Source organism: Hydrogenophaga sp., assembly GCF_050250835.1.
Classification (GTDB): domain Bacteria; phylum Pseudomonadota; class Gammaproteobacteria; order Burkholderiales; family Burkholderiaceae_C; genus Hydrogenophaga.
This window is the reverse complement of sequence record NZ_JBFWNX010000003.1, coordinates 224,402-339,744: the sequence shown is the minus strand read 5'-3', so window position 1 is coordinate 339,744 and position 115,343 is coordinate 224,402. Positions and strand designations below refer to the sequence as shown.

Annotated in this window: 94 protein-coding genes (2 of these 94 running past the window's edge); 52 read left to right on the top strand and 42 right to left on the bottom strand. The window is 67.0% G+C overall.

What is annotated here, in order from left to right; translation table 11 throughout:
- On the bottom strand, nt 1-479 hold the 5' portion of the coding sequence (argC, locus tag AB7F11_RS06615) for an N-acetyl-gamma-glutamyl-phosphate reductase (RefSeq protein WP_428299886.1). The gene continues 433 nt to the left of window position 1, outside the view; the window shows 479 of its 912 coding nt (coding positions 1-479); it begins with the start codon at nt 477-479; its stop codon lies beyond the left edge, outside the window.
- A gap of 177 nt (nt 480-656) precedes the next feature.
- Here argC and sucC point away from each other — a divergent pair, with 177 nt between their 5' ends.
- The 9 genes from sucC to AB7F11_RS06570 all read left to right on the top strand — a co-directional run bounded on the left by sucC (nt 657) and on the right by AB7F11_RS06570 (nt 11,308).
- Nucleotides 657-1,823 carry an ADP-forming succinate--CoA ligase subunit beta gene (gene sucC, locus AB7F11_RS06610; protein ID WP_428299887.1) on the top strand — a complete coding sequence of 389 codons (1,167 nt, stop codon included), beginning with the start codon at nt 657-659 and terminating at the stop codon, nt 1,821-1,823.
- Between the two features lie 9 nt (nt 1,824-1,832).
- On the top strand, nt 1,833-2,726 hold the full coding sequence (sucD, locus tag AB7F11_RS06605; protein WP_428299888.1) for a succinate--CoA ligase subunit alpha: 894 nt from the start codon (nt 1,833-1,835) through the stop codon (nt 2,724-2,726).
- A 229-nt stretch (nt 2,727-2,955) separates the two neighbouring features.
- The gene (locus tag AB7F11_RS06600) at nt 2,956-5,676 is read left to right on the top strand and encodes a CHASE2 domain-containing serine/threonine-protein kinase (protein WP_428290025.1); all 2,721 of its coding nucleotides are present in this window, start codon (nt 2,956-2,958) and stop codon (nt 5,674-5,676) included.
- Between the two features lie 10 nt (nt 5,677-5,686).
- A complete protein-coding gene (locus AB7F11_RS06595) occupies nt 5,687-6,472 on the top strand; it encodes a Stp1/IreP family PP2C-type Ser/Thr phosphatase (protein ID WP_428299889.1) in 786 nt (261 codons plus the stop codon).
- A 53-nt stretch (nt 6,473-6,525) separates the two neighbouring features.
- Nucleotides 6,526-7,155, top strand: a complete 630-nt coding sequence (locus AB7F11_RS06590; protein ID WP_428290027.1) for an FHA domain-containing protein — start codon at nt 6,526-6,528, stop codon at nt 7,153-7,155.
- Between the two features lie 268 nt (nt 7,156-7,423).
- The gene (locus AB7F11_RS06585; protein WP_428290028.1) at nt 7,424-8,227 is read left to right on the top strand and encodes a 3',5'-cyclic-nucleotide phosphodiesterase; all 804 of its coding nucleotides are present in this window, start codon (nt 7,424-7,426) and stop codon (nt 8,225-8,227) included.
- Nucleotides 8,228-8,416: 189 nt separating this feature from the next.
- Nucleotides 8,417-8,920 carry a pilin gene (locus tag AB7F11_RS06580; protein WP_428290029.1) on the top strand — a complete coding sequence of 168 codons (504 nt, stop codon included), beginning with the start codon at nt 8,417-8,419 and terminating at the stop codon, nt 8,918-8,920.
- A gap of 63 nt (nt 8,921-8,983) precedes the next feature.
- The gene (gene tfpZ / locus AB7F11_RS06575; RefSeq protein WP_428290030.1) at nt 8,984-9,757 is read left to right on the top strand and encodes a TfpX/TfpZ family type IV pilin accessory protein; all 774 of its coding nucleotides are present in this window, start codon (nt 8,984-8,986) and stop codon (nt 9,755-9,757) included.
- A gap of 96 nt (nt 9,758-9,853) precedes the next feature.
- Complete coding sequence (locus AB7F11_RS06570; RefSeq protein ID WP_428290031.1) at nt 9,854-11,308, top strand: Wzy polymerase domain-containing protein; 1,455 nt, start codon at nt 9,854-9,856, stop codon at nt 11,306-11,308.
- A 19-nt stretch (nt 11,309-11,327) separates the two neighbouring features.
- Here AB7F11_RS06570 and moaC read toward each other — a convergent pair whose 3' ends face one another.
- Nucleotides 11,328-11,822, bottom strand: coding sequence for a cyclic pyranopterin monophosphate synthase MoaC (gene moaC / locus AB7F11_RS06565; protein ID WP_428290032.1), 495 nt, complete (start codon nt 11,820-11,822; stop codon nt 11,328-11,330).
- Between the two features lie 57 nt (nt 11,823-11,879).
- On the opposite strand from moaC, the gene AB7F11_RS06560 reads away from it, so the two are divergent.
- A complete protein-coding gene (locus AB7F11_RS06560) occupies nt 11,880-13,568 on the top strand; it encodes a M48 family metalloprotease (RefSeq protein ID WP_428290033.1) in 1,689 nt (562 codons plus the stop codon).
- Here the strand turns inward: AB7F11_RS06560 and AB7F11_RS06555 are convergent.
- Together AB7F11_RS06555 and AB7F11_RS06550 are read right to left on the bottom strand one after the other, a co-directional pair.
- Nucleotides 13,551-13,901: a phage holin family protein gene (locus AB7F11_RS06555; protein WP_428290034.1), complete on the bottom strand. Its 351-nt coding sequence runs from the start codon at nt 13,899-13,901 to the stop codon at nt 13,551-13,553. The two genes, AB7F11_RS06560 and AB7F11_RS06555, sit on opposite strands and share 18 nt — an antisense overlap.
- Before the next feature lie 13 nt (nt 13,902-13,914).
- Nucleotides 13,915-14,667 (bottom strand): TerC family protein, encoded by a 753-nt coding sequence (locus tag AB7F11_RS06550; protein WP_428290035.1) that lies wholly within the window; start codon nt 14,665-14,667, stop codon nt 13,915-13,917.
- A gap of 355 nt (nt 14,668-15,022) precedes the next feature.
- Between AB7F11_RS06550 and AB7F11_RS06545 the strand changes: the two genes are divergently transcribed.
- Nucleotides 15,023-15,439, top strand: coding sequence for a DUF3717 domain-containing protein (locus tag AB7F11_RS06545; protein WP_428290036.1), 417 nt, complete (start codon nt 15,023-15,025; stop codon nt 15,437-15,439).
- Here AB7F11_RS06545 and purB read toward each other — a convergent pair.
- Nucleotides 15,436-16,863, bottom strand: coding sequence for an adenylosuccinate lyase (gene purB / locus AB7F11_RS06540; protein ID WP_428299890.1), 1,428 nt, complete (start codon nt 16,861-16,863; stop codon nt 15,436-15,438). The genes AB7F11_RS06545 and purB overlap by 4 nt on opposite strands.
- Nucleotides 16,864-16,967: 104 nt before the next feature.
- Between purB and AB7F11_RS06535 the strand changes: the two genes are divergently transcribed.
- Nucleotides 16,968-17,582 (top strand): glutathione S-transferase N-terminal domain-containing protein, encoded by a 615-nt coding sequence (locus AB7F11_RS06535; protein ID WP_428290038.1) that lies wholly within the window; start codon nt 16,968-16,970, stop codon nt 17,580-17,582.
- Nucleotides 17,583-17,585: 3 nt separating this feature from the next.
- On the opposite strand, the gene AB7F11_RS06530 is transcribed toward AB7F11_RS06535, so the two are convergent.
- From AB7F11_RS06530 to AB7F11_RS06495, 8 genes are all read right to left on the bottom strand, one after another.
- Nucleotides 17,586-18,350: an SDR family NAD(P)-dependent oxidoreductase gene (locus AB7F11_RS06530; RefSeq protein WP_428290039.1), complete on the bottom strand. Its 765-nt coding sequence runs from the start codon at nt 18,348-18,350 to the stop codon at nt 17,586-17,588.
- The gene (locus AB7F11_RS06525; RefSeq protein ID WP_428290040.1) at nt 18,347-18,886 is read right to left on the bottom strand and encodes a DUF3833 domain-containing protein; all 540 of its coding nucleotides are present in this window, start codon (nt 18,884-18,886) and stop codon (nt 18,347-18,349) included. The genes AB7F11_RS06530 and AB7F11_RS06525 overlap by 4 nt, the downstream gene beginning before the upstream one ends.
- A 10-nt stretch (nt 18,887-18,896) precedes the next feature.
- Entirely contained in the window at nt 18,897-20,231 is a 1,335-nt protein-coding gene (locus tag AB7F11_RS06520; RefSeq protein WP_428290041.1) for an MFS transporter, read from the bottom strand.
- Entirely contained in the window at nt 20,228-20,800 is a 573-nt protein-coding gene (locus AB7F11_RS06515; protein WP_428290042.1) for a chalcone isomerase family protein, read from the bottom strand. Before AB7F11_RS06515 ends, AB7F11_RS06520 begins: the two co-directional genes overlap by 4 nt.
- A 10-nt stretch (nt 20,801-20,810) precedes the next feature.
- Nucleotides 20,811-22,040, bottom strand: coding sequence for a class I SAM-dependent methyltransferase (locus AB7F11_RS06510; RefSeq protein ID WP_428290043.1), 1,230 nt, complete (start codon nt 22,038-22,040; stop codon nt 20,811-20,813).
- Nucleotides 22,037-22,843: a DUF1365 domain-containing protein gene (locus AB7F11_RS06505; RefSeq protein WP_428290044.1), complete on the bottom strand. Its 807-nt coding sequence runs from the start codon at nt 22,841-22,843 to the stop codon at nt 22,037-22,039. The genes AB7F11_RS06510 and AB7F11_RS06505 overlap by 4 nt, the downstream gene beginning before the upstream one ends.
- Nucleotides 22,840-24,204 (bottom strand): NAD(P)/FAD-dependent oxidoreductase, encoded by a 1,365-nt coding sequence (locus AB7F11_RS06500; RefSeq protein WP_428290062.1) that lies wholly within the window; start codon nt 24,202-24,204, stop codon nt 22,840-22,842. The genes AB7F11_RS06505 and AB7F11_RS06500 overlap by 4 nt, the downstream gene beginning before the upstream one ends.
- A 352-nt stretch (nt 24,205-24,556) precedes the next feature.
- Entirely contained in the window at nt 24,557-25,072 is a 516-nt protein-coding gene (locus AB7F11_RS06495; protein ID WP_428290063.1) for a glutathione peroxidase, read from the bottom strand.
- A gap of 118 nt (nt 25,073-25,190) precedes the next feature.
- Here AB7F11_RS06495 and AB7F11_RS06490 point away from each other — a divergent pair, with 118 nt between their 5' ends.
- The 8 genes from AB7F11_RS06490 (at nt 25,191) to AB7F11_RS06455 (ending at nt 46,051) form a co-directional block, all read left to right on the top strand.
- On the top strand, nt 25,191-26,180 hold the full coding sequence (locus AB7F11_RS06490; protein WP_428290045.1) for a MerR family transcriptional regulator: 990 nt from the start codon (nt 25,191-25,193) through the stop codon (nt 26,178-26,180).
- Between the two features lie 222 nt (nt 26,181-26,402).
- On the top strand, nt 26,403-27,020 hold the full coding sequence (locus AB7F11_RS06485) for a hypothetical protein (protein ID WP_428290046.1): 618 nt from the start codon (nt 26,403-26,405) through the stop codon (nt 27,018-27,020).
- Between the two features lie 22 nt (nt 27,021-27,042).
- Entirely contained in the window at nt 27,043-27,534 is a 492-nt protein-coding gene (tssD, locus tag AB7F11_RS06480) for a type VI secretion system tube protein TssD (protein ID WP_428290047.1), read from the top strand.
- Nucleotides 27,535-27,550: 16 nt separating this feature from the next.
- Nucleotides 27,551-38,272 (top strand): DUF6603 domain-containing protein, encoded by a 10,722-nt coding sequence (locus AB7F11_RS06475; protein ID WP_428299891.1) that lies wholly within the window; start codon nt 27,551-27,553, stop codon nt 38,270-38,272.
- A 7-nt stretch (nt 38,273-38,279) separates the two neighbouring features.
- The gene (locus AB7F11_RS06470; protein ID WP_428290049.1) at nt 38,280-40,220 is read left to right on the top strand and encodes a hypothetical protein; all 1,941 of its coding nucleotides are present in this window, start codon (nt 38,280-38,282) and stop codon (nt 40,218-40,220) included.
- 20 nt (nt 40,221-40,240) lie between these two features.
- A complete protein-coding gene (locus AB7F11_RS06465) occupies nt 40,241-41,275 on the top strand; it encodes a hypothetical protein (protein ID WP_428290050.1) in 1,035 nt (344 codons plus the stop codon).
- Between the two features lie 7 nt (nt 41,276-41,282).
- Nucleotides 41,283-45,101 carry a hypothetical protein gene (locus AB7F11_RS06460; RefSeq protein ID WP_428290051.1) on the top strand — a complete coding sequence of 1,273 codons (3,819 nt, stop codon included), beginning with the start codon at nt 41,283-41,285 and terminating at the stop codon, nt 45,099-45,101.
- 101 nt (nt 45,102-45,202) lie between these two features.
- A complete protein-coding gene (locus tag AB7F11_RS06455) occupies nt 45,203-46,051 on the top strand; it encodes a ferritin-like domain-containing protein (protein ID WP_428290052.1) in 849 nt (282 codons plus the stop codon).
- On the opposite strand, the gene AB7F11_RS06450 is transcribed toward AB7F11_RS06455, so the two are convergent.
- Together AB7F11_RS06450 and glnE are read right to left on the bottom strand one after the other, a co-directional pair.
- Complete coding sequence (locus AB7F11_RS06450; protein ID WP_428290053.1) at nt 46,026-46,646, bottom strand: rhomboid family intramembrane serine protease; 621 nt, start codon at nt 46,644-46,646, stop codon at nt 46,026-46,028. The genes AB7F11_RS06455 and AB7F11_RS06450 overlap by 26 nt on opposite strands.
- Nucleotides 46,643-49,477, bottom strand: coding sequence for a bifunctional [glutamate--ammonia ligase]-adenylyl-L-tyrosine phosphorylase/[glutamate--ammonia-ligase] adenylyltransferase (gene glnE / locus AB7F11_RS06445; RefSeq protein WP_428290054.1), 2,835 nt, complete (start codon nt 49,475-49,477; stop codon nt 46,643-46,645). The genes AB7F11_RS06450 and glnE overlap by 4 nt, the downstream gene beginning before the upstream one ends.
- 86 nt (nt 49,478-49,563) lie before the next feature.
- Between glnE and AB7F11_RS06440 the strand changes: the two genes are divergently transcribed.
- The 4 genes from AB7F11_RS06440 to AB7F11_RS06425 all read left to right on the top strand — a co-directional run bounded on the left by AB7F11_RS06440 (nt 49,564) and on the right by AB7F11_RS06425 (nt 58,800).
- Nucleotides 49,564-53,661 carry a YhdP family protein gene (locus AB7F11_RS06440; RefSeq protein ID WP_428290055.1) on the top strand — a complete coding sequence of 1,366 codons (4,098 nt, stop codon included), beginning with the start codon at nt 49,564-49,566 and terminating at the stop codon, nt 53,659-53,661.
- A 26-nt stretch (nt 53,662-53,687) separates the two neighbouring features.
- On the top strand, nt 53,688-54,494 hold the full coding sequence (locus tag AB7F11_RS06435) for a carbon-nitrogen hydrolase family protein (protein WP_428290056.1): 807 nt from the start codon (nt 53,688-53,690) through the stop codon (nt 54,492-54,494).
- An 11-nt stretch (nt 54,495-54,505) separates the two neighbouring features.
- Nucleotides 54,506-56,539, top strand: coding sequence for a two-component system sensor histidine kinase NtrB (locus AB7F11_RS06430; protein WP_428299892.1), 2,034 nt, complete (start codon nt 54,506-54,508; stop codon nt 56,537-56,539).
- 1,631 nt (nt 56,540-58,170) lie between these two features.
- Nucleotides 58,171-58,800, top strand: coding sequence for a response regulator transcription factor (locus AB7F11_RS06425; RefSeq protein ID WP_428290057.1), 630 nt, complete (start codon nt 58,171-58,173; stop codon nt 58,798-58,800).
- Here AB7F11_RS06425 and AB7F11_RS06420 read toward each other — a convergent pair.
- A complete protein-coding gene (locus tag AB7F11_RS06420) occupies nt 58,795-58,941 on the bottom strand; it encodes a hypothetical protein (RefSeq protein WP_428290058.1) in 147 nt (48 codons plus the stop codon). The genes AB7F11_RS06425 and AB7F11_RS06420 overlap by 6 nt on opposite strands.
- Here AB7F11_RS06420 and mltA point away from each other — a divergent pair.
- On the top strand, nt 58,874-60,136 hold the full coding sequence (gene mltA, locus AB7F11_RS06415) for a murein transglycosylase A (RefSeq protein ID WP_428290059.1): 1,263 nt from the start codon (nt 58,874-58,876) through the stop codon (nt 60,134-60,136). The genes AB7F11_RS06420 and mltA overlap by 68 nt on opposite strands.
- A 16-nt stretch (nt 60,137-60,152) precedes the next feature.
- On the opposite strand, the gene AB7F11_RS06410 is transcribed toward mltA, so the two are convergent.
- The 7 genes from AB7F11_RS06410 to AB7F11_RS06380 all read right to left on the bottom strand — a co-directional run bounded on the left by AB7F11_RS06410 (nt 60,153) and on the right by AB7F11_RS06380 (nt 66,148).
- Nucleotides 60,153-60,641 (bottom strand): hypothetical protein, encoded by a 489-nt coding sequence (locus AB7F11_RS06410; protein WP_428290060.1) that lies wholly within the window; start codon nt 60,639-60,641, stop codon nt 60,153-60,155.
- A gap of 92 nt (nt 60,642-60,733) precedes the next feature.
- On the bottom strand, nt 60,734-62,707 hold the full coding sequence (locus AB7F11_RS06405) for a hypothetical protein (RefSeq protein WP_428290061.1): 1,974 nt from the start codon (nt 62,705-62,707) through the stop codon (nt 60,734-60,736).
- 5 nt (nt 62,708-62,712) lie between these two features.
- Nucleotides 62,713-63,474 carry a hypothetical protein gene (locus AB7F11_RS06400; protein WP_428299893.1) on the bottom strand — a complete coding sequence of 254 codons (762 nt, stop codon included), beginning with the start codon at nt 63,472-63,474 and terminating at the stop codon, nt 62,713-62,715.
- A 70-nt stretch (nt 63,475-63,544) separates the two neighbouring features.
- Nucleotides 63,545-64,006 carry a hypothetical protein gene (locus AB7F11_RS06395; protein WP_428290866.1) on the bottom strand — a complete coding sequence of 154 codons (462 nt, stop codon included), beginning with the start codon at nt 64,004-64,006 and terminating at the stop codon, nt 63,545-63,547.
- Nucleotides 64,003-64,659 (bottom strand): hypothetical protein, encoded by a 657-nt coding sequence (locus AB7F11_RS06390; protein ID WP_428290865.1) that lies wholly within the window; start codon nt 64,657-64,659, stop codon nt 64,003-64,005. The genes AB7F11_RS06395 and AB7F11_RS06390 overlap by 4 nt, the downstream gene beginning before the upstream one ends.
- 176 nt (nt 64,660-64,835) lie before the next feature.
- Nucleotides 64,836-65,435, bottom strand: a complete 600-nt coding sequence (locus AB7F11_RS06385; protein ID WP_428290864.1) for a hypothetical protein — start codon at nt 65,433-65,435, stop codon at nt 64,836-64,838.
- 209 nt (nt 65,436-65,644) lie between these two features.
- On the bottom strand, nt 65,645-66,148 hold the full coding sequence (locus AB7F11_RS06380; RefSeq protein ID WP_428290863.1) for an Lrp/AsnC family transcriptional regulator: 504 nt from the start codon (nt 66,146-66,148) through the stop codon (nt 65,645-65,647).
- 189 nt (nt 66,149-66,337) lie between these two features.
- Between AB7F11_RS06380 and AB7F11_RS06375 the strand changes: the two genes are divergently transcribed.
- The 5 genes from AB7F11_RS06375 (at nt 66,338) to AB7F11_RS06355 (ending at nt 75,836) form a co-directional block, all read left to right on the top strand.
- Entirely contained in the window at nt 66,338-69,940 is a 3,603-nt protein-coding gene (locus AB7F11_RS06375; protein WP_428290862.1) for an indolepyruvate ferredoxin oxidoreductase family protein, read from the top strand.
- 117 nt (nt 69,941-70,057) lie between these two features.
- Nucleotides 70,058-70,378 (top strand): preprotein translocase subunit YajC, encoded by a 321-nt coding sequence (yajC, locus tag AB7F11_RS06370; protein ID WP_428290861.1) that lies wholly within the window; start codon nt 70,058-70,060, stop codon nt 70,376-70,378.
- 128 nt (nt 70,379-70,506) lie between these two features.
- Nucleotides 70,507-72,381: a protein translocase subunit SecD gene (secD, locus tag AB7F11_RS06365; RefSeq protein ID WP_428290860.1), complete on the top strand. Its 1,875-nt coding sequence runs from the start codon at nt 70,507-70,509 to the stop codon at nt 72,379-72,381.
- 15 nt (nt 72,382-72,396) lie between these two features.
- Nucleotides 72,397-73,353 (top strand): protein translocase subunit SecF, encoded by a 957-nt coding sequence (gene secF / locus AB7F11_RS06360; protein ID WP_428290859.1) that lies wholly within the window; start codon nt 72,397-72,399, stop codon nt 73,351-73,353.
- A gap of 83 nt (nt 73,354-73,436) precedes the next feature.
- A complete protein-coding gene (locus AB7F11_RS06355; protein WP_428299894.1) occupies nt 73,437-75,836 on the top strand; it encodes a DUF1631 family protein in 2,400 nt (799 codons plus the stop codon).
- 13 nt (nt 75,837-75,849) lie between these two features.
- Here AB7F11_RS06355 and dprA read toward each other — a convergent pair whose 3' ends face one another.
- Together dprA and AB7F11_RS06345 are read right to left on the bottom strand one after the other, a co-directional pair.
- A complete protein-coding gene (dprA, locus tag AB7F11_RS06350) occupies nt 75,850-76,947 on the bottom strand; it encodes a DNA-processing protein DprA (RefSeq protein WP_428290858.1) in 1,098 nt (365 codons plus the stop codon).
- Between the two features lie 6 nt (nt 76,948-76,953).
- A complete protein-coding gene (locus tag AB7F11_RS06345) occupies nt 76,954-78,198 on the bottom strand; it encodes a LysM peptidoglycan-binding domain-containing protein (RefSeq protein WP_428290857.1) in 1,245 nt (414 codons plus the stop codon).
- Between the two features lie 278 nt (nt 78,199-78,476).
- Here AB7F11_RS06345 and def point away from each other — a divergent pair, with 278 nt between their 5' ends.
- The 5 genes from def to AB7F11_RS06320 are packed head-to-tail and all read left to right on the top strand — an operon-like array spanning nt 78,477 to nt 81,615.
- Nucleotides 78,477-78,998, top strand: a complete 522-nt coding sequence (def, locus tag AB7F11_RS06340; protein WP_428290856.1) for a peptide deformylase — start codon at nt 78,477-78,479, stop codon at nt 78,996-78,998.
- Nucleotides 78,995-79,519, top strand: a complete 525-nt coding sequence (locus tag AB7F11_RS06335) for a hypothetical protein (protein WP_428290855.1) — start codon at nt 78,995-78,997, stop codon at nt 79,517-79,519. The genes def and AB7F11_RS06335 overlap by 4 nt, the downstream gene beginning before the upstream one ends.
- Before the next feature lie 29 nt (nt 79,520-79,548).
- Nucleotides 79,549-80,544 (top strand): methionyl-tRNA formyltransferase, encoded by a 996-nt coding sequence (fmt, locus tag AB7F11_RS06330; RefSeq protein ID WP_428290854.1) that lies wholly within the window; start codon nt 79,549-79,551, stop codon nt 80,542-80,544.
- Nucleotides 80,544-81,287, top strand: a complete 744-nt coding sequence (locus AB7F11_RS06325) for an AzlC family ABC transporter permease (RefSeq protein ID WP_428290853.1) — start codon at nt 80,544-80,546, stop codon at nt 81,285-81,287. Before fmt ends, AB7F11_RS06325 begins: the two co-directional genes overlap by 1 nt.
- Nucleotides 81,280-81,615: an AzlD domain-containing protein gene (locus tag AB7F11_RS06320; protein ID WP_428290852.1), complete on the top strand. Its 336-nt coding sequence runs from the start codon at nt 81,280-81,282 to the stop codon at nt 81,613-81,615. The genes AB7F11_RS06325 and AB7F11_RS06320 overlap by 8 nt, the downstream gene beginning before the upstream one ends.
- Here the strand turns inward: AB7F11_RS06320 and AB7F11_RS06315 are convergent.
- Nucleotides 81,566-82,216 carry a phosphatase PAP2 family protein gene (locus tag AB7F11_RS06315; RefSeq protein WP_428290851.1) on the bottom strand — a complete coding sequence of 217 codons (651 nt, stop codon included), beginning with the start codon at nt 82,214-82,216 and terminating at the stop codon, nt 81,566-81,568. The genes AB7F11_RS06320 and AB7F11_RS06315 overlap by 50 nt on opposite strands.
- 181 nt (nt 82,217-82,397) lie before the next feature.
- Here AB7F11_RS06315 and AB7F11_RS06310 point away from each other — a divergent pair, with 181 nt between their 5' ends.
- The 4 genes from AB7F11_RS06310 (at nt 82,398) to AB7F11_RS06295 (ending at nt 87,503) form a co-directional block, all read left to right on the top strand.
- On the top strand, nt 82,398-83,114 hold the full coding sequence (locus AB7F11_RS06310; RefSeq protein ID WP_428290850.1) for a response regulator: 717 nt from the start codon (nt 82,398-82,400) through the stop codon (nt 83,112-83,114).
- Nucleotides 83,111-84,469: a sensor histidine kinase gene (locus AB7F11_RS06305; protein WP_428290849.1), complete on the top strand. Its 1,359-nt coding sequence runs from the start codon at nt 83,111-83,113 to the stop codon at nt 84,467-84,469. The genes AB7F11_RS06310 and AB7F11_RS06305 overlap by 4 nt, the downstream gene beginning before the upstream one ends.
- A 65-nt stretch (nt 84,470-84,534) precedes the next feature.
- Entirely contained in the window at nt 84,535-86,238 is a 1,704-nt protein-coding gene (locus AB7F11_RS06300; RefSeq protein ID WP_428290848.1) for a phosphoethanolamine transferase, read from the top strand.
- Nucleotides 86,239-86,306: 68 nt separating this feature from the next.
- Entirely contained in the window at nt 86,307-87,503 is a 1,197-nt protein-coding gene (locus AB7F11_RS06295) for a phosphoglycerate kinase (protein ID WP_428290847.1), read from the top strand.
- 85 nt (nt 87,504-87,588) lie between these two features.
- Here the strand turns inward: AB7F11_RS06295 and AB7F11_RS06290 are convergent, their stop codons facing one another.
- Entirely contained in the window at nt 87,589-88,014 is a 426-nt protein-coding gene (locus AB7F11_RS06290) for a YbaN family protein (RefSeq protein WP_428290846.1), read from the bottom strand.
- A gap of 102 nt (nt 88,015-88,116) precedes the next feature.
- Here AB7F11_RS06290 and AB7F11_RS06285 point away from each other — a divergent pair, with 102 nt between their 5' ends.
- Nucleotides 88,117-90,531, top strand: coding sequence for an adenosylcobalamin-dependent ribonucleoside-diphosphate reductase (locus AB7F11_RS06285; protein ID WP_428290845.1), 2,415 nt, complete (start codon nt 88,117-88,119; stop codon nt 90,529-90,531).
- Nucleotides 90,532-90,626: 95 nt separating this feature from the next.
- Here AB7F11_RS06285 and AB7F11_RS06280 read toward each other — a convergent pair whose 3' ends face one another.
- From AB7F11_RS06280 to AB7F11_RS06270, 3 genes are read right to left on the bottom strand one after another with little or no spacing between them, the layout of a single operon-like run.
- Entirely contained in the window at nt 90,627-91,328 is a 702-nt protein-coding gene (locus tag AB7F11_RS06280; protein WP_428290844.1) for a fumarylacetoacetate hydrolase family protein, read from the bottom strand.
- The gene (locus AB7F11_RS06275; protein ID WP_428290843.1) at nt 91,325-92,383 is read right to left on the bottom strand and encodes a cupin domain-containing protein; all 1,059 of its coding nucleotides are present in this window, start codon (nt 92,381-92,383) and stop codon (nt 91,325-91,327) included. The genes AB7F11_RS06280 and AB7F11_RS06275 overlap by 4 nt, the downstream gene beginning before the upstream one ends.
- Before the next feature lie 10 nt (nt 92,384-92,393).
- A complete protein-coding gene (locus AB7F11_RS06270; protein WP_428299895.1) occupies nt 92,394-93,596 on the bottom strand; it encodes a 3-hydroxybenzoate 6-monooxygenase in 1,203 nt (400 codons plus the stop codon).
- A 114-nt stretch (nt 93,597-93,710) separates the two neighbouring features.
- On the opposite strand from AB7F11_RS06270, the gene AB7F11_RS06265 reads away from it, so the two are divergent.
- Nucleotides 93,711-94,187: a MarR family winged helix-turn-helix transcriptional regulator gene (locus AB7F11_RS06265; RefSeq protein ID WP_428290841.1), complete on the top strand. Its 477-nt coding sequence runs from the start codon at nt 93,711-93,713 to the stop codon at nt 94,185-94,187.
- Nucleotides 94,188-94,197: 10 nt separating this feature from the next.
- Here AB7F11_RS06265 and AB7F11_RS06260 read toward each other — a convergent pair whose 3' ends face one another.
- Together AB7F11_RS06260 and AB7F11_RS06255 are read right to left on the bottom strand one after the other, a co-directional pair.
- Complete coding sequence (locus AB7F11_RS06260) at nt 94,198-95,085, bottom strand: alpha/beta fold hydrolase (RefSeq protein ID WP_428299896.1); 888 nt, start codon at nt 95,083-95,085, stop codon at nt 94,198-94,200.
- A 58-nt stretch (nt 95,086-95,143) separates the two neighbouring features.
- Complete coding sequence (locus AB7F11_RS06255) at nt 95,144-95,746, bottom strand: TetR/AcrR family transcriptional regulator (protein ID WP_428291035.1); 603 nt, start codon at nt 95,744-95,746, stop codon at nt 95,144-95,146.
- Nucleotides 95,747-95,858: 112 nt separating this feature from the next.
- Here AB7F11_RS06255 and AB7F11_RS06250 point away from each other — a divergent pair, with 112 nt between their 5' ends.
- On the top strand, nt 95,859-96,359 hold the full coding sequence (locus AB7F11_RS06250; RefSeq protein WP_428291036.1) for a pyridoxamine 5'-phosphate oxidase family protein: 501 nt from the start codon (nt 95,859-95,861) through the stop codon (nt 96,357-96,359).
- The gene (locus AB7F11_RS06245; protein ID WP_428291037.1) at nt 96,356-97,705 is read left to right on the top strand and encodes a GAF domain-containing protein; all 1,350 of its coding nucleotides are present in this window, start codon (nt 96,356-96,358) and stop codon (nt 97,703-97,705) included. Before AB7F11_RS06250 ends, AB7F11_RS06245 begins: the two co-directional genes overlap by 4 nt.
- A gap of 9 nt (nt 97,706-97,714) precedes the next feature.
- Here AB7F11_RS06245 and AB7F11_RS06240 read toward each other — a convergent pair whose 3' ends face one another.
- The 6 genes from AB7F11_RS06240 to AB7F11_RS06215 all read right to left on the bottom strand — a co-directional run bounded on the left by AB7F11_RS06240 (nt 97,715) and on the right by AB7F11_RS06215 (nt 102,170).
- On the bottom strand, nt 97,715-98,458 hold the full coding sequence (locus tag AB7F11_RS06240; protein WP_428291038.1) for a hemerythrin domain-containing protein: 744 nt from the start codon (nt 98,456-98,458) through the stop codon (nt 97,715-97,717).
- A gap of 167 nt (nt 98,459-98,625) precedes the next feature.
- Complete coding sequence (gene arfB / locus AB7F11_RS06235; protein WP_428291039.1) at nt 98,626-99,033, bottom strand: alternative ribosome rescue aminoacyl-tRNA hydrolase ArfB; 408 nt, start codon at nt 99,031-99,033, stop codon at nt 98,626-98,628.
- Between the two features lie 31 nt (nt 99,034-99,064).
- Entirely contained in the window at nt 99,065-99,601 is a 537-nt protein-coding gene (locus AB7F11_RS06230) for a cytochrome b/b6 domain-containing protein (RefSeq protein WP_428291040.1), read from the bottom strand.
- On the bottom strand, nt 99,598-99,804 hold the full coding sequence (locus AB7F11_RS06225; protein WP_428291062.1) for a PepSY domain-containing protein: 207 nt from the start codon (nt 99,802-99,804) through the stop codon (nt 99,598-99,600). Before AB7F11_RS06225 ends, AB7F11_RS06230 begins: the two co-directional genes overlap by 4 nt.
- A gap of 171 nt (nt 99,805-99,975) precedes the next feature.
- Complete coding sequence (gene eutC, locus AB7F11_RS06220) at nt 99,976-100,758, bottom strand: ethanolamine ammonia-lyase subunit EutC (protein ID WP_428291041.1); 783 nt, start codon at nt 100,756-100,758, stop codon at nt 99,976-99,978.
- Nucleotides 100,755-102,170 carry an ethanolamine ammonia-lyase subunit EutB gene (locus tag AB7F11_RS06215; RefSeq protein ID WP_428291042.1) on the bottom strand — a complete coding sequence of 472 codons (1,416 nt, stop codon included), beginning with the start codon at nt 102,168-102,170 and terminating at the stop codon, nt 100,755-100,757. The genes eutC and AB7F11_RS06215 overlap by 4 nt, the downstream gene beginning before the upstream one ends.
- A 41-nt stretch (nt 102,171-102,211) precedes the next feature.
- On the opposite strand from AB7F11_RS06215, the gene mnmA reads away from it, so the two are divergent.
- A complete protein-coding gene (mnmA, locus tag AB7F11_RS06210) occupies nt 102,212-103,363 on the top strand; it encodes a tRNA 2-thiouridine(34) synthase MnmA (protein ID WP_428291043.1) in 1,152 nt (383 codons plus the stop codon).
- Between the two features lie 97 nt (nt 103,364-103,460).
- Nucleotides 103,461-103,892 carry a YciI family protein gene (locus AB7F11_RS06205; RefSeq protein WP_428291044.1) on the top strand — a complete coding sequence of 144 codons (432 nt, stop codon included), beginning with the start codon at nt 103,461-103,463 and terminating at the stop codon, nt 103,890-103,892.
- Here the strand turns inward: AB7F11_RS06205 and AB7F11_RS06200 are convergent.
- Together AB7F11_RS06200 and AB7F11_RS06195 are read right to left on the bottom strand one after the other, a co-directional pair.
- A complete protein-coding gene (locus AB7F11_RS06200; protein ID WP_428291045.1) occupies nt 103,889-105,241 on the bottom strand; it encodes a DUF3422 family protein in 1,353 nt (450 codons plus the stop codon). The two genes, AB7F11_RS06205 and AB7F11_RS06200, sit on opposite strands and share 4 nt — an antisense overlap.
- The gene (locus AB7F11_RS06195; RefSeq protein ID WP_428291046.1) at nt 105,238-105,744 is read right to left on the bottom strand and encodes an NUDIX hydrolase; all 507 of its coding nucleotides are present in this window, start codon (nt 105,742-105,744) and stop codon (nt 105,238-105,240) included. The genes AB7F11_RS06200 and AB7F11_RS06195 overlap by 4 nt, the downstream gene beginning before the upstream one ends.
- 102 nt (nt 105,745-105,846) lie before the next feature.
- On the opposite strand from AB7F11_RS06195, the gene AB7F11_RS06190 reads away from it, so the two are divergent.
- The 6 genes from AB7F11_RS06190 (at nt 105,847) to AB7F11_RS06165 (ending at nt 112,338) form a co-directional block, all read left to right on the top strand.
- Nucleotides 105,847-106,980: an NAD(P) transhydrogenase subunit alpha gene (locus AB7F11_RS06190; RefSeq protein WP_428291047.1), complete on the top strand. Its 1,134-nt coding sequence runs from the start codon at nt 105,847-105,849 to the stop codon at nt 106,978-106,980.
- Complete coding sequence (gene panD, locus AB7F11_RS06185) at nt 106,977-107,339, top strand: aspartate 1-decarboxylase (RefSeq protein ID WP_428291048.1); 363 nt, start codon at nt 106,977-106,979, stop codon at nt 107,337-107,339. Before AB7F11_RS06190 ends, panD begins: the two co-directional genes overlap by 4 nt.
- A gap of 15 nt (nt 107,340-107,354) precedes the next feature.
- Nucleotides 107,355-107,681 (top strand): NAD(P) transhydrogenase subunit alpha, encoded by a 327-nt coding sequence (locus AB7F11_RS06180; RefSeq protein WP_086125749.1) that lies wholly within the window; start codon nt 107,355-107,357, stop codon nt 107,679-107,681.
- Complete coding sequence (locus AB7F11_RS06175; protein WP_428291049.1) at nt 107,678-109,102, top strand: NAD(P)(+) transhydrogenase (Re/Si-specific) subunit beta; 1,425 nt, start codon at nt 107,678-107,680, stop codon at nt 109,100-109,102. Before AB7F11_RS06180 ends, AB7F11_RS06175 begins: the two co-directional genes overlap by 4 nt.
- Nucleotides 109,103-109,897: 795 nt before the next feature.
- Nucleotides 109,898-111,586 (top strand): long-chain-fatty-acid--CoA ligase, encoded by a 1,689-nt coding sequence (locus tag AB7F11_RS06170; RefSeq protein ID WP_428291050.1) that lies wholly within the window; start codon nt 109,898-109,900, stop codon nt 111,584-111,586.
- Nucleotides 111,586-112,338: a 5'-methylthioadenosine/adenosylhomocysteine nucleosidase gene (locus AB7F11_RS06165; protein ID WP_428291051.1), complete on the top strand. Its 753-nt coding sequence runs from the start codon at nt 111,586-111,588 to the stop codon at nt 112,336-112,338. Before AB7F11_RS06170 ends, AB7F11_RS06165 begins: the two co-directional genes overlap by 1 nt.
- Nucleotides 112,339-112,342: 4 nt before the next feature.
- Here AB7F11_RS06165 and corA read toward each other — a convergent pair whose 3' ends face one another.
- Nucleotides 112,343-113,329, bottom strand: a complete 987-nt coding sequence (gene corA / locus AB7F11_RS06160) for a magnesium/cobalt transporter CorA (RefSeq protein ID WP_428291052.1) — start codon at nt 113,327-113,329, stop codon at nt 112,343-112,345.
- Between the two features lie 182 nt (nt 113,330-113,511).
- Nucleotides 113,512-114,789 (bottom strand): patatin-like phospholipase family protein, encoded by a 1,278-nt coding sequence (locus AB7F11_RS06155; protein ID WP_428291053.1) that lies wholly within the window; start codon nt 114,787-114,789, stop codon nt 113,512-113,514.
- A 324-nt stretch (nt 114,790-115,113) separates the two neighbouring features.
- Here AB7F11_RS06155 and hpf point away from each other — a divergent pair, with 324 nt between their 5' ends.
- Nucleotides 115,114-115,343 carry the 5' portion of a ribosome hibernation-promoting factor, HPF/YfiA family gene (gene hpf, locus AB7F11_RS06150; RefSeq protein ID WP_428291054.1) on the top strand. The gene runs 100 nt beyond the window's last position, so 230 of the gene's 330 nt are visible here — the first part of the coding sequence; its start codon is at nt 115,114-115,116; its stop codon lies off the right edge, out of view.

Below are 115,343 nucleotides of genomic sequence, written 5' to 3'. Positions count from 1 at the left end.
GCCTCGATCATGGTGCGGCCACCGCCGGAATAACCACTCACCGCAGGCAGGCAGACCGGGTGGTCGGCCGGCAGCACGCCGGCGTCGACCAGGGGGCGCAGCATGGCGATGGCTCCAGTGGCGTAACAGCCCGGGTTGGCCACCCGGTCCGCTTTCACCACGGCCTCGCGTTGCCCGGTAGCAAGTTCGGGAAACCCGAACACCCAGCCGGGTGCTGTGCGGTGCGCGGTGGAAGCGTCGATGACCTTGGGTTTCGTGCCGGGCAGGGTGTCGATCATGGCGACCGACTCGCGGGCAGCGTCATCGTGCAGGCACAGAATGACCAGATCCACCTGTGCCATGAGCGCTCGCTTGGCCGCTGCGTCTTTGCGGCGCTCCGGCGCGATGCTCACCACCTCCACGCCGGTCATGCCGTGCAGGCGTTCGCGAATCTGCAACCCCGTGGTGCCCGCTTCGCCGTCGATGAAAACCTTGGCCATGGCCGCTCTGCCTTGTCAGTGAGGATTCAGGAGGGGGACCCAAAATCAAGGGCGTTGCCGCCCGCTTTTGGTGCGTTGCACCATGATACAGTCCCCGGTTGCTGTTTTCAGTGACCGCTGTTCGGCTGCCCCAGGCTTCGGCCGACACCTTTTGACCCATTCCTGAGAGATCCCCTCATGAAGATCCACGAATACCAAGGCAAGGAAATCCTGCGCCAGTTTGGTGTCCCGGTGCCGCGCGGCATCGCGGCGTTCACGGTGCAGGAGGCGGTGGAAGCCGCCCAGAAACTCGGCGGCCCCGTATGGGTGGTCAAGGCCCAGATCCACGCCGGCGGGCGAGGCAAGGGTGGTGGCGTGAAGGTGGCCAAGTCGGTGGAGGACGTCAAGCGCCTGGCCGGCGAAATCCTGGGCATGCAGCTCAAGACCCACCAGACCGGCCCCGAGGGCCAGAAGGTTCGGCGCCTCTACATCGAAGACGGCGCGGACATTCAGAAGGAGTATTACCTGTCGGTTGTGACCGACCGTTCCACGCAGAAGGTCGCATTCATCGCCTCCAGCGAAGGTGGCATGGACATCGAGGAAGTGGCACACGCCACGCCCGAGAAGATCATCACCGAATTCATCGACCCGCTGGCTGGCATGACCGAAGCCCAGGGCAAAAAGATTGCCAGCGCCATCGGCATGCCCGCCGACTCGCAGGCCCAGTTCATCGACGTGTGCCAGAAGCTCTACAAGTGCTACATGGATACCGACGCCGCGCTGGTGGAGATCAACCCGCTGAACCGCGATGGCAAGGGCAACATCATTGCCCTGGACTCCAAGTTCAACTTCGACAGCAACGCGCTGTTCCGCCACCCCGAGATCGTGGCCTTGCGCGACCTTGACGAGGAAGACCCTGCGGAAGTGGAGGCGTCCAAATTCGACCTGGCCTACATCAGCCTGGACGGCAACATCGGCTGCCTCGTCAATGGTGCAGGCCTGGCCATGGCGACCATGGACACCATCAAGCTGTTTGGCGGCGAGCCAGCCAACTTCCTGGATGTGGGCGGCGGCGCAACCCCCGAGAAGGTGACCGAAGCCTTCAAGATCATGCTGAAGAACAAGAATGTCGAGGCCATCCTCGTCAACATCTTCGGCGGCATCATGAAGTGCGACACCATCGCCACTGGCGTGATCGCTGCCTGCAAGGCGGTGAACCTGCAGGTGCCGCTGGTCGTGCGCATGAAGGGCACGAACGAAGTCGAAGGCAAGAAGTTGCTGGCCGATTCGGGTCTGCCGATCATCAGCGCCGACACCATGGCGGAGGCGGCCCAGAAGGTCGTGGCTGCCGTCAAGAAAGCCTAAGGAACCGTCATGTCGATCTACATCAACAAAGACACCAAAGTCATCACGCAAGGCATCACCGGCAAGACCGGCCAGTTCCACACTGAAAAATGCCAGGAATACGCGAACGGCAAAAACGCCTTCGTGGCCGGCGTGAACCCGAAGAAGGCGGGCGAGTCGATCTTCAACATCCCGATTTACGCCTCGGTCAAGGAAGCCGCCAGCCAGACCGGCGCCACCGTGTCGGTGATCTACGTGCCACCTCCTGGCGCGGCCGCCGCGATCTGGGAAGCCGTCGAGGCCGACCTGGACATGGCGATCTGCATCACCGAAGGCATTCCGGTGCGGGACATGCTGGAAGTGCGCAACAAGATGAAGGCCAAGGAAGCCGCGGGTGGCAAGAAGACGCTGCTGCTCGGCCCGAACTGCCCCGGCCTGATCACGCCCGATGAAATCAAGATCGGCATCATGCCCGGCCACATCCACCGCAAAGGTCGCATCGGCGTGGTCTCGCGTTCCGGCACGCTGACCTACGAAGCCGTGGCTCAGCTGACCGAAATCGGCCTGGGCCAGTCCAGCGCCGTGGGCATCGGTGGAGATCCCATCAATGGCTTGAAGCACATCGACGTGATGAAGGCCTTCAATGACGACCCCGACACCGACGCCGTGATCATGATCGGCGAGATCGGCGGCCCCGACGAGGCCGACGCTGCCCGCTGGTGCAAGGCCAACATGAAAAAACCGGTCGTTGGCTTCATTGCGGGCGTGACCGCTCCCCCCGGCAAGCGCATGGGCCATGCCGGCGCCCTGATTTCTGGCGGCGCCGACACCGCTGATGCCAAGCTGGCCATCATGGAAGAATCGGGCTTCACCGTGACCCGCAACTTCTCCGAGTTGGCCAAGCTGCTCAAGGCGAAGCTCTGAAGCCGCGACCGCTACCGTGAAAAGGGCAACGCTTGCGTTGCCTTTTTTTTCGACATCGGTTGGTTTTCGGCGGGAATCCCACAAAGACCCTTGCCCGGCCCGGAAGGCATGAAACAAAATGCAACACCTTGGGCATCGGCTCTGGCCGGGTGTCCTTTGGTGCGCGTGTCACTGACCTTCGGGCAGTTCGCGGCGTCCAGCAGGCGAATCAACCCGGAAAATCCCGCACGTGTCCAGCAACAAACCCAAACCGAAACAAGGCCCAGGCCGCATCTGGCGATCCGATGCGGTGATGGGCCTGTGTGTCGTCATTGCGGTGTTTGCGCTGCATGCCACCACCGATCTGTTCAGCGGGCTCGAGCGGCGCTTCTACGACCTGGCCAGCACGGACACCGACCGCTTGGCCAGCGACCAGATCGCCGTCATTGCGATCGACGACCAGAGCATCGCCAACATCGGCCGGTGGCCCTGGCCAAGAGATGTACACGCCCAGTTGATCGACCAGCTCGGCGCTGCCAAGGTCCGCACCGTCGCACACACCGCTTTTTTCTTTGAGCCCCAGACCGATCGTGGACTGAAGGTGTTGCGCGAAATGCGAGGCCATATCGAGAGCTCGCCGGGGGGGGCGCCGTTTTTGAACGACCTCGGCGATCGCTCGCGCGATCAATTGCTGCGCTTTATCGGTGAAGCCGAACTGCAACTGGACTCCGACGCCCGTCTGGTGGCCAGCATGGCACGCGCTGGCAATGTGATCGTGCCTTCGGTCTTCACTCTCGGCCAGCCGTTGGGTCGACCCGACGAGCCGTTGCCCGATTTTGCGCGGCGCAGTGCCGTGGCCGACGACGCCGTTTTCGGCGTGCCGGCGCAGCGCACCCAACAGCCGCTGACCGCCATCGGTGAGGCGGCCCATGCGGTCGCGCACCTGAACCAGTTCCCCGACATCGACGGCGCGGTGCGCCAGGAGCCGCTGCTGGTGCAGTTCGACGGTGTTGCCGTTCCTTCCATGGGGCTGGCCACCGCTGCACACAGCCTGAACCTCGACGTGGCCGACATCCGTCTGCTGCCCGGGCGGGGTGTGCAGTTGGGTCCCACCACCATACCCACGGACACCTCGGCGCGCCTGTTGCCGCAGTTCTACCCCGATCGGGACGGCAAGCCCGCGTTCTCCGTGGACTCGTTCTACGACGTGAGTTCGGGTCGGATCCCGGCGTCGAAATACACCGGCAAGATCGTCATCATTGGCGCCACCGCGGCGGGCGTGGGCACGCTGTTCACCACGCCGGTCTCTGCCGCCATGTCGCCCGCGCTCATCCTGGCGCACATCACCTCGAGCATCCTCAGCGGACATTTCATCGAACAGCCCGCCTGGAGCGGCCTGGCGGCGCTCGGCGTCCTGCTGCTGGTCACCGCCTATCTTGTGGGCCTGCTGCCGCGGCTCTCGGCGGGTGCGGGTGCCGCGGTCACCGCCACACTGTTCGTGCTGATGCTCGGCGCTCAATACCAACTGCTCGCAGGTGCCGCAATCTGGCTGCCACTGGTGTTCCCGGCTGCGTTGCTGCTCATCGGTCACCTCGCGCTCACCACGCGCCGCTTCCTGGTCACCGAAGCCGGCAAGCTCAAGTCCGACGAGGCGTGGGCCGAAACGAACCGCCAGATGGCGCTGACGCTGCAGAGCCAGGGCCAGCTCGACATGGCGTTCGACCGGCTGCGCCGGCTGCCCTACAGCGAGGCACTGATGGAGAACCTCCAGCAACTGGCGCTGGATTTCGAGCGCAAGCGCCAGTTCAACAAGGCCGAGTCGGTGTACGAGCACATGGGCCGGCTGGACCGCAAGGATACGGACGTGCAGGCGCGCCTCAAGCGCGCGCGCAACCTTTCGGAGACCGTGGTGCTGGGCAGCGGCTCCGCGCATCCCGGCGGCACGCTGCTGCTCAGCGGCGACGGCCTGGCAAAGCCCATGCTGGGCCGCTACCAGGTGGAAAAGGAACTGGGCAAAGGCGCCATGGGGGTGGTCTACCTGGGGCGTGATCCCAAGATTGGCCGCACGGTGGCCATCAAGACGCTGGCGCTGAGTGCCGAATTCGAAGGCGCAGAACTCGAAGAGGCGCGAGCCCGCTTCTTTCGCGAGGCGGAAACCGCCGGACGCCTGCAACACCCTCACATCGTCACCATCTTCGACGCTGGCGAGGAGCACGACCTGGCGTACATCGCCATGGAATTCCTGCATGGCCGCGATCTGATGGAGCACACCCGGGCAGGCCAGTTGCTGCCGGTCGAGCGCGTGCTGGAAATTGGCGAGCGCGTGGCGCTCGCGCTGGACCACGCCCACGGCCAGCAGGTGGTGCACCGCGACATCAAGCCCGCCAACGTGATGTACGACCCCGCCACCGGGACGGTGAAGGTGACGGACTTCGGCATTGCGCGCATCACCACGTCTAGCCGTACCAAGACCGGCATGGTGCTGGGCACACCCAGCTTCATGTCGCCCGAGCAATTGGCAGGCCAGCATGTGGACGGCCGTTCCGATCTCTACTCGCTGGGCGTGATGCTGTTCCAGATGCTCACCGGGCAGCTCCCGCTGCGAGGCGAATCGATGGCTGCTCTGATGTACCAGATTGCCAATCAGGAACCGCCTCGAGTGTGTGACTTACGTCCTGAACTGCCCCCACAACTGGCCGATATACTGGCCAGGACCATGGCCAAATCACCGCTCCACCGGTACCAGACGGGTGGTGAACTGGCCACCGAGCTGCGGCGGGTGAGCGCGTTCGTGGTGCCCATGGCCAGTGGAGGCGAAGAAGTCTTTTTGCAGACCGTCCGCGAGCATCCCGGACAGGCGTCCTCCGACGCGGGGGGTGAGAGCAAGGGTGTGATTTTTTCCACAGTTGTCGAAGCACCGCCGAAGCCGCCTTCCAGGTCGGAAACTGACAGCACCGATATCCGTATATAAGTCGAACAACATGATTTTTGAGTATTTTTGTTTGACGGATCCGGGGCTGATCAGGGACAACAACGAGGACTCTGTGTCGCTCGATCCCGAGAACCAGATCGCCGTGCTCGCCGATGGCATGGGCGGCTACAACGCGGGCGAGGTGGCCAGCGCGATGGCTACGTCCTTCATCCGCACCGAGCTCGGTCGCTGGATGTCCGAAGGAGGTCACGAAGCCAGTGGGCGCGAGCTCAAGCGGGCGATGGAAATCTGCATCGACAACGCCAACCGCTCTATCTTCAACGCGGCGAATTCCAACCCGCAGTATTCCGGCATGGGCACCACACTGGTCATGGGCGTCTTCCATGGCGAGCGTGCCATGATCGGCCACGTGGGCGACTCGCGCTGCTACCGCCTGCGCGACGGCAACTTCATGCAGATCACTCGCGACCACTCGCTGTTGCAAGAGCAGATTGATGCGGGCCTCATTTCGCTGGAGCAGGCCCAGTACGCCACTCACAAGAACCTGGTGACCCGCGCTCTGGGTGTCGAAGACACGGTGTTGCTGGAAGTCAACGAGTACCGAATCGAGGAAGACGACCTCTACCTGTTCTGCTCCGACGGCCTGAGCGACATGATGAGCGACGAGCGCATTGCCGCCATTCTTGTGACCGCTGGCACGCTGGAAGAAAAGGGCCATGCACTGGTGGATGGCGCGAACGACTGCGGGGGGCGCGACAACATTTCGGTGATACTGGCGTATGCTCGCTCCCGGCCGGTGCGCAAGGGCTTGTTGTCCCGCATGCTCGGGAAGTAAGACCGGTCTTCAGCATTCAAGAATTCGTCCAACAGGTTCCACAGGAGTCGGCCATGCCGAAAATGATCGTTTCCATCGACGGTGTCGTCATCAAGGAAGTGCAGCTCACCAAAGACCGCACCACGCTCGGCCGCCGTCCCTACAACGACATCGTGATCGACAACCTGGCCGTCAGTGGTGAGCACGCTGTCATGCAGATGTCGGGCTCGGACGTCTTCCTTGAAGACCTCAACAGCACCAACGGCACTTACGTCAACGGCAAGGCGATCAAGAAACAACAGTTGCAAAACGGCGACACCGTCGAGATCGGCAAGTACAAGATCAAATTTGCCCACGAAGGCGCCAGCGACAGTTACGAGAAGACCATGGTGATCAATGCTGGCGCGGTGGTCGGTGCGAGCGAGGCACCTTCAGCCCCCACGGGCAATGCCGCCATCAAGGTCATGTCTGGCACCGCCGCCGGGCGCGAGGTGCCCCTGGTCAAGGTGGTCACCACCATCGGCAAGCCTGGCGTGGCCGTGGCCGCCATCACGCGCCGTCCCCACGGCTACGTGGTCGCCCTGGTCGAAGGCACCCTCAAGCCCACCATCAATGGCAGTCCCATCGGCACCGATGCCGTCAATCTGCACCATGGTGACCTGCTCGAACTCGCGGGCACGCAGATGCAGTTCGTGGTGCACTGAAGTTCCCCCCGCGCCGCGCCTGCGGCGCGTCACCCCCCAGGGGGCAACGCCTGCGGACGGGCGGAGCCGGATTCTCGGCATTCTCGACCTGACTCCCCTTCTCTCCTGGCATTTGTAGCTGGCTGCAACGGTGGCTTCAAGTGAGCAAAAAGTCCTTTACCGGCATGCCTTGCTGCGGGTAGCCTTCGGCAGGCGGTTGGCTTGCAGCCAGCCACGTTTCCCAACTCATGCGCCGGCCCACCGGCCGTGTCCATAGCCAAAGCTGCCGATGAGGGTTCGTGTTCTGGGGTGCTCTGGAGCCATTGCCCACGGCTGCCGCACCACCTCGTTCCTGCTCGACGACAACGTCCTGATCGACGCGGGTACCGGCGTGGGCGACCTCACGCTGGAAGAGATGGCACGCGTCGATCATGTGCTGCTGACACACTCGCACCTGGACCACGTTGCTGCCCTGCCGCTCATGCTCGATGCCATTGCTGCGCGCCGGCTGGCCAGCGGTGTGGGGCCACTGAAAGTTCACGCTCTGCCCGGCACCATCGCTGCGCTCAAGGTTCACATCTTCAACAACCTGATCTGGCCCGATTTCTCCGCCATTCCCAGCACAGAGGCGCCGCTGATGCGCTTCGTGCCGATCGCCGTGGGTGAGGTGCTGCAGGTGGGCGGCAAGATGGTGGAGGTGTTGCCTGCGGTGCATACCGTGCCTGCGGTCGGCTTCGCGGCGGCCAGCGATTCGGGGCACTGGGTGTTCAGCGGCGATACCGGGCGCAACCCGGCCTTCTGGGAGCGTGTGAACCAGATGAAGGTGGCCCTGCTCGTGATCGAGACGGCGTTCAGCGACCGCGAACAGGCGCTCGCCCAGCGCAGCCTCCATCTGGCTCCCCAGATGCTGGCGGAAGAACTGGAGCAGATCGGCGCCGACCGGCGCTACCCCATCTACATCACCCACACCAAGCCCGCCGAAACCGGGCTGATCATGGAAGAGATCCAGCGCTTTGACGAAGCGCCCCGAGGGAAGGGTGCCTTGCGCCATGACATCCGCTGGCTGAACGCCGGCCAGACCTTCGACCTGTGACAAAACCTGTCCGCCGGGCCGAGGCTGACAAAAAATGTCAGTCCCTCGCGGTCCCGGAGAGCACAAATGGTCACATGCGCCGCTCAAAGCGTGAAATAGACCGCAGAACGCACGCCAATTCAAGTTGGCACGGCGTCTGCTGATAAGGAGGCGTTCCCAACCCAACCCCCTGTCTCCAAGGAGTTCCCCATGAAGCGTTCCCTGCAAAAAGGTTTCACCCTGATCGAACTGATGATCGTGGTGGCCATCATCGGTATCCTGGCCGCCGTCGCGCTGCCCGCCTACCAGGATTACACCGTCCGCGCCCGCGTTTCTGAAGGTCTGGTGGCTGCTTCGGCTGCGAAGGTCAATGTGCAGGATGTGCTGTCTTCGGGCAACCCGCAAAACGATGCGCTGGGCTATGGCACGGGCTACACCGGGCCGGCCGGCACCCGCAACGTGTCAAGTGTCGCGATCGATGCCGGTACAGGCGTGATCACTGTGACGACCACCGCTGCAGCTGGCGGCGGCACCCTGACGATTACCCCGAACGCGCCCGCCGGTTCCGCCTTGCCCACCGGCACGGCCACCTTCACCCCTCCCGCCCAATCGGTGGCTTGGCGTTGCGCCGCTGCCGGTGCCACGGCCGGTAGCTTCACAGGCGTGACCGCAGGTACCTTGCAAGCCCGCTTCGCGCCTGCCGAGTGCAAGTAAACTCTTGCGCACAGCCTGAAAAGAGCGCCTCGGCGCTCTTTTTTTTGGAGGATCCGTTTCATCATGGCTTGGGGTACACGCATCCGCAGCGCCGCTCGAGCGGCGCTCCTGCATTTCGGCTTGAGCCTGCTGGTGGCCTGCGCGGCGGCCTGGCTCGTGTTTCGGGTCTGGTACCCGGCGCCGTTCCATGAACTCACCGGCGGGCGCTCGCTGTTCCTCATTCTCATCGTGGTCGACGTGGTGTGCGGCCCGGTCCTGACTCTGGTGCTCTACGACCCGAGCAAGTCGCGGTTCAAGTGGCGGATCGACATGGCGCTCATCGTGCTGACGCAGTTGGGCGCCCTGGCATATGGTCTGAACCAGGTGGCTGGAGCGCGCCCGGTGTTCGTGGCCTTCGAAGGCGATCGTTTTCGGGTGGTGCAGGCCATGGACGTGGATGCCACGCGGATGCCCGATGCGCCCGAGGGCTTGCGCATGCTGGGCTTTGGTGGACCGCGCTTGCTGGGCGTGCGCCTGGCGCAACCCAGTGATGCAGACTACCTGCAAAGTGTGCAGTGGTCGCTCCAGGGCCTGCATCCTTCCTTCAGACCTTCGCGCTGGCGCTCTTTCGAGGAGCAGGTGCCTGCCGTGCAGAAGGCCCTGCGGCCCATCACCGAGTTGCGCAACAAGCACCCGGACCGTCACGCCGAGCTGAATGCCCGCCTCGCTGAACTCGGGTTGAGCGAGGACCAGGCGGGCTACCTGCCGCTGGTGCGCGAGGAAACCACGGACTGGGTGGCTCTGGTCGACCGTGCCGATGGCCAGCCCCGCGCCTACCTTCATCTCGATGGCTGGTAAACGTCACACAAGGACCGGATGACCGCAGCACCCTCCCCTGACGTGCGACCCGCCGCCTCCACCGCCTCCACCGCCCTGGTGGTGCTTTGTAGCCTGTTGATCGCGGCGCCCTGGTTCTGGCCTATTCTGCTAGGGCCCTTGTCCGCCATGTGGCCCGATTTGGCTGCGTGGACGGCGGGCGTCATGTTGATCGTTCTGCTCCCCTGGACGCGTGAGCGGTCGGGATTGGCCATTGCCGGTGGCTGGCTGGCGGCCGCGCTGGGCAGCTCGGTGCTGGGCCTGCTGCAGTACTTCGATCTGGAGAACGGTCTTTTTCCCTGGGTCGCGATCACGGACCCGGGGTACGTGACGGCCAATGTGCACCAGCTCAACATGCTTGCTTCGCTGCTGGCCGTGGGGTTGCTGAGCGTGTGGTGGCTGGTGGTCCAGCGACACCTTTCGACCCTGCATGCCATCTGGATGGCGGGGCTGTTGCTGGTCGCCCTGGCCGCGACGGCTTCACGCACCGGCATGGTCCACTTGGTGGCCATATCCTGCATGTTGCTCTACTGGCACCCGCGGCACTGGAAGCGCGTTTTGGTCATCGCCGGACTGGGGTGGGCGCTGTACACGGTGGCGGCCAATGCCTTGCCCTGGTTGGCCTGGGTCACGCGCGGCATCGTCATCGACCGCAACCTCTTCGGGCGCTTCGGGGAGGCCATGAGTTGCCAGAGCCGCCGCTACCTGTGGAGCAACATGGTCGAGCTGATCGCCCGGAAACCCTTGACCGGATGGGGCCCGGGCGAATTGCTTTACGCGCACTACATCACCGACTACGCGGGACCTCGCTTCTGCGACAAGCTCTCCCATGCGCACAATCTACCTCTGCACCTGGCCGTCTCCATGGGGCTCCCAGTGGCGACAATCGCCAGCGGCCTGTTTCTGGTGGCCTTGGTCAAGCTCAAGCCCTGGGCCGCCACGGATCCTTTGGAGCGTCTGTGCTGGGGTGTGTTGGCGATGCTGGGTGTGCACAGTCTGCTGGAGTTTCCGTTGTGGTTTGGCGTTTTTCAGTTGATGGCGCTCCTGGCCGCCTGGCAGATCATTGTGGCGCGGCGTCGCGTGGCTGCGAGTGGCTCCGCGACGGACCCCGCGAAAACTGCCTTGGGACGAGGAATCGTTGCTGCAGTGATGCTCGCCGGCCTCTCGCTTGTCGCCTGGGACTACATCAAGGTCAGCCAGCTGTATCTGCCTGAGCGGATGCGGCTTGAGTCCTATCGGGAAGACACTCTCAATAAGGTCCGTGACTCCTGGCTCTTCAGGTCCCACGTGCTGATCGCACAACTGGTGGCCACGGACCTCACTCGAGACAACGCCGAACTCATTCTGCAGGGTTCACTGACGTCGTTGCACATTGCGCCGGACTCGCGTGTCATCCGCCGTGTGATCGAGTCGGCCGCCCTGCTGGGCAGGATCGATCTTGTGAATCTGCACGTCGCACGCTACAAGGCAGCCTGGCCCAAAGAGTACGCGGAATGGATCGAGTTGCAAAAGGCTGCGGCCGCTGCCCGCTGAGCATTGCCCCACCTGCTGCTTAGCGGGCCACAAAATCCCCGCTCTTCCCCCCCAGCTTCTCCATCAGCCTCACACCCGAAATCACCATCCCCCGATCCACTGCCTTGCACATGTCGTACACCGTGAGCAGGGCGACAGAAACCGCAGAGAGGGCTTCCATTTCCACGCCCGTCTGGCCGGTGCATTCTGTGGTGGCGCGGCACAGCACGCTGTGACCCAAGGTGTCGACCTCGAATTCGATCGCCACGCGTGTCAGGCCGATCGGGTGGCACAGGGGAATGAGGTCGCTGGTCTTCTTGGCCGCCTGGATGCCGGCAATGCGCGCGATGCCGAGCACGTCGCCTTTCTTTGCCGTGCCGGTCTGGATCAGCGCCAGCGTGGCGGGCTGCATGGCGATGCGGCCTTCTGCCACAGCCACGCGGTGCGTGCTTGCTTTGGCCGCCACGTCGACCATGTGGGCCTGACCCTGAGCGTCGAAGTGGGTCAGGGAGCCGGGAGGGGTTGTATCGGGCATGGGGACTTGTTGCGGGTGCTTTACAGAACCGTTCGGACTTGGCGGCATCATACGGGGATGCGTTCTATTTCCCCGTTTCGAACGCCGTCTGGCCGGCGCAGCGCGATCTCCTCCGGCTTGCTGGCGGTATCCCTGACCCTGTGCCCTCTGTCGCCAGTGGTGGCCCAGGCGGGCGCTGAAGGTTCGTCGTTGAGCAGTCTGCCCAGCCTGGGCGATGGCCAGGGCATGACCATTGCCGCCGAGCGGCGCATGGGCGACCGCATCGCGCGCGGCATTTACCGCGACCCCGATTACCTCGACGACCCGGTGCTGGTCGACTACCTGCGTTCGCTCTGGCAGCCCCTGCTGGGTGCCGCGCGCGACCGTGGCGACGTGCCTCCGGAACTGTACGAGCGGCTGGCCTGGGAGTTGATGATCTCGCGCGACCGACGCGTCAACGCGTTTGCCTTGCCCGGCGGTTACTTCGGTGTGCATCTGGGGCTGGTGGCGGTGACCGAACGGCCCGAAGAGCTGGCGTCGGTGCTGGCGCACGAGCTCAGCCACGTCTCGCAGCGGCACATTGCTCGCATGGTCTCGCGCGACGAGCGCATGACGCCGTGGATGGTGGGCGCCATGATCCTGGCGGCGCTGGCCGCCGGCTCGAACTCGCAGGCGGCTGGCGCGGCCATCGCAGGCGGCACTGCAGTGGCTGCGCAGTCGCAACTCAACTTCTCGCGCGACATGGAGCGCGAGGCCGACCGTGTGGGCTACGGTGTCCTCACCGGCGCAGGTTTCGATGGCCATGGCTTCGTCGCCATGTTTGATCGGCTTCAACAAGCCTCGCGCCACAACGACGACGGCTCTTTCCCCTACCTGCGCAGCCACCCGCTGACGGGCGAGCGCATCGCCGACATGCGCGCACGCCTGCCCCAGGGCCCGGTCGCGCCGGCCTTGGCCACGCCCGCCCCCGGCGTTACCTCGCCGGCCAGTGCCGCGCCGGGTGGTGCGCTCCGCCTGGACCTGCCCAAGGCAAGCGCCCGCTGGGAAGGGGGGGCGCCCATGGCCCTGCCTTCGAGCGCGGTGCTGCACAGCCTGATGGCGGCGCGTGCCCGCGTGCTGGCGGAGAACGGACCGGATCGCATGCGTGCCTGGCTCACCCATGGGCAGGCCGCAGGCGCCACGCCAGGGGATCGTTACGCCGCAGCACTGTCGGCGCACCGGCTGGGTCAGCGTGAGCAGGCGCTCGAACTCGCCCAGCGCCTTCGCACCGTTGTGCCCGCGCTGGCGCGCCCCACCGCCGACGCGCTGCTGCTGGAGCTGTTGCTGGCGCCGGTGATGGCGGCCAACGCAGGCGCATCGTCCCTGCCCGCTGCCCAGGCCGGGCTGCTGGTGGAATTGCGCGACCAGGCGCTGGCCGGCACCACGCGCGCGAGCGCGATCTACGGGGCTCAGGCGGCCATCGCTACCGGGCAGCCCGAGCGCGCCGTGGCTCGCTTGCAGGCCTGGGTGACGCTACAGCCACGGGACGCGATGGCGTGGCAGACCTTGTCGCGCGCGCACGCCGCGCAGGGGCAAACCCTGCGAGCCATCCGCGCCGATGCCGAGGCCCGGGCAGCGCAGCTGGACTACAGCGGCGCTGCCGAGCGTCTCAGGGCTGCGCAGGGACTGCCTGCAGCACAGCGCACCGACGGCATGGAACTGGCGATCGTGGACGCACGGCGGCGCGAAGTGGAAGCGCTGTTGCGCGACTCAACGCGCGAGGACTGAGCGCACGGCGGTGTTCACCACCAGCATCAGCACCGAGTAGATCAGCGAGCCCAGCAGGGCGGCCAGAAAGCCATTGACCTGAAAGCCGTCGAGCACGCTCGCCGCAGCCCAGAACAGCAGGGCGTTGATCACAAACAGGAAAAGTCCTAGCGTGATGACCGTGACCGGCAGGGTGAGGATCACCAGGATGGGCCGCAGGACCGCATTGAAAAGGCCAATGACCGCTGCGGCGATCAGCGCAGAGGTGAAGCTTTGCACCTGCACCCCCGGGTACAGGTAGGCCACCACCAGCAGGGCACAGGCTGCGAGCAGCCAGGTCAGGATGAGTTTCATGACAGGCTCGACTTCAGGCTTCGTGCGTGACCGGAGGGCGGCGCGAGGCGATCCACTTGCCCAGGGCCAGCACCAGCAGCGCGCCGACGATGTGGGCGGTCCAGTAAAGCGTGTTCGAGATATCGGCCATGCCTTTTTCATCCAGGGTGCCCAGCTTGGGCATCCAGAGCCACTTGTCGGGGTTCACGAAGGCCGGATCGGTCACCAGCATGCCGCCTGCGATCCAGCCCAGCAACATGCCGCCCAGGGTGATGATCATGGGGAAGCGTGCCATCAGCTTGATGACCAGGGTGCTGCCCCAGACGATGATGGGAATGGAGATCAGCAGGCCCAGCACCACCAGCAGGAACGAGTGCTCGCCAGCGTTCTGCGCAGCACCGGCAATGGCGATCACGTTGTCCACGCTCATCACCAGATCGGCCACGATGATGGTCTTGATGGCGGCCAGCAGCTTGTCGCTGCCCTGAATGTCACCATGCGCTTCGTCGTCAGGTGCCAGCAGCTTCACGCCAATCCACACCAGCAGGATGGCGCCAACCAGCTTGATGAACGGGATGTTGAGCAGCGTCATCGCGAAGGCGATGAGGATCACGCGCAGGACAATCGCACCTGCGGTGCCATAAATGATTCCTTTGGTGCGCTGAGCCGGGGGCAGCTTGCGGCAGGCCAGAGCGATCACGACCGCGTTGTCGCCACCGAGCAGGATGTCGATGATGATGATCTGTCCTAGCGCGACCCAGAACGCGGGCGAAGTCAGGAAATCCATAAATTCCTCGTAGTTGCAAGCGGTAACCGGAAGGCACTGCACCACCCACCCGCGACAGCGCTGCTGCGCTGGCGAAGGGGACGGACATGCCTTGATCGGCCGTGGAAAGCCCATCAAAGGTCTTGCTCGCAAGGCGATGGAATCGCATTGCCCGGGCCGCCGGAAGCTGAACGCTTCGTCTTGACGACGACCCGATGGTCCGGATCCGCGAGACACCGAGGTCCTGCTGATCCGCAACGGAGAGCTACTCCCCTTCGAGACCCGCGATTGTAATGGCCCCTGCCGAACATCTGGCGGCGCGGCAGGTACGCAGTTCCCACAGGCTTGCGACGTGACTGGCTATGATCCACACCCCATGCCCGGCATCCACATCACCGACATCGAAGCCGCCATCAACCATTGGCGTGAGCGCTCACCCTCGCCCGATGGTGTGTCGTTGTGCAAGGAGCTGCGGGCGTTGGCGGAGGTGTACGCGCTCCTGGTGTATTTCCACGAAACCGAGGCCGACGAGGCCACCCTGCCGGCCGCAGCCCGAGCGGCCTGGATGGCCTGGTACGAGACCACGCCCGACACGCCCTGCATTGCCATTTGCTCCACCAGCCAGGGCGACGAGCTCTGCAAGGGTTGCGGTCGCACCTTCGACGAGGTGCAGCGCTGGACGGAAATGTCGCCCGGCGAAAAGCGTGCGAGCTGGCGGCGCATCACCATCGAGGGCGATGCCTGGCGCTTCAACCGGTATGCGGAGCGAGCGCTGGAGGACTCCGGGTCTTAGACCCGCCTTGCGAGTTCGGCCGCTTTGCCCACGTAGCTGGCCGGGGTCATTTTCAGCAGCCGGTCCTTTTCTTCCTGGGGAATCTCAAGATCACGGATCAGCGCGTGCAGTGCCTCGGCCGTCACGGTCTTGCCGCGCGTCACTTCCTTGAGTTTCTCGTAGGCGCCTGAGACACCGTAGCGGCGCATCACCGTCTGGATCGGCTCGGCCAGCACTTCCCACGACGCGTCGAGATCGGCGGCGATGGCTTCCTCGTTGATCTCCAGCTTGCCCAGGCCCACGCCCATCGAGTGGTAGGCCAGCACCGCGTAGCCCAGCGCCACGCCCATGTTGCGCAGCACGGTCGAGTCGGTCAGGTCGCGCTGCCAGCGCGAGACCGGCAGCTTTTCGGACAGGTGGCGCAGCAGGGCGTTGGCCAGGCCCAGGTTGCCCTCGGCGTTCTCGAAGTCGATCGGGTTGACCTTGTGCGGCATGGTCGAAGAGCCGATCTCGCCCGCCTTGAGACGCTGCTTGAAGTAGCCCAGGCTCACGTAGCCCCAGATGTCGCGCGAGAGGTCGATCAGGATGGTGTTGGTGCGAGCCACCGCGTCGAACAGCTCGGCCATGTAGTCGTGCGGCTCGATCTGGATGCTGTAGGGCTGGAAGGTCAGGCCCAGGCCCAGCGGCTCGGGCGACTCGATCACGTTGCGGCTGAAGGCTTCCCAGTCGAAATCGGGCCAGGCGCTCAGGTGGGCGTTGTAGTTGCCCACGGCGCCGTTCATCTTGCCCATCAGCTTCACGCTGGCGATCTTCTCGCGTGCGGCCACCAGACGCACCACCACATTGGCCAATTCCTTGCCCACCGTGGTCGGGCTGGCGGTCTGGCCGTGCGTGCGGCTGAGCATCGGCATGGCGGCGTGCGCGTGGGACATCTCGCGCAGCTTGGCAATGACCGCGTCCAGCGCGGGCAGCAGCACCGTGTCACGCCCACCCTTGAGCTGCAGCGCGTGGCTCGTGTTGTTGATGTCTTCGCTGGTGCAGGCAAAGTGCACGAACTCGGCCGCCTTTTCCAGTTCGGGGCGTGCCTCGAAACGCGACTTGATCCAGTACTCCACCGCTTTCACATCGTGGTTGGTGACCTTTTCGATGTCCTTGATGGCCTGTCCATCGGCTTCGCTGAAGTTCTTCACAAGGCCCAGCAGATAGGTGCGCGCGCCCGGCGAGAGCGGCTTGAACTCGGCCAGGCCGGCGTCGGACAGGGCGATGAACCAGGCGATCTCGACCTGCACCCGGCGATGCATGTAGCCCTGCTCGCTCATGAAGGGGCGCAGTGGGGCGAGGCGGGCGGCGTAGCGGCCATCCAGGGGAGACAGGGCGGAGATCGTGCTCAGCGAACCCGAAGCGGGTTGCGTGGAGGCGGCAGGAGTGGGGGTGGTCGGACGCATCCGGCGATTGTAGGAGGGCGCGTTCGACCGTGAGCCTGTCAGCGCGAAGGAGGCGCGCTCTGGCTAGAATTGCCTTCCCACGTCCAACCGACTTCCCACTCCTCATGAAACTCATTGGTGCGATCGCCAGCCCCTACGTGCGCAAAGTGCGCGTCGTCATGGCCGAGAAGAAGCTGGACTACCAATTCATCCTGGAAGACGTCTGGTCAGCCGACACGCAGATCGGCACCTCCAATCCGCTGGGCAAGGTGCCGTGCCTGGTGATGGAAGGCGGTGAGGCCGTGTTCGACTCGCGGGTGATCGTCGAGTATCTCGACACCCTGTCCCCGGTGGGCAAGCTCATCCCCACGCAGGGCCGCGAACGTGCCGAGGTCAAGACCTGGGAAGCGCTCGCCGATGGCCTGCTCGACGCCTCCATCCTTGCGCGTCTGGAGACCAACTGGCCTGGTCGCACGCACGAACAGCGCAGCAAGGCATGGACCGATCGTCAGCTTGCCAAGGTGGAAGCCAGCCTCAAGTCGATGAGCCAGGGGCTGGGAGAGAAGGCCTTCTGCTCTGGCATCCACTTCAGCCTGTCCGATGTGGCGGTGGGTTGTGCCCTGGGTTATCTGGACTTCCGTTTCCCGGTGATCGACTGGCGCTCGACCTACCCCAACCTGTCTCGCCTGGCAGAGAAGCTCAACCAGCGCCAGAGCTTCATCGACACGCGACCGAACTGAGCGTCACAGCCCGGTGAAACGCCTGACGGCAGGGAAGTAGGCGCGGTAAGGCAGCAGCCGCAGCAGCTTCATCCAGCGCGTGAAGCGCTTGGGGTAGTGGATGTCGAAGGCGCCCCGACCCCAGTCCGCCACCATGGCCTGCGCCGCTTGCGCCGGGGTGATCAGCGCCGGCATGGTGAACTGGTTCTGTGCGGTCAGCGGCGTCTGCACGAAGCCCGGATGCACCACGCTCACACCCAGGCCAAGCGGATGCAGGTCGAGGTACAGCGTCTCGGCCAGGTTGGTGAGGGCCGCCTTGGTCGGGCCATAAGCCAGGCTCTTGGGCAGACCCCGAAAACCCGCCACGCTGCTGATCAGGCTGATGTGGCCCCGGCCCTGGGCGATCAACGCAGGCACCACCGCGTGCAGCACGTGCAGCGCTCCGATGTAGTTGATGTCCAGGTGGCGGCGCAGCTCGGACATGTCCATGGCGTCTGCGCGCATCTCGCGGTAGTGGCCCGCGCAGTACACCACCATGTCCAGCGGGCCCTGGGCAAGGATCTGCTCCGCCGTCTGCGCTACCGCAGACGCATCGGTCACGTCCAGCGGCCAGGCTTGTGCGCCTTCGTGTGCGAGCACGAAGGCCTGCAATGCCCCTGCCGAGCGCGCCGACACCAGCACCTGTGCGCCGCGCGAGTGCAGGGCCGATGCCGTGGCCTCGCCAATGCCGCTGGATGCGCCGACCAGCCACACGCGCAAGCCGCGCCAGTCGCCGATGGGTGGGTTCATGGCGCGCGCTTCACGAAAGTCAGCGTGACCTCGCCCAGGCGAAAACCGAACTTGCTCATCTCGGCCTTGTTCAGCATCACACGCTGGTCCATCAGGTACATCCAGTCGTCGAACTGCACTTCGTACGTCTTGCCATCAACCGGCAGCAGCAGCGTGTAGCCCCAACGAAAAGCATTGCCCCGCTGCTCGCCGCGCGCCACGCCCACCACATCGTCTGCGGTGCCGGTGAACTGGCCATTGCCCAGGTGCTTCATGCGCCAGATGCGTTTCTGGGTCGTGCCGTCCGAATAGGTGAAGTCCTCATCGAGAACACCTTCGTCGCCGTTCCAGCTGCAGCGCATGACCACCGTGAAGCGCTTGACCACGGCCCCGGAGCGGTCGGTGAAGACACCGTAGGCGTCCAGCGTGCCGTTGAAATAGGTGCGCAGGTCGAGCAGGGGTTTCTCGCCGGCGTATTGCGCCACTTGCGGGCCGGCGCAGCCCGCGAGGGCGGCGGCGGCGGCCATGCCCGCGGCGAGCATCAGACGTCTTTGCATGGGGTTTCTTTCAATTGGTGGTTGCCGGGGTCGGCGTCATGGCCAGCCTCTGTTGCGGCCGGATGACGAGCCCATAGAGCGCGCCGCTGGCCAGCAGCTTGAGCCCGCAGGGCAGCAGGCAGTAGGCGATGGTGAGTGTGTGCAACGCAGCCTCGTCGCGCGCGCCGGGCACGTAGCCGAACCAGGCCAGCAGGGGCAAGGCCAGGCCGGCGGCCAGCGCCAGGTTGAGCTTGGCGGCGAAGCTCCACCAGCCGAAGTAGGCGCCCTCGCGCTGGCCGCGCTCGCCGAGCTGGCCGATCAGACCGGCCAGCAGCGCACTGGGCAGCGTGAGGTCGGTGCCCAGTGCCACGCCGGAGAGCGCGCACACCACCAGGAACGGCCACACATCGCCCGTGCCCAGCGTGGCGGCCCAGACAAACACCGCCACGGCCAGCGCCATGCCCACCAGCCAGGTGCGCGCCAGACCCAGGCGGGCCACCACGCGAACCCACAGTGGAATCGACAGCGCGGCACAGAGAAAATAGGTCGCCAGGAAAGCGGGCTCGATGGAGGATGGCGCCTGCAGACGGTCCTGCACGAAGAACAGCACCAGCGTGGCGGGCACTGCGCTGGCGGTGCCATTGATCACGAACACCGCAAGCAGGCGCAGGAAGGCACGCTGCCGCAGGGGCGAAGGGCCGACGGCAGGAGCGTGTCCCGCGGGCAACGCATGGTCTGGCACCGCCGAGCCGCTCCAGGCCCACCAGCCCAGTGCCAGCAGCACCGCGAAGGTGGCCACGGTTGTGCCCAGGCCGAGCGTGCCCGGCAGCACGGCCGCGATCAACACACCCAGCAGCGAAAGTCCTTCGCGCCAGGCCACCACGCGGCTGCGCTGGGCTTCGTTGCCGCCCAGGCGTGCGCCCCAGGCCTGGTGTGCCACCGCCACCACGCTGTAGGCGGTGTAGGTCACGGCCATCAACAGGCCCGCCCAGGTAAGCAAGGCGGGGCTGCCCGCCTCTCGCACGGTCGCGGGCGGAAACAGCAGGCCCCACAGACCCAGTGCGAGCACCACGGCCGCCAGCCCGGTGGCCAGCAGGAGCGAACGGACCGAACGCGTCCAGAGGCGGTCGCACCAACGCCCGATCCAGGGATCGAGCACCGCGTCCACCAGACGCGCGGCCAGCAACACGGCGCCCAGCAAAGCCAGCGGCGCGCCGAAATCGCGCGCGTAGTGGTTGGGCAGGATCACATACAGCGGGAGCGCCACGAACGCCAGCGGCAGGCCCAGCAAGCCGTAGCGCAGGCCTGCTCGCCAGGCGCCGGGACCGATAAAGCGGGCAGCCGACTCTGGCGGCGTGGCGTTCATGAAGACGGCCGCGAGACGGCGCCGGTGGATTCGATCAGCGTGCGGCGCATGCCGGGTTGCGAGGTCTTGGGCGAGAGCCAGATACCGAAGAACAGTCGCGAGAACGCCTCATCGGCCACCTCACCGAGCCACTGGCCATTGAGATAGAAGCGGGCGCCGGTGCCGGGCACGTGCACGCCCGTGATGCGGTCGCCTCGCCGCACGTCGGGAAACAAGGCACCCATTGCCTGCAACCAGCGTTCGGCCTGCTCCGGTTCAATGTTGGCCAGGCCACGCATCTCGTCGATCGAGCGTTCGGCAATGTCAGGCCCTTTGAAACTGCGCAGGTAGCTCAGTTCCAGGCCGAAGCGATGTTCGGTGAAACGCTGGGGGTCGAAGCCTGGTGTGGCGTACAGGGTCGCGTCGTAGACCTCGAAGCCCCACACGCGCAAGCGCGCCGAACCCAGCTTCTGCTGGTCCTTGAGTGCCAGGCCCACCGTGGTCTCGGGCGTCATTGCGTGTGCGCCGACGGCGGGCAACGCCAGGGCGCAGACCATCCAGGCAACGAAGGCAAACGTGTTCGTGCGCATGCGGCTGGGTTCAGGCTGGTTTGCGCAGCGTGTACTGCACCACGTCGATGCTGCCCTGCTCGAACGCCGCTTCGCAGTAGGCGAGGTAGAACTCCCAGATGCGAAGGAAACGCTGGTCGAAGCCGAGCTGCTGAACACGCTCCTTTTCTTGCAGGAAACGCTCGCGCCAGATGGCCAGTGTGCGCGCGTAGTCCGCGCCAAAGGCAAACTCGTCCACCACCTCCAGCCCGGCCTGTGCGGCCTGCGCGCGAAACTCGCGCGGGCAGGGCAGGCAACCTCCGGGGAAGATGTACTGCTGGATGAAGTCGGTGCCCTTGATGTAGCGATCGAAATGTTCGTCGTCGATGACGATGCTCTGGATGCATGCGCGGCCGCCCGGCTTGAGCAGGCGCGCCACGCTCTGGAAGTAGGTTGGCCAGTACGCGCGGCCCACCGCCTCGACCATCTCGATCGAGCAGATCGCGTCGAATGGTGCGTCGTGGATGTCGCGGTAGTCCTGCAGGCGCAAATCGGCGCGCTGCCCGCAGCCCAGCTGCTCCATGCGGGTCTGCGCGAACGCCAGTTGCTCGGTGGACAGTGTCACGCCCACCACGCTGGCGTCGAACTCGGTGGTGGCCTTCTCGGCCAGCGCACCCCAGCCACAGCCGATCTCCAGCACACGGTCACCGGGCTGCACGCCGGCCATGCGCAGCGCGCGGCGCACCTTGGCGTGCTGCGCGCTCACCATGGACTGGCCGGGTTCCTCGAACCAGGCGGACGAGTAGTTCATGGTCTCGTCCAGCCAGAGCCTGTAGAACGCATTGCCCAGGTCATAGTGGGCGTGGATGTTCTTGCGGCTGTTGGCCCTGGAGTTGCGGTTGAGCAAGTGGCGCATGCGGTAGGCCAGACGGCCCAGCCAGGAGCCATAGATGACGTCCTCCACCTCGCGCCGGTTGGCCACCATCAGCGACAGCAGTGCGGTGAGGTTGGGGGTGCTCCAGTCGCCGTCGATGTAGCTCTCGGCGAAACCGATGTCACCCGACTTCAGCGCGGCACTGCACACGTTCCAGTTGTGCAGCTTCATGCTGGCGTGCGGGCCATCGGCCCGACCGAAACGCTGCACCGATCCGTCGGGCAGTTGCAGCGTCAGGCTGCCACGCACCAGGCGCTGCAGCAGTTGCAGCGTGGTGCGCGCGGCGGCCGGCGCATTGCGGGGAAGGTCGAAGCCGGCGGGGTTTCGGGGGGCTGTGGTGGAGTTCATGGGTGACGGGGTTCGGCGTTCACTGGGGGCGCGGGTGAGGCGGCGGCGGTGACGAAATCACCTGGCGCTGGCGGCTGGCGAAAGAACGGCGCGCTCTTGATCCAGAGGCGCACGGCCTGCCAGTGGATGCGCGCGATCACGCCGAAGGTCATGGCCGGGTACGACCAGAGTGCGCGGCGCAGCGTCTGCGCGTTCAGCGGCAGCAGCTCGCCGCTCACGCTGGTGTTGAGCAGCGGCACCTTGCCGCCATCGTCGAAATAGTCCACGCGCGCCACGGTGCGGGGCACCGGGTGTTGTGCGCGCATGAAAACAAAGCGGTAGCGGCCCCGCACCGGACAGAACGGCGAGACGTGGAACACCTTGTCTGCCTCGCAGGGCTGGCCGTAGCGAGGCGCGTCCAGCAGGTAACAGTGCCGTTCGCCAAAGGTGTTGTTCACTTCGGCCAGCACCGCACGCAGCGAGCCGTCGGCTCGGTGGCAGTACCAGAAACTCACCGGCTTGAAGGTGTAGCCGAACACGCGGGGGTAGGTGTGCAGCCAGACCTCGCCGATGGCATCGTCGATGCCGTGCAGCTGCAGCAGTTCATCGAGCCATAGTAGGCTGTCGACGCGGCCGTCGCCATGGTCGGCGTCGTGAAAACTCAGCGCCGCGCGGCGGTTGCGCGCCAGGGCTCCATTGCCATTTGCACGCAGGCTGCGCATGGGCAGCATCAGGAAGCAGGTGGGATAGGCGAAGGCATGATGGCGTGGCCGATGGCGCGCATGCCGGACCTGGCCGAAGCCGATCTGCGCCACCGCCTTCATGCAAACACCCCCGGCAGGGCCTGCCGGCGAACCGCGTCGGCGGCTTTCATGGAGACCAGACCATGCGTGTCGATGATGGCGCGCGCTGCGCGCAGGCCCGACTTCAGGCCGTCTTCATGAAAACCGTATCCGGTCCAGGCACCCGCAAACCAGGTGTGGCGCTGGCCCTGCATGTCGTTGACCCGTGCCTGGGCGCGAATGGCGGCGAGGTCGAACACCGGGTGGTCGTAGGCGTACTCGCCCAGCACCTGCGTCGGTGCGATCTCGCGCTGCGGGTTGAGCGAGACCACCACCGGCTGCGAAACCGGCAGCGGTTGCAGGCGGTTGATGAGGTAGTGCAGGCAGACCTGCGCCGACTCCACATCGGCGCTGGGCGCGCGCTGGTAGTTCCAGGCCGCCCAGGCGCGCGGGTGGGCCGGCAGCACCGAAGCGTCGGTGTGCAGCACCGCGCGGTTGGGCTGGTAGCGGATGGCGGCCAGCACCTCACGTTCGTTCTGGCTTGCACCGTTGCCCAGCAGGCGCAGCGACTGGTCGCTGTGGCAAGCCATCACCACCGCGTCGAAGCGTTCGACCTGGCCATCGGTGACGATGCGCACGCCCTGGGGGTCGCGCAGCACCTGGCGCACCGGCGTGGCCAGGCGGCGGTCGGCGATGCGCTCCACGATCTTCTGCACGTATTGCCGCGCACCGCCTGCCACCGTGTACCACTGCGGCCGGTTGGCGATCTGGATCAGGCCGTGGTTGTGACAGAAGCGCACCATGGTGGCCACGGGAAACGCCAGCATCTGGTCCGTCGGGCAGCTCCAGATGCAGCCCATCATGGGCAGGAAGTACCAGTCTCGGAATTCGCTGGAGAAACGATGGGCCCGCAGGAATTCACCCAGAGGTTGCAGCAGCGGACTGTGCTCGCCAAGGTCTTCACCCCTCTCGGCCAGGCGCGAGGTGATGCGGTTGAAGCGAACGATGTCGGCCAGCATGCGCAGGAAACGCGGATTGGCGAGGTTGCGACGCTGGGCGAACACCGACGACAGGTTGCTGCCGCTCCATTCCAGTGTGCCGCCACCCAGGGCAGCACCATCGGCCTGAACGGAGAACGACATGTCCGACTTCGCGATCGGCACCTCCAGCGACGAGAGCAACGCCAGCAGGTTGGGGTAGGTGCGCTCATTGAGCACCAGGAAGCCGGTGTCCACGCCGAAGGCGACGGACATGCCCTGGGCATCTGGCAGGGTCACGTCCACCGTGTGCGTGTGTCCCCCGAAATGCGCCCCGGCCTCGAACAGGGTGAGGTCGGCGAGTCCGTGAAGGGTGTGGGCGGTGGCCAGCCCGGCGATGCCGGAACCGACGATGGCAACCCGGATCGGGCGCCGGGTCTGGGGTGCCGTGGCCGGCTGCTGGAGGTCCGAGTACATCATCGGGACCTCAAGCCTTCACCGCAGTGCGGGGGCCAACTGTACAAAAGACTGCGAAGCGCCCCGAAACGAACCAGGGAGGGAGGGAGGAGGAGGAGAAGCGCCTCGGGATTTCAGTCGGATCACAGGGACCCGACAGGCTTCGCAGTGCAAAACGTGATCTGTCTGCTGGGAGGCCCATGGCCGGCGAAAAGTTCCGTCGTCGCAACGCCCTGGCGGGCGAGCAAGGCGGACAGCAGGGTGAATCTGGCTTCATAGGTGTCAAAATATACTGATTGGTTTTATTGTGACTATATAGTCACTATTTGGTCGAGAGAAACTTTTCAATGTCCTTGAGCAATTGAGGGTCTTTGGGTTCGACCCGGCTGCCGTAGCTGCGCACGGCTTGGCCGTCGCGCGCTATCAGGTACTTGTGAAAGTTCCACTGCGGGCGCTCACCGGTGCGCTGGGCCAGCTGCCGGTAGAGTGCATGGGCGTCGGGCCCGATGACGCGGGTTTTGGTGAACATCGGGAATTTCACGCCGAAGGTGTTCTCGCAGAACTCGGCGATCGCCGCGTGGCTGCCGGGCTCCTGGCGCCCGAAATCGTTGGAAGGAAACCCCAGCACCACCAGGCCACGCGCCTGGTATCTGGCGTTCAGCGCCTCCAGCCCCTCATACTGGCCGGTGAAGCCGCAGAAACTTGCCGTGTTCACCACCAGAATCACTTGGCCGGCGTACTGGCAGAGTGCCTGCGGCTTTTCGTCCTGGAGGCGGTCGAACTGGTGTTCAAGCAGATCGGGACAGACGGCGTTGGCCGCCAGCGCCCCACCACCCATCCAGAAGCTCACCAGCGTCAGCACCAGCGCGCGCCGCAAGCCTGGGTTGGCGGTGTGGGAAGGGGCGTTTCTCATGCCGGCAACTCCATAATGACGGGGTTCATTGAAACATTTGTCCATGACAAACTCAAGCTCTCGCAGCGCCACTTGGCACACCATCGCCGACATCGAGCGCGACACCGGTTTGTCCAAGGACACCCTGCGTGTCTGGGAGCGGCGCTATGGGTTTCCAGATCCCGAGCGCGACGCCCTTGGTGAACGCTGCTACACCGACGCGCAGCTCACCCGGCTGCGCCACATCCGCCGCCTGATCGACGCGGGCCACCGGCCGGGCCAGGTGGTGCCGCTGCCGCCAGAAGCACTGCTGCAACTCAATACGCAGGCCGCGCCAGGTCGGATTCAGATGCGATCCAGCCGCGCACCCGCCACGGCTTCGCTGCCGGCGGCCAGCGAGGAACTTCTGGCCTGGATGCAGATGCTGCAGCGCTACGACGCCCGATCGCTGCGGCACGCGCTGACCCACATGCTGCAGGCGCGCGGTCTGACGCGGCTGGTGCTGGAGGGCGTGGCCCCCATGAACGAGCTGGTCGGCGATGCCTGGCTGGCGGGTCGACTGGCGGTGCACCAGGAGCACCTGTACAGCGAGATCGTGCAGACGGTATTGCGCCAGGCGATTTCCCAGGTGACCCAGGCGCGGCCGCTGGGCGCACCGCGCGTGCTGCTGACCACGCTGCCCGGCGAGGAGCATGGACTGGGCCTGCTGATGGCGGAGTGTTTTCTGGCGCTCGAAGGCTGCGAGACCGTGCCGCTGGGTGTGCAGACACCGCTGACCGACATCGTGAACGCGGTGTCGGTCAGTGGTGCGCACATCGTGGCCCTGAGCTTCACCGCCACGCAGAACCCGCGCGATGTGCTCGGCTCGCTGGACCAGTTGCGCAGCCGGCTCTTGCCCGAGGTGGCGATATGGACCGGCGGCCGGTGTCCCGCGCTCATGCGCGTGCCGCGTGGTCAGGCCCGCTCGCCCGCCGTCTTCCAGCACCTGGCGCGGCTGCAGGACATCGCCACTGCCGTGGCGGCATGGCGTTCGCGCGTGCCGCCGGATCACTGACCGCGCGGGCGTTTCAAATCCTCACAATGTGACGCTTGCCTGTCGAAGGCGGCGGGATCAATACTGCGCCTGATCCAGAAACGGTGTGCGCCCGAGCAGGCCCGCCAATCCGGACCGCCGTCAGTGGCGCCCAACAGCCACGCCGGGCGGTCCGCTTCATGAGGGAGGTCTCATGTCGCCCATCCGCCGCCGCTGTCACCGGCCCTTCGCGTGGAGCGGCTGATGCCTGTGTCGCCCGAAATCCAGAAGTTGCGCGCGCTGGCCAAGACCCAGTTGTTCGTGATGGACCTGCCGCTGTCCGACGCGCCCGGTCTGCTGGCCAGCCAGTTCGGCGGGCCCGACGTGAAGCGGCCTGTGGTGTGGCGCGATGCCGAGAGCGAACTGCTGGTCCATCCCGCACGAACCCGCGTGCGCTACGCGCCGGGCTTCGTGTTCGTCGAGCTCGCCGTCTTCACCGACCAGACCGGTGACGCGCAACTGCTGCTGGCCTACAAGCTCGGCGCATCGCCCAATGAAGCCAGCCTCACCGCCGTGGCCGAGTCGCGCCCGCGCGGCGACGCGACGCTGGCCGCGCGCTGGGCCGAGTGCGTCACGCCCCTGGTGTGGATGGCGCTGCTGCGCTGCGGCCAGGTGATGCTGGGCCGACGGCGCTCGAAGACCCCGCTGGTGGTCGCGGGCGTCTACACCCTGGGCAAGGTGCTGAGCTTCATCGCCACCGAACCGGTGTCCACCGAAGCGCTGCGCGAGTACTACACCGACGTGCGGGCTGGCGACCAGGCGCTCGATCTTTCCATTCTCAACCGACGTTATCTGGGCAGCGTGCCGCTGATTCGCCGCTGATCACCACTGCAGGAGCATTGCCATGGCCGACACCATCGCCCTCACCCTGACCGCCAACGGTGACGCCGTCGAAGGCGACAGCACCGTCACCGCAATGGACCGCGCCGACACCATCGAGGTGCTCTCGCTGGAGCAGCAGGTCTCCACCGCGTTCGACCGTGCCACGTTGCTGGCCACAGGGCGGCGCATCTACGCGCCCATCCGCTTCACCAAACGCATGGACCGCGCCACGCCCCTGCTGCGCCAGGCGCTGGCGCAGAACCAGGTGGTGGAGGGCTCGTTCCGCTGGTTTCGGCCCAACCCGGCGGGCACCGGCGCCGTGCAGCATTGCTTCACGCTCGACTTCACGGGCGGGCGCGTCACCAAGTGCGCACTGCGCCTGCCCGACACGCTCGACGCCACCGCTGCGTCCCTGCCGCTGCTGGAAGAGGTGGAGTTGACCTTCTCGACCATCACCTGGACCTGGGTGCCCGGTGGCACATCGTTCGAGGACACCTGGGGCGCCACGACCTGAGCCTGGCGCGCCCGCCATGTCCGCCAGTTTTGCCTCCGATGCACTCGACCCGGTCGTCCGACAGGTGGGCGAAGTCGCGGGGTTGTTGCGCAGCGGCGCGGGCGATTCGCTGGAGTTCAACGAGGCCTTTGCACGCGACCCCGCCGCCGAACTCGCGCGCGCGCTCAGCGAACGTCAGGAGGAGGTCATTGAGCTGCTCAGCCAGCTCATGGGCCAGACCGACGGCGAGGTGCTGGGCCTGCCCGCTGCTGGCGATGACGACCGCTGGATCCCGATTCGTAGGCCCGATGGCGACACCGGTCTGTACCTCGTCATGCGAAGCGCCGAAGGCCGGCTGTTCGTCGGCGTGGGCTGGAAGTGGAGCGTCACCGAAGGCGACCTCGTGGTCTCTCTCTGGGCTCACGTGCCGCTGCTCTCCTCCGACGGCACCGGCCCCGGCACGCGGGTGGAGATCGCCTCGGCGATCGCGCCGCTGCGCCTGGCGGCCGACGTGTCCTTGCGCAACGGCTTCGGCACCGCCGGCCTGGCGTTTCGCGGCGTGCGCGGCAGCGTGTCCATCACCGGCATCGAACGCCCGCCCGATGTCGCCCTGGTGCTGCTGGGCCTGCAGTTGCCCGGCGAGGCCGCGCCGCGCGACCGTTCTCTGGCCGACCTGATCAACCTGCCGGGCTCGGCCTGGATCGAAACCGCCGTGGCGCTCTTCACCGCGCAGTTGCGCGCCGCGGGCGACGCGGGCGCCGACCGGGCGGCCGCGGTGGTCGACGAGCTGCTGCCACTGCTCGGCATCAGCGCGCCGGCGGGCCGGCCGCGCCTGCGCTGGGAAGACCTGCCCGCGCGCGGCGCGGCGGTGTTCGACGACTGGTTCCTCGCGCTTGTGACCACGCCCGGCGCCATGGTGGGCTGGCTCGGTCATTGGCAAGGGCTGCTGCGCGCCGGTGTTGGCGCGCCGGTACCGATCGCGGTGGAGGGCGCGGGCACGCGCGCCGATCCCTGGCGCGTGGGTGTGCGCGTGGCCGAGGTCGAGGCGCTCGTCACGGCGGCCGTGGAAACGCAGGCCAATGGCCAGCGACTGCTCTATCTTGGCCTGCGCGCAGGCTCCACGCCCATTCCCCTGGCGGGTCCGCTGCGCCTGGTGTTCGGTGGCGCGGCCGAGGTGGTGGCCATTCCCATTGGCGGGCCGGGCGCGTTGCGTGCCTTGCCCTCGCTGTCGGTCGGGCTCACGCTGGCCAGCAGCACCGGCTCGCTGGTGGACCACACTTTCGGCGCGGGCGATCCGCTGGCCGCGCTGGCGCGCCTGCGCGTGGGATCGCTGCAGGCAGGCTTTGGTCTGGACGCCAGCGGCCAGCCCGCGCCGGTGCTGCAACTGCGCGGCGTGGAATGCGCACGCGGCAGCTGGCCGCTGCTGGACCTGTCGTCCGCCGACGCGGTGATCGACGGCCTGGGCGCCGTGGTTGGCAACGCGATCCAGCAGCAGATCGAACAGGGCCTCGGGCTGCTCGACAGCGGCACGCACGCAGGCCGGCGCATCGCCGCGCTGATCGGCCTGGTGCCGCCTTCTGCCTTCACTGGCACCTGGCCTGTGCCGCTGCTCGCCAGCGTGGAGCGGATCGCGCAGTTCCTGGGCGATCCGCTGGGCGCCATCGGCCGCTACCACGCGAGCGCCCTGGTGACCGACACGGGCGGCGTGCCGGCCTGGCGCCACTTGCTGATGGAGCTGGGCGGGTTGCTGCGCATCGACGGCGCGGCAGCGCTGCCCCTGCGTGGCAGTGGCAGCGCTGCCGACCCGTGGCGGCTGGAACTGGCCGCCACCGACGCCGGAGCGGTGGTGCTGCGCGCCGAGACCAGCCTGGCCTCCGGCCGGCCCCAGCTCAGGCTGGCCGCTGCCTTCGAGCCGCGCAGCCTGCAGGTGGACGGCGTGCAGCTGTCCTTTGCCGTGCTGGCCGAACTGCTGCACCTGGACCTGGCGCCCCCCGCTGGCACCGGCGCCGCGCAGGCCGTGTGGCTTCCACTGCTGCGCGCCGAGCTGCGCTTGCATGGTGTTCTGCAGACGCCGTCATTGGCCGGGCTCAGGCTCAGCGCACAGGCCCTGGGCGCCGCGCTCGAATGGCGTCAGGTGGGTGGCGTGCAGTGGCGCGTGGCGCTCAACGCACCCGGCGCACGATGGCTCGCGGGTGGTCGTGCCATCGCCCTGCCCGACCTCGTGCTCGACGCCAGCGGCATGGCCGGCTGGGCGCTGGATGCACCGGACCTCGGCGGCGCGCTCGGTGCCCACACGCGCGATGCGGTGGCCGAGCTGGCTCAGTATGTGCTGGGGCATCTCATGCTGGAGCATGGCGGCCCCGCCGGCTTCGGCCTCTCGGCCCTGCTCGGCCTGTTGCCCGAAGACCCGGGCATCGCGCTGCCCGCGTGGCGCGGTGGTGAAACCGGCATCGCCCTGTCGCCCGACTTCCCGCGACTGCAGCCCGCCGACTGGGGCACTTTCTTTGCCAACCCCGCGCCCGCGCTGCGCGCCCATCTGGCGGCCGTGCTCGCCAACCCGCGCCACGCCCTGCCGCTGCTGCGCTGGCTCGGCCTGGCGTTGCAGGGCCTGGCACCGGCGCGCACGCGCGAAGGCGAGCTGCTGACCTTCGAGCAGGCGCGCAACGGGCTGGGTGATTTCCCGCTTGACCCAGCACTTGAGAGCACGGATGCGCCCGAGTCCAGCGCCGATGCGCCGCTCTCCCTGCCGCGTCTGGAAGACCTGCCCTTCACGCTCGAGGGCGCAGGCACCTACGAGCAACCGTATGCGCTCGGCCTGCGCGCCCCCGCTGCGCGCGGTGTGCAAGGCCTCGTGTGGCTGGACCCTGATGGTCCGCCCGATGGCGACGCGCTCGCTGTCGCCATTGCCACGCTCGCACCCGCCTTGCGCGACCTCGGTGCGCTGTCGCTGGCGCAGCTTGCGCCGGCTCTTGATGTGCTCTCGCGTCTGGACGCCGGCATCGCCGACGCGCTCTCTGGCGTGCTGCCCGCATCGCTGGGCACCGGGCTCGCCGCGCTGGAAGATTTTCTGAGCGGCAGCGATGGCCTGGTGCTCTCGGCCAGCCAGGTGCCACCCGCTGCCAGCGGCTGGAGCGCACCCATCGCACCGCTGGCCGCCAGCCATGTGCATGCACTTTCGCAGGCAGAAGTGGTGGCCGAGATCCGCCGCCAGGTGCTGGCCTGGGACGTGGCGGGCACCGCGCCCGTGCTGATGCTGGGCGCACCCTTCGCGAACGCCTCCGCGTGGTTGCCCTTGCAGACCGCACTCGGTGGCAGCACCGCCAGCTTCACCTTCCGCGTGGCCGGTACCGCGCCCGACGCCGTGAGCACCGCGCCACTGGCTGGCACCGCGCGCCTCACCGCCGCTGAACTCGCGGTGTGGAACGACGCACCGGGCACGGCGCCGAGTGCGCGCGCCGTGCCGCTGGATGCCAGCGCAGGCAGCAGCAGTCAGGCCGAGCAGGTGGCGCGCCTGGTGCAGCGCATCGCGCAGGCACGCCCGGGTGAGCGCATCGTGGTGGTGGCGCATTCGGCCAGCGGCCTGGCCGCACGCGCCGCGCTGCAGCGTGCCGGCATTGCGCCGCTGGTGCGCGGCCTCATCACCGTAGGCACGCCGCACATCGGCACGCCACTGCCCTGGTTGGCCAACCCGCCGCTTGCCGAAGCGCTGGCCGCGCTGCAGCGCCTGGGCGAGCAGGTGCCGCTGCCCAACGGCGGCCTGCGCGACGCGCTCGATGCGCTCTGGGGTTTCGTGCGTGAACGCGCGCCCGACGGGGTGGCCTGGCTCTGGCCGGCACAGGCTTTTTCGCCGGTCGGCGGCCTGTCGCTGCCCGCCGGAGTGGACGGTCACGCCATCGGCCTGCACCTGCCCCAACCCTCGCTCGGGGCCGCGCTGGCGGCTTCCATTGCCGCGCGCGCGCAGCAGTTGCGCGATGCGCAGGCCGCGCGTGCGCCGGTCTCGCACATCGGCTTCGGCCTGGCGCTGGCGCCGGCCGTGACCGCATCGGAAGGCGCGCTTCGGCTGCGCACGCAGGCGCGGCTGGACCTGGCGCGAGTGCAGGTGGCCGCGGGCACGCGTGCGCGCAGCCTGCCGCGCCTGGAGCTCAAGGCCGAACTCTGGCGCAGCGAAGGCTGGCTGGTGGGTGGCGCAAACACCCGCGTGCGCGTGCGCCGGGCCGAACTGGGCTGCGAGGTCAGCGAAACCGGCATCGTGCCGGTGCTGCGGCTGGTGGACGTGGCGGTGGATGGCGTTCAGTTGCCGCTGGCCACGCTGCGCCGCATCGCCGACGGCGGACCGTGGGTGCCCGACGACCTGCTGGTGCCCGCGCTGGATGCGCTGCTGGCGCAGCTCACCAGCGGGGCGGGGCGCGATGCGAGTGTGGTCGCACTCGCACGGCTGCTGGCCCGTGTCGAACTGACCAAGCTGCGCGCAGCCGGTGCCGCCGACGACAGCGCCGGCTACGCCATCCACCCCGAAGGCTGGGCCTCGCTGCTGGCCGACGCCCCCGCGTGGCTGGCGCGCGAGCTTGCCGCCGTGTGGCCCGACCCGCCGCGCCGCGAGGCGCTGGTGGCGCAGCTGCGCACGGTGTTCGGCCTCGGGGACAACGACCTTTCGCGCCTGCTGCTGGAACAGGCCAGCGACGAACCTGCCTGGCGTGCGCTGCGCACGCTGCTGCAATCGCTCGACTTGCTGGAGCCGTCCTCGCGCGGCGCAATGCCGCGCCTGCAAGCGTGGCTGGCGCTGCTGCGCGACCCGGTGGCCTGGCTCACCGCGCAGGTGCGTCCGCTGCTGGCCGATGCCACGCGCCGCCAGACCTTGCTGACCCAGCTGCGCAACCTGCTGGACGTGCGCGACGTGGGTGGCCATGCCGAGGCCGAGTTGCCGCTGGGCGGCGGCGTGTCGCTCCACGTGCAGGCGCTGGGCCGCGTCGCGCTGCGCTTCGACACACGCCTCGCGGGTGCGCTCACGCTCGGTGGCGACGTGGCGCTGGAGCTGTCACAGGGCAGCGCACAGGTCGCCCTGCGCGTGCAGCCCGATGCGGTATCCACCGGCCTGACGTTTTCCATGGATCTGCCGGCCGGTGCGGCCAGCGCGCATTGGGGCCTGGCCATCGACTTCGGTGACGGCACGCGCACCGCGCCCTATGCGGCGCTGCCGCTGGTGCCCTTGCCACCGGACCTTCCCGCGCGCCTGGGTGAACTGCTGCCGCGCCTCACGCTCACCACGCTCGCCAGCGCGCTGCTGGATGGCGTGGTGTTGCCGCGCGTGCCCGAACTGGCTGGCGTGCTGCAGGCGCTCGGCCTGGCGTCGCGTGGCGTGGGCGCCGAACGTGCGCGGGTGCGCAACCTCGCGCGCGTGGTGGCCGATCCGCTGGGCTGGCTGCAGTCCGAGGCCACGCTGTTCCGCGTGCGCGCCGCCGGCACCGGGATCGAACTTGACCCCGCGCGCGTGATCGCGCTCACACGGGACCTGTTCACCACCTTCGGCCTTACCGACAGCGCGGGCGACGTTCACCTGCCGCTCAACCTGCGTCTGCGCGGCGTCTCGGCACCGCAAGCCCGGTTGCAACTGGAGACCACCGCCCCCATCGCGCTCGAAGGCGGCGTCACGCTCGGGGGCGCATTCCAGCTGGGCTGGAGCGCTGCCGGCAGCTTCGGTGCGGGCGGCAGCCTCAGCCTGGTCGCGCCGCTGCCCGCCGGCAGCCCCTGGGGCAGCCTGGTCGTGCAGGCCGGCATGGTGGACGACGCTTTCACGCTTGCGCTCGGCCCCGAGGGTGCGCCGATCCAGCTGCTGCCCTTTGCCGGCTTCGACGCGTCCACCGCCGGTGCGCTCGCCGAGCGCCTGCTGCCCACGCTGATCGACGCCACGCTGCGCGCGCTCTCGGCTTCCGGCGATGCCGCGGTGGCCACCTTCGTCACGCAGTTGCGCAACGCGGCGGCCGCGCTGCAGGTGGACAGTGCCGCGCGGCTGCAGACGTTGGTGGACGACCCGGTGCTCTGGATGCGCGGGCGTTTCTCGGCGGTGAATGCGCCGGCCTCGGTGGGCGCCATCGCCGCGCTCATCCCGGGTGGCGCTCACATCACGGCCGTGGGTGGCGAACTGCGCTTCGCCCCGCCGGGCTCGCCGGTGGTGCTCGGGCTGGGCCGCGCCGGTGCGGGCATCGGCCTGGGCGTGGAACTCAACGTGGACCTCGGCCCGGTCACGCTGACCGGTGAACTCGCGGTGGGCTTGAACGACGCGGGCACGCCGGCGCCCGAGGTCACGGTGGCGCTCGGCGCCTCGGTCGACGAAGGCGTGATCGAGCCTGGCGGTGTTTCGATTCGCCCGTCCCTCGGTCTTGAATTCGGCACAGGCGCGGTCAGCCTCTGGCTTTACCCCATCGGCAATGTGCCTGGCTCGCCAGACTTCCGGCTCGACGTGTTGCCCAGCTTCGCCTTCGGCGTGGACGACGGCGGCAGCATCGAAGACGCGCTGCTCGCGCTGGCGCGCCGCGTGCTCGTGCCGGTGGCGGTGGAAACCGTGCTCGACACCGCCGAGGTGACCGGCTGGCTCAACAGCGATCTCGGCCGCGGCGTGCGCCCGGGCCCCATCCTGCAGAGCGCCGGCCTTCTGGTGGACGACGGCGCCAGCGGCTGGAACCTGGTAGCCATCGACGAGCTCGTGAACGACCTGACCGATGCCAACGGCCCGGTGGCGGTGGTTGAACGCCTGATCGGCGCGGCGCTGGAAACCCTGGCCTCGGCATTCGATACCGACCCGGTGGTGGACTTCGGCATCGCCGGCTCGGGCCTGTTCGTGCACCGCGAGGGCAGCAGTGCGCCCAGGCTTTATGGCTTGCGGGTGTGCCTGCCCGAACTGCGCCTGGGCGACGACCCGGAGATCATCGTGCGCCTGGGCGGCGACACCGACTGGGTCGCGGCTGCCGGTGGCCCGGCCAGCACCTTGCCCGGCCTCTCGCTGCTGCTGCTCAAGGACAGCGGCGGTGGCCACCCGCGCTTCCAGATCGAACCGGTGATCGAACTCGCCGGCGTCGGCATCGACGTGAGCGGGCGCGCCGACGAGCCGCTGTTCGACCTCGGCGGCTTCCAGCTCGGCGGCGTCGAGTCGCTGCTTTTCCTGCGGCTGGAACTGCCGCTGAACGCCAGCCCTCGCGTGAAGTTCGGCGTCTACGGCGACCTCGAACACATCGCCATTCCGCTCGGCAGCTCCGACAGCAACCCGGTGGCGCAGTCGCTCATGAGTGGCAGCGGTGGCGACAGCGCACCGGTGAACCCGCGCTTTTCGGTGCGCGCGGCGTACATCGAGAACTTCTGGCTCGAACTCGGCGACACGCCCGGGCGAAACGAGGTGTGGTTCCCGATCCAGCGCACCTTCGGGCCGGTGAGCATCCAGCAGATCGGCATCCGCTGGATCGGTGGGCCGGACCTGAAGGGCGCCATCCTGCTCGACGGTGGCGTGGCGCTCGCCGGCCTCGCGGTGGGCGTGGACGATCTCTCGCTCACGATTCCGTTTGCCGACATGGGCGATCTCTCCAAGTGGGAGCTTGGCCTGCGCGGCCTGGCCGTGAGCTACGACGGCGGTGGCGTGCGCATCGGCGGCGGCCTGCTGCAGGCCGACCTGGGTGACAGCGACGACGTGCGCTACGACGGCTTCTTGCTGGTGGAGGTGGGTGGCAGGAGCTTCGTGGCGCTGGGCTCCTATGGCGTGGTCAACGGCGACCCCTCGCTGTTCGTGTTCGTGGTCATCGGCATCCCCATTGGCGGTCCGCCCTACTTCTTCATCACCGGCCTCGCCGGCGGCTTTGGCTACAACCGCGGCCTGGTGGTGCCCGCCATTGAGGGTCTGCCGCAATTCCCGCTGGTGGCGGCCATGAGCGACGCGTCGGCGGTGACCGCCGCGCCCATGGATTTCCTGCAGCGCATGGGCCCGGCCGTGCCCATGGAACGCGGCAGCTACTGGTTTGCCGCCGGGCTGAAGTTCAGTTCTTTCGCGCTGGTGAACTCGCAGGCGCTGTTGTATGTGCTGCTCAACCGCGGACTGGAGATCGGCTTGCTCGGCATGTCGAAGTTCGAGCTGCCACCGGCGGTGCCGCTGGTCAGCGTGGAGTTGGCGCTCAAGGCGCGCTTCTCCACCATTGAAGGCGTCATCTCGGTCGAAGCGCGGCTGACCGACAACTCCTGGGTGCTCTCGCGCGACTGCCGCCTCACTGGCGGCTTTGCATTCTTCATCTGGTTCGCCGGTGAACACGCGGGCGACTTCGTCATCACCATCGGCGGCTACCACCCGCGCTACACACCGCCCGACCACTACCCCGTGGTGCCGCGCCTGGGCTTCAACTGGCGCGTCTCCAGCTGCATCTCCATCAAGGGCGAGGCCTACTTCGCGCTCACGCCGCGCCAGGTGATGGCCGGTGGTCTGCTGGAGGCGGTGTACGACAGCGGCGACGTGCGCGCCTGGTTCCGCGCCTGGGCCAACATGTACATCCAGTGGCGCCCGTTCTGGTTCGAGGTGGAGATCGGCATCTCCATCGGCGTGTCGGTCGACACCTGGCTCGGTCGCGTGAAGATCGAGACCGGCGCCTCGCTGATCGTGTGGGGGCCGGAGATCGGCGGCGAGGTCACGATCGACGTCTTCGTCATCAGCATCACCATTCCCTTCGGCGCCGATCGCGTGGTGCCGCAGGAAGTGCTGTCGTGGGACCAGTTCCGCACCGCGCTGCTGCCGCCGGAAGACGAGAAGCTGTTCGCCGGTGGCATCGAGCGCGGCCTGGTTAGCGGCAGCCCATCGACCGGGCCGTGGAGCGTGCTGCCCGAGTTCGTGATCCGCACCGAGAGCTTCATCGGCGCCAGCGAGGTGCGCCCGGGCAGTGGCGGCATTCACATTGGCGCGCGCGGCACCCTGGCCATCGACATCAAGCCGATGAACCGCACCGGTGTTGCCAGCGTGCACCACGTGCGCGTGCTCAACCACCTGGGCCAGGACGTGACGCACCGCTTCCAGGTGTGCGAGGCGCTCAGCGGCAACGTGGCGCGTGCGCTGTGGGACACCGACACCGGCCAGCCCGAGCGCAGTGTGATCCCGGCCTACACCGGCATGCGGCTGGTGGCTGAGATCGACCGCAACCTGCTCGACCACACCGGGGCGATTCCGTGGGAAAAGCTGTTCGACACCGGCACCGTGCATCCGCTGCCTTTCGCGCGCGAGCTCGACCTGCGCCACACCGTCACCGACTGGGCCAACGCTTCGCTGGCGCTGGACGCCCACGCCGCTCAGGGCAGTCAGGCGATCTGGCAGGCACAGCAGACCGTGCTGGCGAGCGCGGAATGGAAGACGCGGCGCAGCGCCACGCTGCAGGCACTTTCACGGGAAGGCGTGCGCGTCACGCCCTCGAACCGTTCGGGCGACGCGATGCCGCGCGGCAGCTTCCGGCCCGCGCGCCGCAGCGCGCCGCCGCTGGTGCGTTCGCTGCACGAAGGCCTGGCTGCCCAGGCGGTGACCAGCGTGGAAACGAAGGTGGTCGCACCGCCGGCCGATACGGGCACGAAGCGCCAGCGCATCGTGCCCGTGCTGGACGCGGTGATTCGCCAGCGCGTCGAGCCCACGCTGGACGCCGAGGCCAATATCCGCACCACCGTGTCCAGCAAGCGCAAGGAAGCACTGCGCCTGGACGCAAGGCAGATGGCCACGCTGCTCGCGCCGCCCCTGGCCGGTGCGGTGGTGATCCTGCAGGGCGCGGCCAGCGAGCCGCGCGCCACCGGTCTGGCCATGGCCGCCCCCAAGGTGATGCGCTCAGGCACCTCCTCCGCCCGCGAGACCGCCTGGCTCGACGCCGTGGGCCGCGCCGCTTTGCGCCGCGAAACATCCACCGATCTCTCGCACCGCAGCCTGAAGGCCAGGTCGGGCGCACCGCTGGACCCGGGCAGCACGTTGCGCTTCGCATTGCCCACGCGCGACACTGAAGGCGCGCCGCCCATGCTGGAGATCGCAGGCGATGGCGCCGCACGCATCACCGTGCTGGACCGGGGTGGCGTGCCGCTGCTGGATGTGGAGACCGTTGGCAAGACGCGGCAACCCTTGCCAGAGGGCGCCTCGGTGGTGGCCGTGACGGGCCTGGGGCGTGTGCGCGAGAAGCGGCGCCAGCCCACGCTGGGCGCCGTCACGCTGGCTGAGGCCACGCGCGCTGTGCCGGTGGTGGGCTGGCAGTCGCACAGCGAACTGGTGGCGCTGACCGACACCACGCTGCTCGCACGCGGTGCGCTGCTGCGGCTGTCGTCCTCGGCGGGCGTGCTGTCGCGGCGCGGCACGGTGCGCGCCCATGAAGCCGTGAGCCGCCAGACCGGCCTGGAGACCTTGCTGCCGGTGGGCGTGCGCAGTGTCGTGGTGGTGCTCGACGATGGCCCTGGCGAGCCCAGTGGCGATCTGGCCAGCTCACTGGGCCTGTCAGTGCGCAACGCCGAACTGGCCAGCGAGCCCGTGATCATCGCCGCCGGCAGCCGCACGGTGCTGGTCTACGAGGTGCAGAAGTCCGACGTGGCTGCGCCGTGGATCGAAATCTCGCTGGCCTTCACCACGGCTTGGAGCGTGTGTGGGGTGATGGGGCTGCAGGCTGCGCCAGACGTCTGGGTACCGCTGTTGGCCGAATCGGAGCTGGACACGCTGGTTGAAGACGGTCCGCTGTCGGCCATCGGCAGCTTGCGGCTGCATTTCACGGAGCACTGAGACCACCATGGCCACCCTCCCCAACCCAGCCCGTGGCGAAGTGATTTTCCACGCCGCCTGCCGACCCGCCCTCGGCGCCGGCGAGTACTCGTTGCGCGTGGCACACGAGCTGAAGGTCGGCGGGAACCGCCTCGACACCGGCTCCAGACCGCTGCCCGCCGAGCGCGTGTACCCCTTCGCCATCGACGCGCCGCGTTTCACGATGGATCCGTCGATGATCCACGCCGTGTTCCCGCCCACCAACGGTGTGGGCAGCTATGTGTCGCGCCTGCCCATGATCGTGCTGCGCCGGCGAACGCTGCCGTGGGAACGCCAGCTCGCCCCGGGCAATGCCTCGCCCTGGCTGGCGGTGCTGCTGTTCGAGAAGGGCGAGGCCACCACGCTCTCGCCCTGCACCGTGCGCGACGTGCTGCAGGGCGCGAACAGCCCGCTCTCGCCTCGGCTGAACCTGCCCGACGTGCCCGAGGCCATGCTCGGCCAGCCCTGCCTGGGGCTGGAGATACCGCTCGATCTGTTCCAGGACATCGCGCCGATGCAGAGCGAGATTGGCCTGCTCACGCACGTGCGGCAAGTCAACACCGAGGACAAGGAACTCATGGGCATGGACGACGATGGCTGGTTTGCCGTGGTCGTGGGCAACCGCCTGCCCGAGCCCGGCAAGAAATACGAAGCCTGCCTGGTGTCGCTCGAAGGCACGCAGGCCTTCCTGCCCACCGAGGCGCAGACCACGCCACTCACCGCCGCCGACCTGAACCGTCCGGTGGTGGCCGACTTCGCCGAACGGGCCGCCGTGCTGCGTGAACATGTGGTGGTGTCAGAAAGCGGGCTGAATGCGGACCAGGTGGAGCAACTGCTGCTGGAGCACATGCAGCGCACTGGCTCGGCCCACCAGTGGGCGGGTGCCGCAGCGACTGCTTCAGTCAAAGGAAAAGCCACCAGCACGTCGGGCAATCGGCAGGCGGCAAAAGGCAGCGCATGGGTCGACATCGAAGTGTCGGAGAACGTGACCGGCGCGCCCCTGGGTAAGGGCAACCGCCGCATCGGCATCCAGATGCTTGCGCCCAAGGTGCGCCTCTTCATGCTGGCGCAATGGAGCTTTGAATGCCGCGAAGGCGGCGACTTCGAAGCCATCATGCAGGCGCTGCCGCGCAACGGTGGCGTGGCCATGCTGGGCCTGCCGCCTTCGCTTGCGCAGGCGCCGGGCGGCACCGGTGCGGCGGTGTGGCGCGCTGCCCTTGACACCGGCCATGTGCCGCTGCCGCACCTCACGCGCGACGGCGAGCAGACCATCGCGTGGTACCGGGGCCCGCTCACGCCGGTGGGCGTGCGGCGCGAAACCGTGGGGCCGTACCACCACGCCGACCAGGCGCGCCGCCTCGATCCGGCCACCGGCCTGGAGAACCTGGGCTACGCGGCTGCGTTCGAGATCGGCCGTCTCATGGCGCTGGGCGATCCGCGTTTCGCGCTCGACCTCATGCACTGGCGGCGCGATGGGCGTCTGTCACTGGACGTCGCGCTGTTCAATCGGCTGATCACCGCGCGTCTGGCGCGTCCTGGCCTGTTGCTGCCCGAGCTGCTCAACCCGCGTGCCATGCTGCTGATGCCGCGCATCCTCACCACGCTCACCGCGCGCGCGTTCGACGGGCTGATGAAGGGCGGGCGCCTGGGCGCACTGCGCGATCCCACCGGCCTGGTGGCGCTGCGCGAGCGCCTGCCCGGGCTGGACGCCACGCAAGTTGCCGAGGCCAAGGGCCTGAATCTGCAAGTGGTGCAAAGCCTGCTGGGCAGCGTGGCTCTGAGCGGCACGGTGCTGGACGAGATCGGTTTTGCCCGGATCGCACCCCAGGAGGCGCGGCTGGACGTGCTGGCGCAGAACCCGCAGCTGCATTTCGCACCGCAGGTGCAGGCTTTCGAAGGTCGCCTGGGTGGCTTCCGCCGCCCGCTTTGAATCCCGCTGGAGCACGCAAGATGGACAACTGGCTGACCACACCGCTCTACCTCGGTGCCCTGCGCACCGAGGAACGACCCGCCCTCGCGGCCAGCGCCGAACGCATGCCCGCCGCGCTGGCCGACTGGCTGGCGCGCCTGCGTCTGCTCTATGGCGTGCCTTTCAACTACCTCGTGCCCGACAGCCGCCTGCTGCCGCAGGAATCGGTGCGTTTCTTCTACATCGACCGCAACTTCACCGACCGCCTCGTTGACGGGGCGCTCAGCGTGGGCAAGACCACCACCCGCGAATACGCGCACGCTCAGGCCACGAATGGCAGCATGCGCGCCAAGGTCGACGACGAAGAGCGCGTACTGCGACCGAGGTTGCGCAAGACGCCGGGCATCGCGCGCATCGTGGCGCCGCAACCCGCCGACCTCACCGGCCTGCTGCTGCGCTCGCGCGCGGTCTCCGGCTGGCCCGGCCTGGAGGTCAAGGCCTGGCGCGACATCACCACCGCACGCCCGCAGGGGCGGCCGCTGCCGCTGTTGCGCATGGACCGGCTCGCGCCCGATGTGCTGCTGTGCATCTTCGAAGGCGTGCCCACGCGCGTGGACGTGGAGGAACCGCGCGAGGGCATTCAGTTTGGCGTGGACTTGCAGGACCGCAATGGCGACGGGCTGGTGGAGCCTTCGGCCGACACGCCCAGCGGCTTTCGCCTCAAGCTGCGCAAACTGCGCGGCGTCAGCACCGGCCAGACGGTGGCCGGCAACCGCACCGTGGCCGTGCCGGTGCGCAGATCGAACCGACGCGTGCTGCACATGCGCGCACTGCGCGACCTGCTGCAACAGCAACTCATCGCCAGCGGCGATCCCGACGCGAACCCCGGCACGCTCACCTCGGGCGAGCTGGCCTTGCAGATGTTCCAGTTTCCATTTCAGCAGCGCTTCGAGGGCAATGGTTCCGGCGCCTACACCGCGAGTTCGCAGTACATCGACGCGGTGTTGCAGGTGGCGGTGATCGCAGAGCCTTTGCGCTACGAGGAAGTGCAGGCCTTGTTCCCGCTGGCGCAGTGAGCACACCATGGCCCAACGTCTTTTTCAGACCGAACTTCTCGCCCGCAACCTCGCCATGGCGCACGGCATTGCGCCCGCCACCGCGCTCGACTGGGACGAAGGCGCCTGGCATGGTGCGCGTGTGCTCGTGCCCATCGTCGTCGAAGCCTTGCCGCTCTCCGCCTCTGCGGCCACCGCTGCGCAATGGGCCTCGGTGGCTGTGGACCCTCTGCAGGCCAGCGCTGCTCGGCCCGATCCCTTCGATACGAACACCGGTCGCCCGGCCGGCGTTCACCTGCACTGGGCCCTGCCCGATGGCCTGACGCGCGGGGAGCGCGGCAACGCATCACCCGATGCGCCACTGGCCGCGTCCGCCCAGAGCGCCACCGAACAAACCGACGTGCGCGACAGCTCGCGCACGCGCTTCGCCAGCGTGCCCGACCGCTGGCTGGTGGTGCGTGTGCAGGCCGGCGCCACGCAGACGTCGCCCCGGCGCGCCGCCGCCTGGGTGGTGGCTGGCGCGCTCGATCCCGCACGCCGCCGCGCCGTGCCGCTGGCCGAGTGGCGTGAAGACCGTGCCAACGCTGCACCGCCCGTCACCGCCATGGGCCCGGGCGATCCCACGTTCGCGGTCTACTACGACAACACGCAGAACCTGCTCGCCTTTCACGACCCGCTGAAAGAGGTGGCCTCCGGGCCGTTGACCTACCTGGTGTGTGGCTGGCATGCACGCCTGCAAGATGATCCGCTGTTTGCGCCCAGCACCGAACAGCAGTGGCTGGCGGTGCTCGAACGCCTGGGCTGGATGGTCGACGCCGATGTGATCCGCACGCTGCGCCGCCAGGCCCGGGCCGAACAACGCAAGAACATTCTCAAGAGCGCCGACGAGGACGACGAAGGCAAGTCGGGCGTGGACATCGGCGGCGAAAAGGAGAAGGTCTCGCTGGGCGCGGGCTTTGCGCGGCTGGTTCGCGACAGCGAGGCGCGCCGCTCCGGCGCAAAAACCATCTACGCACGGCAGAGCTGGTTCGAGCCCTACTGGCCGCGCCAGATGCTGTGCCATGGCGCGGTGTTCGACGTGGCCTGGGGCGGACGCGGCGGCGGCTTCGACCACCCTTCGGCCGGCGTGCCGCCCACCGGATCGGTAGGCCTGGCGGTGGGCCACACGGCCGCGCAGGCCCTGGCTGCGCTGTCCGCTCGCCAGTCGGGCGATGCCTCCCTGGCGCGCCTGCTCGACGCCTTCGCCACCGGCGCACTGTCCGACCTGTCGCAGCAAAGCGGCCTGGCGCAACTGGAAAACCACCTGCATGCCGAAGACTTCTCTTCACTCCCCGGTGGCTTCGTGGTCGATCAGATCGAACAGGGCGATCAGTTCGCTCCGGCCTCCGGCGCCGAAACACCGTCCGCGCCCCGGCACACCGCGCAGGTCGGTGACGGCGTGAACCGGGGTGAGAAGTACGAGGGGCGCGAGATCAAGGCTCAGCGCAGCTTCTTCAAGGCCGGTGCCACCTTGCAGGAACTGCAGGCCTCGATGTCGGGCAGTGCGAAGCGCGCGGCCGACGCCGCGCCGCAGGCCGCGCCCCGCCGCAGGGAGACCGTTCGCCGAGCCATGCCGCGCTGGTTCGAACCGCGCGATCCGGTGCTGTTGCTGAGCCAGGGTCGGCGTGCCTACAAGCACGGCGAAGATCGCATGATCGACGGCGTGCTCGGCTGCCGCATCAGCGGCCAGACGGTGCACCAGCTCAGCGTCAACCCCTGGGCCGAGTTCGACGGCGGCATCCGCAACGGCCCGCTGGTGGACGTGGTGGGCAGCGACCTGTGCACCGACGATCTGCGCAGTGGCCAGATTCCAGCCGAGTGCGGCGCGCTGTTTCACGAGACGCTGTTGCTTGACCCGACGGTGGTGACCGTCGGGCGCGACGTCGTCATCAAGCGCGCCGGACTGCAAGCCCAGCGCCTCAAGGCCCGTGTGCTCACGCCGGCGGCCGTCGGCAAGCGCATGCAGGTGGAGCAGTCCATGTGGCTGGCCGCCGCGCTCGACCCGCAGATCGACCTGCAGGCGCTCGCTGCCGTCTCCAGCCTCCAGGGCACCCTGCCCAAGCCGCTGGCCCTGCAGTTCTGGCGCCGGCCCTGGACACCGATTGAACTCGCGTGGGAAATTGCCTGGTATCCATCGCCTGGTGCCGAGCGCGACTGGGTGCTGCAACAGACCGACTTCGCCTTGCGCACCGGCGTGCCCACCGGCACCGAGGGCGCGCCCGCACTCACCTTGCGCGGGCGCAGCCTGCTCACGCCCTCGGTGGCACGCACGCTGGAACGCCAGCTCAAGCGCTTTCTTGACGACGAGGCCAGCGGCGCGCGCGACGAAGCCACCCCCGCCGAGGAGGCCGACCTCGCACGCATCATGCGCGACTTCGCCGGCCTGGACGTGCTCGGCGCTTCGCTCTCGGGTGTGCACGACGTGCTCATGGCGCGCCAGCCCGTGCCTGGTGTGGCCGGCACGCCCGCGCCCGACGACTGGCAGCCCGTGCCCGAGGCCACTGCGCTGTGGCTGCTGCGCGCCGGACACCTGCGCGTCTTGCGCGCGCGCGTGATCGACGCCTTTGGCCAGTTTCACGATCTCGCCGCCTCGGTGCTCAATGCGCCGGTGCGCGCCGAAGACCTGGCCAGCCGTGCCGGCCCCGCTTTCCTCGCCATGCCGCCCAGGGTGCAGGAGCCCGCACGCCTGATGTTCCGTTGGCTCGATGCGGCCGACGACGCGCGCGAGGCCACCAGGCTGCATTCGCCCGTGTGCGGCTGGCTCGTGCCCGATCACCTGGACGAAGCGGTGGAAATCTTCGATGCCGCCGGCCAGGCACGCGGCCAGCTCCAGCCCGCCGACGACGGCCGCACGCTCGAATGGCAGGGCGTGCCCGGCCAGCAGGATCCGCTGGGCGCGCCGCCCAGTCTGGCGCAGCCACAACTCGGCGGGCTGGTGCAAGGTCTGCTCGCGCACGGCCTGCGCGACCGCGAGCGCCTGGCCAGCGACGCCCCTCCCAGCGAAACCGCGCTCTCCGCGCTGCTGCGCATGATCGACGCCACGCTCTGGAGCACCGACCCCGTGGGTCGCGCCGGCAACGAACACCTCAGCCTGCTGGTGGGCCACCCGCTGGCGCTGGTGCGCGCCGAGCTGCGGCTGGAGGTGCAGTCCGACCCGCGGGCATCCGCGCTGCAAGGCCCGCTGTACGACGAGGCGCGCGCCGAACTCGAACGCACGCCGCTGCCCGTGCGCCTGGGCGAGGTGCTCGCGCTGGACGACGGCCTCATGGGCTACTTCGTCAACGACGACTACAGCCGCTTCCACCCGGTGCACGAGTCCCTTGCGCCCCAGGCCCGGCCCAGCGGGCCCGGCGAAGGCTACCTGGGCTCCATGGCCCTGCCGCCCGGCACCGACCCGCGCGCCATCGAGCACCCCTACATCGACCGCTCTCCGGTGGTCGAGATCCGCCCCGGCCAGCGCATCCGGCTCACGCTGGTGCTTGATCCGCGCGGTGCCGTGCACGCCACCTGCGGCTTCCTGCCCCGCAAGAAGATCGAGCTCCTGCGCGAACACGTGGCCCCCGCGCTCGAAGCCCTCGCGTTCACCTTTCGTGTGGGTCCGGTGCTGGTCGATCCCGACGCCGTGCGCATGCCTGTGCCCGCCGAAATCGCCGGCGGCTGGAGCTGGGTGCGCCGCATCAATGTGACCACCTGGCAGGAAGACCCCGTGGTCAAGGCCAGTCAGGACGCCCTGCTGCCCGACGCGCCCGCGATGCTCAGCGAGGGCTGGCTCAAGCTCAGCGGCTCACTGGCGAAGCCGCCGGAATGATTTCGAAGGGCTATCCCGCACCCATACCCCTGCGCAACACGATGATTTCTAAGAGGTTTTTTCCCTACCGCATAAAATGCGAGGAGTTTCGAAAGACCTGCATGCTCTATCCTGAACTCTTCAAACAACTCGAATCCGTGCGCTGGGACATGGACAAGGACATTCCCTGGGACCGGTTCGACGCCGCTTCGCTCACCGACGAGCAGGCCCAGACCATCAAGATGAACGCCATCACCGAGTGGGCCGCCCTGCCGGCCACCGAGATGTTCCTGCGCGACAACCGCGACGATTCCGACTTCTCTGCCTTCATGTCGATCTGGTTTTTCGAAGAGCAGAAACACTCGCTGGTGCTGATGGAATACCTGCGCCGCTTCCGACCCGAGCTCGTGCCCAGCGAACAGGAACTGCACGACATCCGCTTCGAGTTCGACCCAGCGCCGCCGCTCGAAACCCTGATGCTTCACTTCTGCGGCGAGATCCGCCTGAACCACTGGTACCGCCGCGCCAGCGAATGGCACACCGAGCCGGTGATCAAGCAGATTTACAGCACGCTCAGCCAGGACGAAGCCCGCCACGGTGGCGCCTACCTGCGCTACATGAAGCGCGCCATCGGCAAGTTCGGCGACGAGGCCCGCTCGGCCTTTGCCAAGGTGGGCGTGCTCATGGCCAGTGCGCGGCGCACCGCGCAGGCGCTGCACCCGACCAACCTGCACGTGAACAAGACGCTCTTCCCCAACGACACCATCCAGAGTCGCCTGCCCAACCCGGAATGGCTGGAACACTGGCTGGACACGCAGATCAATTTCGATGCGGTCTGGGAGACGCGCGTGGTCGAACGCATCCTGCACAACATGAGCCTGCTCATGGACCAGAGCTTCAAGACCGTTCAGGAGCTCAACCGCTTTCGCAAGTCGCTGGCGGTGGTCACGCCTGCGCCCCAGGCCACCTGAGCCTGCCCGCTGACCAGCCGGGCCACCACGCAATCAGCAGGCCCAGCAGCATCCCCCACACCACGCCGCCGAGGTGGGCGGCCTGGACCACCGACATGTCGTTGGCGCGGTCCCAGACCACCGGGTACGACCAGCCGCGCTCCAGCGCGGTTTTCGTGAGCACGCCCAGTGCCAGCAAGGCGCCCCAGCGCCGCGCCTTGCGGATCGGGATGCGCTTGAACATCAGTTGCACGGCCAGCACCATGGCCCCGGCGTGCAGCAGGCCGGAGAGGCCCACCGCGTAGCCGATCTGCGGCCACAGCAGCAAGGTGAATTGCGTCAGCGGCCACGCGGTGAGCCAGGCCATGGCGCAGCGCAGGCTGGGTCGCACCACCCACGCGAAGGCGGTGAGTGCGCCCAGGGCAAGCTGGTTGCCGATGAGGTGCGGGGTGTTCAGATGCACCCAGGCGCTGGTCCAGAGCGTCCAGGGCCGCTCGGCCCATTGATCGGCGCGCCAGGTGAGCACCTCCACCGCGTCGGGTTGTGCCCACCACAGCAGCATGCTGGCCACGCCATGCACACAGCACACCACGAGCCAGGCGCGCGAGGGGTTCATGCCGACGTGGCGCTGGTCTGCTGCTGGCGGCCCAGCACGTGATGCCACAGCGCGCGAACGGCGGCCGCGGCGGCTTCCACCCGCGCCGGCTCCACCTGCGTGGGCATTTCGTCCAGCCGCGCGCGGTGCTGGATCTGTCGCAGTTCGCGGTAGGCGTGCGCGGCGGCTTCACCCATGCCAGGTTCGAGCAGGCCGGCCTGCTCGGCCCGGCGCAGCAGGTTGATGTTGCCGGTGTTGGCGCGCAGCTCGGGGTGTGCGTGCGAGTGCAGCAGCACGAGGTACTGCACGGCGAATTCCACATCCACCATGCCACCGGGGCTGTGCTTCACATCGAACTGTTCGCCGCGCACCGGGTGGGCCTGGCGCACCTTCGCGCGCATCGCCACGATCTCGGACGCGAGTGACTGGGCATCGCGCGGCGCGGTGATCACCGATTCGCGAATCGCATCGAAACGGCCGGCCAGGGAAACACCACCCAAAACGAAGCGCGCACGCGTCATGGCCTGGTGTTCCCAGGTCCAGGCGGTGTTGCTGCCGCGCTGTTGCTGGTAGTTGGCGTAGGCGGTGAAGCTGGTCACCAGGAGGCCCGAATTGCCGTTGGGGCGCAGCGCGGTGTCGATCTCGAACAGGTCGCCCTCGCCAGTCTTCACGGTGAGCCAGTTGATCATCTTGCGCACGAAGGCGGCATAGATTTCGGAAGCGTTTTCATGCTCGTCCTCGTAGACGAACACGATGTCCAGGTCGCTGCCGTAGCCGAGCTCCTTGCCGCCGAGCTTGCCGTAGCCAATGATGGCGAAGCTGGGTTCCTCGCGATGGCGGTTCTTCAGGCGGGCCCAGCACCAGCGCGCCGTGGTGCGCAACACCGAATCCGCCAGGGCGGAGAGGTCGTCGGCAACCTGCTCGACGGTGAGCACCTTCTCCACGTCGCGCGCCAGCGTGCGGAACACCTCGGCGTGGTGCGCGCGGCGCAGCAGGTTGAGCAGGGCTTCCTCGTCGTCCTCGCCGGTGGATTGCAGCGCGGCGCGGCGGGCCTCCAGCTCGGCTTCGAACTGCGCGGCGTCGAAGCGGTCGGTCAGCAATTGCTGGCTCGCCAGCTCGTCGATGACGCCGGGGTGCTGGAGCAGATAGCGTGCCGGCCACTTGGCGGCTCCCAGCAGGCGCAGCAAGCGCTCGTGCACCGAGGGGCGTTCCTGCAAGAGCGCCAGGTAGCTCTCGCGGCGCAGCAGCGGCTCGATCCAGTCGGCCATGCGCAGGGCGGCCTCCTCGCTCACTCGGCCTTCGTCAAGCCAGGCGCCGGTGCGCTGCACCAGGCGCACCAGGCGCGTGCGCGTGTCCTCGCGCAAGGCCAGCACGCGCGGGTGGTCGCACCATTGGCTCACCTTGGCTGCAAAGGCTGGCGGCAGTTGCGCGAGCACGTTCTGCAAGTCGTCGGCCGCACTTCGGGCCATCGCGCCGTTTTTGCCGTTGCAACCTTTGCCATGGCAGCCGCCGTTGGTAGGGCCGCCCAGCAAGGTGTCGAACTCTTGTGCCACCAGCTCGCGGTGGGCATCGAGCGCATGCAGAAAGGCACACACGTCGGGAAAGTCGAGCGTGGCCGCCAGCCACGCCAGGTCGTCGTCCTGGGTGGGCATGACATGGGTCTGCTGGTCGTCCAGGTACTGGATGCGGTGCTCCACGCGGCGCAGGAACTGGTAGGCCTGCGCCATCGCTTCGGCCGTGGCCGGTGGCATCAGGCCGGCCCTGCACACGCGTTGCAATGCGTCCAGCGTGGGGCGCGTGCGCAGTTCGGGGAACTGGCCGCCGCGCACCACCTGCAGCAGTTGCACGGTGAACTCGATCTCGCGGATGCCGCCGCGCGAGAGCTTGACGTCGTTCGAGCGACCGGGGTTGCCGGCCGCGCGCTTGGCCGCATGGTCGCGGATCTGGCGGTGCAGGTTGCGCAGCGCGTCGAACACGCCGTAGTCGAGGTATCGGCGGAACACGAAGGGCAGCACGGTGCCCCGCAGCTGCTGGGCGCTGCCATCGCGCACGCTGGCCGCTGGTGCGATCACGCGGCTCTTGAGCCAGGCAAAGCGCTCCCATTCGCGGCCCTGCACCAGGAAGTACTCTTCCAGCGCGCCGAGCGAGACCGCGCTCGGGCCTGAGTTGCCGTTGGGCCGAAGCGCCAGGTCGACACGGAACACGTTGCCGTGCTCGGTGGTCTCGCCCACGGTGTTGTAGATGTGCTTGACCGCCTTGCCAAAGTACTCGTGGTTGCTGATGCGGTTGCGACCTTGCGCGTTGCCGGCGGTCTCGCCGTCCTGGTCGTACACGTAGATCAGGTCGATGTCGCTCGACACGTTGAGCTCGCGCGCACCGAGCTTGCCCATGCCGATCACCCACAGCTGGGCGCGTTTTGGCTTGCCATCGGTGCCCATGCGTTGCGGCGCGCCGTGCAGTTCGTCCAGATCGGCAAAGGCCAGCGTGCAGGCGGCGTCGAGCGCGAGTTCGGCCAGTTCGGTGACGGCGCGCGTGACCACCGTCAGTGGCACGCTCTGCTCGCAGTCCAGCACCACCAGCCGCTCCAGCACGAGCTGGCGCAGCACCCGCAGGGCCGCCGGCATGGCCAGGCCGCGCTCACGCAGGCTGGCCAGGCAGACCTGCATGCTGGCGTGCGCCGGCTCGCCCGGTGGCAGGCAACTCAGTTCATGGGGGTAGCGACGCCGGATGCGCTGGACGAAGCGCGAGCGATCGGCCTGGCGATCGGCGGGCGTCAGCGGTGGGCAGACGTTCACATTTGATGACAAACCGGAAACTCCCGCTGCGGAACCCGTGGAATGGCTGGCCGTCATAATTTGCGGTGGACATGAATCAAAGACCGGCTCCCATCGCTGCTGCCACGCGAACCCTCAAGACAATTTCGTTGGCAACCCGGCTCATGTTGTGGCTGGTCCTGGCGGGCTGGAGCCTGTTTGCGCTGACCTGGTTCGGTCTGCACGCGTGGATTGTGCCCCGAATCGGCGAATGGCGCCCCGACCTGGAAAGGTGGGCCAGCTCGGCGGTGGGGGTTCCCGTGCGGGTGGGTGACATCCGGGCCGACGGCAGTGACCAGAGCCGTTCATGGCTGCCGGCCCTCATGCCTTCCTTCGAGTTGCGCGACGTGAGGCTATTCGACGGCGAAGGCCGCGTGGCCCTGCAGTTGCCGCTGATCCGCACGTCGGTGTCGGCGCGCTCGCTCTGGCGCGGCGGGTTCGAGCAGATCGTGATCGAAGGCCCGGTGCTCGACGTGCGGCGCACCGCCCAGGGCCGCATCGAGGTCGCCGGTCTTGACCTGGCGGGACCAGGTGAGGGCAACAACCGCGCCGCCGACTGGTTCTTCTCCCAGAGCGAGTTTTTCATACAGGGTGGCACGCTGCGCTGGACCGACGACTTTCGTGGCCAGCCGGCGCTGGCGCTGGAAGATCTCGACCTTCTGTTTCGCAACACCGCGCGCACCCACCAGTTCCGCATCGACGCGACACCGCCGCCAGCCTGGGGCGAGCGCCTGAGCCTGCGTGGGCGTCTGCGCGAACCCCTGCTCGATCTCAAGCGTGCGGGATCGGACCAGAAAGACCCCTGGCACCGCTGGAGCGGTGAGGTGTTTGCCGATTTCACCCGTGTGGATGTGGAGCGCCTGCGTGGCTACGTGGACCTTTCGGACTGGGGTGTGGACGTGCGCTCGGGCCGAGGCGCGCTGCGCGCCTGGGCCGACGTGGCCGATGGCGAGCTGGTCGGCGCCACGGCCGACCTGACGCTGCAAGCGGTGCACGCGCAGCTGGGTCCGCAATTGCCGGTGCTGGCCATCGACGAACTGCAAGGCCGCCTGGCGGCGACCTGGTCCGGCGAAGGCTACGAGTTGTCCACCCAGAACCTCGCGTTTCGCACACCCGAGGGGGTGAACTGGCCGGCGGCCAGCCTGCGCCTGGCGCACACGGTGGCGCGCGAGAAAAGCGGCGCCAGCTTCGAACTCAATGCGCAGCGCTTCGACCTGGCCGCGCTCGCTGCCATTGCCAGCCGCCTGCCCCTGCCTGCGCCCAGCCATGCATGGCTTGAACAATTGCGCCCGGCCGGCCAGGTCAACGGCCTGAACGCGCGCTGGCAGGGACGAGCCGGTGCGGCGCCCGCGGCCGACGGCGGCCAGGACTGGGCGCTGGGCAGCTACCAGGCCAGCGGGCGGGTGGTGGGCCTGGCGCTGTCGGGCCAGTCCAGTGGGCGCATGTCGGCCTCCGGGCGCTATCCGCTGCCCGGGCGGCCCGGCATCAGCGGCGCCACGTTGGACTTTGACCTCAGCAACCTGGGTGGTCGCGCGCGCATCAGCGTCCGCGACGGCGCGCTCGAACTGCCCGACGTGTTCGAGGAAGCCCGCCTGTCGCTGGATCGCCTCGAAGCCGAAGCGAGCTGGCGCATTCAGGGCGAGCGCATCGAGGCGCGGCTCGACAACGTCCAGCTCAGCAACGCCGACGCCGAGGGCACCGGGCAGGCCAGCTGGCGCACCGGCGATGGGCCCGGCCAGCGCTTCCCCGGTGTGCTCGACCTGACCGCCACGCTCACCCGCGCCGAGGCCACCCGCGTGCACCGCTACCTGCCCTTGACGGTGCAGGCCGATGCGCGGCGCTATGTGCGCGAGGCCGTGCTCGGCGGTGCGTCGAACCGGGTCGATTTCCGCGTGCGCGGCGAGGTGGCCGAGGTGCCGTTCGAGGACCCGGGCGACCAGGGCGAGTTCCGCATCTCCGCCCGGCTTCAGGACGTCGACATGGACTACGTGCCACCGTTCCTGCAGGCGGCCGGCGACGCCGCCTGGCCCGGCCTGCGCAACGTGGCGGGCGATCTGGTGCTCGACCGCAACACCTTCAAGGTGACCGTGACCGAGGCCGGGGTGGCCGGCGCGCCCGGCGTGCGCCTGAGCCAGGGCGAGGTCGGCATCGCCTCGCTCAAGGGCGACTCGGTGCTGACGGTGGCCGCGCGTGGGCAGGGGCCCGCCCACGAAATGCTGGGTTTCGTGCAGCGCTCACCCGTCAACGCCATGACCAGCCAGGCGCTGGCGCGCGCGCGCATCGGTGGTGCCGCTCAGCTGGGGTTCGGGCTCAAGCTGCCGCTGCACGACGCCCGTGCCACCGAGATCAGTGGGACCGTGCAGTTCGAGGGCAACGACATGCAGGTCACGCCCGAATCGCCGCTGCTCGGCCGCGCCAGTGGCACGCTGGCGTTCACCGACAAAGGCTTCACCGTGCGCTCGGCGCAGGCCCGCCTGCTGGGCGGCGACGTGCGCTTTGAAGGCGGCATGCGGCCCGACGCCGAGGGCGTGCCCCGCGTGCAGTTCCGGGGACAGGGCGAAGTCCGTGCCGAGGGCCTGCGCGACGCCGGGCTGGGCTTGGTCTCGCGCCTGTTCCAGAACGCCAGCGGCAGCAGCAGCTACACCTTGCAGCTCGGCTTCAAGGGCGGCCAGCCCGAAGTGCAGGTGGCCAGCAGCTTGCAGGGCATGGCGCTGAACCTGCCCGCGCCCCTGGGCAAAACGGCCGAAGCCAGCTTGCCGCTGCGCTACGAAAACACGGTGCTCGACATGGCCGGCGACAACGCGCGCACCGATCAGCTGGTGGTCCAGCTCGGCACGGCGCTCGCCCCCGTGCTTGCGGTGCAGTTCGAGCGCGACGTGAGCGGCAGCGAACCCCGTGTGCTGCGTGGCGGCATTGCGGTGGGTTTGAGCGCTGAAGAGGCGCCGTTGCCCAGCGAAGGCGTGAGCGCCAACGTGCAACTTGAACGGATCGACGTCGACGCCTGGGAGCGGGTCTTGCATGCAGCCACCGGCGGGGAGGGGCGCACCAGAACGCCGGCCGCTCCCCGCGTTGACGCCAGCCTGAGCTACATGCCCACCATCCTGGCCGTGCGCGCCAACCGGCTCACAGTGGACGGTCGCCACTTCAACCGTGTGGTGGTGGGCGGTTCGCGCGAGGGCAGCCAGTGGCGTGCCAACATCGACGCCGATGAACTCAACGGCTATGTCGAGGTGCGCCAGTTGCCCAGCGGTTCGATCGGCAGCATCTACGCGCGTCTGGCCCGCCTCACGCTTGCGCCGTCGGTGGCCAGCGACGTCGAACAATTGCTCACCCAGCCCACCAGCGTGCCGGCACTGGATATCGCGGTGGACGACTTCGCCATGGCGGGTCGTCGCCTGGGCAGCGTGGAGATCGACGCCGTCAACCGGGGCGGGCCTGCCCGTGCAGCCGAATGGCGCCTGAACAAGCTGCGCGTCGGCGTGCCCGAGGCGCGCCTGAATGCCACCGGCAACTGGGCTGCACTGGGTGGCGAGGGGGGCACGTCCGCACCGCGCCGCACCGCGCTCACGTTCACGCTGGACGTGGACGACTCCGGTGAACTGCTCAAGCGCTTCGGGCGCGAGGGCGCCGTGCGCGGGGGCAAAGGGCGCATCGAAGGCAGCATCGGCTGGATCGGCTCGCCGCTGGCGATCGACTACCCCAGCCTCTCAGGCCAGTTGCGCGCCGACTTCGAGCGCGGCCAGTTCCTGAAGGTGGAACCCGGTGCCGGGCGCTTGCTGGGCGTGCTCAGCCTGCAGGCCCTGCCGCGCCGGCTCGCGCTGGATTTCCGCGACATGTTCTCCGAAGGATTCGCATTCGACTTCGTGCGTGGCGACGCCCGCATCGAACAGGGCGTGCTGTTCACCAACAACCTGCAGATGAAAGGCGTGAACGCGGCGGTGCTGATGGAAGGCAGCGCAGACATTGCGCGCGAACAGCAGGACCTGAAAGTGGTGGTGGTGCCCGAGATCAACGCTGGCACCGCCTCGCTGATTGCCACCGCCATCAACCCCGCCATCGGCCTGGGTACTTTTCTCGCCCAGTTCCTGCTGCGCCAGCCGCTGCAAAGCGCCACCACCCAGCAGTTCCACATCACCGGTGGCTGGGCCGACCCGCACGTGGAGCGCATCGAGCGGCCCGCGCCCGCGCCCGCCCGCGACCCCGCGAGAAGCCCGCTGCAGTAAGCTCTCATTCCACCGAAAGGAACCGCATGAAAGTCGCTTCGATCCAGATGGTCTCGGGCATCAGCCTGGATGCCAACCTCAGCGAAGCCCTGCGCCTGCTGCGCCAGGCGGCCGGTGCGGGCGCCGAACTCGCCGTGCTGCCGGAGTACTTCTGCTTCATGGGCGTGAAGGACGAGGACAAGCTGCTGCTGGCCGAAACACCTGGCCTGGGCAAAGTGCAGGACTTCCTCTCCGACGCCGCGCGCGACCTCAAGATGTGGATCGTGGGCGGCACGCTGCCCATGGCCACCGAAGATCCCGCGCACGCGGCCAATGCCAGCCTGGCCTACAACCCGCGCGGCGAATGCGCCAGCCGCTACGACAAGATCCATCTGTTCCGCTACGACAACGGCCGCGAACATTACGACGAAGCCGCCGTGCTGCGCGCCGGCGAGACCCCCACCGTGTTCGAATGCCGCGACCGCAGCGGACAGGACTGGCGCATTGGCCAGTCGGTGTGCTACGACCTGCGCTTTGGCGAGCTCTACCGCATGCTCGCTGCGGACATCCTGCTGGTGCCATCGGCGTTCACGCACACCACCGGCCAGGCGCACTGGGAAGTGCTGCTGCGTGCCCGCGCCATCGAGAACCAGGCCTACGTGATCGCCAGCGCACAAGGCGGCGTGCATGAGAACGGCCGCCGAACCTGGGGCCACAGCATGGTCATCAACCCCTGGGGCGAGGTGATGGCCATGCACGCCGAAGGCCCAGGCCTGGTGCTGGCCGACCTCGACATCGAACGCCTTCGCAGCGTGCGCGAACAACTGCCCTCGCTGCAGCACCGCCGCCTCTGACCGTGCCCATCATGCGGCCATCGCGCTGGCGCCAGGCCCTGCGTTCGCGCCGCTGGCTGCTCTGGGGCGCGTTGCTGTTGCTGGTGCTGGCGCTGCTGGTGGTGCTGGTGTTCCTCGCCACCGAATACGAAGAAGGCCGCGACCAGACCGCGCTGGAACAGGAAGCCGCCACGCTGGTGAGCGACATCCGCAGCGGCCTGGTGCGCAACGTGCAGACCCTGCAGTCGCTGCACAGCGTGGCGCCCACGGTGGACAGCTGGCACGCCCCGGCGGCCGAACTGCTGGCGCGGCACCGAGAAATGGCGCGCGTCGAATGGCGTGGCCGCAACCTGCGCCTCATTGCTCACCGCGACACGCCCTACCTGGCCGACCTCTACGGCATGTTGCGCCGCGCCAGCCTGCCCGCCGAAGTCAGCCTGGCCTGCGAGAACGCGCGCCGCATCTCCGGTCCGTCGTATTCCAGCAGCTACTTCTGGCCCATGCTCGGTGGCCAGGGGCTTGAACTCATGGAAATGTGCCTGCCGGTCTCGCGTGCGGCCGAACCCGATGGCTACCTGATCGTCACTTACTCGCTGCCTGGCATCCTGGCCGAACTGACCAACCAGGCATCGCTGCGCGGACGTGGCCTGGCCTTCAATGAAGCCGACGGCACGCGCCTCGCGCTGCACAGCATGGTGCCCGGCCCGCGGCGCACGCTGACCGCACGCACCGTGCTCGACATGCCCGGGCACACGCTGATCCTGCAGTTGCAGGCACCGCGCCGAGCCGGCGGCCTGTTTCCCAATGTGCTCACCGCCGTGGTGGGCGCGCTCTCGCTCGCGTTGCTGGTCGTGCTGTTCCTGCTTGGGCGCGACATCCGGCTGCGCCAGCGCGCCGAGCTCGACGTGGCCGAAGCACTGGCCTTTCGCAAGGCCATGGAGGACTCGCTCGTCACCGGCCTGCGCGCGCGCGGCATGGACGGCCGCATCACCTACGTCAACCCCGCGTTCTGCCAGATGGTCGGCCTGCCCGCCGAACAACTCATCGGCACCGGCCCGCCCGCGCCCTGGTGGCCGCCCGAGCTGGCCGACGAATACCAGCAACGCCAGGCCGTGCGGCTGGCGGGGCGCATCTTGCCGCGCGAGGGCTACGAGTCGGTGTTCCAGCGCAGCGATGGCACACGTTTCCCCGTGCTCATCATCGAAGCCCCGCTGATCGACGCCCAGGGCAACCAGACCGGATTCATGAGTGCCATCCTCGACCTGACCGAACAGCGGCGCGTGGAAGAGCTCAACCGCACCTCGCATGAGCGCCTGCAAGCCACGGCCCGCCTGGCGACCGTGGGCGAGATGGCCTCGCTGCTCAGCCACGAGCTCAACCAGCCGCTGGCCGCCATCTCCAGCTACGCCAGCGGCACGCTGAACCTGCTGGAGCAACCCAGTGGCCCGCTGCCCCAGGCCGATCTGCTCCAGGCCATGCAACGCATTGGTGAACAGGCTGAGCGCGCCGGCCGAGTCATCAAGAGCGTGGCCGACTTCGTGCGCCGCCGCGAGCAGGTGCGTGAAGCCGTCACCCCTCAAAGCCTGATCGACGCCATCCAGCCCCTGCTGGCCCTGCAGGCCAAGAAGCAAGGCATCCGGTTGCAGATCGAAGTAGCGCCCGGCTGCCCTGCCGTGCTGTGCGACCGCACCATGGTCGAACAGGTGCTGCTCAACCTCGCCCGCAACGGCATGCAGGCCATGCCATTTGACGAGCCACCCCTCTCGTCGGGCCTGCGCGTGCTGCGCCTGGCGGTGGGCCAGACCCGCGCCCACGCCGGCCTGGCCCCCGGTGGCGAACCGCGCAAGAGCTGGGTCAACTTCGCCGTGACGGACCATGGCCAGGGCCTGAGCAGCGAAGTGCAGGAAAAGCTCTTTACTCCGTTCTTCACGACACGGGCCGAGGGCATGGGGTTGGGCCTGAGCCTGTGCCGCACGGTGATCGAGCAGCACGGCGGGGCGCTGACCCATGAAGATGCGGAGCCAAGGGGGACGGTGTTCCGGTTCACGTTGCCTGCGGCGGGGTGAACCGCGTGGTGTAACCCGACCCAGTACAGGGTCGTGGGCGGATGGCGCAGGTGGTGCAGGGGGGTATTTGCCTTCGCGCAGTTGCGCTGGGACACAGGTCTCTCGTTTGAGCGGGGCGCCCAGTTCAACTCAGAGTGTGTCTGGCTGGCGGCCCATTCTCGCCAGAGTCAATCTGGTGACGATCCACCGTCGCCCTGTTCCCGCGCTGGCGACCGCCAGCGCCTCTGGCCCCAATTGTTCTGCCTCAGCCTGGGTGGTTTGCAGGGGTATTTGGTGGCCACATTCCGCCAATTGGTGACTTCAATCTTCACCATCCAGGCCGGGTGCGTGATGATGCGCGCTCATTGAATCCTGAGGACCCAGGGAGGCAGTCAGCCAGCGCACATCTGGTGCCCTCAGTGCCTCCTCAGGCACGACAACACGGCCCGTCCAGAAAGTGGAATCACACCACGCTGACAGGCCGCAGACACGGGGGACGGTTTCTTGACATTCTGTGGCCATGGATTTTTGCGTGATGCTGTAGTGGGGCTCCGTGCGTTCTTTCGCCCCCCTCGCGATCATGCTTTTTCGATACCGCCCAGCTTGAGTTCTGTGGATGGCACCCGTGGTGGGTTGCCAATGATGTTGGTTTGGGAGATCAATGAATGCCAGACGATAAAACACCCTTTGTGAATCCAGAGTCGGTGCAGGCCACGAATCTCCAGCCGGATGCACCCGGTTCGGTTCCAGGGTTTCCACCTGCCGTAGATGCCATGTTTGGGCCCGAACTGGAATCGGTCGACCTGGCGGGCTCATCGACGAGCGTGGATTCGTCGCAGTCTGAGGAGGCCCCGACGCATGCCCCGCCGTTGGCGCGGCGGCCACCCACGCCGGTTCCGCCCAGGGGAGTTGGGGCAGGGCGACAGGGCCGCGCTGAAAACGAACGCGGTGTGCAGTCGCACTTCCCTCCTGTTCTGGACGGAAGCTCGTCACTGCAGGCTCGTTGGTTGGCTGCGCAGTCAGCAGCGCCAGCCCAGCTCGTCCCACCTGATAGCCCCGATTGGCGTGAGCAGCTCTCGGCCGCTCCTCGGCCGGCTCGCCCTGCTGGCGCAAGGCCCGCCAGACCAGGCGGCTTGGACAGCGGCGCCGGGGTACCTGCGGACTCGCCACTGTCTTTGCCCTCATTGCCGCGAAGGTCTGGTGGCCGTGCAGCCCATGTGGCGCCAGGCGCAGATGCCACAAGCCCGCCCTCACCGTCGGCGGCAACTGGGGCACGGACCCGTGGAGGCCTTTCGGGCCCGGCTTGAACGGTTTTGTTCGCCGGCGCAGCTTCAACGCTTCGGGGTTCGCAGGAAGACGCGGTGCAGCGGGTGAGTGGCTCGGGGAGCTGGAGCAGCATGGGCACGCAGAGCTGGCAGGGGCTTCGACAGGCTCAGCCCGAACGGAGGGGGCTCAGCCCGAACGGAGGAGGGCTCGGCCCAAACGGAGGGGGCTCGGCCCAAACGGAGGGGGCTTGGCCCGAACGGAGGAGGGCTCGGCCCAAACGGAGGGGGCTCGGCCCGACCGGAAGGGGCTTGGCCCGAACGGAGGGGGGCTCGGCGCCAAAGGGTGCGCGGGGGGTGCCAGCGCGCTGTCCACTTATCATCCGCCCCATGACCCAGCACCCGGACGCCAAGATCTACCTCGTCGATGACGACGTGGGCGTGCGAGAGGCGCTGGCCTGGTTGCTGCGCACGCGGCGGTTGCTGAGCGAGGGTTACGACAGTGCCGAGGCTTTTGTGGAGTCAGCTTCCGTCTGGCGCGAAGCACCGAGCGCGCCCTGCTGCGTGATGCTGGACGTGCGCATGCCCGGCATGAGCGGACTGGCGCTGTTCGAGCGCTTTCTTGCCCTGCCCTGGCAGGCGTGTGCGCCGGTGATCTTTCTCTCGGGTCATGCCGATGTGCCCACGGCGGTGGACGCGGTGAAGCGCGGTGCTTTCGATTTCTGCGAGAAGCCGTTTTCCGACAACGCGCTGGTGGACCGGGTGGAGCAGGCGCTGGACCGGTCGGCGCAGGTGCTGGCGCAGCGGCGAGCGCAGACCGAGCTTCAGCAGCGGCTGGTGAGCCTGACCGAGCGGGAGCGTGATGTGATGGACCTGGTGATTGCCGGCCTGCCCAACAAGCTGGTGGCGGACCAGCTCAACATCAGCGTGCGCACGGTGGAGGTGCACCGCTCGCGCGTGTTCGACAAGATGGGCGTGAAGTCCGCGGTCGAGCTCGCCAACGTGCTGCGCCCGTCATGAAGACGGTGGCTTCTTCTTTTGCTTTTCCTGTTCCGCCGCATCGGGCAGCTCGCCCTTCTTGCGGCCGGAGAACATGGTCCACCACACGATGAACACCAGCAGCACCAGCGCGCCCAGCGCTTCAAGCAACAACAAGATCATGAATCGGTTTCCGCAATGGCTCGGCCTTGGGGCCGGAAGGTGGGTGGCACGACTGGGCCTGGGTGCGCTCATTGTAGGAAGCCTGGTTTCTTGCGCGGTGGGTGTGCGGCCAGATGCCCAGCCGGCGCCGCCGGTGCAGGCGCCGACGCCCGGCGTGGTCACAGCGCCGGACGACAGCACCCTGCCCGCGCCGATCCAGCGTGCCAGGAGCCGCTGGACGCCGGTGCGCTGGAGCGAGCTGCCCGGCTGGGGGCAGGACAGCCTGCACGAGGTCTGGAACGCCTGGGTGCGCGGTTGCGAGCGGCCCGCGCCAGGCCAGGCCGCACTCTGCCGCGAGGTGCGCCAGCTCTCCATTGCCACCCCCGCAGAGCAGCAGGCCTGGGTGATGCGCCGCTTTCTGCCCTACCGCGTGAGTGAAGCCGACGGCAGCGAGCCGCAGGGTCTGCTCACCGGCTACTACGAACCCATCATGAACGCCAGCCGCGTGCGCACCGAGCAGCACCGCACGCCACTGTATGGCCCACCGCCGGCATTGCCTGCGGGGCAGCCGTGGTACAGCCGCCAGGAAATCGACACCCTGCCCGCTGCCCAGGCCGCGTTGCAGGGCCGCGCCCTGGCCTGGCTGGCCGATCCCATCGACGCGCTGATCCTGCAGATCCAGGGTTCGGGGCGCCTCAACCTGGTGGAGAGCAATGGCCAGATGCTCCAGGTGCGGGTGGCCTATGCCGCCCACAACGGCCACCCCTACCAGAGCGTGGGGCGCTGGCTGCTGGACCAGCGTGCCATTCGCGAGGCTTCGTGGGACGCCATCAAGACCTGGGCCGCGCAGAACCCGCGCCGCCTCAATGAAATGCTGTGGAGCAACCCCCGCACAGTGTTCTTCAGGGAAGAGGCCCTGAGCGATCTGGATGCGCGCTTCGGCCCGCGCGGCGCGCAGGGCGTGCCACTCACGCCGGGGCGCTCCATCGCGGTTGATCCGCAGAGCATTCCCTACGGCACCCCGGTGTGGCTGGCCACCCAGGGTGCCACGCTGAACCAGCAGAAACTGGTGATGGCTCAGGACACGGGCGGCGCCATCGTGGGTGCCGTGCGCGCCGACCTGTTCACCGGCTGGGGCAGCTGGAACGACGAGGCCTATACCGTGGCGGCGGCGCTCAAGCAGCCGCTGCAGATGTGGGTGCTGTGGCCACGCTGACGTGGCCCGATATCGCTCACAGGGCCGTGATATCGGTCTGCACCGGCCAGGCCATGGCACCCTGACTGTTGCCGGTGGCTGCGTTGAACTCGTGCTGCAACAGCAACGTGTAGCGGCCTGGCCGCATCGAGCACATCCGGTAGCCATCGGCCACGGGTGTGAGTGCCATGCCTCGGCTTTGCACCGGTTGCAGGCGCCATGCCTCCACCTCGGGCGCATTCATGCGCAAGGTCACGCAGAAGCCGCGCTTCATGTTGGAGACCACCACCAGCCGTTGTTCCGCACTCCAGTCGCCGCTGGCCTCGGCGGCCAGTTGCACGGGGTGGCTGTTCTCCAGCACCTGCATGACCGGCGGAATGATGATGCGGAAGTCCAGCGCCGCGCTGGCCGGGCGGGCCTGGCCGCCCAGGGCGCTTTCGCTCATGCCGGCGGCGGGCGTCAACAGCAGACCCGCAGCCAGCAAGGCGGCTGGCAGGCGGGTCGGGCGGGGCATGAACTTGGTCATGACCCACTATCGTCCCCCGATCCGCCAACTTGAGGGGTTTTTCCCTCGCTGTTCTGACGATCGAATCGAACAGGACCCGCGCCGCGGGGCGCCTACTCGCTGCGCTGCACGGGAATGGTCAGGGTGACGCTTTCGCGGATGCGCACGTCCACCTTGACCTGTCCCTGGTCCACCACCGTCCAGGGCAGCGGCAGGGTGTCGTTGCGCACGCTCAGGGTTCGCGGGCCGCTCGCGACGAACGGGAATTCAAAGCGGCCCTGGCTGTCGGTTCGCACGGCGTAGCGGTTGTCCAGGTAGACCGTGACCCCCGGGGCGCCGGTCTCGCTGGCTTCCTGCGTGCCGCTGCGGTTGGCGTCGAAATACACCGTGCCTTCGATGCGACCGCCACCGTCTGATGGCCTGCCGCCCAGGGGCACGTTGCGGGTGCCGGCTTCCATCTCGTAGCGCAACACGGCGTAGAAGGAGCGGTCGGAGGCCGGGACGATCACAGGCAGAAAGGGTGCGAGCGGATCCAGCGACTGGTTGAAACGACTGCGTCCCGTGGAGCGGTTGTAGCTGGCCTCGATGCTCCAGCGCTGGTCGATGCGCCAGTCGGCACCCAGGTTGAGGCTGTGCCGGGACTGCCCCAGGTTGCTCCGCTCGGTATTGAAGTTGCCGCGCAGCCCGGCCCGGCTCGACAGCGGCATGGACAGGCTCATCGCCGCGCTCCACAGGGATTCCCTGGGCTGGCCGTTTTGAGCGTCGTTGACGCCCACTCCCAGGCTGGTGGCAAAAGACCAGCTCTGTTGCGTTGGCCAGTCCTGGTCCCAGGTGAGCCGGGTGGAGCCGGTTTCGCCGTCGCCCTGGGTGAACTCCAGGCGCAGGCCGCTGGTGCCCCAGCCGTTCTGGAAGCGCCAGTCGCCGTAAGTGCTCCAGGCATTGCCATTGAATTGCCGCACGGTGGCGCCAGCGCCCACCGAATGGTCCCGATTCAGCCTCCAGCGCCCCGAACCGGTGGCGAAAAAACCGCTGGCATTGCGTCCGCTGACCGAATCGAGCCAGTCGATCGAGCCATCGGCCGACCATTGGCGCGTGCGCCAGTTCGAGCGCACGTAGGCGCCCACGATGTCGCTGGCCAGCGGCAATTGTGCCCAGCTCAGGTCGGGGTCGAGCCGGTACGCGCCCACACCGTGTTTGCGCGGGCCGTCGTCCCACTCGCCGTCGATCCAGAAGCCACTGCGTCCACCATTGACGTTGCTGGCCTGGGTGTTCACCACCTGGCCTTGAATGCGGTGTTCGGCGCCTTCGTGGCGCACCGCGACCAGAGTGGAATTTGCGTCCACATAGTCGCTTGCCTGCGTGGGCGCCACCAGGTTGGACACGCCGCGCGCGTCCTCGTGCTGCAACGCCACCGTCCAGCCCTGACTGGACAATGGATTGCTGTCGTCGGCGTTGAGGCGCCACTGCGCGCCCAGCGAGGTGCGCTGGCCAGGCAGTTTGCGAAAACCGCTGGAGGGCAGGAAGTCCAGTTGCCCGGGTTCACCCGTGCTGGCCAGCAGTTGCACACCCCTGGCGGGGTTCTCCCATTCGGCACTCAGGCCCTGCACGATGGCAGAGGGCACGAAGATGCGCGTTGGCAGCCGGGTGATGCCCGGCGCGGCCGGGTTGATCACGCCGATTTCGTGGTTGGCCACCCAGCCCCCGGCCAACGGCATCGCGCGCTGGCGCAGCGTGATCGAACCGCTGCTGTCGTGCGGTGCGTAGCCGCCGTCGATCGAGAGCGTGCCGTGGTTGGGCGTTTCCAGCAGGCCGTAGATGCCGTAGCCGATGCGCAGGCGGTGCGAGGGGTCGAAGGGCTGGGAGCCCAGGCGACTCTCCAGCCGCAGAAAGCGGGGCCACCCCTGGCGGTCGTACTCGGGTGTCTCGTCTTCCAGCGGCGCGGGCGGCAGATTTTCGATCACGCGGTCCACATAGCCCGTGCCGCTGGCGGGTGGAGTGGCGGTGGCTGCGGGTGCTTGCGTCCACCCCCAAAGCGGGACGGATGCACCCAGGAAGGCCAGAAGGCAGCGGGCGGACAGTGTCGCCACACCCCTCATGGAGTGAAGCTCGCGTCCAGCGGCAGGCGGTTCTTGCCCCATTCCAGTTGGCCCTTGATCACCAGCGGGAAGCGCACGTCGGGCGCAGGCTTGCCGTCCTGCTCGACGGGGGTGATGGCGACGGCGCGTGTCTCGCCGGGCAGGATCGGCAGGTCGGCAGGCGCCATCTCCAGCCGTGCGCCGCTGGCATCGGTGCCATTGACGAAGCCTTCCACGCGACCATGGGCGTTGCCGGTGTTGCGCACGTCGATGACGGCCGTGGGCTTGCCGTTGATGGTGGTCACGCGGGTCCGCATGATTTCCAGTTGGGGCTGGGCATCCCCGATGGAGGCATAGACGATCACGCCGATGCGGCCACCCACCGGGAAATTGAGCTGGCCCTCGACGCGCGCGGGATCCAGTCCTTCGATCATGAGCGCGAACCGGCATTCGCGCGTTGGCGTGCCGGGCGGTGGCGTGATCTCGAACCGGTATCGGTAGCGGCCGCCCGATTCGATGGTCAGCTCGCGCCGCTCCACCGCCACCCAGGGGCGGCAACTGTCGGGGGCGAGGTCGTCGCTGAATGCCACCGAGTTGTCGGGGAGGTACGTCCAGTCGTTGGTGTAGATGCGGTAGTTGCCCTTCTCCCTGCCCACGTGCTGGATCTCGACCACCTGCCGCAAGCTCTGGCCGGGCGACACTTGCACTTCGAATCGCGGCGGCGTGATGTAGGCGGCAAAACCCTGTGCCCATGCACCGGCGGGGAGGAGGGCCATCATGCAGGCCGTTGCCAAGCCCGACAGCGCGGGACGGACGAATGTCTTCAGAAGTGCGATCAGCATGGCGGACTCAGTCGGCATCCAGTTCGAAATGGAAGTTCAGGCGCCTGCGGTTTGACTGCCAGTCGGCGTTCGAGCGCAGCCGCACGTGCATCTGGTCTTCCAGCGTGGTACCGGAGATCGTGCCGGCAAAGACCAGAGCGCGTTCGCCCGACACCAGGCGCCCGGGCTGCAGGCGGCCCTGGGTGGTCCAGGTGGCCTCGACGTTCGAGGTCTGGTCGCGCGCCAGCACCATGTAAATTCGCCCGCTGCGTCCCACCCATTCGCGGGTGTCGATGCGGATGTTGACGCGAAGCCACGCTTCCATGCCACCTGCATAGGGCTGGCCCGAGCGGATTGGCAGCCACTGCATCTGCACGTTGGGCGGCACGGTGTGGCTCAGCGAGTCGTCCAGCCGGTGGGGGTTGGCCCAGGCAGAGCCGGCCACAAGCCCGCACAACAGCGCGATGGTGAGCTGACGACGCGGTGTCATGGACTGCTCAGGGTGTAGGTCACCGTGCCATCGTAAGTGCCCGCTGCACGCACCGCGCTGTTGGCGAAGCTGTAGGTGTGACAGTTTTCAATGTAGGTGTTGCTCGGCACCGTGGCCAGCGTCTGGACACTGCCGTTGAACGTGCCGGCGGGGATGATGTTGGGGACGCCACTGCCCGGCGCGGAAACGGTCCAGCTGATCTGGGAGAACGGGATGGTGTCGCCCGCCGTGCTGGTGAGGTTGGTTGGCGAAGAGACAGTGAGCGTGGCGTTGGACGCGCCGCCATTGCGCCTGAACCCTGCGCCCACCATGACCTGGCTGGCGGGTGTGGGGCAGGTGTTGTTGCCGTCGCCGTAAAGGCTGATGGATTGCGTGCTGTCGCTGGTCATGGCCAGGGGCGTGCCGTTGCCGACCTGCGCGGCCGGCACCGACACCTGCACCAGGTTGACAATACCGCTCGTGCCGACCGAGCCATTGAGGGTGCCACTGGAGCCACTCACAGCCCCGTTGCCCACGTGCAGAAACAGGCGCCGGCTACCCGAATTGACATCCAGCGACCAGGCATGGGCTGCAGCCATTTCCGCAATACAGAGCAAGGCCAGGCAGGCTTGCGCTGCGTGGCGAGCGGTGCCGGAGCTGATCGGGCGCTTCATGGTGTCATTGGGGCCGTGGCTCAACGAAAAACTTCTGGTCGCCGTGGCACGCGATGCCTTGGGCAAGACCCAGAAGTGGGGACGGAGGGGACGCTCGGCGCCATCCCCTCCGTGAACATCCCGTACAGACGGCCCGGTAGGCGCCGTCTGTCATCGCAGGCCCTGCGCGACAAAGCTCAGGGCATGGTGGCGGTGTAGGTCACGCGGCCGTTGGTGGCCGGGGTGCCGCCGTAGGTGCCGGGCGCCACGATGGCCGAGTTGGCGTAGCTGTAGGTCCAGTTGGCCGAGCGGTCGGTGATCTTGGTGCCGGAGGAAATCGTCACGTTGCTGCCGGCGCCGGTTCCCGTGTTCGGAATGGCGGGGCTGGGCAGCGCGGCCAGGCTGCTGGTGGCCGAGATCTCGGACCAGGGAATCGTGTCCGTGCCGCTGGCCAGTGCACCGGTGGTGGCGGCTGTGAGAACGATCTGGCCATTGTTGCCAATCACACGCACCGGCACCACGGCGCCGGTGACCACGGCAGCGGGTGCGCCGGTACCCACGGAGGCAGGGTTGGTCGTGTAGTCGAACGTGACCGTGTCGATGGTGCCGTTGGTGGCGAGGCCGGCGGCGCCGGTGCCCACGCCCAGGAACAGCACCCGGGGAACGATGACGCGGAAGTCCAGGCGTGCGACAGCGTTGCCCGCGCCCGTGACCAGTTGCGATTCGGCCGAAGCCAGCAGGGGGGTGGCCATGGCCAGCGCCAGGGCGGACTTGATCAGCAGCGAGGAGGTTTTCACGTCGGTTCCTTCAAAAAGTGGTGCGGAAGGTGGACTGAGCACTTTCCGGTACCCGCTCCACAATGGTTGACGACGGTGATGTTACGGAATGATGCGTTCACCTGCAAGCGAGTGCTCTGGAAAAATGTCACACATTTCAAGCACTTGCGGCATCTTTGTTAATCAACGGTTAAAAACCTGGGATCGGCGGTGCAAAAATATGCTCAAGTTCACGCCGGCTTTGCCGACTTGGTACTTCTGATTAACAAGTGCGACAACGGAAGTGCGCTGCCTGACTTCACCTCGCCCAGGGAAAAGCTGGTGTGAAGGTCCTTCACGTTGGGCAGGTTGAGCAGCACCTCGCGGGCGAACTGGCTGAAGTGGTTCAGGTCGCGGCTGACAACCTGCAATTCAAAGGTGCCAGAGCCGCTGATGTAGTGGCACGACACCACCTCGGGGATGCCCCGGATCGCGTTCTCCATGGTGCGCGTCACATCGCCGCTGTTGCGGTCGGCGTCCAGCCGCACGAAGGCCAGCACGCCCAGGCCGATCTTTTCGCGGTCGATCTCCGCCCGGTAACCCCGGATGTACCCCGCTTCTTCCAGGGCACGCACCCGGCGCCAGCAGGGCGCGGCCGACAGGCCCACGCGCTGGGCCAGTTCGGCGTTGGTCAGGCGGCCATCGGCTTGCAGTTCTTGCAGGATGGCGATGTCAAACTTGTCGAGTGTTTCCATAGTATGGCAATTCTAGAAAGATTCTTTCTGGATGTTCGGGAAATCGAGCATCAAAAGCAAACACCTGTCAACGTCGCGGGCATACACTGTGCGCCACACTGGGGGCGGACATCTACCCGATGCCCGCCCTTTCCCACGACCTGAATCGACGCGCCCACGAAGCGAACCGTCCTACCCGGAGACAACGCCATGAACGCCCCTTTGCCTGAGCACATCCGCCGCGCGCTGGAAACTGTCACGCTGGACGACAAATACGCGCTGGATGTGGGTCGCGCCTTCATGAGCGGGGTCCAGGCCCTGGTCAAGTTGCCCATGCTGCAGCGCCAGCGCGACGCGCTGCAGGGCAAGAACACGGCGGGCTTCATCAGTGGCTACCGGGGGTCGCCGCTCGGCGGCTACGACCAGGCCCTGCAGAAGGCGGCGCCCTACCTGAAGGCGCAGAACATCGTGTTCCAGCCGGGCGTGAACGAAGAGCTGGCCGCTACCGCGCTCTGGGGCACCCAGCAGCTGGGTTTTGCGCCTCCTGGCACCAACAAGTTCGACGGCGTTTTCGGCATCTGGTACGGCAAGGGTCCTGGCGTGGACCGCTGCTCTGATGTGTTCAAGCACGCCAACATGGCCGGCACCACTGCGTGGGGTGGCGTGATCGCCGTGGCCGGTGACGACCATGTGGCCAAGAGCTCCACCGCCGCGCACCAGAGCGACCACATCTTCAAGGCCTGCGGCTTGCCGGTGTTCTTTCCCACGTCTGTGCAGGACATCCTCGACCTCGGCCTTCACGCCATCGCCATGAGCCGCTTCAGTGGCGTCTGGGCCGGCATGAAGACGATTCAGGAGATTGTCGAGTCCAGCGCCACCGCCCTCATCGACCCCGATCGCGTGAACATCGTGGTCCCCGAATTCGAAATGCCCCCGGGCGGCCTGCACATCCGCTGGCCCGATCACGCGCTGGACCAGGAGGCGCGCCTGTTCGACTTCAAGTGGTATGCCGCGCTGGCCTACATCCGCGCCAACAAACTCAACCACAACGTGATCGCTGGCCCGAACGACCGCTTCGGCCTGATCGCCAGCGGCAAAGCCTACAACGACACGCGCCAGGCCCTGCTCGATCTCGGCCTCGATGACGACACCTGCCGCCGCATCGGCCTGCGTCTGCACAAGGTGGCGGTGGTCTGGCCGCTGGAAGCGCAGACCACGCGCGAGTTCGCCACCGGCTTGCGCGAGATTCTGGTGGTGGAGGAAAAGCGCCAGGTCATCGAGTACCAGCTCAAGGAAGAGCTCTACAACTGGCGCCCCGACGTGCGTCCCAACGTGCTGGGCAAGTTCGAAGAGGTCGAAGGCGATTTCAGCGGCGGCGAGTGGTCCATGCCCAACCCCAGTGCGCGCACGCTGCTGCGCGCCAACGCCGACCTGTCGCCGGCCATCATCGCGCGCGCCATCGCCAAACGCCTCAAGAAGATGGGCGGCGTGCCGGAAGACGTGATGGCGCGCATCGACGCCCAGCTCGCCATCCTCACCGCCCAGGAACAATCCCTGCAGACCCTGCTCACGCAGGGTGTCGCCGGCGCCGAGCGCCAGCCATGGTTCTGCTCGGGCTGCCCGCACAACACGAGCACGGTGGTGCCCGAAGGCTCGCGCGCCATGGCCGGCATCGGCTGCCACTTCATGACGATCTGGATGGACCGCGCCACCGTGGGCTTCACCCAGATGGGCGGTGAGGGCGTGCCATGGGTAGGCCAGCAGCCCTTCAGCAAGGACCAGCACATGTTCGCCAACCTGGGCGACGGCACCTACTTCCACAGCGGCTTGCTGGCGGTGCGCCAGAGCATCGCTGCGGGTGTGAACATCACCTACAAGATCCTCTACAACGACGCCGTCGCCATGACCGGTGGCCAGCAGGTGGGCGAGCGTCCCGAGGGCCACAGCGTGGTGCAGATCGCGCAGAGCATGCGTGCCGAAGGCGCGGTAAAGATCACCATCGTCACCGACGAACCCGAAAAGTACGCCAGCGTGAGCGGCCTGCCTTCGGGCATTGCCATCCAGCACCGCGACACACTGGACGCCGTGCAGCGCGAGTTCCGCGATATTCAAGGCACCACGGTCATCATCTACGACCAGACCTGCGCCACCGAGAAGCGCCGCCGCCGCAAGCGCGGCACCATGGTCGAGCCCGACAAGCGCGTCGTCATCAACGAACTGGTGTGCGAAGGTTGTGGCGATTGCGGCGTGCAGTCCAACTGCCTATCGGTGGAGCCGCTGGAAACCGAGTTCGGCCGCAAGCGCACCATCAATCAGAGCACTTGCAACAAGGACTTCTCCTGCGTCAAAGGCTTCTGCCCGAGCTTCGTCACGGTCGAAGGCGGGCAGTTGCGCAAGCAGGACAAGAACAGCGCCAAGGTCGAATGGACAGGTGGCACACTGCCATCGCCGGTGTTGCCTACGCTGGGCGCCGAGCCCTGGGGCGTGATCGTGGCCGGGGTGGGTGGCACCGGTGTCATCACCATCGGCCAGTTGCTGGGCGTGGCGGCCCACCTGGAGGGCAAGGGCATCGTCACACAGGATGCGGCGGGCCTGGCGCAAAAGGGCGGCGCCACCTGGAGCCATGTGATCATCGGCGCGCACCAGGACGACATCCGCACCACGCGCGTGGCCTCGGCCTCGGCCGACCTCGTGCTGGGCTGCGACCCCATCGTCAGTGCCCACAAGGAAACCTGGCAACGCCTGCGCGCGGGCCGTTCGCATGTGGCGCTCAACGCCAACGCCACGCCCACCGCAGCCTTCGTGCGCAACGCCGACTGGCAGAACCCGGCCCAGGCCTGCGTGGACACCCTGGTGAACAACCTGGGGCGCGATTCGGTGGGGGTGTTCGACGCCGAAACCGCCGCCACCCGCCTCATGGGCGACAGCCTCTACACCAATCCGATGATGCTGGGTTACGCCTGGCAGCGCGGCTGGGTCCCCCTGGGCCACGACGCGTTGATGCGCGCCATGGAACTCAACGCGGTGCAGGTGGAAAAGAACAAGGCGGCCTTCGAGTGGGGGCGGCGCGCTGCGCACGACCTCAAGGCCGTGGAGTCGATCTGGCGCAAAGCGGGGTCGGGCGAGCAGGTGATCCAGTTCAAGAAGCGCGAGTCGCTCGACGACCTGATCGCACGCCGGGTTGAATTTCTCACGGGCTACCAGAGCCGGTCGTACGCGAGCGACTATGAGCACTTCGTGGCACGCGTGCGCGCGGCCGAGGCCCCGCTGGGCAAGACCACGCTGAGCGAGGCGGTGGCGCGCAACCTCTTCAAGCTCATGGCCTACAAGGATGAGTACGAGGTGGCCCGCCTGCACAGCGACCCGAGCTTCCACGCCCGCCTGGCCACCCAGTTCGAAGGCGACTTCAAGCTCAAGGTGCACCTGGCGCCACCGCTGATCGCCAAGAAGAACGCTCGCGGTGAACTGGTCAAGCGGCCATTCGGCTCCTACATGTTCCCCTTGTTCCGCGTGCTGGCTGGCCTCAAGGGCCTGCGCGGGACGGCGCTGGATGTGTTTGGCCGCACCGAGGAGCGCCGCATGGAGCGGGCGTTGATCGGCGAGTACCGCGCTGATGTGGAGACCTTGCTCGGCAACCTCCACGCGTTCAACCACGAGGTGGCGGTGGAACTGGCCCGGCTTCCCGAGCAGATTAAAGGATTCGGGCACGTGAAGGAGCGCAACCTGGCCGCCACGCGAAGCCGTCGCGACGCGCTGAAGGCGCAGTGGCGCCAGTCCAGCCCGTCTCAGGTCATGGCTGCCCGGGCGGCCTGAGGGCGCGGCGCCCTGCCGCATACAATGGCCGGTTGAGTCCAGGCCGCCCGGCGACGCCTCTCAGGCGCCACCGGGCCATTGGCATTGTCGTGACCCTGAATCTGTTGGAGACCTCCCGTGTTCATTTCCTCTGCCTACGCCCAAGCTGCTGCCGGTGGCGATACCCAATCCACCCTGCTGGGCCTGCTGCCGCTGGTCCTGATGTTCGTGGTGCTCTACTTCGTGATGATCCGCCCCCAGCTCAAGCGCCAGAAAGAGCACAAGGCCATGGTCGAGGCGCTCGCCAAGGGAGACGAAGTCGTGACCGCAGGCGGTTTCCTGGGCAAGGTGTCCAAGATCGGTGAAATTTACGTTGGCGTGGAACTTGCCGACGGCATGGAAGTCCAGATGCAGCGCACTGCCGTGGTTCAAGTGCTGCCCAAAGGCACTATTAAGTAAGCACCCCCGCACGGGCCGGCACTTGCCGGCCCGTTCCCCCTTCAAGGGGGCAACGCGTGCGGCCCGGCGGAGCCGGTTCCGCCGCGTTTCACGACTGCTACCCCTCACGCCCACCTGGCACCTTGCTCATGAACCGATACCCGATCTGGAAGTACGCGATCATTGTCGTTGCCCTGCTGGTCAGCGCGATCTACGCGTTGCCCAACCTGTTTGGCGAATCGCCAGCGGTGCAGGTTTCGGCGGGGCGTTCCACCGTGCGCATCGACACCAGCACGGTCACTCGCGTAGAGCAGACACTCGCCGCACAAGGCATCCAGCCTTCGCTGGTGCAACTCGATGCCGGTTCGGTCAAGGTGCGCTTTGACGATACCGACACCCAGATCAAAGCGCGCGATGCGCTTGAAAAGGCGTTCAACCCCGATCCGGCCGATGCCGGCCACGTGGTGGCGCTCAACCTGCTGCCACGCACGCCGACCTGGCTGGCGTCTCTGGGCGCATCGCCCATGTACCTCGGGCTGGATTTGCGCGGCGGTGTGCATTTCATGCTGCAGGTGGACATGGCCGCCGCCCTTCAGCGGCGCACCGACGTGCTTACCGCCGACCTGCGAACGCTGTTGCGCGAAAAGAGCGTGCGCCACGGCGGCATCAGCCGCAATGGCCAGTCGATTGAACTGCGCGCCGGCGACGCACAGACGCAGGCCGCCGCGCTTGAGCTGATCCGCACCCAGTTTCCCGATCTCCAGGTGGCCGAAACGCCCGACTTCCGTCTCGTGGCCACCATGGTTCCCGAGGCGGCGCGGCGCGTGCAGGAGCAGGCCCTCAAGCAGAACATCACCACGCTGCACAACCGCATCAATGAACTCGGCGTGGCCGAGCCAGTGATCCAGCAGCAGGGCATTGACCGCATCGTGGTGCAACTGCCCGGCGTGCAAGACACCGCCAAAGCCAAGGACATCCTCGGGCGCACCGCCACGCTGGAGCTGCGTCTGGTGGATGAAAGCACCGATGGTCTTGCCGCCGAACGGGGTGCCGGGCCAGTTCCCTTCGGATCGGAGCGCTATCCGGAGCGCAATGGCCGTGCGGTCATTGTCAAACGTGACGTGCTGCTGACCGGCGAAAACCTCACAGACGCCCAGGCTGGTTTCGACAGCCAGACGCAGGAATCGGCGGTGCACCTCACCCTCGATGCCAAGGGCTCACGCGTGTTTCGCGACATCACCCGCGAGAACGTGGGCAAGCGAATGGCCATCATCCTGTTCGAGAAAGGTCGGGGTGAAGTGGTCACGGCGCCCGTGATCCGAGGCGAGATCGGCGGCGGCCGGGTCCAGATCTCGGGTGCGATGACCAGCGTCGAGGCCAGCGACACGGCCCTGCTGCTGCGCGCAGGCTCGCTGGCCGCGCCAATGGAAATCATCGAAGAGCGCACCATTGGCCCCAGCCTCGGCGCCGAGAACATCGCCAAGGGCTTCAACAGCGTGACCTGGGGCTTTGTCGCCATTGTGGTGTTCATGTGCGTCTATTACGCGATGTTCGGTGCGTTCTCCAGCCTGGCGCTGGGCTTCAACCTCTTGCTCCTGGTGTCTTTGCTGTCCATGCTGCAGGCCACCCTCACACTGCCGGGCATCGCCGCCATGGCGCTGGCCCTGGGCATGGCCATCGACTCCAACGTTCTGATCAATGAGCGTGTTCGTGAAGAATTGCGCCGCGGGGCGTCGCCACAGGTTGCGATCAACACCGGGTACGACCACGCCTGGGGCACGATCCTGGATTCCAACGTCACTTCTCTGATTGCCGGTGTCGCCTTGCTGATATTTGGCTCCGGGCCTGTGCGCGGTTTTGCCGTGGTGCACTGCCTGGGCATTGTCACCAGCATGTTCTCGTCGGTGTTCTTCTCGCGTGGCGTGGTCAATTTCTGGTACGGCCGCCGGAAGAAGCTCAAGACCGTTTCCATTGGCACCATCTGGCGTGCAGATGGCCAGATCCCCGCCGTCAAGGGCGACTGAACGAGGACACGCACCATGGAATTCTTCCGCATCCGCCGCGACATTCCGTTCATGAAGCACGCTCTTGTGCTCAACGCGATCTCGTTCATCACGTTTCTGGCCGCCGTTTTCTTTCTTGCCACCCGCGGTCTGGCGCTTTCGGTCGAGTTCACAGGTGGAACCGTCATGGAAGTCGCCTACGAACAGTCTGCCGACCTGGAGTCGGTGCGCAAGGTCATCGAAGGGCTGGGCTATCAGGAAGTCCCGGTGCAAAACTTCGGCTCTTCGCGCGACGTGTTGCTGCGTCTGCCCACCGTGCAGGGACAGACATCAGGGCAGCAGAGCGAAGCGGTGCTGGCGGCGCTGAAGGCGCAGAACCCGGCGGTCGAGTTGCGCCGCTCGGAGTTCGTCGGTCCGCAGGTGGGGCAGGAACTCGTGGCCAACGGGCTGAAGGCCCTGGCACTGGTGATCGTGGGCATCATGATCTACCTGGCGTTCCGGTTTGAGTGGAAATACGCGGTGTCGGCGATCATCGCCAACCTTCACGATGTGATCATCATCCTGGGCTTCTTCGCCTTCTTTCAGTGGGAGTTCTCGCTGGCGGTGCTCGCGGCGACGCTGGCCGTCCTCGGTTACTCGGTCAACGAATCGGTGGTGATCTTCGACCGGATCCGCGAGACCTTCCGGCGCCAGCGCAAGATGACCCCGCCGCAAGTCATCGACCACGCCATCACGTCGACCATCAGCCGCACCATCATCACCCACGGATCTACCCAGACCATGGTGCTGTCCATGCTGATCTTTGGAGGTCCCACGCTGTTCTATTTCGCCCTGGCGTTGACCATCGGCATCTGTTTCGGCATCTACTCTTCGGTCTTTGTGGGTGCTGCGGTGGCCATGTGGCTGGGCATCAAGCGCGAGGACCTGGTCAAGTCTTCCGGCACCAAGGCCGATGGCGACCCCGACGATCCGAATGCCGGCGCTGTCGTATAAGCGCGAACATCGTCTGCCCCCGGGGTGGATGAGGCCCGGAGGCGGGGTGTTGCTGAACCCTTTCGTGTCATACTGAACGCATTGTGTCGCCACCCGATCAGCACGTTTCTTCCCTGGCCAAACAGGCGCGTGAACTCTTCGTGGTTCATGTGGGACGTGCCCTTCCCGAAATCGTCAAGGCCTGTGACACGCGCCTGACGGCGGTGCTTGATCAGGCTGGTCCGGCGCGCGAAATCCAGGCTCGACGCGATGCCTGGACTGCCTTCCAGAAAAACCAGACCACCTGGCTCAACCAGAGCCGCAAGTCCCTGCAGCGCACGCTGCTGCCTCGCTTCTCCAACTCCGGCAATCCAGTCAGCGTCTCGGGTCAGCTCGAACTTGTGGCCGAAGGCGCCATCGACGACCAGATTCTGGCGTCACGTCTGGCCATGCAGGTGCTGGATCGCTCGTCCACCGAACTCAACGAACTGCGCCTGCGCGTCCAGCACCTCGAGGGTCGCCAGGAACTGCCCCGTGGCGACGTGTTGCTGCCGGACGTGATCGCGCGCATTCTGGTGGACCAGTGGCTTGACGCCCACATGACCCGCGAGGCGTGGACGTTGGTGCACGACGCCATGTCGCCCATCCTGGCCAACAAGCTTCATGAAGCCTACAAGGCGGCCAACGAATTCCTCGTGGCCAGCGGCGTGATGAAAGAAATCGACCTGCAGGCGCTGGTCAAGCGCGTGCCGGGCTCGCGCTCGGATGCGCCCGCTGGCCCCTCGCCCAGGCGCGACCTGCCACCGGGGACCCGCCCCGTGCCGGGGCCGGGACAGGCTGCACAGGGGCAGGGGGCTCGTGCAGGCGCCAGCGGCCAGGGGTCCGGGGCAGGCGCAGGCAGCGACTTTGGCGCCGGCTCGGGGCGCGGTGGTCCCCATTCCTCCGGCATGGGTGTGCACGATGAAACCCGTCTGATGACCGGCACCTCGCCGCTGGCCCGTGCGCGCATGCGCGCTCAAGGCGTGGTGGGGCGCCTCAAGCGCATGTTGATGGACCGGGTGGGCGGCGACTTCGAGGCCACCCAGGTGATGCCACCTTCGCCCGGTCTGCAACAGGCCATGCAGCGCTCCATGGTGGCCGCCAGCAGCGGAAATGCCGGTCTCTACATCACGGGCGCCTCGGGCCCGGCGCCGGTGTACGTGGACGCCACCCACGTCGAGAAGGCGGCCACCGTGCTGCGCCAGCGCACGGTCGAACTCAAGCAGGCAGCGAGCACACCCACCGAGAAAGCCACCATCGAGGTGGTGGCGCTCATGTTCCAGAGCATCCTGGCTGAGGAGCGCATTCCGCCTAGCGTGCGCGTGTGGTTCGCCCGCCTGCAGATTCCGGTGTTGCGCGTGGCGCTGGCCGAGCCTGAATTCTTCAGCGCGCTGCAGCACCCGGCCCGTCGCCTGATCGACCGCATGGGCTCCTGCGTCATGGGATTCGAGTCCAATGTGAGTTCGGCGGCGCTGGAGTCCGAGATCAAGCGCGTGGTGCAGGTGATCGAGCAATATCCTGAAACCGGGCGACGCGTGTTCCAGCTCGTGTTTGACGAGTTCCAGAAGTTTCTCTCCACCTACCTCAGCGAGCAGGGCAGCGCCAGCCGCTTTGTCAGCGTGGCGCAGCAGGTCGAGCAGAAGGAAACCCTGTCGGTTCAGTACACCATCGAGTTGCGCAAGCTGCTCGACGAAGTACCCGTTCGCGACGAGGTTCGCGATTTCCTCTTCAAGGTGTGGGTCGACGTGCTCGCTGTGGCGAGCGTGAAGTACGGTTTGCGCCATGAAGAGACGGCGGCGCTCAAGCAGGTGGCCTCGGACCTCTTGTGGGCGGCCAGCGCCAAACCCAACCGCAACGACCGCGCCCGCGTTATCCAGCAGCTACCAGGGCTGTTGCAGCGCCTGCGCCAGGGCATGGGCCTGCTGGGCTTTCCGGCCGGCATGCAGGACCAGCACATCAAGTCGGTCAGCGACACCCTGGCCGATGCTTTCATGTCGCGCACCGAGGCGATCTCGCAGGAAAGCCTGGACAACCTCTCCGAGCGCCTGGCCAACCTGGAAGACTACCTCCCGGCCAACGGTGTGGGTGACCTGGAGCTCGACAGCGAGAGCATCGAGATGATCACCGGCGTGGACGCCGGCAACATCGAGGTGATCAACCAGGGCGGCAGCCAGCCCAACGAGGCCATGCGTTCATGGGCTGTGGAGCTGCAGATCGGCTCCTGGTTCGGCCTGGACCACAACGGCAAGCTCAACAGCGTGCAACTGGCCTGGCGCAGCGAGCGCGGCCAGCTCTACCTGTTCGTCACCAATGGTGGGCGTTGTTTCCTCATCCAGGCCAACCGGGTGGCCGCCTACCTTCAGGCCGGCTTGCTGGTGCCCAGCGAGGAAGAGGCCCTGACCGTGCGTGCCACGCGCGACGCGCTGGCCAAGCTCGACGCGAACCCCGAGCGCCTGTTGAACTGAACTCGCCTCGGCTTCAGCCGCGGCCGAGGCGTTGGAGCAACCCCCCAGGCAGGCGACTCACATCGCCCTGCAACTCCAGCTCCAGCAAGCGCGCCTGCAAGTGGGCGGTGTCCAGGCCTGTGCGGGCTTGCAGCGCGTCCAGGCTCACCGGGTCGTACCCCATGGCCAGCAGCAAGGCGTCCTCACCCTCGCTGTCGACGTCCGTCTTGCCAGTCTCGGTTCGGGCGGGGACCATGTGCAGGTCTTCGAGAATGTCCTGCGCCGACTCCACCAGCTTGGCGCCCTGGCGAATGAGTGCGTGGCAGCCGCGCGCTTGCGGCGAGTGGATCGAGCCGGGTATGGCAAACACCTCACGACCCTGCTCGGCAGCGAGGCGCGCCGTGATGAGCGAGCCCGACTGCACCGCCGCTTCCACCACCAGCGTGCCTTGGGACAGGCCGGCGATGATGCGGTTGCGCTGCGGAAAGTGGGCCGCCAGCGGCGGCGTGCCGATGGGGTATTCGCTGACGATGGCGCCTTGCGCGCCGATACGATGGGCGAGCGCAAGGTGCCGCTTCGGGTAGACCCGGTCCAGACCGGTGCCAACCACGGCAATGGTGGGCGCGCCGGCTTGCAGCGCGCCCTCGTGCGCGGCGCCGTCCACGCCTAGTGCCAGGCCCGAAACCACGCACACACCTGCTTCACCCAGCGCGTGGGCAAATTGTCTTGCGTTGGCTTCGCCCTGCGGCGTGGGATTGCGACTGCCCACCATGGCCAGACGGCGTGGGTGGTGCAGCGCCTTCACGTCGCCCTGCACGTAGAGCATCAGGGGCGGGTCGGCCATCTGGAGCAGCTCGGTCGGGTAGAGCGCATCGCCCAGCGTGAGCACGTGGCGCCGCGCATCTTCGGTGAGCCACGCCTGCAGGCGATCAACCTCCGCGTCGAGCTGTTCGGGTGGTGCGTGAAGGGCGCGGGCCGCGCGTGTGCCCACCACGGTCTGCCAGGCGGCAGGATCATGCTCGAAGATGTCCTGTGGCAGACCGAAAGCTGCCAGCAGTTTTCTCGCGGATTCGGTGCCCACACCCGGCGTGAGCAACAGCCGCAGCCAGGCGGCCAACTCGTCCTTCGGCATGTGCCCTCAGGGGTTGCTGAAGCGGTCGCCCACCTTGACGCCGGTGCTGATCTGCAGCACGAGCGCATAGGACACCTTGTCAAAGGTCCGGAAGACCATCATCAGGCCGTTGCGCTCACCTGGCAGGCGAATCTGCGGGCGGGCCTGGTCGGTGGTGTCGGTCAGCGTGTTGGATTCGCGTTGCAGCGCCAGCACATGACCACGCTCCAGGCCGTGCGCACGGCCGCGATTGATGGTCACCACCTGATTTTGTGCGGCGTAGTTCACTGCATTGCCGTACACCGAGACGACCTGGCCGTTCTGCGCCGTTTCAGGTGCGCGTGGCACGTAGTTGCTGAGTTCACGCTCTGGTTCTGGGAGCATGCGGTCACCCACCCGCATCTCCTCCTTGGCCGCCACGATGTCGATGGCGGCGGGAATCAGCTCGTTGACCACTTTGCCGTTGCCGGTGGGCGTGTCGCGACGCGTTTCGCCCGTGACCAGTTGGGCCTTGCCCACGTACTGGGCCTCGTAGCCCAGCACCTCACCGGTGGTCGGGTCCTTCAGCGGCGTGGCATTGCGAAACACACGGTAGTCGATCGACTTGCCTTCGACGACGGTCAGCGGCTCGCCCTGCGGGCTGTCGCCGTAGAGGGCACGGGCGTAGGCCCGGTCGCCCCGGCTGAGCAGCACGCGGTTCTCTTGCGTGGCCACGATGCGCGGCGCGCGGGAGAAGGTGGCCTCGTCCACGATCATGGGCTCGGTCAGAAAGGATTCGATGGCTTGCAGCGACACCGGCGGAATGGCCGACTCGCCCAGGCTTTCATAGCGGGTGCGCGGCGTCACGCGCACAGTTTCCACGTCGCCACCGCCATTGGGCCGCGAAGTGAGCAGGCGGGCGCGGCCGCCAGATTTGTCGAGGTAGAGCACCTGGCCGGGATAGATGCGGTGCGGGTTCTGGATGTCCTGGCGGTTCATTCCCCAGAGCTCGGGCCAGCGCCAGGGCGTCTTGAGGAAGATGCCTGAAATCGCCCACAGCGTGTCGCCGCGCTTGATGGTGTAGCTGTCGGGCGCGTTGGGCGCCAGCTCGGACAGCGGCACGCCCGCTGTGGCCACCTGGTCGGCGATGGCACGCTGGCTCGGGGTGATGGGGAAATTCTGGGCCGAGGCGCCGCTGGCCAGCAGGAAGCCCAGCGCGGCGGCGGCGCAAGCCAGGGGGCTCAGCGAGCGCGAGGGACGATGGTTGGCGGACAGGCGGGTGTTCGATGGCATGTGGTGGCCCCTGGGCGGCAACCTCCGGTGGTCGGGTAGCCCGCCCTGAATGGGGCTGGCAGCCGCTCGCCGACGGGTGCTCGTGTCTTGACAAGTCGCATTTGATTTTGCGCCCAAGCCATTGATTAGGCAATGTAAATGGCGGTGGCATTTCACGCTCCGTCGCAAAAGTGGCGAAAATAGCGACATCGTTTTCCGCTCATCCCCGGCTTGCCGCCAGCCGTCGCCCGGCTACAGTGGATGGCCCCATTACCCCCCGGCCCATTTCCCTTGTTTTCATGAACCCGCCGCCGATTCTGAACATCCTGCGCTATCCCGATCCGCGCCTGCACACCGTGGCCAAACCGGTTCAGGTGGTGGACGAGCGCATCCGAGCCCTGATCGAGCGCATGTTCGCCACCATGTACGACGCCAACGGGATCGGCCTGGCGGCGACGCAGGTCGACGTACACGAGCGACTGATCGTGATCGACGTCAGCGAGTCGCGCGACCAGCCGCTGGTGCTCATCAACCCGGTGATCGACTGGTCCAGCCCCGAGAAGCGCAAAGGCGAGGAAGGCTGCCTCTCCGTGCCAGGCATCTACGACGGCGTGGAGCGTGCCATTGCGGTGCATGTGCGCGCGCTCGACCGGCAGGGCAAGGAACGCGTGATCGAAGCGCAAGGCATGCTGGCCGTGTGCATCCAGCATGAGATGGATCACTTGCTGGGCAAGGTCTTTGTGGAATACCTGTCGCCCTTGAAGCAGGGGCGCATCAAATCCAAGATGGTCAAGGCACAACGAGAGGCGCAGCGCGCATGAACGCTTTCCCCACGACGACCGGCGTCGGCCGCAGCCTGCGGGTGCTGCTGCTGGGCTTCGTCGTGTGGACGTTGACGGGCTGTCTTGGCGTGCCCGAGCGCGTCGAGCCCGGCACGCCGCGCTCGCAGATCGAAGCGCGTCTGGGAGTGCCCACCGCCGAGTACCCGCTGGCCGATGGCCGTCGTCTGCAGTACTCGCGCCAGCCCGGTGGACAACAGGTCTACAACCTGGATCTCGACGCCAGCGGACGCCTGCGCCAGCTTGAACAGGTGATGGACATCCATTGGCTGCAGCGCCACATTGCCCCAGACCGCTGGACCCGTGCCGACGTGCTGCGGAACCTGGGGCGCCCCGCCATCGTGGAGCGCGTGGTGAGTTTTCGTGGCGATGTCTGGTCCTACCGGTTTCTCGAAGCCAACTCGCCGCGTCAGGTTCACCTGCACATCGACCCCGAAGGGGTGGTGCGGCGCGTGATGTTCACCGACGAGCCCACACCTGACGACCCACCCGAGCGGTCCTGACGACCGATGGGGTTCCCCGGATTGAACGCATGAAACTGGTTTTTGCCGGCACGCCGGATTTCGCCCGCGCCGCCTTGCAGCGCCTGCTTGCCGCGGGCTTTGAAGTGCCGCTGGTCCTCACGCAGCCGGACCGGCCAGCGGGACGCGGCATGAAGCTGCAGGCCTCACCCGTGAAGCAGCTCGCGCTGGAACACGGCCTGTCGCTGGCACAGCCGCGCAGCCTGCGCCTGGATGGCAAGTACCCGCAGGACGCCGTCACCGCACGCGAGGCCATCGAAGCCGCCCGCGCCGATGCCATGGTGGTGGCGGCCTATGGCCTGATCCTGCCGCAGTGGGTGCTGGACCACATGCAGCAGCACGGGCGCGGACTGGGTTGCCTCAACATCCACGCCTCCCTGCTGCCCCGCTGGCGCGGAGCGGCGCCCATTCACCGCGCCATCGAAGCGGGCGACCCTCAGACCGGCGTGACCATCATGCAGATGGACGCGGGGCTGGACACCGGCGACATGCTCCTGCGCGAGTCGCTGCCCATCCGAGAGAACGACACCACCGGCAGCCTGCACGACCGACTGGCCACGCTGGGCGGGCGCCTCATTGTGGAGGCGCTGGAGATCGCCGCCTGCGGCGGGCTGCAGCGCGAACCGCAGCCGACCGAGGGCGTGACCTACGCGCACAAGATTGAAAAAGCCGAAGCAGCGCTGGACTGGACGGCGCCAGCGGTGATGCTGGCGCGCCGAGTGCGCGCCTTCAACCCCTTCCCCGGGGCCGCCGCCGCGCTGGGCGGCGAGGTGGTGAAGGTTTGGGCAGCGCACGCGCTGGCGGGTACCGAGCCGGGCCGGCCGGGCGCCGTGCTCTCGGTGGGTGAAGACGGTATCTGCGTGCAGACCGGAGACGGCGTGCTGGTCCTCACCGAATTGCAGCGTGCGGGTGGCAAACGGCTGCCGGCGTCCGATTTCCTGCGAGGGTTTGGCCTGCGCCCCGGGCAGGTGTTCGACCCGGCATCGGCCTCGAAGGAGGCGGCCTGATGTTTTACTTGCGCGAACACCGCGCTCGCGAGGAATTCTGGGAAGGTGTGCGGGACCAGTCCAGCGTGGCCATGGGCATTGGCGCCTGGGCGCTCATGACCGGTGTGGCCATGGTGCAGTCCGGGCTTTCGGCGCTGGAAGCCGTGCTCATGACGCTCATCGTCTATGCCGGCAGCGCGCAACTGGCGGCCGTGCCCATGATCACTGCCGGCGCGCCGATGTGGGTGATCCTGGCGGCCGCCTTCTGCGTGAACCTGCGCTTCGTGGTGTTCTCTGCCCACCTCCGGCCCTACCTGATGCACCTGCCGCGATGGCAACGGCTGGTCACCGGCTACGTCACCGGCGATCTGAGCTACGTGTTCTTCGCGCGGCGCTTCCCCCACGTAGGCGCCTCGCCCGATGAACTCGGGCGCCAGCAGGCCTACCTCATGGGCAATTGTGCGGTGAACTACGTGGCCTGGATGTCGATGAGCATGCTCGGCATCGCCCTGGCCAACGCGATCCCGCTCGCCTGGGGCCTGGGCTTTGCCGGCATCCTGGCTTTGCTGGGCGTGCTGTGTTCGCTGGCGTCGTCGAAGCTGCGTGTGGTCTCGGCCGGCGTGGCGGGTGCTGCGGCGGTGGCCGCCTGGGCGTTGCCGCTCAAGCTCAACATCCTCGTGGCGATTGCAAGCGCGGTGGCCATCTGTCTGGTGCTGGAGAAACTGAGACCGCACGAACCTGGCGCGGGAGCCCACCATGCTTGACCTCGATCCGTGGACGCTGCTCACCATCGTGGCCCTGGGATGTATCACGGTGATCACGCGCGGCTTTTTCTTCATTTCCAGCAAGCCCTGGACCCTGCCGCACTGGGCTCAGCGCGGGCTGCAATACGCCCCCATCGCCGCGCTGGCGGCCGTGGTCATTCCGGAAATCGTGATGGCTCAGGGTGAACTGGTGGTCACCTGGCGCGACGCGCGCCTGTTCGCCGCCGCGGCGGGCATGGCCTGGTTCTTCTGGAAGCGCGGGGTGCTGGGCACCATCGTCACGGGGATGCTGGTGTACCTGCCGCTGCGTCTGGGGCTTGGCTGGTGAGCCAGCGCAGGAACAGACGCCACCCCACCATCGACACGCCCGCGCAGATCAGCAGCGTCCACAGGGTGTGACTTGGCGGGTGCGCGCCGCGCACGGTCTGTACCGCGCCCGCCAGCAGGCCGGCCGCCATCACGCCCCCCAGCCAGCGAAAGCCCGGCGACATACGCCTTGACACGCCATGGGGGGGTGCGAGCCAGGGCAGGCACAGGGCGATGAAGCCGAAGGCGCTGGACGCATGCCCGCCCGGGAAGCAGCGCCCGGGTCCGCCGTCGGCCACACCCCAGCGCCAGTGCGCCACGGGCTCGGCCACGCCACCGAACATGTGCCAGTCCCAGGGGCAACTGGTGAAGCTGTTGTTCTTGATCAGGTTCACCGCCAGCAGCGAAAGCGACGACAGCACCATCACCGCCACGCGTTCGCGCCGGGGCAGAGACCCGCTGCGAGCGGGCCACAGGGCCCAGATCCAGAGCGCCACGAACAGGAGGGTGGCGACCTGCCGCAGGCCTTCGTGCAGCACACGCTCCAGCCACCAGTTGTGTTGCAGCGCAAACCCGGCCGGGGTGCCGACGATGCTCAACAGCACCGTGTCCAGTCCGCTCAATTCCCAGAGGACCGTGACGATCGCGGTGACTGTCCACCAAAGTGCGAGCCGAGCGGGCGGCAGAGTACTTCTCGCAACAGGATTCATCGTTGGCAGAATGCCGGCGAGGGATTAAGTCCTCCTTAAGCCGCTTTACCATAATGGACACTGACCCGATTCAACGACCCAGGGCTTCAGCAATATGCGCGCACTCGTGGTGGAAGACGACCCCGGCATCGCCAGTGGCCTGCAGGCTTCGATGCGAGAGGCGGGCTATGCGGTGGACTTGTGCACCACGCTGGACGCGGCGTGGCTGGCGCTTTCGGTCGAGCCGTTTGATGTGATGGTGCTGGATCTCGGCCTGCCCGATGGGGACGGCATCGACCTGCTGGCCCGGCTGCGCCGCCAGGCCGCTGCGGGGGCCGGCCGGCAGAACCTGCCGCACAACGACCTGCCGGTTCTCATCATGACCGCGCGCGACGGCGTGAGCGATCGCATCAGCGGACTGGACAGCGGCGCAGACGACTACATCGTCAAGCCATTCGATGCCAACGAACTGATGGCGCGACTGCGCGCCATGCTGCGCCGTGCCAGCGGACGCAGCAGCCCGGTGATCGAGCACGGCGAACTCGTGGTCGACCCGGCTGCGCATACCGTGCTGCGCGCGGGTCGGCCGGTGGCATTGGGGGGCAAGGAGTTCGCCCTGTTGATGGCCCTGCTGCAGGCGCGTCCGCAGGTGCTGTCCAAGGCGCGCCTGGAGTCTTCGCTGTATGGCTTTGGCGAAGCGCTGGAGAGCAACGCCATCGAAGTACACATTCATCACCTGCGCCGCAAGCTGGGTGAGCAACTCATCAAGACCGTGCGTGGCGTAGGGTACTTTGTGCCCCGTGAGGTGCCGGCAGAAGCCGCACCGCAATGAACCTTCCCGGTCAGGACACCCCACCGCCGGCTCGCCTGCTGCGGCGCTACTTGCTGGGCTGGGCGCTGGGCGCATTGCTGGTCGTCTGGCTGGTTCTGGTCGCATTGGCCTGGACCACGGCCTTTCACGAAGCGCGGAAGTTCTCAGACGGCCAACTCGTGGCCATCGCCCGGTTGTGGCTCACGGCTTCTCCCACTGCCGCGTCGCCGCTGGCGCCCGCCGACGTGCCCGACCTGAAACACGAATTTCTCCAGGAAGTGGCACTGCTGGCGTGGGAAGACGGGCGGCTGGTCTCCGACACGCATGGTCTGGCCGCCGGGTTGAAGGCAGCGAGCGTGCCCGCGCAGGGTTTTGCCACGCTGGATCTGCCGACCGCCGGGACCACGTCACCGCGCACCTGGCGCGCCTACGCGGGGCAGACCAGCTCGGGCGCGCGCCGGGTGCTCGTGCTCATGGACATGAAGCAGCGCCATGAACTCGGCAAGGACATCGCGGAACACGTCGCCCAGCCTGCGGTGCTGGTGTTGCCGCTCGTGGCCCTGTTGCTGTGGTCGGCCGTGCGGCGAGGTTTGCGTCCCCTGGACCGCCTTTCCAGCGACGTGGCCGCGCTGGACGGCCTGGCCGGGCAGCGGCTGGACACCTCGCACCGCTTCCGCGAGTTCTCCAGCACGGTCTCGGCCATCAACACGCTGGTGGATTCCTTGCAGGCCCGCGCGCGCCGTGAACGCGCGTTCGCCTCCGACGTGGCGCATGAGTTGCGCACGCCACTGGCCGCGCTCACTCTGCAAGCCGCCGCTGCGCGCCATGATGCATCGCCCGAACGGCTGGCTCAGCTGGAGGCCACTGCGCTGCGTGCCGGGCACATCCTCGCGCAGTTGCTTGACCTCGCGCGCGCTCAGCGCGGCGGGCCGCAAGGCGAGGTCCTGGCCTGGAAGACAGTGGCTCTGGGTGAGGTGGCAGCCAGCCTGGTGGCCACTCACGCCCCTGCCGCCTTTCAAGGTGGCCACGAACTCTCTCTCGATCAGCCCGCTGAACCGATCCCGCTGCGCACCCAACCCCTGCTGTTGGAGATGGCGCTGCGCAACCTGATCGAAAACGCGCTGAGCCACACGCCAGCGGGCACACAGGTGGCTGTACGGGTCTGGCGCACCGCCGACTCGGTGGGCGTCTCGGTCTGCGACGACGGGCAGCGCCCCGGTGCGCCCGCCGTGGAGACGAAAGCCGCGGCGAGCGGACTGGGACTGGGCCTGCGCCTGGTGGTGCGCATCGCCGAGGAGCTGGGCGCCACACTGGAGCGCGACACCGGCGATGGGTCGATGACGACACGCTTCACCTTGCGCTGGCCGCTCGCATAAGGTTCGTTTAACCTGGAATGCCGATGCTCCGGGCGCCAGCATGTGCTGGGCCCTGCGAGCTGTCCATGTCGGCCTACTCCCTCATTCGATTTCCCATCCTGTGGTCGCGGCGCGAAGCGGTGGTGCCGGACCGCGCCCCGCGACCTTTTGCGATGGTCTGGCCTCTGGCCCTGTGGCTGGCCGTGGTGGGCAACCTGCCGCTGTGGCAGCACGTCGAGCCGCTCACGGCCACGAATGCGCAGCGCCTGCCGCTGCTGGCCGGGCTCGGTCTGCTGTTGGTGGGAGCCCTGGGGGCCTTCCTGTCGCTGGTGGCCTGGCCGCGTGTCTTTCGAGTGCTTGCGTCCGCGCTGGTGTTGGTGAGCGCCTTGAACAGCCACTTCATGTGGCAATACGGGGTGGTGATGGATCCCACCATGTTCGCCAACGTCGTCCACACGGACGTGCACGAAGTTCGCGACCTGCTGTCCGTGCGTCTGCTGTTCACGGTGCTGCTGATCGCTGGCCCCCCTTTGTGGTGGATCTGGCACCGGCCTTCCGCCGCGCGTGGCTGGTTGCCGCAGACGGGGCGCAACCTGCTGGGCGTGCTCGCCGGTCTGGCGCTGGCGGTGTTCATGGCCATGCTCTGCTACCAGGACCTGGCCTCGCTCATGCGCAACCACAAGGACCTTCGCTACATGGTCAATCCGTTGAACACCGTGTACGCAGGCTCTCGGCTGGCCACCGATCAGTTGCCTCGACAAGTCGCGTCCCTCAAGCCGGTGGGCGAAGACGCCAAGCTGGGCGCCACCTACATCGGACAGGCGCGGCCTCCGCTGCTGCTCCTGGTGGTGGGTGAGACGGCGCGCGCGCAGAACTTCGGGCTCAATGGCTACGAGCGCGCCACCACGCCTGCGCTGGCGCACTGGCAGGCCGAAGAGGGGCTGGTGAACTTCGGCCAGGTGAGTTCCTGCGGCACCAACACGCTGGTCTCGGTGCCCTGCATCTTCTCGCCGCTCAGCCGCACCCAGGGGGGCGACCGCACACCCGAGCACGAGAACCTGCTCGACGTGCTGCAACGCGCCGGGCTGGCGGTGCTCTGGATCGACAACCAGGCCGGCTGCAAGGGCGTGTGCAACCGCGTGCCCCATGCCAGCCCGAACGATGCGCCCGTGCCTGGACTGTGCGAGGCTGGTGAATGCAGGGATCCGGCCATGCTGCAAGGTCTGGACGAACGCATCGCCGCGCTGGACCCGGTACGCCGGGAGCGCGGCGTGGTGCTGGTGATGCACCAGATGGGCAGCCATGGCCCGGCCTACTTCAAGCGCACGCCGGCCGATCACAAGCCCTTTCAGCCCGAGTGCATGAGCAACACGCTTTCCGACTGTCCACACGATCAGCTGGTCAACGCCTACGACAACACCATCGCCTACACCGACCACTTTCTGGACCTCTCTCTGCAGTGGCTCAAGGCCCGCTCGGAGAGCGGCGCCTACGACACGGGTTTGATCTACGTGTCCGATCACGGCGAGTCGCTCAGCGAAAACGGTCTCTACCTTCATGGCGTGCCCTACGCGCTGGCGCCCAGTCAGCAGACGCGTGTGCCCATGGTTGCCTGGCTTTCGCCCGGGCTGCAGGCGCGCGACGGCATCTCGATGGACTGCGTGCGCGCGACCGCCGACCAGCCGATCTCGCACGACAACCTTTTTCACACGGTGCTGGGCCTGATGGACGTGCAGACCGACGCACGCGCACCGGCAATGGATTCGCTGCTGCCCTGCCGGACGCATTGACCGCACGGAGCGGGTGCTCCATTTTCTACAATGCGCGTTTTCCTCAGCCGCGCCCGCGCCCGCCCACCATGCAATTCATCCGTTTCTCCGACCTCTGTGCCCAGGGCCGTGCCAAGGGCCAGCGCGTCTTCATCCGTGCCGACCTCAATGTTCCCCAGGACGACGCGGGCCACATCACCGAAGACACCCGCATCCGGGCCAGCATCCCGGCCATCCAGATGGCACTGGACGCTGGCGCTGCCGTGATGGTGACCAGCCACCTCGGGCGCCCCAGCGAGGGCGCGTTCAAGCCCGCGGATTCGCTTTCTCCAGTGGCTGCGCGCCTGGGCGAGCTGATGGACCGCCCGGTGCGCCTGGTCTCGCAGTGGATCGAAGGTGACTTTTCGGTCGCCCCCGGCGAGGTCGTGCTGCTCGAGAACTGCCGGCTCAACGTGGGCGAGAAAAAGAACAGCCCTGAACTGGCGAAGAAGCTCGGCGCCCTGTGCGACATCTTCGTTCACGACGCCTTCGGCACCGCGCACCGTGCCGAAGGCACCACCTACGGCATCGCAGAGACCGCACCCATTGCCTGCGCTGGCCCGCTGCTGGCCGCCGAGATGGACGCCATCGGCAAAGCACTGGCGGCACCGAAGCGCCCGCTCGTGGCCATCGTCGCGGGTTCCAAGGTCAGCACCAAGCTCACCATTCTGAAAAGCCTGGCGGCCAACGTCGACCAGCTCATCGTGGGCGGCGGCATTGCCAACACCTTCATGCTCGCGGCGGGTCTGAAGATCGGCAAGAGCCTGGCCGAAGCGGACCTGGTGAACGAAGCGAAGGCGGTGATCGACGCCATGAAGGCGCGCGGCGCCGAGGTGCCGATTCCCACCGATGTGGTGACCGCCAAAGCCTTCGCGGCGGACGCGCCGGCCACGGTGAAGAGGGCCACCGAGGTGGCCGACGACGACCTGATTCTGGACATCGGGCCCGAGACAGCGGCCAAGCTGGCCGGGCAGCTGATGAAGGCCGGCACCATCGTGTGGAACGGTCCGGTGGGCGTGTTCGAGTTCGCTGCCTTCGAAGCCGGCACCAAGGCCATTGCAGAAGCGATCGCCAGGAGCAGCGCGTTCAGCATCGCCGGTGGCGGCGACACGCTGGCGGCGATCGCCAAGTACGGCATCGAGAAGGACGTGGGCTACATCTCCACCGGCGGGGGCGCGTTCCTGGAGGTGCTGGAGGGCAAGACCTTGCCGGCCTTCGAGGTGCTCGCGCGCAGAGCCCAGGGCTGATTCAGACGGATCCGCCGCCCGGCTGCCCCGTGGTGGATCAGCCCCTTGGGGGCAGCGACCCGCGCATCGGTGGAGCGTGGGAGCGTCACCTCCGGGTCGGGATGCGGGCCACCACCCACACCCCGATCAGAGCCGCCACCAGCAGCACACCCAGCACCGCCGGCTGATGCCGGAACCCCCAACCCGACAGACCCACCATCAGGACCATGCTCACCTGCGCCACCGTCTTGGTGCGCCGGGTCAGGCTCCGGTGGGTTTCCCAGTCGCGGATCATGGGTCCCATCCAGCGGTGATGGAGCAGCCAGCCGTGCAGACGCGGCGAGGCCTTGGCATAGCAGGCCGCTGCCAGCAACACGAAAGGCGTGGTCGGCAAACCGGGCAGCACCACACCGACGAGGCCGAGCGCCAGCGAGACACTGCCTGCCAGCCACAGGAGCCAGCGAACCGTTCGCGAGCGGTGCAGGTCGGCGCCGTTCGTCGGCGGGTCCTGAAGAGGGGGCTGGGTGGACATGGGGTGGTGGAAGACGTGTCGCTCAAGCATAGCCGCCAGACTTTGCGTCGTTGGCGGAAAGGTGCACCATAGGTGCCGATTGCCCATGTGAGAAAGCCACCCATGAAACGCGACGCCCTGAAATCCGGCCAGACCACCATCGGCCAGCAGCCGATCACCCTGGACGTGCTGAAAGAGAAATACCTCAAGGAAGGTGAGACCAGCGAGACCGACATCTACCGCCGCGTGGCGCGCGCCCTGGCCTCGGTGGAACCCGAAGCGGATCGCGCGCTCTGGGAACAGCGCTTCTTCGACAACCTGCAGGCCGGCGCCATCGGTGCCGGCCGCATCATGAGCGCGGCCGGCACTTCGATTCAGGCCACGCTCATCAACTGTTTCGTGCAACCGGTGGGCGACTGCATCCTGGGCGTGGACGAAGAGGGCTACCCGGGCATTTACGAAGCGCTGCGCGAAGCCGCCGAGACCATGCGCCGGGGCGGCGGCGTGGGCTACGACTTCTCGCGCATCCGCCCGCGCGGCGCCGCCGTCAAGACCATGGCGTCGCTGGCCTCCGGCCCGTGCAGCTACATCAACGTGTTCGATCAGTCGTGCGCCACGGTCGAGAGCGCGGGCGCGCGGCGCGGCGCCCAGATGGGCGTGCTGCGCATCGACCACCCCGACGTGATCGAGTTCATCACCGCCAAGCGCACACCCGGGCGCTGGAACAACTTCAACGTGTCGGTGGGCGTGAGCGATGCCTTCATGCGCGCACTGGCCGACGACCAGCCCTGGGACCTGGTGCACCGCGCCCGGCCCGGGGAGGCCCTGCTGGCCCAGGGCGCCCACCAGCGCGCCGACGGCCTGTGGGTCTACCGCAGCCTGAGCGCGAGCGAGCTGTGGGACACGGTGATGCGCTCCACCTACGATTTCGCCGAGCCCGGCATCCTGTTCCTCGACCACATCCAGCAGGACAACAACCTGCACTACTGCGAGACCATCGAGGCGACGAATCCTTGTGGTGAGCAGCCACTTCCCCCCTACGGGTGCTGCGATCTCGGTCCTGTCATCCTGCCGCGCTTCGTGCGCCACCCTTTCGGCTTCGGCGGTCTGCCAAGCTTCGACTTCGAGGCCTTCGACGCGGCCGTGGCGCTGCAGGTGCGCGCGCTCGACAACGTGCTCGACGTGACCTTCTGGCCGCTGCCGCAGCAGCGCGAAGAGTCGGCGGCCAAGCGGCGCATCGGTGTGGGGTTCACCGGCATGGGCAATGCGCTGGCCATGCTGTGTGTGCGTTATGACCGCGCCGAGGGCCGCACGCTGGCGGCACAGATCGCCGAGCGAATGCGCGATGCGGCTTACGCCGCTTCGGTGGCACTGGCGCAGGAGAAAGGCGCGTTCCCGAAGTTCGACGCCGACGGCTACCTGGCCGGGGGCACCTTCGCCAGCCGGCTGCCCGAGGAGTTGCGCACCGCGATCCGCACCCACGGCATCCGCAACAGCCACCTGCTCTCCATCGCGCCCACCGGCAACGTCAGCCTGGCATTTGCCGACAACGCCTCCAACGGCATCGAGCCACCTTTTTCCTGGATGTACCGGCGCAAGAAGCGCGAGGCCGATGGCAGCACCATCGACTATGCGGTGGAAGACCACGCCTGGCGTCTCTACCGCGAGCTGGGTGGCGACGTGGCACAGCTGCCCGAGTACTTCGTGAGCGCGTTGTCCATGCCGGCGGCGGATCACCTGGCCATGATGGAGGCGGTGCAGCCTTTCGTGGACACGGCGATTTCCAAGACGGTGAACGTGCCGGCCGACTATCCCTACGACGACTTCAAGGACTTGTACCAGCAGGCCTGGCGTGCGCGCCTCAAGGGGCTGGCCACCTACCGGCCCAATGCCATCCTGGGCTCGGTGCTCGATACCGGTGCGGTGTTCGAGACAGCGCCAGGTGGCGCCCCCGTGGACCCGATGCGCACCGTGATCGAGAGCCGACCCAAGGGCGCGCTGCCGGCGGTGGCCGACAAGATCGAGTACTGGACGCAGGAGGGTCACCAGACCCTGTACCTGCTGGTGTCCTTCATGCCGGTGCCCACTGCTGACGGATCGGGCACGGTCGAGCGCGCAATCGAGTTTTTCATGCCCGTGGGGCAGAGTGGCGAGTCGCAGCAGTGGGTTTCATCCAGCATGCGGCTGCTCTCGCTGGCCGCGCGCGGGGGCTTCCTCGAGCGCGCCCTGCGCGACATGCGCAAGGTGGTGTGGGACCGGGGCCCCGTGCGCATGGGCACGCACCAGAAGGCCGACGGCACGCACGTGCCCATGTGGCACGACTCGGTGGTGGCGGCCATTGCCTACGCGGTGCAGACGTTGATTGCGCAGCGTGCAGGCGTCACGTCGGTGGCCTTGCCCGCCGCCCCGGTGGTGGTGGAAGCCGTGCCGGGCCTGATGCCGGGCAAGAAGTGCAGCGAGTGCGGTGCACATGCCGTGATCCGCAGGGACGGCTGCGATTACTGCACGCAGTGCGGCCATCTCGGCGTGTGCGGGTGAACACGGAGTTGCGCTCCCTGTCGCAGCGCCTGCTGTTCGTCTTCGCCGGTATCGAGCTGCCCGATGACGCCACCGAACTCCAGGTCCCTCGGGTTTCAGGCCGGCGGTCCGACGGTCAGCGCGACTTCGCCCACGCCTTCCACGCGCCCTGCGATGCGGTCGCCCGGTAGCACCGCGCCCACGCCCTCGGGTGTGCCGGTGTAGATCAGGTCGCCTGGCTGCAGGTGGTAGAAGAGCGAGAGGTCAGCGACGATTTCGCGGACGTTCCAGATCAGCTTGTCCACGTCGGACTTCTGCTTCACCTCGCCGTTGACCGAGAGTTCGATGGCGCCGCGCTCGATCACCACCCCGGGCATGGGCACGATCTCGCTGCACACGGAACTGTCCTCCACGTCCTTGCCCAGGTCCCAGGGGCGGCCCTTGTCGCGCGCCACCAGTTGCAGGTCGCGCCGCGTCATGTCCAGGCCACTGGCGTAGCCGTAGACGAGTTCGTGCGCATCTTCGGCTTTCACTCGAAAGCCCGGCTTGCCAATGGCCACGACCAGTTCCATCTCGAAGTGGTAGTTGCCGGTCTCGCTCGGGTAGGGCGTGGTCTCGCCCGAGAGCGTGAGCGTCTGCGGCGCCTTGGTGAAGTAGAACGGCCGCTCGACGGATTTGTCGACCGGCCTGCCCATCTCCACGGCGTGTGCGTGGTAGTTGCGGCCCACGAAGAACAGGCGGTGGATGGGAAACAGCTCGCTGCGGCCCCGCACGGGCAGGGCGGGAGTGGGGCCGGGGGGAAAGAGATAGGTGGTCATGGCATGTGGGGCTGGTTGTCAGGGCGCACTTCGTACACGCCGAGCTTGCGGTGCAGTGGCGACTCGTCGGCCACGAAGAAAAATGCGGGCGTGTCGGCGGATGTGTTGGTGAGGGTGATCGCGGTGTAGCCGGGAATGCAGCAGGTGTCGGCCTCGGCGAGGTCGAAGGCTTGCGCGTCGGTGGCCATGCGAGCGCGGCCTTCGATGGCGTGGAACACCACGGCGGGCGAGCGGGCAGGGAGTTTCAAGGACTGCCCTGGTCGCAGCATGAGCGCGTGGAAGCCCAGGATGTTTTCCGCATCCTCGCCGGTTTCGGGGTTCACGTAGGTCACCTGCACGGCGTCAAGTTCGGGACGATCGCTGGCGAGCGCGATCAATGCGGCCCTCGCATCGGCCCATGGATAGCGCAACATGGGGTAGCGCTTGCCGCTGCGGCCGAACACAGGGGTGGGCACCACGCCCCCACGTGCATAGGCCCGGTCGCCCCGGCCGGGGATGACGTCCTGGCGCGAGCCGTTGAGGTGGTAGCTCACCTCCAGGTGGTAGGCCAGCGGCAGGTCCAGCACATCGAGCCAGATCACCGGGTCGGTTCCGTCGTGACCATGCTCGTGCCACAGGCCGGTGGGTGTGAGGATCAGGTCGCCGCGCTGCATGGGGCACTTCTCCCCATCCACAGTGGTCCAGGCGCCTTCGCCTTCCACCACCATGCGCACCGCGTTGGGCGTGTGGCGGTGGCTGGGCGCCCACTCGCCCGGCAGCAGCAACTGCATGCCCAGGTACATGGCCGCGCTGGCCTGCATCTTCTCCAGCGTGTGGCCAGGGTTGGCCAGCACCAGCACGCGGCGTTCCGCCTTCTCGATGGGTGTGAGCTCGCCCGCTCTGAGCAGCAAGGGCTTGATGGTCTGGTAGGGCCAGTGCGTCGCCTGTGTCTGGCGCGTGGGGATCTTCGGTGGCAGCACGCCGCGCAGGCTTGGCCACAGGGGCACCAGGTTGTGCGCGCGCAGTTCGGCCACGTAATCGGCGGGCAGGTCTTCGAGTCGTCCGAGATCGGTCATGGGAATTCCTTCAATGGGGGGCCAGGCAGTTCTCGACGTTCCAGCCGTAGAGCCATTCCATGGCGTCATAGAAGCGCTCGGCTGGTCGGCCGCGCCAGAGGTCGTTGCGCACCAGGCGTTCCACACCCTGGGCGTGGTAGATGCGGCCCATCTCCCGCGAACTCAGCACGATGCGCGCCGTGCGCGCCACACGCGAGCGCTGGTAGAGATCAAAGGCTTTCTCGAAGTTGTTGGCGTTGGCACGCAGCGCCTCGCCCAGCGTCACGGCATCCTCAATGGCCATGCACGCGCCTTGGGCCATGTACTGCGTGGTCGGATGGGCCGCGTCGCCCAGCAGCGTGACCCGGGCGTAGCTCCACTGGCCAATGGGTTCGCGGTCGGCAGTGGCCCAGCGCTTCCAGCTTTTGGGCAGGTCGATGAGCTGGCGCGCCCTGGGGCAGATGCCCTGGAAGTAACTCTGCACCTCCTCCTTGCTCCCCTCGGTCACCCCCCATGCTTCCTTCTGGCGGCTGTGGAAGGTCACCACCACGTTGTACTGTTCGCCGCCGCGCAGTGGGTAGTGCACCAGGTGGCAGTTCGGGCCGACCCAGATGCTGGCTGCGTTCCACTGAAGATCTTCCGGAAAATCCGCCTTGTCGACCACGGCGCGGTAGACCACATGGCCTGTCACGCGCGCCTCGTCGCCCACGTACTGTTGGCGCACCACCGACTTCACACCGTCCGCACCGATCAAGGCCAGGCCCCGGTGGGTGTTGCCTTGCTGGTCGTGCGCGGTCACACCCTGTGCGTCCTGCTCGATGCGTTCCACCCGGGTGGAGGTCAGAAACGCCACCCGGCCACTCGCCTGCGCGCCTTCGAGCAGAGAGAGGTGGGCATCGGCGCGGTGGATCACCGCATAGGGATTGCCAAAGCGCTGGCGGAATGCCTCGCCGGTGGGGATTTTGCCGACCTGGTATTCGTCCAGGGCGTCGTGCATCACCATGAAGTCGGTGTACACGGCGCGCTTGCGAGCCTGTTCGCCTACGCCCAGCGCGTCGAAGGCGTGAAAGGCGTTGGGGCCGAGTTGCATGCCGGCCCCGATCTCGCCGATGGCGGGCGACTGTTCCAGCACCTTGACGCGAAAACCCTGGCGCACCAGGGCCAGGGCCGCCGCCAGGCCACCGATGCCGCCACCGGCCACGAGCACGGGAAGATCTGGAAGGGTCGTGTTCATGCCTGTCTCCTGGTTTATAGGTCGCATACTAATGATCAGTACACTGATTGTAAATGTGGTGCCGTGTGTTCTGCAAGCCCCTGTCAGCACCAGACTTCCCGATAATTGCACCTCATGAAGCGCAGCCCACCTCCCGCCGTCGACATCGACGACCAGCCAGGCCACAACATCCGGCGCCTGCACCAGATCTCGGTGGGCATCTTTCTCCAGGAACTGGGCGAGCTGGGGATTACCCCCGTGCAATACGCGGCCTTGCAGACCGTGGGCAACCATCCTGGCATCGACCAGCGCACGCTGGCACGCGCCATCGCGCTGGACACCTCCACCACGGGCGGCGTGGTCGACCGGCTGGAAGCGCGCGGCTGGCTGGAGCGAAGGACTTCACCTGAAGACCGGCGCGCCCGCCAGCTCATGCTGACGGACACCGGCCAGCGCCTGTTGACCGACGCGGTGCCCGCGATGCTGCGCGCGCAAGACCAGATCCTGGGGCCTCTGAGCGAGCGTCAGCGCGGTGAATTCATGAAGCTGCTGCGCCTGCTGGTGAACACCAACAACGAACACAGCCGCGCGCCCAGCGAGGCCATGAAGTGAGTGCGGACGCTCAAGCCCGCGCGTGTGCGACCACCGCCGCCAGCACCTGCTCGTCGCGCAGCAGCCGGGTGTGGCCCAGGCCACAGGTTTCGAGCAAGCGCGCACCCGGGATGGCATTGCGGTAGGTCTCGGCGTCGGCGAAACGGTTGATGCGGTCTTCCCGGTCGTGCACGATCAGGGTGGCCGCCGACACGCGCGGCCCCACCGATTCGGGTTCGAACTGCCGCATCAGGATGCCTTCGCGCGCTTCCACCCGCTGCTGCATGCGGGTGCGCGTGCGTTCGCTCAGGCCGAACACATGGGCGAACAGGCGCGTGTATTCGTGCGGGGAGGCAGGCGGTGCCAGCAGCACCAGCCGTTTCACCGGCAGACCTCGCGCGGCCGCAAAGGCCAGGGCATTCGCTGCCAGCGAGTGCGCCACCACCGTGCCCACGTCGTGTCCCTGTTGGTGCAGGCGAGCCGTGAGGTACTCGATGGCACGGGCAAACTGCGGCAGGTTGCTGGTGCCGCCCAGGCTCTTGCCATGCGCCGGCAGGTCCACCAGCATCGGGCGCAGCCCCTGGGCCGCCAGGGCCTCGGCCAGTGGCAACATCTGCGCGGCGTGACCCCCCCAGCCGTGAAACAGCAGCACCACCGGCCCATGCGGCGCGGGTGGCGGCTGGTACAGCGTGATGCTGGCCTGCTCGAAGGCCCACGGAGTGGCCTGCCAGCCGGCCAGCGCCGTGGAACGGCGGTGCAGCCACTTGGGTGGCAGCGGCGTACCAAACAACCGGTAGGCGCCGCGCACCGCCAGCGCGGGCCAAAGGCGTTCGGACAGGCCCAGTGCCCACCTCAGCCAGCGCGTGCCCACGCTGGCCTGGTAGTAGTTGGAGGCGGTCTGCAAGGGAACGGTGCTCATGGGTTTCTCCATTAATCGCACAATCGTGCGAAATTGTGGCAAAAAAACGAAGGCGTGCTCAGGTCTCGTAGGTCCGGACCAGGCGCGTCCAGGTGGCTTCGGCCCGTTCGGCGGCTCTCGGGTCGCGCAGGAAGCGGACGTCGTGGACCAACCCGATCATCAGGCTGCAGATCTCGCCCACCAGCTGTTCGGGATCGGTATCGGGCTGAAGGTGGCCGGCCTCGATGGCCTGCAGCACCGTGCGGCGCAACGCCGCACGCCACCGGGTGACCTCACCCAGCAGCAATTCGCGCAATTCACCCTCGCGGTCGTCCAGTTCGAAGGCGCCCGAGGTGTAGAGACAACCGGTGTGGGCCTCCACCTCCCGCAACCGGGCCAGCCAGCGCCGCACGATGTCGCTCAGGCGCGGCAGACCCTTGGGCACCTGCATGGCCGGCACAAACACGTCGGCAATGAAGCGGCGGCCAAACTCCTCGATCACGGCCTTCTGCAAGGCTTCGCGCGAACCCACGCGAGAAAACACGCCGCTCTTGGACACGCCAATGCGGTCCGCCACCGCTTGAAGCGTGATCGCTTCCAGTCCTTCTGACGCAGCCAGATCCAGCGCCGCGCCAACAATGGCGACGCGGGTCATCTCGCTTTTCTGGGTTTTGGCGTCCATGCGGCGGACTTTAGCACAATCGTGCGAAAAAATGGGGTGGATGTGGCACGATGCTCTCTTGGCCGAAATCGGGTCGCTGGCTATGATTCCCCGGCGATTTGCCTCACCCACCGTGGCCCCACCCCGAACCCCGTCTCCTCTGCCCGCCGACTTCCTGGCCATGATGGTGCGGGGCGTGTCGGTGATCGTGAGCGCTGCCGACCGCGACCTGGTGCCCAGCGTGATGCGCGCCGTTGGCAGCCAGGTGCATGGGGCGGGCGAACGCATCACGGTCTACCTCAACCGGTCACAGTCGGTGCAACTGCTGCGCAACGTGGCGGCCACCAACCGGCTGGCGGTGGTTTTCAGCGAACCCAGCACGCACCGCACGGTGCAGCTCAAGGCGCGTGGCGTGCGAATCAGGGAGGCTGAGGCGTCGGACACGCCTGCCCTGGAGCGGTACCTGGGCTCGATGACGGTCGAGCTCGGCAAGATCGGCATCGGTCCAGCCCTGGTCGCTGCCATGCTGGCGCATCGGCTCGAAGACGTGGTGGCGATCGAGTTTGCACCCGAAGAAGCCTTCGACCAGACGCCGGGCCCGCGCGCCGGCCAACCGATCGCGAGGGCTTCGTGAACACGGTTGATCTGGTCGAAGTACGCCCGTGCCTGGAGGGCGTCATCCCCGCCATCATGGCCACCTGCGCGCTCGACGGCACGCCCAACGTGGCCTACATATCGCAGGTGTTCTTTGTGGACGACCGGCATGTGGCGCTGTCGTTCCAGTTCTTCAACAAGACGCGCCAGAACCTCATGGCCAACCCGCGCTCCACCGTGCTGTTGCTCCACCCGTTGACCGCGCGCTTCTACCGCCTGCACCTGCGCTACCTGCGGACCGAGGAATCCGGCGCGGTGTTCGAGAGCATGAAGGCACAACTGGCCAGCATCGCGTCGCACAGCGGCATGAGCGGCATCTTCCGGCTGCTCGGCTCGGACATCCACGAGGTGATGGAGGTGGAGCGGGTGGAAGGCGACCCGCTGCCAGACCCGCCCGCACGCTGCAGCATGCTGGGCGTGCTGCGTCGCGGCAGTGTGCGGCTGGCCCAATGCGACTCGCTGGGCGCCTTGCTGGACGAGACCATGAACACCCTGGGCGAGGACCTGGGCATCGACCACGCGATGCTGCTCATTCTGGATCCCGCCACCCAACGCCTGTACACCGTGGCCAGCCGGGGCTACCCGTGGTCGGGCGTGGGCTCGGAGATCGCGCTGGGCGATGGGGTCATCGGGGTGGCTGCGCGCGAGCGCACACCGGTGCGCATCATGCACATGACCAGCGCCTATCTCTACAGCCGCGCCATGCGCGAAAGCCTGCCCGGCGGCGCGGTCTCATTGCCGGGCACCGACATTCCCTATCCCGGCCTGAGCGAACCCCACAGCCAGCTCGCCGTGCCCTTGCTCTCGGGCGGCCAGTTGATGGGCGTGCTGTTTGTGGAGAGCCCGCAGGACATGCGGTTCGGCTACGAAGACGAAGACCTGCTGGTCACGCTGGCGGGGCAACTGGCCGCCGCCATCGACCTGATGCAGGAAAGCGCCGATCCCCCGGTGCTGGCCCCGCCCCGGACAGATCCAGCGCCAGTGCCGCACAAGGGCGGGCCTGCGCTGCGCGTGCGCCACTACCGGAGCAACCACAGCGTATTTGTCAACGACACCTACCTCATCAAAGGCGTGGCCGGTGCCATCCTCTGGAAACTGCTGCAGGACCGCCAGCGGCTCGGCCGCAGCGAATTCACCAACCGGGAACTGCGGCTGGACCCCGCCTTGCGCCTGCCCGACGTGGCCGACAACCTCGAAGCACGCCTCCTGCTGCTGCACCGCCGCCTGGGCGAACAGTGTCCGCAGTTGCGCATCCAGAAAACCGGGCGCGGCTGCTTTCGTTTCGAGGCGTCGGCCGCGGTGGTGCTGGAGGACGTGGCGACCTGAGCGTGCCGATCAGGCGGTGGCAAGACCCGGCGTGGCTGGTATGGCCAGCCCGCGTGCAAGCTTGGCCCAGTCCCGATCGTTCAGATGCGGGCGCACCGTGTCCAGCACCGCCTGGAATGCATCGGCGGGCGCGCCCTGGCGCATGCCGCCCAGCATGGCCAGGCGTTCCTGAGCGTTCAGATGAGGCACCATCCAGCGAGCCACCAGCATCATTTCTGCCGGCGCGATGGATGTCACCAGCGCTTCGTGCACCGCAAGGAGTTCCAGGTCTGTATAGGCGTTCCAGAGGGCGCCGTTGTGCACGGTCTCCTCGACGTGCATGTGCCGGAAATTGTCCGCAACGAACAGTGACAGCGTCAGATACAGCGCCCGCAACGCGGTCTCACGTTCCTCGGCAGGGCAGGCCAGCAGGCCCTGGGTGGCGTCCCGCAGATGGGCGATGTGGTGCAGGTGGCCCACGTGATCTTGCGCCACCTCGGCACACACGCCGGGACAGCGGGCTTCGAGAGCCGGATGCACGAAGTTGTTCTCATGTGCCACGTGCGACGCGCAAAGCACCAGCAACTCGTCGACAAAGGCCACGGTGCGCGCAAGATCCTCGGCATCGTCGGGGTCGGTCTGACCCAGGGCTTTGAGTGCGTCGGACATGAAGGCGCGCAGCGCTTTGTGGATGTCGGCGTAGAGGTTGAACCGGCCCTGTCCGGCGCGAGCAGCGGCGGCGACATGGGCGATTTCCAGGGCATGAGATTGCATGGTGAGGATTCCTTCTTGAGCGGGCCGGACCCGCCTGTCTCGGGGTTGGCGGCTGCGCCCCATGCGCCGCCTGCCATGAAGAGAAGTCTAGGAATCCAGGCGCAGCTTCGCCGCTAAATAGCGCTTAAAGGAATCGTAAAAAGACCTTAAGCACGCAAAACCTGGGGCTATCCATCCAGATGGCGCACGCTGCCGCGCAATTGCTTCACCTGCGAACGCGTGGCCTTGCCTTCCAGCCGCCGCTGCTTTGAGCCGAAGCTGGGTTGGGTCTGCTTGCGCGCCTTGGGCGGGGCCGCCACGCTGTCCACCATCGCCTGAAGGCGCTCCAGGGCATCGGCCTTGTTCTGTTCGAGGCTGCGGCTGGACTGCGCCTTGATCACGACCACGCCCTCGGTGGTGATGCGCTGGTCGCTCAAGGCCAGCAGGCGGGCACGCACCGCCTCTGGCAGCGACGAGCCGTGGATGGCAAAGCGAAGGTGAACCGCGTTGGAGACCTTGTTCACGTTCTGGCCACCCGCGCCCTGGGCGCGGATGGCAGTGAACTCCACCTCGGCGGGATCGACACGAACGGACATGGCCGCAGTGTGCCATGCGTGTGCCGCTGGCTCAGTAGCGCTCTTTCGTGCCGGTCACCATCGCCTTGACGAGTCGCGTGCGTTCGATGCGGCCCATCACCCATGCCGCTGCCGCGTGCAGTCCGACCATCGGCAACAACCAGTCGGCCAGCCCTTCGTGCAGTTCTTCCACCCAGTTCACACCCCAGAAGGTGTCGGTGGTCTGCATCCAGCCGGTCAGGCCCAGGCACAGCACCATCGCCATCAAACCCAGCACCATCAGGCCTCCCAGCGGGTTGTGGCCCCAGTGATGCTCGGGCTCCCCGCGCAACAGCGCGCGCACGTGCCGTGCGAGCCGGGCTGGCGTGGGGAAGAAGTCGGCAAAGCGCGCATGCCGCGGCCCGACGAAGCCCCACAGCACGCGCACGCCCACCCATGCTGAGGCCGCGTAGCCCAGCCATTGGTGCAGAGCCTCGTCGTCGTCGATCACGAAGAGGTTGAGCAGCACGCAGGTCACCAGCGACCAGTGAAAAACCCGCACCAGCGGATCCCAGACCCGCTGCGATTCGGTGACGGCGCCGGCGTTCACTTTTGTTCCAGCGCCTTGCCGCTGACCGGGTCGAAGTAGATCTCGACCTTCTTGCCCGCCTTGTCGGTACCGTAGATTTCGTAGCAGTTGCCTTTGGTGACCTTGAAGTTCTTGATGCGGTAGCCCTGCGCTTCAAGGTCCTTCTTGAAGGCGGCTTCCGGTTTCCAGCCTTCCCTGGGTGCGGTGCAGGTGGGAGACGCCATGGCGGTGCCGACGGCTGCGATCAGACAGGTGGAGAGAACGAGGGATTTCACGAGAAGGTTCCTTTGCAATGAAACCCGCGAAAGGTTGCGGGCGAAGGCATTGCAGCGTCCCAGCTTGAAGTGAACCTTAAGCCGGGTTGTGACCAATGTGAACAGAGGTAACGCGCCTCGTCACGCTGGCGGCAGCGCATCCGATGTGCCGTCGGTCTCGTCCTTGAGGCCGATGCCACTTTGCTCGCGTTGACGGGCCAGCGCCAGCAGGGTGTGCAGGCGCTCGGCGGCACGCGCGGGTGTCAGGCCCGCATCGCGCACGTTGGAAATGCAGTTGCGTTCTGCATCCGTGCGCCCCACACGCGGCGCCCAGGTGAAATAGATGCCCAGGCTGTCGGGCGAGCTCAAGCCAGGCCGTTCGCCAATCAGCACGACCACGGTGCGCGCTTGCAGGCGTTCGCCAATCTCATCGCCAATGGCCACGCGGCCTTGGGTCACCAGGGCCACCGGCGCAATGCGCCAGTCCTGACGAGGGTCTGCCCGCAGACGGTACAGCAGTTCGGCCATCAGCGTGGCGGCGTGGCGCATCACCGCCAGCGGCGAGAGGCCGTCGGCGATCACAAAGGCCAGGTCGGGCGATGGTTTGGGTCGGGGCAAACCACACAGCGACTGGCGCGAGGCGTCGGCCAGTCGGCGCCCCAGGTCGGGTCGCTGGAGGTAAGTGGCACGGTCGGGAGCTGCACTGTGCAGGCGCATGGTTTGCAGGCCCAGCGTGTGCAGCTCGACGGCCAGGCCCGCGGGGTCGAATGCCAGATGCACGGCGTCGCGCGCCTGGGCGTGAGCGAGCTGAAAAGCCAGGTGCGCCGCCGTGGGCAGGCTGTTCCCGGCACGCCCGAGCGCGATGCGCGCATCCGTGAAGCGCCGCAGGCCGCTCCACGTGGCGGGGACCACGGGTTCGCTCATGGCGCTGTCAACCGCGCAATGGCGGGTGCGAAGGCGGCTGGCAAGGCGCTGGACAGCCGCAGGCGCTCGCCGGGCTCGGTCACGCCCATGCGCTGCAACCACGCCTCGAACTCGGGCGCGGGCCGCAGATCGAGCAGTTCGCGCATCGCCAGCGCATCGTGAAACGAGGTGCTCTGGTAGTTGAGCATGATGTCGTCCGCGCCCGGTACGCCCATGATGAAGTTGACGCCTGCGGTACACAGCAGCGTGAGCAAGGCGTCCATGTCGTCGGCATCGGCTTCGGCGTGGTTGGTGAAGCACACATCGCAGCCCATGGGCAGTCCCAGCAGCTTGCCGCAGAAATGGTCTTCCAGGCCCGCGCGCAGGATCTGCTTGCCGTCGTACAGGTACTCCGGCCCGATGAAGCCCACCACCGTGTTGACCAGCAGCGGCTGGAAATGCCGGGCCACCGCATAGGCGCGCGCTTCGGTGGTCTGCTGGTCGCAGCCGTGGTGAGCGCCGGCCGACAGCGCGCTGCCCTGGCCGGTCTCGAAATACATCACATGTTCGCCGCGCCCGCCGTCGTCTTCGAACACCGTGCCGCGCCGCAGGGAAAGCGCGGCCGCCTGCGCCTCGGCCAGCAGCGCGAGGTCGATGCCGAAACTCCGGTTGGCGGCTTCGGTGCCAGCGATGGACTGGAACACCAGATCCACCGGCGCGCCGCGCCCCATCGCCGCCAGCGTGTTCGTCACGTGGGTGAGCACACAGCTCTGCGCAGGCATGCCGTAGTGGGCGATCAGTTCGTCGAGCATGGCCAGCAGGCGCATGACCTGCGGCACGTTGTCGGTCGCCGGGTTGATGCCGATCACCGCATCGCCGCTGCCGTGCAGCAGGCCATCGAGCAGGCTGGCCGCAATCCCGGCGAGGTCGTCGGTCGGGTGGTTGGGCTGGAGCCGTGTGGCGAGCCGCCCGGGCAGGCCGAGCGTGCTGCGAAAACGCGTGACCACGCGGCACTTGCGCGCGATCAGGGTCAGGTCTTGCACGCGGCAGAGCTTGCTCGTTGCGGCCACCATCTCGGGTGTGAGGCCAGGCGCGAGCGCGGTGAGCGAGGCCGTGTCTGCTGCGTCACCCAGCAGCCAGTTCCGGAAATCGCCCACCGTGAGGTGCGCCACCGCTGAGAAGGCTTCGGCGTCGTGCGTGTCCATGATCAGGCGCGTGACTTCGTCGCCTTCGTAGGGCACCACCGCCTCGGTCAGGAAATGGGTCAGCGGCAGATCGGCGAGCGCCATCTGTGCTGCCACGCGCTCCTGGGCGTTGCGCGCGGCCACGCCAGCGAGCTGGTCGCCCGATCGCAGGGGCGAGGCGCACGCCATCAGCGTGCGCAGGTCGGCGAACGCGAATCGCTCCGTGCCGACCGTGTGGTGAAAGCCCATGAGGCGCACTGTAAACCGCACGGCGCTGGGATAATCGCCCGATGGCAAGCAAACAGCGCGTGGTGGTCGGGTTGAGCGGAGGCGTGGACTCCGCAGTGAGTGCGCACCTGCTCAAGGAGCAGGGGTACGAAGTCATCGGCATCTTCATGAAGAACTGGGAAGATGACGACGACAGCGAATACTGTTCGACGCGGCAGGATTTTCTGGACGCCGCCAGCGTGGCCGACGTGCTGGGCATCGACATCGAGCACGTGAATTTTGCGGCCGAATACAAGGACCGGGTGTTCGCCGAGTTCCTGCGCGAATACCAGGCGGGGCGCACGCCCAATCCCGACATCCTCTGCAATGCCGAGATCAAATTCAAGGCCTTCCTGGATCACGCCATGCGCCTGGGCGCAGAGAAGATCGCCACTGGCCACTACGCCCGCGTGCGCGAGCGCCACGGCGCTTTCGAGCTGCTCAAGGGCATGGACCCGCTGAAGGATCAGAGCTATTTCCTGCACCGGCTCAACCAGGCGCAACTGTCCAGAACCCTGTTTCCGGTGGGTGAGCTGCCCAAGACCGAGGTGCGCCGCATCGCCGCCGAGATCGGCCTGCCCAATGCGAAGAAGAAGGACTCCACGGGCATCTGTTTTATCGGCGAGCGACCATTCCGCGATTTCCTCAACCGCTACATCGCGAAGGAGCCGGGCCCGATCAAGGATGCCAAGGGTCGCGTGCTGGGCCAGCACGTGGGCCTGAGCTTCTACACGCTCGGTCAGCGCCAGGGACTGGGCATTGGTGGCGTGCGCGAGAAGGGCGCGCAAAAGGGCGGCAACGACCACGCGCCCTGGTTCGTGGCGCGCAAGGACATCGAAAAAAACACCCTGTGGGTGGTGCAGGGCCACGACCACCCCTGGCTGCTCACGCCGCACCTGCGCGCCCAGGACGCGAGCTGGGTGGCCGGCCACGCACCCGATTCAGGGGACCTGGCCGCCAAGACGCGCTACCGCCAGGCCGACGCGCCCTGCCACTTCCACGCCCAGGGCGCTGCCGGCTTCGCGCTGGAGTTCGCCGACCTGCAATGGGCCGTGACGCCCGGGCAGAGCGCCGTGCTCTACGACGGTGAGGTCTGCCTGGGCGGCGGCGTGATCACGACCAGCGCCGAGTCGCCGCGTGAGGGCGTCAGAACTGCTGCGCTGTTGCAGGCTTAGGGCCTGTTCGCGGTCGGTCGATTTCTGCGCCGCCCGTTCGTCGTGTCTTCAGGGCCGGCGAATCGTCGTTCGGCTCCCCACTTGAAGGAGAAACGAGATGCGTGTGATGGTGATCGTGAAAGCCACCCCATCGTCTGAATCGGGCTTGATGCCTCGCACCGAAGACATGGCGGCCATGGGCGAGTTCAACGAGGAGCTCATGAAAGCGGGCGTGCTGGTGTCCGGCGACGGGCTGCACCCCAGCGTGCGCGGCAAACGCGTGCGCTTCTCAGGCCCCGGCCGCTCCGTGATCGACGGGCCGTTTCCACAGACCCAGGAGCTGGTGGCCGGTTTCTGGATCTGGCAGGTGAAGTCCCTCGATGACGCGGTGCAATGGGTGAAGCGCTGTCCCAACCCGATGCCCGAAGATTCCGAGATCGAGATCCGTCCGATGTTCGAGGCCGAGGACTTCGGCGAGGCCTACACCCCCGAACTCCGCGCCCAGGAAGACCGGCTTCGCGCCGACCTGAACCAGGCCGCAGATTCCTAGGGCTTGTCTGCCGATGCGCCCAGCCGGGCGTGAATCCGCCGGGTGGCGCGCCACACCACCCACAGCACGACCGGGATCAGGGCGCCGGCGGCGATTTCCGGATGGATGGGCAGCCCGGCTGCCTTGCCTGCCTTTGCCAGGTAGAGCAGCAGGCTGACCACGTAGTACGAGATGGCAGCGATGGACAGGCCTTCCACCGTGGTCTGCAAATGCAGTTGCAATTCCTGGCCGCGCGTGAGCTTGGCCAGCAGTTGCTGGTTCTGCGCTTCGGTGACGATGTCCACCCGCGTGCGCAGCAAGGCGCTGGCTCGCGAGATGCGTTCCGACAGTGAGGTGAGTCGCTGCGCGCTGGCCGCCACCGTGGCCATGGCCGGCGACAGGCGGCGCTGCATGAACTCGCCCAGGGTCTGGGTGCCTGGAATGGGCTTCTCGCGCAACTCGGCGATGCGTTGCGTGACGAGAGCGTCGTAGGCGCGCGTGGCACCGAAGCGGTAGGTGTTCTCGGCGGTGGCGCGCTCCACGCCGGCTGCGAGCGAAATCAACTGGTCCAGCAAGGCCTGTTCGGAAGCCGACTTGTTCTCCATCTGCGCGGTGATGCCGGCGAGCTGCGCCTCGGCTTGCGCCAGCGTGGGCGAGAGCGCCTTGGCGACCGGTAGGCCGCGCAGCGCCATGAGACGGTAGGTTTCCAGTTCCAGCAGGCGTTGCGAGATGCGTCCGGCGCGTGTGTCGCTGGTGCCGGGTGGGGTGAGCACCAGCAGGTGCTCGAAACCTGAGGGCTGGAGATGGAAGTCGGTCACCGCCCAGGAGTGGCCGCCACCGAGCTGAGACGCCACCACGTTGCGGCCGCCAAACCACCGCTGTGCAGCCCCCATCAGCCGGGCTTGCGCCTCGGGCGTGGCCTCGGGCAGTTCGGTCTGCAGCATCGCGAGCTGGATGGCCGCCACGGTGCGCCCGGGAATCTCGCCCAGCCAGCCTGATGGTGTGACCAGGCCGTCCTGCAACCGCGGATCGCTCGCACCCAGGCCAGCATCCTCGGGCAATGGTTGCACGATGGAGTAGCGGGTGAACTCGGTGTGGCGCTCCCACTTCAGGGTGTGTTCACCAAGACGCAGCCGCAGGAAATTGCCGCGCATCTGTTCGGGCGTGAGCCCTTGCTGGCCAGGCAGGCGGCGCAGGTGCTCGCATTCCTGCTCCCGGCTCACGCCTTCGTTGAGCACGGCGACAAACACCACCAGCGCCGGCAGCCGGATGCGGGCAGACGGGCGCGCATGCACCTCGTTGTGCAGCTCCTCGCGCAAGGCGTCGTTGGGCGGCAGCACGCGCAAGGCTTGGTCGGTGTTTGCATTCATCCGGGGGTCCCCCGCGCCGACAGCACCGAAGCATCGGTCTGTATCAGGTCCAGCGGGAAGCGCTGCCCCGCCAGGTGGTCTTCCATGCAGCGCAGCACCAGCGGGCTTCGGTGGCGAGCGGCGCTGGCGCGGACTTCATCGGGCGTCAACCAGAGGGTGCGCACGATGCCGGTGTCCAGCGTGCGCCCCGCCACCACATCGCCCAGGTCGCCGCAGAAGGCAAAGCGCAGGTAGGTCACGTCTTCTGCCGCCCGGCCCTCGTTCGCCGCCCGCTGGAAGCGCGAGAGGTAGACGCCTACCAGCGCGGTGGGCCGGAAGAGGTGGGTGGTTTCCTCCAGTGCCTCGCGGGCCACGCCCTCGGCAGGGCTTTCGCCGGGATCCAGGTGGCCGGCCGGGTTGTTCAGGCGCAGGCCCTCGGGCGTGTGCTCCTCCACCAGCAGGAAGCGCCCATCGCGCTCTATGACGGCGGCCACGGTGACGCTGGGTTTCCATCGGGTATCCATCGGCGCATTATCTGTGCCGGCGGCTGCCCCATGGGCCGACGGGCATGTTTCAGGTAAGCTCGCCCCGACTTTCATTCCAACCCCGTGAGTGAGGAGACCCTCATGCTGATAGGCGTTCCCGCTGAGACGACAGTGGGCGAAACCCGAGTGGCGGTCACGCCAGAGACGGCGAAGAAATACGTGGCGCAAGGCCACACGGTGCGGGTGCAGAGCGGCGCTGGTGTGGCCGCCAGCGCGCCCGACTCCGCCTACATGGCCGTGGGTGCCGAGATCACCGACGCTGCCGGCGCGCTGGGCTGCGAACTGGTGCTCAAGGTGCGCACGCCATTCGACAACGAGCTGGCCCTGATGCAATCCGGCGCGACCGTGGTCGGCATGCTCAATCCTTTTGATGCCGCCGGCCTGCAGCGCATGGCCAGTGCTGGCCTCACCGCCTTCGCACTGGAAGCCGCACCGCGCACCACGCGTGCGCAGAGCATGGACGTGCTGTCCTCGCAGGCGAACATTGCCGGCTACAAGGCCGTGATGCTGGCGGCCCACCACTACCAGCGCTTCTTCCCCATGCTCATGACGGCGGCGGGCACGGTCAAGGCCGCGCGCGTGGTGGTCCTGGGCGTGGGCGTGGCGGGCCTGCAGGCCATTGCGACTGCCAAGCGCCTGGGCGCGGTGATCGAGGCTTCCGACGTGCGCCCGAGCGTGAAGGAGCAGATCGAGTCGCTGGGCGGCAAGTTCATCGACGTGCCCTATGAAACGGCGGAAGAAAAGGAGGCGGCCGAAGGCGTCGGCGGCTATGCGCGGCCCATGCCGCCGAGCTGGCTGGAGCGCCAGAAGGCCGAGGTCGCCAAGCGCGTGGCGCTGGCCGATGTGGTCATCTCCACCGCGCTCATCCCGGGGCGCGCCGCGCCCGTTCTTGTCACCGAGGACATGGTCAAGTCCATGAAGCCGGGCAGCGTGATTGTGGACATCGCCGCCGGCAAGGGCGCCGGCGGTGTGGGGGGCAACTGCCCACTGACCGAGGCCGACAGGACCGTCGTCAAGCACGGTGTGACCCTGGTGGGCGAGACCAACCTGGCGGCCATGGTGGGTGCCGACGCCTCGGCGCTTTACGCGCGCAACGTGCTCGATTTCCTCAAGCTGGTGCTACCCAAAGACGCGACCGCGGTGCAAGTGCCGATGGACGACGACATCGTGGCGGCCTGCCTGATGACGCAGAACGGCGAGGTGAAGCGCAAATGAGCCGTGTGATGCTGCGCGCGAAACTGCACCGCGCCACCGTGACCGAGGCCGATCTGCACTATGAAGGCTCCTGTGGCATCGACGAAGACCTGCTGGATGCCGCCGACATGCGCGAGTACGAAAAGATCGAGCTCTACAACGTCAACAACGGTGAACGCTTCTCCACCTACATCATCAAGGCCGCCCGCGGTTCAGGTGCGATCTCGCTCAATGGAGCGGCCGCGCGCAAGGCGCATGTGGGCGACCTGCTGATCATCTGCACCTATGCCCCTATGGACGATGACGCCGTGCCTGGCTGGAAGCCCCGCGTGGTGCTGCTGGGCGAAGGCAACCGCATCAACGAGATCAAGAAAACCTGACGCGAGGAGATTCCCATGGAAGCCGTATCCCCGACCATTCTCAACCTCATCATCTTCGTGCTGGCCATCTACGTGGGCTACCACGTGGTGTGGAACGTCACCCCCGCTCTGCACACGCCGCTGATGGCGGTGACCAATGCCATCTCGGCGATCGTGATCGTGGGGGCCATGCTCGCCGCTGCGCTCACTGAGACCAACCTGGGCAAGACCATGGGCGTGCTGGCCGTGGCGCTGGCAGCGGTCAACGTGTTCGGCGGCTTCCTCGTCACACGGCGCATGCTGGAGATGTTCAAGAAGAAAGAACGGAAAGCACCGGCGGCCTCCGAAGGGGCTGCCAAATGAGCATGAACCTCGTCACGCTGCTGTACCTCGTTGCCAGCGTCTGTTTCATCCAGGCCTTGAAGGGCCTCTCGCATCCCACCACCTCCATTCGCGGCAACGTCTTCGGCATGACCGGCATGGCCATTGCCGTGCTCACCACCGCAGCGCTCATCGTCGAGCTCTCTGGCGGCAAGGCCGAAGGCATGGTCTGGGTGCTGGGTGGCCTTGTGGTGGGCGGCGCCACTGGCGCGATCATGGCCAACCGGGTCGAGATGACCAAGATGCCCGAGCTGGTGGCCTTCATGCACAGCATGATCGGCCTGGCGGCGGTGTGCATCGCCGTGGCCGTGGTGGCCGAGCCCTGGGCCTTTGCCATCGTGGCCAAGGGTGATCCGATTCCGGGCGGCAACCGCATCGAACTCGCGCTGGGCGCTTTCATTGGCGCGGTCACCTTCAGCGGTTCCGTGATTGCTTTCGGCAAGCTCTCGGGCAAGTACAAGTTCCGCCTGTTCCAGGGTGCGCCGGTCACCTTTGCCGGCCAGCACAAGCTGAACCTGCTGCTGGGCCTGGCCACCGTGTTCTTCATCTTCGGCTTCTGGCACTCGCAAAGCTGGATCGACATCGTGCTGGTGATCGCGCTCGGTTTCCTGCTCGGCGTGCTGATCATCATCCCCATCGGCGGTGCCGACATGCCGGTGGTGGTGTCCATGCTCAACAGCTATTCGGGCTGGGCGGCTGCGGGCATCGGCTTCAGCCTGAACAACTCCATGCTGATCATTGCGGGCTCGCTGGTGGGTTCCTCGGGCGCGATCCTGAGCTACATCATGTGCAAGGCCATGAACCGCTCTTTCTTCAACGTCATCCTGGGCGGTTTCGGTGGCGATGCCGCCGCCGCCGGTGGCGCGAAGGCCGAGGCAAGGCCCGTGAAGAGCGGCAGCGCCGACGACGCGGCCTTCGTGCTCGGCAACGCCGAGACGGTGGTGATCGTGCCGGGCTATGGCCTGGCGGTGGCGCGTGCGCAGCACGCCGTGAAGGAACTCGCGCACAAGCTCACCGAGAAGGGTGTCACCGTCAAGTACGCCATACACCCGGTGGCCGGGCGCATGCCGGGGCACATGAATGTGCTGCTGGCCGAGGCCGAGGTGCCGTACGACCAGGTCTTCGAGATGGAGGACATCAACGGCGAGTTCGGCCAGGCCGACGTGGCGATCATCCTGGGCGCCAACGACGTGGTGAATCCGGCTGCGCTGCAAAAGGGCAGCGCCATCTACGGCATGCCCATTCTGGAAGCCTACAAGGCCAAGACGGTGATCGTGAACAAGCGCAGCATGGCCGCAGGCTATGCCGGCCTGGACAACGAGCTGTTCTACATGGACAAGACCATGATGGTGTTCGGCGACGCGAAGAAGGTCGTCGAGGACATGACCAAGGCGATCGAGTAGCCACTGCGTAGCCCTGACCTCTATGGGGGCGGTGATGAACAAGTCGCCGTTGCCCTACTCGAGTTTTCCTGGAATGGCTCTTGGCTTGACAAGTGTCCGATGGGTTGATTCTGTTTTTTTTCATGCAACTGTGCTGAGGGTCGCTCACAGCAGCGCTCCACTGTTTCGGTCTCATCCATCAAGGACCACTAAAAAACTTGTCATCCAAGGAGTCAACGCACGATGCGATGTCCTGTTTGCACTAGGTTCGTATCACCTCACGCGGCTCACTGTGCGAATTGCGGAACGCCGTTCGATGGCGAGTGGGTTCCAGTCTCCAGAATCCACGGAATGCATCGAAAGCGAGGCCCAAAGTACTGGTTGTCGCTGCTGCTTGTTTTTGGCTCCTCCGTCTATTTCTTGGTAGTGACCTATGCAATCCTTGCGCTAAATTCGGCGGGGGGCGTGGGGTGGATTCTGCTTTTGGTAGATCCCTTTCTTGGATTTGCTTTCCCATCGTTCAGTGCGATGGCGATTGCGTTCGTCTCAATGACTTGCGGATGTTGGATGTGGTTTACGCTGCCGCTAGAGCGCTTGGCGTTGAGCGAAAAATAGTAAGTCGAGAAAATTTGACCTACTCGCGAGGTACTGCAACTGAGTGATTGCACATGCTTTTCTACCCCTTTCTACTTGCTTTGCAATCGAGACGGACCGGGGTGGAAGCGGCCTGTCAGAATCGCGGACGCGAGGCGTTAGTGCCCGAGCCAACCCTTTCGCCTTACGCATCGCGCCAACACGAAAACGAGGAGACCTGGAATGACCGACCCGACGGCACAACGTCCCTGGCTGAGCGCCTACCCCGAAGGGGTGCCGGCCGACATCGACGTGGCCCAGTACGACTCGCTTGTTCATCTGATGGAAGAGAGCTTCCAGAAGCACGCCGGCCGCACCGCCTACAGCTTCATGGGCAAGGACGTGAGCTTCGCGCAGACCGACAGCCTTTCGCAGGCATTCGCGGCCTACCTGCAGGGCAAAGGTCTGGTCAAGGGCGATCGCGTGGCGATCATGATGCCCAACGTGCCTCAGTACCCGGTGGCGGTGGCTGGCATCCTGCGCGCCGGCATGGTCGTGGTCAACGTCAACCCGCTGTACACGCCGCGCGAGCTGGAGCACCAGCTCAAGGACGCTGGCGCCAAGGCCATCGTGATCATCGAAAACTTTGCCCACACGCTGGAGCAATGCATCGCCAACACACCGGTCAAGCACGTGGTGCTCACCGCGATGGGCGATCAGCTGGGCCTGCTCAAGGGTGCGCTGGTGAACTACGTGGTGCGCAACGTCAAGAAGATGGTGCCCGCCTTCAACCTGCCGCAGGCGGTGCGCTTCAATGACGCCATTGCCAAGGGCACGCGCGGTGCGCTCAAGCGCCCCCAGATCAAGCCCGACGACATGGCCGTGCTGCAGTACACCGGTGGAACCACCGGTGTGAGCAAGGGGGCTGTGCTGCAGCACCGCAATGTGATCGCCAATGTGTTGCAGTCCGAGGCCTGGAACAACCCGGTGATGAAGCAGGTGCCGGCCGGCGAACAGCCCACCAGCGTGTGCGCGCTGCCGCTGTACCACATCTTCGCTTTCACGGTGAACATGATGCTGTCCATGCGCACGGGCGGCAAGACCATCCTCATTCCCAATCCGCGCGACCTGCCGGCGGTGCTCAAGGAACTGAGCAAGCACACCTTCCACAGCTTCCCCGCCGTCAATACGCTGTTCAACGGCCTGGCCAACCACCCGGACTTCAACACCGTCAACTGGCGCAACCTCAAAGTCTCGGTGGGCGGCGGCATGGCCGTGCAGAGCGCGGTGGCCAAGCTCTGGCTGGAGAAAACGGGTTGCCCCATCTGCGAAGGCTATGGGCTTTCGGAAACCAGCCCGTCGGCCAGCTGCAATCCCACCACCAGCACCGAATACAGCGGCACCATCGGCGTGCCGTTGCCCAACACCTGGATGAAGTGCCTCGACGACGACGGTGTGGAAGTGCCGCAGGGCCAGCCGGGTGAGATCGCCATCAAGGGGCCGCAGGTCATGGCCGGCTACTGGCAGCGCCCAGACGAGACCGCCAAGGTCATGACGGCCGATGGTTTCTTCAAGACCGGCGACGTGGGCGTGATGGATGCGCGCGGTTACTTCAGGATCGTGGACCGCAAGAAGGACATGGTGCTGGTGAGCGGCTTCAACGTCTACCCCAACGAGGTGGAAGACGTGGTGGCACAGCTTGACGGCGTGATGGAGTGCGCCGTGGTGGGTGTGCCTGACGACAAGTCGGGCGAGGCGGTCAAGCTGGTCATCGTGAAGAAGGACCCGGCCCTGACCGAGGCTCAGGTGCGCGACTACTGCAAGAGCAACCTCACTGGCTACAAGCAGCCCAAGGTGGTGGAATTTCGCACCGAACTACCGAAGACACCGGTGGGCAAGATCCTGCGGCGCGAACTGCGCGACAAAAAATAGTGGCCGGTCCCACCGCACTCGTCAGCGCGCTGCGCGAAGAGCTGGCCACAGTGCTCGGGCTCATGCCCGATGAGCAGCAGCAGGTTTTCGGTGGACGCACCTTCTGGCGTGGTCACCTGCATGGTCACGATGTGGTGGCCGTGCTCTCGGGCATCGGCAAGGTCGCTGCGGCCACCACCGCCACGGCGCTCATCGAGCGTTTCGGCGTGCAGCGCATCGTGTTCACCGGCGTGGCAGGCGGCCTCGCACCGGGCGTGCGGGTGGGCGACGTGGTGGTGGCGCGGCAGTTCCTTCAACACGACATGGACGCTTCGCCCATCTTCCCGCGCCACGAGGTGCCGGGCTATGGTCGCTCCACGTTCGATGCCGATGCCGCACTCACCGACCAGCTCGTTCGCGCCAGCGACATGGTGTTGAAAGACCTCCCGGCCCTGCTTGGCGACGAAGTGATGCGGACCTTCGACCTGCAATCGCCCCGCTGCCACCTGGGCCTGCTGCTCAGCGGAGACCGCTTTGTTTCGACCACTGCGGAGAGCGCTGCATTGCGCGAGGATCTGCCCACCGCATTGGCCGTGGAAATGGAGGGCGCGGCCTTTGCGCAGGTCTGCCACGACTACGGTGTGCCTCTGGCCGTGGTGCGCACCATTTCCGACCGCGCCGACGATGCGGCCCACGTGGACTTCCCACGCTTCCTGCATGAGGTGGCCAGCCGCTACAGCGGCGCCATCGTCGAGGCGCTGCTTCGAGGCTGAAGCGTTACCTCAACCATCCGCGCTTGCGGAAGTAGAGCATCGGTACGACGGCAGAAAGCACCATCAGCACCAGCGCCAGCGGGTATCCGTAGTGCCATTGCAGTTCGGGCATGAACGCGAAGTTCATGCCATAGCTGCTGGCCACCAGCGTGGGCGGCAGCAGCGAGACGCTGGCCACCGAGAAGATCTTGATGATCTTGTTCTGGTTGATGTTGATGAAACCGACCGTGGCGTCCATCAGGAAGTTGATCTTGTCGAACAGGAAAGCGGTGTGGCTGTCGAGGGAGTCGAGGTCGCGCAGGATCTGGCGTGCGTCTTCGAACTGCTCGGCGCTCAGCAGGCGGCTGCGCATCATGAAGCTGACCGCGCGTCGTGTGTCCATGACGTTGCGGCGAATGCGGCCCGACATGTCCTCGTGCCGCGCGATTGCCGACAGCGCCTCGCTCAGCAGATTGTCCGAAGCGTTGCTGTTGAGCACCTTCTTGCTCACGGTCTCGATCTCGTCGTAGATGTCTTCCAGCGTGTCGGCGCAGTACTCGGCGTCGGCGTCGAACAGCATGAGCAGAACGTCCTTGGCGTCTTCGATCAGCCCGGGCATGCGGCGTGCGCGCATGCGCAGCAGCCGGAATACCGGCACGTCTTCGTCGTGGATGGAGAACAGCACGCCCTTGCTCTTCAGGGTGTCGTTGTGCTCGTTGAGGATGAAGGCCACGCGAACCGCACGCGGGTCCTCATCGTCGTCAATCAGGAAGTCCGATCGAACGTGCAGTTCGCCGTTGTCTTCCTCGAAGAATCGTGCGGACTCCTCGATGTCCTCGTCCATCGCGTCTTCCGGGATGGACAGCCCGAAATGCTGCTTGACCCAGCGGCGCTCTTCGGGGGTGGGGTCTTCCAGGTCGACCCAGATGGGCTTGAATCGCGCGAGTTCTTCGAGCGATTCGATTTCTTCCTGGAACAGGCGGCCGTTGGCCAGGGTGAATACGTTGAGCATGGTCGCGCTCCCGGCGGTGGGTGATCTGACGAAGGGTGCTGCGGGCGGTGCTTTCAGCCGGCCGGCCGCCCGACCCAGGTGCCACGCGGCGCGCAGCGGTCAGACGATCGCGGGGACAGCTGAAAGCACACAACTGGGTGGCGTGCTTTCCATGAGGTGCTCCAAGTGAAGGACAGGGCGGATTATGGCACCGTGCCCTGCGGACCGAACGCCGCGGGCGTCCCAAAGAAGTTCATCAGGTCGTCCTTTTTGCGCCAGGCGTCGTGTTCGCCCAGCTCGATCAGGGCGTTCACGAAACCGGGCTCGAACAGCAGATAGCTCGCCAGAGCCGCCGCGCTGCCGGCCGCGCTGCGTTTCGTGTCCAGTGCGCCCAGGCCAGCCAGGGTGTTGCGCGTGGGTGCTGGCAGCTCGCGCATGTGTTTGTGGGCCAGTTCGTCCAGGGAGAAGCTGGGCTGGATGGACATCACGTCCACCGGCCGGTAGGGCAGTGCGGCCGCCAGCGCTGGAGGCAGCTGCGCCAGCGTCTGGCTCACGCGCTGGGTCTGTTCCACGTCCGCTTGCAGCGTGTCGTGAAACACGCTGGCCATGGCATGTCCGGCGATGGTGCCGGCCGTGGGTTCGCCCGTGCTGCGCGCGGCCATGCCCGCGCGCTGGGGCTGGCCCACCCCGATCACCAACACGCGGCGTGCGCCAAACTGAATCGCCGGGGACAGCGGGGAGAGCTGGCGCATCGAGCCATCGCCGAAATGCTCCTTGTGCCCGTCCACCCAGAGCGGTACGGCGGGAAACAGAAAAGGTATGGCGCTCGATGCCATCAGGTGCTCGATGGTGATGGGCTGGAAATCGGCGCGGCGACCCGGGCGGTGCCAGGGTTGCATCGGATGGTTGGGGCGGGTCTGGCAGAAGGTCCAGTGTTCGCCGGTGGTGTAGCTCGATGCGGTGACGCCCAGCACATGGATGATGCGCTGCGTCAGGGCTCGCTCCAGCGCCTCCAGGTCGATGGCGCGGTGCAGCGTGTCCACCAGCGGCAGCGTGTCGAGCAGCGCGCGGTGGCGGCGTACCTGGCGCGCCAGTGTCAGTCCGGCCACGATGCGGTTGGCGCGCACCCAGCCCGGGGCTTCAAGGCGGTACACCCGCTCCGATCGCAGCGCGCTCCAGAACGTGGCCAGGCGCGGCAGCGCCTCAAGACCGTGCACCGCCTGACTGGCCAGGTAGCTGGCGTTGAGCGCGCCGGCCGAGGTGCCAAACAGCCACTGGAAAGGAAAAGGCGGCGGCGGCGGGGCCGGCACGGCCCTGGCGGGCAGGCGAGCGGCCAGCATCGCGGCGATTGCCTTGAGCACGCCAGCCTGGTAGGCGGTGCGCGCTCCGCCGCCCATCAGTACCAGCGCGCAGGCGTCGGGTTGGGCGTCGGGTGTGGCGGGCAGCAGGGTGTTGTGGGTGATCAGGGTGTCGAGCGACAAGGGAATGGCCTTCCGGGATCGCCCGCAGTGGGCTGCCTATGCATGGACGAATTGCCCAAAATCATGACACATCCCACCCGCCCTTTCTGCCGCGAACGCCAGCTTCTGCTCCCCGGCGCCACCGGGTGGCGCGGGCGCGCAGACGGAGAGATGTGCGCCACCTCCCCCTGGGGGTATGAAAGCCCCTTTATTACATTCTTTGTTGGGATATCGGCTTGCGCCGAGCGCCTTTCATGGGCATAGTGGGTTCAAGACATCCCCGTGGCCGCAGGGGGTCTTGCCCCCGGCGGCTTGTGTCAACCCGGAGCAAATGGAGGCTCAAGTATGAATCTGACGATCAGCGGTCACCACCTCGAGGTCACCCCTGCCCTGCGCGGTTACGTCACCGACAAGCTCGCACGCATCTCCCGGCACTTCGACCAGGTGGTCGACATCAAGGTGCTGCTGACAGTGGACAACCTCAAGGAGAAAGACCAACGACAGAAGGCCGAGTGCAACATCCACGTCAAGGGGCGCGACCTGTTCGCTGCCAGTGCCCACGCCGACCTGTATGC

Bases quoted from the DNA above. Each gene is read 5' to 3' on its own strand.
- purB (WP_428299890.1), bottom strand. From the start codon at position 16,863: ATGCGTCCGACCACCCCCACTCCTGCCGCCTCCACGCAACCCGCTTCG.
- AB7F11_RS06525 (WP_428290040.1), bottom strand. From the start codon at position 18,886: ATGCAAAGACGTCTGATGCTCGCCGCGGGCATGGCCGCCGCCGCCGCC.
- AB7F11_RS06485 (WP_428290046.1), top strand. From the start codon at position 26,403: ATGCCTGTGTCGCCCGAAATCCAGAAGTTGCGCGCGCTGGCCAAGACC.
- mnmA (WP_428291043.1), top strand. From the start codon at position 102,212: ATGGCAAGCAAACAGCGCGTGGTGGTCGGGTTGAGCGGAGGCGTGGAC.
- AB7F11_RS06530 (WP_428290039.1), bottom strand. From the start codon at position 18,350: ATGAACCCACCCATCGGCGACTGGCGCGGCTTGCGCGTGTGGCTGGTC.
- AB7F11_RS06345 (WP_428290857.1), bottom strand. From the start codon at position 78,198: ATGCCATCGAACACCCGCCTGTCCGCCAACCATCGTCCCTCGCGCTCG.
- AB7F11_RS06190 (WP_428291047.1), top strand. From the start codon at position 105,847: ATGCTGATAGGCGTTCCCGCTGAGACGACAGTGGGCGAAACCCGAGTG.
- AB7F11_RS06410 (WP_428290060.1), bottom strand. From the start codon at position 60,641: ATGACCAAGTTCATGCCCCGCCCGACCCGCCTGCCAGCCGCCTTGCTG.
- AB7F11_RS06180 (WP_086125749.1), top strand. From the start codon at position 107,355: ATGGAAGCCGTATCCCCGACCATTCTCAACCTCATCATCTTCGTGCTG.
- AB7F11_RS06560 (WP_428290033.1), top strand. From the start codon at position 11,880: ATGCGTTCTATTTCCCCGTTTCGAACGCCGTCTGGCCGGCGCAGCGCG.
- AB7F11_RS06260 (WP_428299896.1), bottom strand. From the start codon at position 95,085: ATGAGCACCGTTCCCTTGCAGACCGCCTCCAACTACTACCAGGCCAGC.
- corA (WP_428291052.1), bottom strand. From the start codon at position 113,329: ATGCTCAACGTATTCACCCTGGCCAACGGCCGCCTGTTCCAGGAAGAA.
- AB7F11_RS06430 (WP_428299892.1), top strand. From the start codon at position 54,506: ATGCGGCCATCGCGCTGGCGCCAGGCCCTGCGTTCGCGCCGCTGGCTG.
- AB7F11_RS06200 (WP_428291045.1), bottom strand. From the start codon at position 105,241: ATGAATGCAAACACCGACCAAGCCTTGCGCGTGCTGCCGCCCAACGAC.
- sucD (WP_428299888.1), top strand. From the start codon at position 1,833: ATGTCGATCTACATCAACAAAGACACCAAAGTCATCACGCAAGGCATC.
- AB7F11_RS06425 (WP_428290057.1), top strand. From the start codon at position 58,171: ATGACCCAGCACCCGGACGCCAAGATCTACCTCGTCGATGACGACGTG.
- AB7F11_RS06400 (WP_428299893.1), bottom strand. From the start codon at position 63,474: ATGATGGCCCTCCTCCCCGCCGGTGCATGGGCACAGGGTTTTGCCGCC.
- dprA (WP_428290858.1), bottom strand. From the start codon at position 76,947: ATGCCGAAGGACGAGTTGGCCGCCTGGCTGCGGCTGTTGCTCACGCCG.
- AB7F11_RS06520 (WP_428290041.1), bottom strand. From the start codon at position 20,231: ATGAACGCCACGCCGCCAGAGTCGGCTGCCCGCTTTATCGGTCCCGGC.
- AB7F11_RS06440 (WP_428290055.1), top strand. From the start codon at position 49,564: ATGTTGTGGCTGGTCCTGGCGGGCTGGAGCCTGTTTGCGCTGACCTGG.
- AB7F11_RS06295 (WP_428290847.1), top strand. From the start codon at position 86,307: ATGCAATTCATCCGTTTCTCCGACCTCTGTGCCCAGGGCCGTGCCAAG.
- secD (WP_428290860.1), top strand. From the start codon at position 70,507: ATGAACCGATACCCGATCTGGAAGTACGCGATCATTGTCGTTGCCCTG.
- fmt (WP_428290854.1), top strand. From the start codon at position 79,549: ATGAAACTGGTTTTTGCCGGCACGCCGGATTTCGCCCGCGCCGCCTTG.
- AB7F11_RS06170 (WP_428291050.1), top strand. From the start codon at position 109,898: ATGACCGACCCGACGGCACAACGTCCCTGGCTGAGCGCCTACCCCGAA.
- AB7F11_RS06270 (WP_428299895.1), bottom strand. From the start codon at position 93,596: ATGAACACGACCCTTCCAGATCTTCCCGTGCTCGTGGCCGGTGGCGGC.
- AB7F11_RS06470 (WP_428290049.1), top strand. From the start codon at position 38,280: ATGGCCACCCTCCCCAACCCAGCCCGTGGCGAAGTGATTTTCCACGCC.
- AB7F11_RS06435 (WP_428290056.1), top strand. From the start codon at position 53,688: ATGAAAGTCGCTTCGATCCAGATGGTCTCGGGCATCAGCCTGGATGCC.
- secF (WP_428290859.1), top strand. From the start codon at position 72,397: ATGGAATTCTTCCGCATCCGCCGCGACATTCCGTTCATGAAGCACGCT.
- AB7F11_RS06515 (WP_428290042.1), bottom strand. From the start codon at position 20,800: ATGCGCACGAACACGTTTGCCTTCGTTGCCTGGATGGTCTGCGCCCTG.
- AB7F11_RS06290 (WP_428290846.1), bottom strand. From the start codon at position 88,014: ATGTCCACCCAGCCCCCTCTTCAGGACCCGCCGACGAACGGCGCCGAC.
- AB7F11_RS06265 (WP_428290841.1), top strand. From the start codon at position 93,711: ATGAAGCGCAGCCCACCTCCCGCCGTCGACATCGACGACCAGCCAGGC.
- AB7F11_RS06510 (WP_428290043.1), bottom strand. From the start codon at position 22,040: ATGAACTCCACCACAGCCCCCCGAAACCCCGCCGGCTTCGACCTTCCC.
- tfpZ (WP_428290030.1), top strand. From the start codon at position 8,984: ATGGCTTGGGGTACACGCATCCGCAGCGCCGCTCGAGCGGCGCTCCTG.
- AB7F11_RS06280 (WP_428290844.1), bottom strand. From the start codon at position 91,328: ATGACCACCTATCTCTTTCCCCCCGGCCCCACTCCCGCCCTGCCCGTG.
- AB7F11_RS06335 (WP_428290855.1), top strand. From the start codon at position 78,995: ATGAACGCTTTCCCCACGACGACCGGCGTCGGCCGCAGCCTGCGGGTG.
- AB7F11_RS06420 (WP_428290058.1), bottom strand. From the start codon at position 58,941: ATGATCTTGTTGTTGCTTGAAGCGCTGGGCGCGCTGGTGCTGCTGGTG.
- AB7F11_RS06545 (WP_428290036.1), top strand. From the start codon at position 15,023: ATGCCCGGCATCCACATCACCGACATCGAAGCCGCCATCAACCATTGG.
- AB7F11_RS06460 (WP_428290051.1), top strand. From the start codon at position 41,283: ATGGCCCAACGTCTTTTTCAGACCGAACTTCTCGCCCGCAACCTCGCC.
- AB7F11_RS06255 (WP_428291035.1), bottom strand. From the start codon at position 95,746: ATGGACGCCAAAACCCAGAAAAGCGAGATGACCCGCGTCGCCATTGTT.
- AB7F11_RS06590 (WP_428290027.1), top strand. From the start codon at position 6,526: ATGCCGAAAATGATCGTTTCCATCGACGGTGTCGTCATCAAGGAAGTG.
- AB7F11_RS06585 (WP_428290028.1), top strand. From the start codon at position 7,424: ATGAGGGTTCGTGTTCTGGGGTGCTCTGGAGCCATTGCCCACGGCTGC.
- AB7F11_RS06310 (WP_428290850.1), top strand. From the start codon at position 82,398: ATGCGCGCACTCGTGGTGGAAGACGACCCCGGCATCGCCAGTGGCCTG.
- AB7F11_RS06380 (WP_428290863.1), bottom strand. From the start codon at position 66,148: ATGGAAACACTCGACAAGTTTGACATCGCCATCCTGCAAGAACTGCAA.
- AB7F11_RS06225 (WP_428291062.1), bottom strand. From the start codon at position 99,804: ATGGCGTCTCCCACCTGCACCGCACCCAGGGAAGGCTGGAAACCGGAA.
- AB7F11_RS06305 (WP_428290849.1), top strand. From the start codon at position 83,111: ATGAACCTTCCCGGTCAGGACACCCCACCGCCGGCTCGCCTGCTGCGG.
- AB7F11_RS06535 (WP_428290038.1), top strand. From the start codon at position 16,968: ATGAAACTCATTGGTGCGATCGCCAGCCCCTACGTGCGCAAAGTGCGC.
- mltA (WP_428290059.1), top strand. From the start codon at position 58,874: ATGGTCCACCACACGATGAACACCAGCAGCACCAGCGCGCCCAGCGCT.
- AB7F11_RS06495 (WP_428290063.1), bottom strand. From the start codon at position 25,072: ATGGGTGGTGGGGCGCTGGCGGCCAACGCCGTCTGTCCCGATCTGCTT.
- AB7F11_RS06325 (WP_428290853.1), top strand. From the start codon at position 80,544: ATGTTTTACTTGCGCGAACACCGCGCTCGCGAGGAATTCTGGGAAGGT.
- AB7F11_RS06395 (WP_428290866.1), bottom strand. From the start codon at position 64,006: ATGACACCGCGTCGTCAGCTCACCATCGCGCTGTTGTGCGGGCTTGTG.
- AB7F11_RS06300 (WP_428290848.1), top strand. From the start codon at position 84,535: ATGTCGGCCTACTCCCTCATTCGATTTCCCATCCTGTGGTCGCGGCGC.
- AB7F11_RS06240 (WP_428291038.1), bottom strand. From the start codon at position 98,458: ATGCAATCTCATGCCCTGGAAATCGCCCATGTCGCCGCCGCTGCTCGC.
- moaC (WP_428290032.1), bottom strand. From the start codon at position 11,822: ATGCCCGATACAACCCCTCCCGGCTCCCTGACCCACTTCGACGCTCAG.
- AB7F11_RS06475 (WP_428299891.1), top strand. From the start codon at position 27,551: ATGTCCGCCAGTTTTGCCTCCGATGCACTCGACCCGGTCGTCCGACAG.
- AB7F11_RS06285 (WP_428290845.1), top strand. From the start codon at position 88,117: ATGAAACGCGACGCCCTGAAATCCGGCCAGACCACCATCGGCCAGCAG.
- AB7F11_RS06195 (WP_428291046.1), bottom strand. From the start codon at position 105,744: ATGGATACCCGATGGAAACCCAGCGTCACCGTGGCCGCCGTCATAGAG.
- AB7F11_RS06550 (WP_428290035.1), bottom strand. From the start codon at position 14,667: ATGGATTTCCTGACTTCGCCCGCGTTCTGGGTCGCGCTAGGACAGATC.
- AB7F11_RS06215 (WP_428291042.1), bottom strand. From the start codon at position 102,170: ATGGGCTTTCACCACACGGTCGGCACGGAGCGATTCGCGTTCGCCGAC.
- glnE (WP_428290054.1), bottom strand. From the start codon at position 49,477: ATGACGGCCAGCCATTCCACGGGTTCCGCAGCGGGAGTTTCCGGTTTG.
- AB7F11_RS06275 (WP_428290843.1), bottom strand. From the start codon at position 92,383: ATGACCGATCTCGGACGACTCGAAGACCTGCCCGCCGATTACGTGGCC.
- def (WP_428290856.1), top strand. From the start codon at position 78,477: ATGAACCCGCCGCCGATTCTGAACATCCTGCGCTATCCCGATCCGCGC.
- arfB (WP_428291039.1), bottom strand. From the start codon at position 99,033: ATGTCCGTTCGTGTCGATCCCGCCGAGGTGGAGTTCACTGCCATCCGC.
- AB7F11_RS06375 (WP_428290862.1), top strand. From the start codon at position 66,338: ATGAACGCCCCTTTGCCTGAGCACATCCGCCGCGCGCTGGAAACTGTC.
- panD (WP_428291048.1), top strand. From the start codon at position 106,977: ATGAGCCGTGTGATGCTGCGCGCGAAACTGCACCGCGCCACCGTGACC.
- AB7F11_RS06390 (WP_428290865.1), bottom strand. From the start codon at position 64,659: ATGAAGCGCCCGATCAGCTCCGGCACCGCTCGCCACGCAGCGCAAGCC.
- AB7F11_RS06505 (WP_428290044.1), bottom strand. From the start codon at position 22,843: ATGAAGGCGGTGGCGCAGATCGGCTTCGGCCAGGTCCGGCATGCGCGC.
- AB7F11_RS06450 (WP_428290053.1), bottom strand. From the start codon at position 46,646: ATGAACCCCTCGCGCGCCTGGCTCGTGGTGTGCTGTGTGCATGGCGTG.
- AB7F11_RS06465 (WP_428290050.1), top strand. From the start codon at position 40,241: ATGGACAACTGGCTGACCACACCGCTCTACCTCGGTGCCCTGCGCACC.
- AB7F11_RS06455 (WP_428290052.1), top strand. From the start codon at position 45,203: ATGCTCTATCCTGAACTCTTCAAACAACTCGAATCCGTGCGCTGGGAC.
- AB7F11_RS06555 (WP_428290034.1), bottom strand. From the start codon at position 13,901: ATGAAACTCATCCTGACCTGGCTGCTCGCAGCCTGTGCCCTGCTGGTG.
- sucC (WP_428299887.1), top strand. From the start codon at position 657: ATGAAGATCCACGAATACCAAGGCAAGGAAATCCTGCGCCAGTTTGGT.
- AB7F11_RS06205 (WP_428291044.1), top strand. From the start codon at position 103,461: ATGCGTGTGATGGTGATCGTGAAAGCCACCCCATCGTCTGAATCGGGC.
- tssD (WP_428290047.1), top strand. From the start codon at position 27,043: ATGGCCGACACCATCGCCCTCACCCTGACCGCCAACGGTGACGCCGTC.
- eutC (WP_428291041.1), bottom strand. From the start codon at position 100,758: ATGAGCGAACCCGTGGTCCCCGCCACGTGGAGCGGCCTGCGGCGCTTC.
- AB7F11_RS06320 (WP_428290852.1), top strand. From the start codon at position 81,280: ATGCTTGACCTCGATCCGTGGACGCTGCTCACCATCGTGGCCCTGGGA.
- AB7F11_RS06580 (WP_428290029.1), top strand. From the start codon at position 8,417: ATGAAGCGTTCCCTGCAAAAAGGTTTCACCCTGATCGAACTGATGATC.
- AB7F11_RS06595 (WP_428299889.1), top strand. From the start codon at position 5,687: ATGATTTTTGAGTATTTTTGTTTGACGGATCCGGGGCTGATCAGGGAC.
- AB7F11_RS06490 (WP_428290045.1), top strand. From the start codon at position 25,191: ATGACAAACTCAAGCTCTCGCAGCGCCACTTGGCACACCATCGCCGAC.
- AB7F11_RS06175 (WP_428291049.1), top strand. From the start codon at position 107,678: ATGAGCATGAACCTCGTCACGCTGCTGTACCTCGTTGCCAGCGTCTGT.